119 protein-coding genes and 2 riboswitches (2 of these 121 only partly in view) are annotated in these 115,343 nt (G+C 40.5%); of the genes, 25 read left to right on the plus strand and 94 right to left on the minus strand.

The features are described from left to right. A protein-coding gene (locus tag QI30_RS09475) for a DEAD/DEAH box helicase (protein ID WP_126990649.1) crosses the window boundary here: on the minus strand, positions 1–892 show its 5' end (the start). 1,376 nt of this gene lie to the left of the window's left edge; only the first 892 of its 2,268 coding nucleotides appear in the window; it begins with the start codon at positions 890–892; its stop codon lies beyond the left edge, outside the window. After that, positions 882–1,244, minus strand: a complete 363-nt coding sequence (locus tag QI30_RS09480) for a YppE family protein (protein ID WP_126990650.1) — start codon at positions 1,242–1,244, stop codon at positions 882–884. The genes QI30_RS09475 and QI30_RS09480 overlap by 11 nt, the downstream gene beginning before the upstream one ends. Before the next feature lie 222 nt (positions 1,245–1,466). On the opposite strand from QI30_RS09480, the gene recU reads away from it, so the two are divergent. The 4 genes from recU (at position 1,467) to QI30_RS21110 (ending at position 5,362) form a co-directional block, all read left to right on the plus strand. Next, positions 1,467–2,099, plus strand: a complete 633-nt coding sequence (recU, locus tag QI30_RS09485; RefSeq protein ID WP_126990651.1) for a Holliday junction resolvase RecU — start codon at positions 1,467–1,469, stop codon at positions 2,097–2,099. 23 nt (positions 2,100–2,122) lie between these two features. Then, positions 2,123–4,669 carry a transglycosylase domain-containing protein gene (locus tag QI30_RS09490; protein WP_126990652.1) on the plus strand — a complete coding sequence of 849 codons (2,547 nt, stop codon included), beginning with the start codon at positions 2,123–2,125 and terminating at the stop codon, positions 4,667–4,669. Between the two features lie 205 nt (positions 4,670–4,874). Then, complete coding sequence (locus QI30_RS20830; RefSeq protein WP_020189634.1) at positions 4,875–5,135, plus strand: hypothetical protein; 261 nt, start codon at positions 4,875–4,877, stop codon at positions 5,133–5,135. Then, a complete protein-coding gene (locus QI30_RS21110; RefSeq protein WP_158621022.1) occupies positions 5,132–5,362 on the plus strand; it encodes an IS3 family transposase in 231 nt (76 codons plus the stop codon). The genes QI30_RS20830 and QI30_RS21110 overlap by 4 nt, the downstream gene beginning before the upstream one ends. Before the next feature lie 273 nt (positions 5,363–5,635). Here QI30_RS21110 and QI30_RS09505 read toward each other — a convergent pair whose 3' ends face one another. The 11 genes from QI30_RS09505 to dapB all read right to left on the minus strand — a co-directional run bounded on the left by QI30_RS09505 (position 5,636) and on the right by dapB (position 16,987). Continuing rightward, on the minus strand, positions 5,636–5,983 hold the full coding sequence (locus QI30_RS09505) for a YpoC family protein (RefSeq protein WP_126990653.1): 348 nt from the start codon (positions 5,981–5,983) through the stop codon (positions 5,636–5,638). Continuing rightward, positions 5,980–6,639, minus strand: coding sequence for an endonuclease III (nth, locus tag QI30_RS09510; RefSeq protein WP_126990654.1), 660 nt, complete (start codon positions 6,637–6,639; stop codon positions 5,980–5,982). The genes QI30_RS09505 and nth overlap by 4 nt, the downstream gene beginning before the upstream one ends. 1 nt (position 6,640) lies before the next feature. Then, a complete protein-coding gene (locus tag QI30_RS09515; protein WP_126990655.1) occupies positions 6,641–7,360 on the minus strand; it encodes a DnaD domain-containing protein in 720 nt (239 codons plus the stop codon). Between the two features lie 248 nt (positions 7,361–7,608). Further along, positions 7,609–8,901 (minus strand): asparagine--tRNA ligase, encoded by a 1,293-nt coding sequence (gene asnS, locus QI30_RS09520; RefSeq protein WP_126990656.1) that lies wholly within the window; start codon positions 8,899–8,901, stop codon positions 7,609–7,611. Between the two features lie 90 nt (positions 8,902–8,991). Continuing rightward, entirely contained in the window at positions 8,992–9,477 is a 486-nt protein-coding gene (locus tag QI30_RS09525) for a DUF5590 domain-containing protein (protein ID WP_020189629.1), read from the minus strand. Between the two features lie 36 nt (positions 9,478–9,513). Further along, positions 9,514–12,297 (minus strand): ATP-dependent DNA helicase DinG, encoded by a 2,784-nt coding sequence (dinG, locus tag QI30_RS09530; RefSeq protein WP_126990657.1) that lies wholly within the window; start codon positions 12,295–12,297, stop codon positions 9,514–9,516. A 120-nt stretch (positions 12,298–12,417) separates the two neighbouring features. After that, complete coding sequence (locus QI30_RS09535) at positions 12,418–13,401, minus strand: biotin--[acetyl-CoA-carboxylase] ligase (RefSeq protein WP_020189627.1); 984 nt, start codon at positions 13,399–13,401, stop codon at positions 12,418–12,420. Then, the gene (locus tag QI30_RS09540; RefSeq protein WP_020189626.1) at positions 13,385–14,548 is read right to left on the minus strand and encodes a CCA tRNA nucleotidyltransferase; all 1,164 of its coding nucleotides are present in this window, start codon (positions 14,546–14,548) and stop codon (positions 13,385–13,387) included. The genes QI30_RS09535 and QI30_RS09540 overlap by 17 nt, the downstream gene beginning before the upstream one ends. Further along, complete coding sequence (gene bshA, locus QI30_RS09545; RefSeq protein ID WP_020189625.1) at positions 14,529–15,674, minus strand: N-acetyl-alpha-D-glucosaminyl L-malate synthase BshA; 1,146 nt, start codon at positions 15,672–15,674, stop codon at positions 14,529–14,531. The genes QI30_RS09540 and bshA overlap by 20 nt, the downstream gene beginning before the upstream one ends. A 78-nt stretch (positions 15,675–15,752) precedes the next feature. Then, positions 15,753–16,172, minus strand: a complete 420-nt coding sequence (mgsA, locus tag QI30_RS09550) for a methylglyoxal synthase (protein ID WP_020189624.1) — start codon at positions 16,170–16,172, stop codon at positions 15,753–15,755. Between the two features lie 17 nt (positions 16,173–16,189). After that, positions 16,190–16,987 carry a 4-hydroxy-tetrahydrodipicolinate reductase gene (dapB, locus tag QI30_RS09555; RefSeq protein WP_020189623.1) on the minus strand — a complete coding sequence of 266 codons (798 nt, stop codon included), beginning with the start codon at positions 16,985–16,987 and terminating at the stop codon, positions 16,190–16,192. A gap of 200 nt (positions 16,988–17,187) precedes the next feature. On the opposite strand from dapB, the gene QI30_RS09560 reads away from it, so the two are divergent. Beyond that, the gene (locus QI30_RS09560; protein ID WP_020189622.1) at positions 17,188–18,048 is read left to right on the plus strand and encodes a YitT family protein; all 861 of its coding nucleotides are present in this window, start codon (positions 17,188–17,190) and stop codon (positions 18,046–18,048) included. A gap of 124 nt (positions 18,049–18,172) precedes the next feature. Here the strand turns inward: QI30_RS09560 and QI30_RS09565 are convergent, their stop codons facing one another. The 26 genes from QI30_RS09565 to prsW all read right to left on the minus strand — a co-directional run bounded on the left by QI30_RS09565 (position 18,173) and on the right by prsW (position 41,688). Further along, the gene (locus QI30_RS09565; protein ID WP_020189621.1) at positions 18,173–18,898 is read right to left on the minus strand and encodes a C40 family peptidase; all 726 of its coding nucleotides are present in this window, start codon (positions 18,896–18,898) and stop codon (positions 18,173–18,175) included. A 251-nt stretch (positions 18,899–19,149) separates the two neighbouring features. Then, complete coding sequence (locus tag QI30_RS09570) at positions 19,150–19,830, minus strand: zinc metallopeptidase (RefSeq protein WP_044527275.1); 681 nt, start codon at positions 19,828–19,830, stop codon at positions 19,150–19,152. Positions 19,831–19,888: 58 nt separating this feature from the next. Continuing rightward, positions 19,889–20,482 (minus strand): DUF1405 domain-containing protein, encoded by a 594-nt coding sequence (locus QI30_RS09575; RefSeq protein WP_126990658.1) that lies wholly within the window; start codon positions 20,480–20,482, stop codon positions 19,889–19,891. A 273-nt stretch (positions 20,483–20,755) separates the two neighbouring features. Then, positions 20,756–21,310 (minus strand): ReoY family proteolytic degradation factor, encoded by a 555-nt coding sequence (locus tag QI30_RS09580; RefSeq protein WP_020189618.1) that lies wholly within the window; start codon positions 21,308–21,310, stop codon positions 20,756–20,758. Between the two features lie 21 nt (positions 21,311–21,331). Then, positions 21,332–22,591, minus strand: coding sequence for a tetratricopeptide repeat protein (locus QI30_RS09585; RefSeq protein WP_020189617.1), 1,260 nt, complete (start codon positions 22,589–22,591; stop codon positions 21,332–21,334). 170 nt (positions 22,592–22,761) lie between these two features. Further along, positions 22,762–24,048 (minus strand): 3-phosphoshikimate 1-carboxyvinyltransferase, encoded by a 1,287-nt coding sequence (gene aroA, locus QI30_RS09590; RefSeq protein ID WP_126990659.1) that lies wholly within the window; start codon positions 24,046–24,048, stop codon positions 22,762–22,764. Positions 24,049–24,064: 16 nt separating this feature from the next. Then, a complete protein-coding gene (locus QI30_RS09595; RefSeq protein WP_126990660.1) occupies positions 24,065–25,162 on the minus strand; it encodes a prephenate dehydrogenase in 1,098 nt (365 codons plus the stop codon). Further along, a complete protein-coding gene (gene hisC / locus QI30_RS09600) occupies positions 25,159–26,262 on the minus strand; it encodes a histidinol-phosphate transaminase (protein ID WP_126990661.1) in 1,104 nt (367 codons plus the stop codon). Before hisC ends, QI30_RS09595 begins: the two co-directional genes overlap by 4 nt. A gap of 24 nt (positions 26,263–26,286) precedes the next feature. Continuing rightward, positions 26,287–26,649 carry a chorismate mutase gene (aroH, locus tag QI30_RS09605; protein ID WP_020189614.1) on the minus strand — a complete coding sequence of 121 codons (363 nt, stop codon included), beginning with the start codon at positions 26,647–26,649 and terminating at the stop codon, positions 26,287–26,289. Then, entirely contained in the window at positions 26,646–27,734 is a 1,089-nt protein-coding gene (gene aroB, locus QI30_RS09610) for a 3-dehydroquinate synthase (protein ID WP_126990662.1), read from the minus strand. The genes aroH and aroB overlap by 4 nt, the downstream gene beginning before the upstream one ends. Before the next feature lie 3 nt (positions 27,735–27,737). Further along, positions 27,738–28,919 (minus strand): chorismate synthase, encoded by a 1,182-nt coding sequence (gene aroC, locus QI30_RS09615; protein ID WP_126990663.1) that lies wholly within the window; start codon positions 28,917–28,919, stop codon positions 27,738–27,740. 227 nt (positions 28,920–29,146) lie between these two features. Beyond that, a complete protein-coding gene (locus QI30_RS09620; protein WP_044527274.1) occupies positions 29,147–29,917 on the minus strand; it encodes a CheR family methyltransferase in 771 nt (256 codons plus the stop codon). Between the two features lie 131 nt (positions 29,918–30,048). Next, positions 30,049–30,468 carry a nucleoside-diphosphate kinase gene (gene ndk / locus QI30_RS09625; protein WP_020189610.1) on the minus strand — a complete coding sequence of 140 codons (420 nt, stop codon included), beginning with the start codon at positions 30,466–30,468 and terminating at the stop codon, positions 30,049–30,051. A gap of 98 nt (positions 30,469–30,566) precedes the next feature. After that, the gene (hepT, locus tag QI30_RS09630; protein ID WP_020189609.1) at positions 30,567–31,541 is read right to left on the minus strand and encodes a heptaprenyl diphosphate synthase component II; all 975 of its coding nucleotides are present in this window, start codon (positions 31,539–31,541) and stop codon (positions 30,567–30,569) included. Positions 31,542–31,559: 18 nt separating this feature from the next. After that, positions 31,560–32,264, minus strand: coding sequence for a demethylmenaquinone methyltransferase (locus tag QI30_RS09635; protein WP_020189608.1), 705 nt, complete (start codon positions 32,262–32,264; stop codon positions 31,560–31,562). A 20-nt stretch (positions 32,265–32,284) separates the two neighbouring features. After that, positions 32,285–33,031, minus strand: a complete 747-nt coding sequence (locus QI30_RS09640) for a heptaprenyl diphosphate synthase component 1 (RefSeq protein ID WP_126990664.1) — start codon at positions 33,029–33,031, stop codon at positions 32,285–32,287. Positions 33,032–33,064: 33 nt separating this feature from the next. Then, complete coding sequence (gene mtrB, locus QI30_RS09645) at positions 33,065–33,286, minus strand: trp RNA-binding attenuation protein MtrB (protein WP_126990665.1); 222 nt, start codon at positions 33,284–33,286, stop codon at positions 33,065–33,067. Positions 33,287–33,350: 64 nt separating this feature from the next. After that, a complete protein-coding gene (gene folE / locus QI30_RS09650) occupies positions 33,351–33,944 on the minus strand; it encodes a GTP cyclohydrolase I FolE (RefSeq protein ID WP_020189605.1) in 594 nt (197 codons plus the stop codon). 223 nt (positions 33,945–34,167) lie between these two features. After that, the gene (locus QI30_RS09655) at positions 34,168–34,443 is read right to left on the minus strand and encodes an HU family DNA-binding protein (protein WP_020189604.1); all 276 of its coding nucleotides are present in this window, start codon (positions 34,441–34,443) and stop codon (positions 34,168–34,170) included. 644 nt (positions 34,444–35,087) lie between these two features. Next, positions 35,088–36,107: an NAD(P)H-dependent glycerol-3-phosphate dehydrogenase gene (locus tag QI30_RS09660; RefSeq protein WP_126990666.1), complete on the minus strand. Its 1,020-nt coding sequence runs from the start codon at positions 36,105–36,107 to the stop codon at positions 35,088–35,090. Positions 36,108–36,120: 13 nt separating this feature from the next. Continuing rightward, on the minus strand, positions 36,121–37,431 hold the full coding sequence (gene der, locus QI30_RS09665; protein ID WP_020189602.1) for a ribosome biogenesis GTPase Der: 1,311 nt from the start codon (positions 37,429–37,431) through the stop codon (positions 36,121–36,123). 179 nt (positions 37,432–37,610) lie between these two features. Then, positions 37,611–38,792, minus strand: coding sequence for a 30S ribosomal protein S1 (gene rpsA, locus QI30_RS09670; protein WP_020189601.1), 1,182 nt, complete (start codon positions 38,790–38,792; stop codon positions 37,611–37,613). 87 nt (positions 38,793–38,879) lie between these two features. Beyond that, positions 38,880–39,470 (minus strand): lysophospholipid acyltransferase family protein, encoded by a 591-nt coding sequence (locus tag QI30_RS09675; RefSeq protein ID WP_020189600.1) that lies wholly within the window; start codon positions 39,468–39,470, stop codon positions 38,880–38,882. A gap of 1 nt (position 39,471) precedes the next feature. Next, positions 39,472–40,143 carry a (d)CMP kinase gene (cmk, locus tag QI30_RS09680; protein ID WP_126990667.1) on the minus strand — a complete coding sequence of 224 codons (672 nt, stop codon included), beginning with the start codon at positions 40,141–40,143 and terminating at the stop codon, positions 39,472–39,474. A gap of 108 nt (positions 40,144–40,251) precedes the next feature. Next, on the minus strand, positions 40,252–40,908 hold the full coding sequence (locus QI30_RS09685; RefSeq protein ID WP_126990668.1) for a flagellar brake protein: 657 nt from the start codon (positions 40,906–40,908) through the stop codon (positions 40,252–40,254). A 93-nt stretch (positions 40,909–41,001) separates the two neighbouring features. Continuing rightward, positions 41,002–41,688, minus strand: coding sequence for a glutamic-type intramembrane protease PrsW (gene prsW / locus QI30_RS09690; protein WP_126990669.1), 687 nt, complete (start codon positions 41,686–41,688; stop codon positions 41,002–41,004). Positions 41,689–41,740: 52 nt separating this feature from the next. Here prsW and QI30_RS09695 point away from each other — a divergent pair, with 52 nt between their 5' ends. Then, entirely contained in the window at positions 41,741–42,712 is a 972-nt protein-coding gene (locus QI30_RS09695; RefSeq protein WP_126990670.1) for an asparaginase, read from the plus strand. Positions 42,713–42,926: 214 nt separating this feature from the next. On the opposite strand, the gene QI30_RS09700 is transcribed toward QI30_RS09695, so the two are convergent. The 5 genes from QI30_RS09700 to QI30_RS09720 all read right to left on the minus strand — a co-directional run bounded on the left by QI30_RS09700 (position 42,927) and on the right by QI30_RS09720 (position 48,212). Further along, positions 42,927–43,589 (minus strand): GntR family transcriptional regulator, encoded by a 663-nt coding sequence (locus QI30_RS09700; protein ID WP_020189595.1) that lies wholly within the window; start codon positions 43,587–43,589, stop codon positions 42,927–42,929. A gap of 163 nt (positions 43,590–43,752) precedes the next feature. Beyond that, on the minus strand, positions 43,753–44,712 hold the full coding sequence (locus tag QI30_RS09705; RefSeq protein ID WP_126990671.1) for a YpdA family putative bacillithiol disulfide reductase: 960 nt from the start codon (positions 44,710–44,712) through the stop codon (positions 43,753–43,755). A gap of 125 nt (positions 44,713–44,837) precedes the next feature. Then, entirely contained in the window at positions 44,838–45,695 is an 858-nt protein-coding gene (locus QI30_RS20445; protein ID WP_158621023.1) for a LysM peptidoglycan-binding domain-containing protein, read from the minus strand. A gap of 75 nt (positions 45,696–45,770) precedes the next feature. After that, on the minus strand, positions 45,771–47,195 hold the full coding sequence (locus QI30_RS09715) for a RecQ family ATP-dependent DNA helicase (RefSeq protein WP_233600564.1): 1,425 nt from the start codon (positions 47,193–47,195) through the stop codon (positions 45,771–45,773). Next, positions 47,196–48,212, minus strand: a complete 1,017-nt coding sequence (locus QI30_RS09720; RefSeq protein WP_126990673.1) for a helix-turn-helix domain-containing protein — start codon at positions 48,210–48,212, stop codon at positions 47,196–47,198. A 105-nt stretch (positions 48,213–48,317) separates the two neighbouring features. Between QI30_RS09720 and QI30_RS09725 the strand changes: the two genes are divergently transcribed. Further along, entirely contained in the window at positions 48,318–48,566 is a 249-nt protein-coding gene (locus QI30_RS09725; RefSeq protein WP_020189590.1) for a ferredoxin, read from the plus strand. Between the two features lie 88 nt (positions 48,567–48,654). Continuing rightward, positions 48,655–49,437 carry an enoyl-ACP reductase FabI gene (locus tag QI30_RS09730; protein ID WP_304999926.1) on the plus strand — a complete coding sequence of 261 codons (783 nt, stop codon included), beginning with the start codon at positions 48,655–48,657 and terminating at the stop codon, positions 49,435–49,437. Positions 49,438–49,517: 80 nt separating this feature from the next. Here QI30_RS09730 and nikC read toward each other — a convergent pair whose 3' ends face one another. The 5 genes from nikC to QI30_RS09755 all read right to left on the minus strand — a co-directional run bounded on the left by nikC (position 49,518) and on the right by QI30_RS09755 (position 55,133). After that, entirely contained in the window at positions 49,518–50,399 is an 882-nt protein-coding gene (gene nikC, locus QI30_RS09735; RefSeq protein WP_020189588.1) for a nickel transporter permease, read from the minus strand. Positions 50,400–50,410: 11 nt separating this feature from the next. Further along, positions 50,411–51,415 carry an ABC transporter permease gene (locus QI30_RS09740; RefSeq protein ID WP_020189587.1) on the minus strand — a complete coding sequence of 335 codons (1,005 nt, stop codon included), beginning with the start codon at positions 51,413–51,415 and terminating at the stop codon, positions 50,411–50,413. A 115-nt stretch (positions 51,416–51,530) separates the two neighbouring features. After that, positions 51,531–53,138, minus strand: coding sequence for an ABC transporter substrate-binding protein (locus QI30_RS09745; RefSeq protein ID WP_126990675.1), 1,608 nt, complete (start codon positions 53,136–53,138; stop codon positions 51,531–51,533). An 11-nt stretch (positions 53,139–53,149) separates the two neighbouring features. Next, the gene (locus QI30_RS09750) at positions 53,150–54,151 is read right to left on the minus strand and encodes an ABC transporter ATP-binding protein (protein WP_020189585.1); all 1,002 of its coding nucleotides are present in this window, start codon (positions 54,149–54,151) and stop codon (positions 53,150–53,152) included. Beyond that, positions 54,126–55,133, minus strand: coding sequence for an ABC transporter ATP-binding protein (locus QI30_RS09755; protein ID WP_126990676.1), 1,008 nt, complete (start codon positions 55,131–55,133; stop codon positions 54,126–54,128). The genes QI30_RS09750 and QI30_RS09755 overlap by 26 nt, the downstream gene beginning before the upstream one ends. Before the next feature lie 352 nt (positions 55,134–55,485). On the opposite strand from QI30_RS09755, the gene QI30_RS09760 reads away from it, so the two are divergent. From QI30_RS09760 to QI30_RS09770, 3 genes are read left to right on the plus strand one after another with little or no spacing between them, the layout of a single operon-like run. Further along, positions 55,486–56,031 (plus strand): MHYT domain-containing protein, encoded by a 546-nt coding sequence (locus QI30_RS09760; RefSeq protein WP_158621024.1) that lies wholly within the window; start codon positions 55,486–55,488, stop codon positions 56,029–56,031. Position 56,032: 1 nt separating this feature from the next. Beyond that, the gene (locus QI30_RS09765; protein WP_126990678.1) at positions 56,033–56,389 is read left to right on the plus strand and encodes an MHYT domain-containing protein; all 357 of its coding nucleotides are present in this window, start codon (positions 56,033–56,035) and stop codon (positions 56,387–56,389) included. Next, a complete protein-coding gene (locus QI30_RS09770; RefSeq protein WP_233600579.1) occupies positions 56,355–57,542 on the plus strand; it encodes an EAL domain-containing protein in 1,188 nt (395 codons plus the stop codon). The genes QI30_RS09765 and QI30_RS09770 overlap by 35 nt, the downstream gene beginning before the upstream one ends. Before the next feature lie 46 nt (positions 57,543–57,588). Here the strand turns inward: QI30_RS09770 and QI30_RS09775 are convergent, their stop codons facing one another. Further along, positions 57,589–58,779, minus strand: a complete 1,191-nt coding sequence (locus QI30_RS09775; protein ID WP_126990680.1) for an MFS transporter — start codon at positions 58,777–58,779, stop codon at positions 57,589–57,591. Positions 58,780–58,858: 79 nt separating this feature from the next. Then, entirely contained in the window at positions 58,859–60,217 is a 1,359-nt protein-coding gene (locus tag QI30_RS09780; protein WP_233600566.1) for an NlpC/P60 family protein, read from the minus strand. A 114-nt stretch (positions 60,218–60,331) separates the two neighbouring features. On the opposite strand from QI30_RS09780, the gene QI30_RS09785 reads away from it, so the two are divergent. The 3 genes from QI30_RS09785 (at position 60,332) to QI30_RS09795 (ending at position 62,536) form a co-directional block, all read left to right on the plus strand. Continuing rightward, on the plus strand, positions 60,332–60,910 hold the full coding sequence (locus QI30_RS09785; protein ID WP_126990682.1) for a metallophosphoesterase family protein: 579 nt from the start codon (positions 60,332–60,334) through the stop codon (positions 60,908–60,910). Between the two features lie 60 nt (positions 60,911–60,970). Continuing rightward, on the plus strand, positions 60,971–61,861 hold the full coding sequence (locus QI30_RS09790; RefSeq protein WP_126990683.1) for a LysR family transcriptional regulator: 891 nt from the start codon (positions 60,971–60,973) through the stop codon (positions 61,859–61,861). 120 nt (positions 61,862–61,981) lie between these two features. Then, positions 61,982–62,536 carry a biotin transporter BioY gene (locus QI30_RS09795; protein WP_126990684.1) on the plus strand — a complete coding sequence of 185 codons (555 nt, stop codon included), beginning with the start codon at positions 61,982–61,984 and terminating at the stop codon, positions 62,534–62,536. A gap of 146 nt (positions 62,537–62,682) precedes the next feature. Here QI30_RS09795 and QI30_RS09800 read toward each other — a convergent pair whose 3' ends face one another. Further along, positions 62,683–62,901 (minus strand): hypothetical protein, encoded by a 219-nt coding sequence (locus QI30_RS09800; RefSeq protein ID WP_126990685.1) that lies wholly within the window; start codon positions 62,899–62,901, stop codon positions 62,683–62,685. Positions 62,902–62,955: 54 nt separating this feature from the next. Further along, complete coding sequence (locus QI30_RS09805; protein WP_020189576.1) at positions 62,956–63,540, minus strand: ECF transporter S component; 585 nt, start codon at positions 63,538–63,540, stop codon at positions 62,956–62,958. A 175-nt stretch (positions 63,541–63,715) separates the two neighbouring features. Further along, positions 63,716–63,849: riboswitch (FMN riboswitch) on the minus strand. 241 nt (positions 63,850–64,090) lie between these two features. Between QI30_RS09805 and QI30_RS21230 the strand changes: the two genes are divergently transcribed. Then, positions 64,091–64,249 carry a GNAT family N-acetyltransferase gene (locus tag QI30_RS21230; RefSeq protein ID WP_126991029.1) on the plus strand — a complete coding sequence of 53 codons (159 nt, stop codon included), beginning with the start codon at positions 64,091–64,093 and terminating at the stop codon, positions 64,247–64,249. 100 nt (positions 64,250–64,349) lie between these two features. Here QI30_RS21230 and QI30_RS09815 read toward each other — a convergent pair whose 3' ends face one another. From QI30_RS09815 to QI30_RS09850, 8 genes are all read right to left on the minus strand, one after another. Further along, positions 64,350–66,140 (minus strand): ATP-binding protein, encoded by a 1,791-nt coding sequence (locus tag QI30_RS09815; protein WP_020189575.1) that lies wholly within the window; start codon positions 66,138–66,140, stop codon positions 64,350–64,352. After that, entirely contained in the window at positions 66,130–66,849 is a 720-nt protein-coding gene (locus QI30_RS09820; protein ID WP_020189574.1) for a response regulator transcription factor, read from the minus strand. Before QI30_RS09820 ends, QI30_RS09815 begins: the two co-directional genes overlap by 11 nt. 67 nt (positions 66,850–66,916) lie before the next feature. Beyond that, on the minus strand, positions 66,917–68,101 hold the full coding sequence (ccsB, locus tag QI30_RS09825; RefSeq protein WP_126990686.1) for a c-type cytochrome biogenesis protein CcsB: 1,185 nt from the start codon (positions 68,099–68,101) through the stop codon (positions 66,917–66,919). Further along, positions 68,091–69,671 carry a cytochrome c biogenesis protein ResB gene (resB, locus tag QI30_RS09830; RefSeq protein ID WP_370323608.1) on the minus strand — a complete coding sequence of 527 codons (1,581 nt, stop codon included), beginning with the start codon at positions 69,669–69,671 and terminating at the stop codon, positions 68,091–68,093. Before resB ends, ccsB begins: the two co-directional genes overlap by 11 nt. An 11-nt stretch (positions 69,672–69,682) precedes the next feature. After that, positions 69,683–70,210, minus strand: a complete 528-nt coding sequence (gene resA, locus QI30_RS09835; RefSeq protein WP_126990688.1) for a thiol-disulfide oxidoreductase ResA — start codon at positions 70,208–70,210, stop codon at positions 69,683–69,685. 96 nt (positions 70,211–70,306) lie between these two features. Further along, positions 70,307–71,041: a pseudouridine synthase gene (locus QI30_RS09840; protein ID WP_020189570.1), complete on the minus strand. Its 735-nt coding sequence runs from the start codon at positions 71,039–71,041 to the stop codon at positions 70,307–70,309. A 77-nt stretch (positions 71,042–71,118) separates the two neighbouring features. Continuing rightward, on the minus strand, positions 71,119–71,709 hold the full coding sequence (scpB, locus tag QI30_RS09845; protein WP_020189569.1) for an SMC-Scp complex subunit ScpB: 591 nt from the start codon (positions 71,707–71,709) through the stop codon (positions 71,119–71,121). Then, positions 71,681–72,457 carry a segregation/condensation protein A gene (locus tag QI30_RS09850; protein ID WP_126990689.1) on the minus strand — a complete coding sequence of 259 codons (777 nt, stop codon included), beginning with the start codon at positions 72,455–72,457 and terminating at the stop codon, positions 71,681–71,683. Before QI30_RS09850 ends, scpB begins: the two co-directional genes overlap by 29 nt. Before the next feature lie 57 nt (positions 72,458–72,514). Between QI30_RS09850 and QI30_RS09855 the strand changes: the two genes are divergently transcribed. Next, complete coding sequence (locus tag QI30_RS09855) at positions 72,515–73,006, plus strand: DUF309 domain-containing protein (RefSeq protein ID WP_126990690.1); 492 nt, start codon at positions 72,515–72,517, stop codon at positions 73,004–73,006. Between the two features lie 43 nt (positions 73,007–73,049). Here the strand turns inward: QI30_RS09855 and QI30_RS09860 are convergent, their stop codons facing one another. The 8 genes from QI30_RS09860 to QI30_RS09895 all read right to left on the minus strand — a co-directional run bounded on the left by QI30_RS09860 (position 73,050) and on the right by QI30_RS09895 (position 81,790). Continuing rightward, positions 73,050–73,421: a GNAT family N-acetyltransferase gene (locus tag QI30_RS09860; RefSeq protein WP_020189566.1), complete on the minus strand. Its 372-nt coding sequence runs from the start codon at positions 73,419–73,421 to the stop codon at positions 73,050–73,052. A 99-nt stretch (positions 73,422–73,520) separates the two neighbouring features. Beyond that, the gene (gene lysA, locus QI30_RS09865; protein WP_126990691.1) at positions 73,521–74,828 is read right to left on the minus strand and encodes a diaminopimelate decarboxylase; all 1,308 of its coding nucleotides are present in this window, start codon (positions 74,826–74,828) and stop codon (positions 73,521–73,523) included. An 869-nt stretch (positions 74,829–75,697) separates the two neighbouring features. Further along, positions 75,698–76,837 carry an amidohydrolase gene (locus QI30_RS09870; RefSeq protein WP_126990692.1) on the minus strand — a complete coding sequence of 380 codons (1,140 nt, stop codon included), beginning with the start codon at positions 76,835–76,837 and terminating at the stop codon, positions 75,698–75,700. Positions 76,838–76,950: 113 nt separating this feature from the next. Continuing rightward, on the minus strand, positions 76,951–78,255 hold the full coding sequence (locus QI30_RS09875; RefSeq protein WP_126990693.1) for a pyrimidine-nucleoside phosphorylase: 1,305 nt from the start codon (positions 78,253–78,255) through the stop codon (positions 76,951–76,953). Between the two features lie 35 nt (positions 78,256–78,290). Then, complete coding sequence (gene deoB, locus QI30_RS09880) at positions 78,291–79,490, minus strand: phosphopentomutase (protein ID WP_020189561.1); 1,200 nt, start codon at positions 79,488–79,490, stop codon at positions 78,291–78,293. Positions 79,491–79,574: 84 nt separating this feature from the next. Beyond that, positions 79,575–80,477, minus strand: coding sequence for a site-specific tyrosine recombinase XerD (gene xerD, locus QI30_RS09885; protein ID WP_126990694.1), 903 nt, complete (start codon positions 80,475–80,477; stop codon positions 79,575–79,577). A gap of 100 nt (positions 80,478–80,577) precedes the next feature. Further along, positions 80,578–81,039: a Fur family transcriptional regulator gene (locus tag QI30_RS09890; protein WP_020189559.1), complete on the minus strand. Its 462-nt coding sequence runs from the start codon at positions 81,037–81,039 to the stop codon at positions 80,578–80,580. Between the two features lie 208 nt (positions 81,040–81,247). Further along, positions 81,248–81,790 (minus strand): NUDIX domain-containing protein, encoded by a 543-nt coding sequence (locus QI30_RS09895; RefSeq protein ID WP_020189558.1) that lies wholly within the window; start codon positions 81,788–81,790, stop codon positions 81,248–81,250. 71 nt (positions 81,791–81,861) lie between these two features. Here QI30_RS09895 and QI30_RS09900 point away from each other — a divergent pair, with 71 nt between their 5' ends. Continuing rightward, positions 81,862–82,764 carry an aldo/keto reductase gene (locus tag QI30_RS09900; RefSeq protein ID WP_126990695.1) on the plus strand — a complete coding sequence of 301 codons (903 nt, stop codon included), beginning with the start codon at positions 81,862–81,864 and terminating at the stop codon, positions 82,762–82,764. 326 nt (positions 82,765–83,090) lie between these two features. Here the strand turns inward: QI30_RS09900 and QI30_RS09905 are convergent, their stop codons facing one another. The 5 genes from QI30_RS09905 to yneA form a co-directional block, all read right to left on the minus strand. After that, entirely contained in the window at positions 83,091–83,351 is a 261-nt protein-coding gene (locus QI30_RS09905; protein ID WP_126990696.1) for a YqkE family protein, read from the minus strand. Positions 83,352–83,422: 71 nt separating this feature from the next. Beyond that, positions 83,423–83,668: a YneF family protein gene (locus tag QI30_RS09910; RefSeq protein WP_126990697.1), complete on the minus strand. Its 246-nt coding sequence runs from the start codon at positions 83,666–83,668 to the stop codon at positions 83,423–83,425. A gap of 165 nt (positions 83,669–83,833) precedes the next feature. After that, the gene (tkt, locus tag QI30_RS09915) at positions 83,834–85,828 is read right to left on the minus strand and encodes a transketolase (protein WP_126990698.1); all 1,995 of its coding nucleotides are present in this window, start codon (positions 85,826–85,828) and stop codon (positions 83,834–83,836) included. Between the two features lie 203 nt (positions 85,829–86,031). After that, positions 86,032–86,277, minus strand: a complete 246-nt coding sequence (locus tag QI30_RS09920; RefSeq protein WP_020189553.1) for a DUF896 domain-containing protein — start codon at positions 86,275–86,277, stop codon at positions 86,032–86,034. 71 nt (positions 86,278–86,348) lie between these two features. Continuing rightward, positions 86,349–86,654: a cell division suppressor protein YneA gene (gene yneA / locus QI30_RS09925; RefSeq protein WP_126990699.1), complete on the minus strand. Its 306-nt coding sequence runs from the start codon at positions 86,652–86,654 to the stop codon at positions 86,349–86,351. Between the two features lie 159 nt (positions 86,655–86,813). Between yneA and lexA the strand changes: the two genes are divergently transcribed. After that, positions 86,814–87,434, plus strand: a complete 621-nt coding sequence (gene lexA, locus QI30_RS09930; protein WP_020189551.1) for a transcriptional repressor LexA — start codon at positions 86,814–86,816, stop codon at positions 87,432–87,434. Between the two features lie 100 nt (positions 87,435–87,534). Here lexA and QI30_RS09935 read toward each other — a convergent pair whose 3' ends face one another. Next, positions 87,535–87,984, minus strand: a complete 450-nt coding sequence (locus QI30_RS09935; protein WP_126990700.1) for a hypothetical protein — start codon at positions 87,982–87,984, stop codon at positions 87,535–87,537. Between the two features lie 422 nt (positions 87,985–88,406). On the opposite strand from QI30_RS09935, the gene QI30_RS09940 reads away from it, so the two are divergent. Together QI30_RS09940 and QI30_RS09945 are read left to right on the plus strand one after the other, a co-directional pair. Then, entirely contained in the window at positions 88,407–89,981 is a 1,575-nt protein-coding gene (locus QI30_RS09940) for a bifunctional metallophosphatase/5'-nucleotidase (protein WP_233600567.1), read from the plus strand. 245 nt (positions 89,982–90,226) lie between these two features. Continuing rightward, positions 90,227–90,853: a DUF4309 domain-containing protein gene (locus QI30_RS09945; RefSeq protein ID WP_020189549.1), complete on the plus strand. Its 627-nt coding sequence runs from the start codon at positions 90,227–90,229 to the stop codon at positions 90,851–90,853. A 328-nt stretch (positions 90,854–91,181) separates the two neighbouring features. Next, a riboswitch (cobalamin riboswitch) is annotated at positions 91,182–91,368 on the minus strand. 42 nt (positions 91,369–91,410) lie between these two features. Here the strand turns inward: QI30_RS09945 and QI30_RS09950 are convergent. From QI30_RS09950 to QI30_RS09960, 3 genes are read right to left on the minus strand one after another with little or no spacing between them, the layout of a single operon-like run. Beyond that, the gene (locus QI30_RS09950) at positions 91,411–91,887 is read right to left on the minus strand and encodes a glutathione peroxidase (RefSeq protein WP_126990702.1); all 477 of its coding nucleotides are present in this window, start codon (positions 91,885–91,887) and stop codon (positions 91,411–91,413) included. A 12-nt stretch (positions 91,888–91,899) separates the two neighbouring features. Further along, on the minus strand, positions 91,900–93,915 hold the full coding sequence (locus tag QI30_RS09955) for an FRG domain-containing protein (protein WP_126990703.1): 2,016 nt from the start codon (positions 93,913–93,915) through the stop codon (positions 91,900–91,902). Between the two features lie 49 nt (positions 93,916–93,964). Next, positions 93,965–94,852 carry a LysR family transcriptional regulator gene (locus QI30_RS09960; protein WP_126990704.1) on the minus strand — a complete coding sequence of 296 codons (888 nt, stop codon included), beginning with the start codon at positions 94,850–94,852 and terminating at the stop codon, positions 93,965–93,967. A gap of 103 nt (positions 94,853–94,955) precedes the next feature. Here QI30_RS09960 and QI30_RS09965 point away from each other — a divergent pair, with 103 nt between their 5' ends. Beyond that, the gene (locus QI30_RS09965; protein WP_158621025.1) at positions 94,956–96,125 is read left to right on the plus strand and encodes an MFS transporter; all 1,170 of its coding nucleotides are present in this window, start codon (positions 94,956–94,958) and stop codon (positions 96,123–96,125) included. A 114-nt stretch (positions 96,126–96,239) separates the two neighbouring features. Here the strand turns inward: QI30_RS09965 and QI30_RS09970 are convergent, their stop codons facing one another. The 4 genes from QI30_RS09970 to QI30_RS09985 form a co-directional block, all read right to left on the minus strand. Next, the gene (locus QI30_RS09970; protein ID WP_126990706.1) at positions 96,240–96,602 is read right to left on the minus strand and encodes an immunoglobulin-like domain-containing protein; all 363 of its coding nucleotides are present in this window, start codon (positions 96,600–96,602) and stop codon (positions 96,240–96,242) included. A 150-nt stretch (positions 96,603–96,752) separates the two neighbouring features. Further along, the gene (gene glnA / locus QI30_RS09975) at positions 96,753–98,087 is read right to left on the minus strand and encodes a type I glutamate--ammonia ligase (RefSeq protein ID WP_126990707.1); all 1,335 of its coding nucleotides are present in this window, start codon (positions 98,085–98,087) and stop codon (positions 96,753–96,755) included. A gap of 53 nt (positions 98,088–98,140) precedes the next feature. Then, a complete protein-coding gene (locus QI30_RS09980; RefSeq protein WP_044527207.1) occupies positions 98,141–98,527 on the minus strand; it encodes a MerR family transcriptional regulator in 387 nt (128 codons plus the stop codon). A 167-nt stretch (positions 98,528–98,694) separates the two neighbouring features. Then, positions 98,695–99,942: an aminotransferase class I/II-fold pyridoxal phosphate-dependent enzyme gene (locus QI30_RS09985; RefSeq protein WP_020189542.1), complete on the minus strand. Its 1,248-nt coding sequence runs from the start codon at positions 99,940–99,942 to the stop codon at positions 98,695–98,697. 129 nt (positions 99,943–100,071) lie between these two features. On the opposite strand from QI30_RS09985, the gene QI30_RS09990 reads away from it, so the two are divergent. From QI30_RS09990 to QI30_RS10000, 3 genes are all read left to right on the plus strand, one after another. Further along, on the plus strand, positions 100,072–100,677 hold the full coding sequence (locus QI30_RS09990; protein WP_126991030.1) for a trimeric intracellular cation channel family protein: 606 nt from the start codon (positions 100,072–100,074) through the stop codon (positions 100,675–100,677). A gap of 118 nt (positions 100,678–100,795) precedes the next feature. After that, positions 100,796–102,169: a hypothetical protein gene (locus QI30_RS09995; RefSeq protein WP_126990708.1), complete on the plus strand. Its 1,374-nt coding sequence runs from the start codon at positions 100,796–100,798 to the stop codon at positions 102,167–102,169. A 12-nt stretch (positions 102,170–102,181) separates the two neighbouring features. Further along, positions 102,182–103,048 (plus strand): SDR family oxidoreductase, encoded by an 867-nt coding sequence (locus QI30_RS10000; RefSeq protein ID WP_126990709.1) that lies wholly within the window; start codon positions 102,182–102,184, stop codon positions 103,046–103,048. Positions 103,049–103,273: 225 nt separating this feature from the next. Here QI30_RS10000 and QI30_RS10005 read toward each other — a convergent pair whose 3' ends face one another. Genes QI30_RS10005 through QI30_RS10030 form a run of 6 tightly spaced genes read right to left on the minus strand, consistent with a single transcriptional unit; the run spans position 103,274 to position 108,581 of the window. Beyond that, positions 103,274–103,933, minus strand: a complete 660-nt coding sequence (locus tag QI30_RS10005) for a 3-oxoacid CoA-transferase subunit B (RefSeq protein ID WP_020189538.1) — start codon at positions 103,931–103,933, stop codon at positions 103,274–103,276. Further along, positions 103,933–104,640 carry a CoA transferase subunit A gene (locus tag QI30_RS10010; protein WP_020189537.1) on the minus strand — a complete coding sequence of 236 codons (708 nt, stop codon included), beginning with the start codon at positions 104,638–104,640 and terminating at the stop codon, positions 103,933–103,935. Before QI30_RS10010 ends, QI30_RS10005 begins: the two co-directional genes overlap by 1 nt. A 4-nt stretch (positions 104,641–104,644) precedes the next feature. Continuing rightward, positions 104,645–105,532, minus strand: a complete 888-nt coding sequence (locus tag QI30_RS10015; protein WP_158621026.1) for a helix-turn-helix domain-containing protein — start codon at positions 105,530–105,532, stop codon at positions 104,645–104,647. 10 nt (positions 105,533–105,542) lie between these two features. Next, positions 105,543–106,304 carry a 3-hydroxybutyrate dehydrogenase gene (locus tag QI30_RS10020; RefSeq protein WP_126990711.1) on the minus strand — a complete coding sequence of 254 codons (762 nt, stop codon included), beginning with the start codon at positions 106,302–106,304 and terminating at the stop codon, positions 105,543–105,545. Between the two features lies 1 nt (position 106,305). Beyond that, a complete protein-coding gene (locus QI30_RS10025) occupies positions 106,306–107,247 on the minus strand; it encodes a 3-hydroxyacyl-CoA dehydrogenase family protein (RefSeq protein ID WP_126990712.1) in 942 nt (313 codons plus the stop codon). Between the two features lie 11 nt (positions 107,248–107,258). Further along, positions 107,259–108,581 (minus strand): GntP family permease, encoded by a 1,323-nt coding sequence (locus QI30_RS10030; RefSeq protein WP_126991031.1) that lies wholly within the window; start codon positions 108,579–108,581, stop codon positions 107,259–107,261. Between the two features lie 526 nt (positions 108,582–109,107). On the opposite strand from QI30_RS10030, the gene QI30_RS21235 reads away from it, so the two are divergent. After that, positions 109,108–109,212, plus strand: coding sequence for an IS3 family transposase (locus QI30_RS21235; protein ID WP_126990505.1), 105 nt, complete (start codon positions 109,108–109,110; stop codon positions 109,210–109,212). A 114-nt stretch (positions 109,213–109,326) separates the two neighbouring features. On the opposite strand, the gene QI30_RS10040 is transcribed toward QI30_RS21235, so the two are convergent. The 6 genes from QI30_RS10040 to mutL all read right to left on the minus strand — a co-directional run. Further along, on the minus strand, positions 109,327–109,632 hold the full coding sequence (locus QI30_RS10040) for a rhodanese-like domain-containing protein (protein ID WP_020189531.1): 306 nt from the start codon (positions 109,630–109,632) through the stop codon (positions 109,327–109,329). 77 nt (positions 109,633–109,709) lie between these two features. Further along, the gene (gene hfq / locus QI30_RS10045; protein ID WP_020189530.1) at positions 109,710–109,931 is read right to left on the minus strand and encodes an RNA chaperone Hfq; all 222 of its coding nucleotides are present in this window, start codon (positions 109,929–109,931) and stop codon (positions 109,710–109,712) included. Between the two features lie 59 nt (positions 109,932–109,990). Next, on the minus strand, positions 109,991–110,902 hold the full coding sequence (miaA, locus tag QI30_RS10050; RefSeq protein WP_126990713.1) for a tRNA (adenosine(37)-N6)-dimethylallyltransferase MiaA: 912 nt from the start codon (positions 110,900–110,902) through the stop codon (positions 109,991–109,993). After that, positions 110,886–111,824: an alpha/beta fold hydrolase gene (locus QI30_RS10055; RefSeq protein WP_158621027.1), complete on the minus strand. Its 939-nt coding sequence runs from the start codon at positions 111,822–111,824 to the stop codon at positions 110,886–110,888. Before QI30_RS10055 ends, miaA begins: the two co-directional genes overlap by 17 nt. After that, a complete protein-coding gene (locus QI30_RS10060) occupies positions 111,817–113,469 on the minus strand; it encodes a glycerol-3-phosphate dehydrogenase/oxidase (RefSeq protein WP_126990715.1) in 1,653 nt (550 codons plus the stop codon). The genes QI30_RS10055 and QI30_RS10060 overlap by 8 nt, the downstream gene beginning before the upstream one ends. A gap of 20 nt (positions 113,470–113,489) precedes the next feature. Further along, positions 113,490–115,343: the 3' portion of a DNA mismatch repair endonuclease MutL gene (mutL, locus tag QI30_RS10065; protein WP_126990716.1), read on the minus strand. It continues 63 nt past the right edge of the window; the window shows 1,854 of its 1,917 coding nt (coding positions 64–1,917); its start codon lies off the right edge, out of view — the gene reads right to left on this strand; its stop codon occupies positions 113,490–113,492.

Genomic DNA, 115,343 nt, shown 5'->3' on the forward strand with positions numbered 1-115,343 from the left:
ATACAATCGTTTGAATCTTTGCCTCATACAATTTTTTAGCAATGTCTTTTACTTCTAATATGGCACTACGCCTTACACCAAATGTTGGATGAATGACAGGCGGGTTGTAAAATAAAAATGTTTTTTGCCCTGTCGGTGCCCCGCTTTTAGCGATAAGTTGCTGCGGTTCATTCGTTAAGGCCGATGCTAATTGTTGTGGATTTTTTATTGTTGCAGACGTACAAATAAACGTTGGATTACTACCATAATAATGACAAATACGTTTTAGACGACGTAAAACATGTGCCACATGTGAGCCAAAAACGCCCTTGTACGTGTGCAATTCATCAATGACAATATAATCAAGATTTTCAAAAAGTGATACCCACTTTGTATGATGTGGTAAAATCGCCGCATGAAGCATATCCGGATTTGTCATCACAATATGCCCTGCTTTACGTACTTTCGTTCGAATACCAGGCGCTGTGTCACCATCATAGGTATAGCTCAAAATAGGCACATCAATCGCTTCGATTAAATCGTTAACCGCATTTTTTTGGTCTTGTGCTAGCGCCTTTGTTGGAAATAAATACAGTGCCCTACTTGAAGGGTTCGTTAAAATCGTTTGTAGAACGGGTAAATGATAGCACAGCGATTTTCCTGATGCTGTCGGTGTAACGGCCGTAAATGATTGTTGATGCATCGCATGGTGGTAAGCCTCTGCCTGATGGCTGTAAAGTTGTGTAATGCCTCGACTTAAAAGTGCCGATGCTAATTTTGGATGTAAGTCACTTGGTAGTGGTGAATAGACACCGTTTGTTGCAGGCATAATTTCGATATGCTCAATATTTTTGCGCGCTTCACTAGTCGTAAAATCAGCAATCCATTCAGCTAACGTCGGTTTAAGATTCATCTACTACCTCACGCATTGCACTTAGCAATGTTTCACATGTATATTTGGCAGCTTGAATTGATTGATATAATCTTTTTTTACTCGTTTTAATATAAAAAGACTGGACAACAAATTGTTCAATTTGCTCTGCTGCATTATTAATTTGTACCATATGCACATATTTTGGATGGTACTCCACAATAAATTGTTCAGCTAGCTGCTGCCATTCATTTAACAATTCATGTATTTGATTTGCGTATGGTCTTACTTCATCAAAAAAGTCCGGCTCGTATTGCTGTTCACGGAATTGCATAAAACGTGTCCAGCTGTTATCGCATTCTTCATAAAGTTGTGTTGTTATTTGTTGGAGCATTTCAAACGCCTCTTTCACTTAATTTATCAAAAAATCGCTTAAAAAAGCGAACAAACATTCTTTCTATGTTATCTTTTAGTATAATTCAAATTACCATTTCTGGCGATAATAGTGTCATTAGAATTTGCATTCAATACTTAACATTGCTAATATCTTGTGAGTAGTCGCAAAAAAACAGTTCATTACATATGTGATATGATATAGGCGGTAAGGAGTGATAGAATGGCAATTCGCTATCCAAACGGACGACAATACACGCCCCAAAATAAAACGGTGAAAAATGAATCGAAAAAAAAATCAGATGTTCTAGCGAAAAATAAATTAACCTTTAGTAATCGCGGGAAAAGCTTAGAAGATGAAATCGATGAAGCCAATATGTTTTATTTACAACGAGGTACAGCAGTTATTCATAAGAAACCTGTTCCTGTACAAATCGTCAAAGTAGCGTACCCGTCACGAAGTGCAGCAGTCATTCAGGAGGCGTATTTTAGAACACCTTCCACAACAGACTATAATGGCGTTTACAATGGATACTATATTGACTTTGATGCGAAAGAGACGAAAAATAAAACGTCCTTCCCGCTTCAAAATGTCCATGAACACCAAGTAACACATATGCGTGCGGCAACAAAACAAAAAGGGGTTTGTTTTTTACTTGTTTGTTTTTCAACTTTAGAACGTTTTTTCGTCTTACCATTTGATGTACTAGATAGTGCTTGGCAAGCGATGGAAAAAGGTGCAAGAAAATCCATTCCACTAAACGTTTTCGAAGAACAAGCAATTGAAATAACGGAGAGCTATGCACCGCGGCTTGATTACTTAAAAGCGGTGGATCAACTACTATCCGCATTGTGATAGGTAGAAAGAGAGGGATTTCTGTGGACGAGAAAATGACGAGGGAACAACGTCGTAAACAGCAAACTCAAAAAGCAAAACGTCAAACGTCTCCGAAGAAAAAAACAACATCGAAAAAAGAGAAATCAAAAAAATCATTAGCCAAACGTATATTAATTGGTTTAGCATCTCTTTTCATCGTACTATTTTTAATCGGTGGCGCTGTGTTTGCATATTTAGCATTTACGGCACCCGAACTTAACGAGGACACATTAAAAGACCCTGTTTCTTCTAAATTCTATGATAAAAATGGCAAAGAGTTTTATTCAATGGGTAGCGAAGAACGGGAAAATGTAAAATATGAAGAGATACCGAAAGAAATGCGTGATGCGATTCTTTCAGCAGAGGATGCACGTTTCTACGATCATAGTGGTATTGACTTCTGGCGCTTAGGTGGCGCAGTGGTGGCAAACATACGTGATGGGTTTGGCGCACAAGGTGCCTCAACACTGACACAACAAGTTATTAAAAACTCATTCTTTGATAATAGCAAAACAATGAAACGTAAAGTACAAGAAGCATACTTAGCAATGCAATTAGAACGTGAGTATTCGAAAGATGAAATTTTTGAAATGTACTTTAATAAAGTTTTAATGTCTGGTCGTATTTATGGCTTTGGCACAGCAGCTGAATATTTTTATGGTAAAGAGCTAAAAGATTTATCGTTAGATGAAATGGCTGTACTAGCTGGTATGCCACAGGCACCAAATGGCTACAATCCATTTAAAAATCCAGAGCGTGCTGAGAAACGTCGTAATGTTGTTTTATTATTAATGTATAACAATAAAAAAATCACAAAAGCTGAAATGGAAAAAGCGCAAAAAGTGGATATTAAAAAAGGCTTACTTCCTGAAAGCAAACGTCAAGCAGCGGCGAAATCAAAATACGATGCATACATTGATGTTGTTTTAAAAGAACTTGCTGAAAATGGTGATGAAAAGGCATTAGAAGAAGGTATTAGTGTTTATACAAACTTAGATGTGACAGCTCAAAAATCTGTTGAAAAAGCATTAAATGCTGACGCAAACTTCGTCGGTCGTACAGCAGAAGACATTCAAGCTGGTATGGCTGTTGTTGACACTCAAACAGGTGCACTTGCAGCGGTTGGTGGTAGTCGTAACTATGGTCCAGAACGTGGTTTAAATATGGCTGCTAGTAAACATCAACCAGGGTCAACAATGAAACCATTAATTGATTATGGTCCTGTTATTGAAAACAAAAAATGGTCAACTGGTACAACGATTACCGATGAACCAATTAAATACACTGGTACAAATCAAACGATTACAAATGTCGATAATACGTATTTAGGTAATATGACAATACGCGAAGCATTATATCGTTCTCGTAACATTCCGGCTGTGAAAACATTTAAAGAAGTCGGCGCTTCAAAATCGAAAAAATTCTTAGCTAAAGTTGGTATTAAACCAGCTGATGATAAAGCATTACTTGAATCGGATGCAATCGGTGGCGGTAATGTAACTGTATCTCCTATTCAAATGGCGGCATCTTATGCTTCATTTGGTAATAATGGGATTTACACAGAAGCACATGCTGTGAAGAAAATTGTTTACCGTGATGGCAAAACATCGAAATCATATACACCAGATCCAAAAGATGCAATGAGTGATTTCACTGCCTATATGGTAACAGATATGTTACGTGATGTTGTAAGCTCTAAAGCTGGTGCGACAGGTACTGCTGCAAGCATTTATGGCTTAGATATTGCTGGTAAATCCGGTACAACAAACTTTGATGCAGCGAAAAAACAAAAATTAGGCCTCCCTGCTGAAACTGCACCAGATAGTTGGTTTATTGGTTATACAACAAACTATTCTGTTGCAACATGGGCTGGGGATCCAGAACGTCAAACAGGCTTAAAAACATTAACAGAAAAACATATTCCACAAACTTTATTTAAACAAGTCATGACGGAAATTTCTGCTGGTAAAGAAACAAAATCATTTACAAAACCTGACACTGTCGTAGAAGGTTCAAATGGTGAATTATATGTACGTGGTGCGCAAATTTCTGCGCCAAGTTCTACTACTACAAAGCCACAAACGCAAACACCACCAACAACCGAAACAAATAAAACAGAAGAACCAACGACTGAGGAGCCGACTACCGAAGAGCCAACGACTGAGGAACCGACTACTGAAGAACCAACGACTGAGGAGCCGACTACCGAAGAACCAACGACTGAGGAGCCGACTACCGAAGAACCAACGACTGAAGAACCGTCGACCGAAACGCCATCAACCGGCAATGACAACAACTCTTCTGAACAAGGTGGCACAACAACACCTACACAACCGGAAACGCCGTCAACGGGTGAAGATAACTCATCTAACCAAAACAATTCGAACCAGAATAATGGTGGCGGTACAAATTCCGACCAAGGTAGTACAACGCCGTCAACGGGTGAGGATAACTCATCAAGCAATAGTAATAGCGGCGGTGAAGCACATACTTCTAGTACACGTCCAGAATCACCAACTACTGGGCAAGATGAAGGTACTGAAGAATAAAGACATGAAAAGAAGCGAGGTTCCGTCCTCGCTTCTTTTTTTATGCATATATAAAAAAGAGGTTGGGACAAAACGAACTGACCTAAAAATCTGAGACAACATAAAAAGAAAAAGACACGTTCAAGGGTATACAATCTTTGGAGGTGTTTTTTGATGGGCAAAAAACAAACGTATTCATACGAAACAAAAATGAAAGCCACTCGAGATGAAGTTGGCAAATGTGCCAGTAAATGAAATGATGAAGGCATGTGGAATTAAAAATAATACACAGATTTATCAATGGGTAAAGTGGTATCAAGATGGAGAGGTGCATCGATTACAACAGCCTCTTGGAAAACAATACAGCTATGGAAAAGGACCATTTCAAGCGGATTTAGATGAAGTGACGGCGTTAACCTTACAAAATGAAGTGCTAAAACTTCAACTAGCTCTTTTAAAAAAGTACATCTCATCGGAAAGGAAGTGATTCACCAAATTCTGCTTCAAATCATTGAAACGTTTCACGCCAGTCTAAAGTGCGAAACGTTTTATCTTGAAGGGCTTTTGAGAACGACAAATGACGTTGTCGTTCAAACCGTTCAAGCATACATCAACTACGATAATCATACGCGAATTTTGGCAAAGTTAAACCACTTTTCTCCAGTTGAATACCGGAAAAAGATGGTTAAACAAGAATTTGACGGCGACTCCTAGGGGAATAGCATGAGTGGAAGACCCCGCAGTGAGCTTGCGAGCGAGGCGGCTTCCGCCATGCCCCAGGAAAGCGTCCGTCAAATTTAGCTGAAAGAACGTGTCTTTTTCTTTGTCTCACTTTCGTGGGTCAGTTCCAAACACGTTATTTTCTTTTTTTAGCGTTCGCAACGAAAAACCGGCACCGCGCCACAGCGCGATGCCGGTTTTTCTTATGCTCATAGGAGCGGTTGTCTTTACACGTATGTCAAAGCCTCTTTTTTTGCGTAAGTCTCATTATTTTTTCAAGCGCAGACGTGCACAGCGTTTTTTCGTTTCAATGAATAATTCATCTAACTGACGATAGCATGCATATTGTCCTGGACGTGTTTTTACAAATTGCAAACGTTCCATACCATTGATTGGCAACACTTCATATGTTTCGCTCACTTGTAAGGCATCTGTTGTATTTGAAGCATTTTGAATAAATTGCTCGTAATGTACAATCGCTTGCTCCATTAAAGCTTTCACCGCTTTATCACGACTATGATGTGCTTCATGAATTGCACGTTCTTGTGTTTCCCATATTGCAAACCATTCATCTACCGCTTCTTTTGAAATTTTTTCTTTATGTGCTTCTATCATCGGGTGACAAGTCCTTTCTTAAAACGCTTCTGCCCTTCTCGACAGTCATCAAATAATGGGCATGTATGACACCCTGGACGTTGCGCCTTACAATGATAGCGACCAAAGAAAATCATTTGATGATGTGCTTTATTCCAGCGCTCAATTGGCGTTTTACGCATAATTGTTTGTTCAACCTCTAAGACACTATCTTTCCAGCGACAAAGGCCTAAACGCTTCGTAATACGCTCTACATGCGTATCAACTGCCATTGCAGGTACATTGAAGGCAACCGATAATACGACATTTGCTGTTTTACGCCCTACGCCGGGCAAAGTAACAAGTTCTTCACGGTCTGCTGGAATCTCGCCATTATAAACGTCTAATAAACGCTGGCATAGCTTTTGAATATTTTTCGCTTTACTACGAAATAAACCGATTGAACGAATATCTTGCTCAAGTTCTTCAAGAGGCACCGCCAAATAATCTTCTGGTGTTTTATATTTTTGAAACAATGTTTTCGTCACTTTATTAACGAGTACATCGGTACATTGCGCAGATAATAACGTCGCAATCGTTAATTCAAACGGATTATCATGGACGAGTTCACATTGCGCATCTGGGAACATCGCATCCATCTCATCTAAACAATGTAACCATTGCTTAATTGTTAACATGCTATTCCTCCTCTTCTAGCCAATTATAAAAAGGCGCCCGTTTGACAGGTTGTGTTAGTTCAGGCTGCTGTTGTAATTGCTTTTTCAAATTATGATCACGGAAATTCTGCGCATAAAGATCCGCTTCTTCAACCGTTTTAATATTGTTTTTCTTCCAATTAAATAAAATACGGTCAATGTAACGCATCGTTACTTTTTGTGCTAATACGGCTTCCATGAGTGCCTTACGAATTAAAGCAGGTGTGTGATGGTCTTGGTCTAACCACATCGCCACAGTTTCTGCTTCCATTGGTGATAAAAGACGACCAAATTCTTGCTCAAATAAGCGGAATAATTCGCCTTCTTCAATCTCAATTTGTTGTTCTTGCACTTGTTGTTTTTCATTTGTTGCACAATCTAGTAATCGCATCCACAGTGGCATTAAATTAATTTGTTCATAAAGAACACCATCTGTAATATTTTGTACAATTTCAATATAGCCATTTTGCATTAAGCGTTGCATCGCAGCTGAAATCGCATCAGCTGATAAATGCATACGTTCTGCAATACGATTTGGTGTTGGGAATAATTCGCCTTCATCATGAAATGCCTGTAAATGCATAATAAGCATGGCATCATTGTCGGCGATCATAAGCTCTTTATAATATTGAAAAAAGAGCTGTGAAATGGTCACATTTCCACGCTCAATCCACGTTTGGAGCCTTTTTTGTTGTTCGTTCACGTATGACTCCTCCAATGCAAAATTGTTATGTCTTCTCAGACGTTCAATGCTCATTATAACACTACCTATTCGCGCTTTGCTACCTTTGAAATGGTTCAACTTTTTTATCGTTTCTATAAAAAAGAACCACATTTCTTTTGAAATGTGGTTCGACTGACTGTTGTAACTTTTCCTGCCCTGTCTGGTGGGCAAGGTCATTGCTAGAAATGGTCTGGATTTCTAGCAATGCTAGCTGCTTACTAAACGTACTATGGGTAAATACGGTTTAATAAACGTGGGAATGGAATTGTTTCACGTACATGCTCTGCACCTGTAATCCATGCAACTGTACGTTCTAAACCTAAACCAAAACCTGAGTGAGGAACTGAACCGAATTCGCGTAGTTGTAAGTACCATGCGTATGCTTCTGGGTCTAAACCAGCTGCTTCGATTTGTTCTTTCATTAATTTATGATCCCAAATACGTTCAGAACCACCGATAATTTCACCATAGCCTTCTGGTGCGATTAAGTCAGCGCAAAGCACGACATCGTCACGATCTGGGTGTGGTTGCATGTAGAATGGTTTGATACCTTTCGGATAACATGTGATAAATACTGGTAAATCAAAGTGATTTGCAATAGCTGTTTCATGTGGTGCACCGAAGTCATCACCCCACTGAATATCATCAAAGCCTTCTTTGTGTAAGAATTCGATGGCATCATCATAAGAAATACGTGGGAATGGCGCTGTTACTTTTTCAAGCTTCGCTGTGTCACGACCAAGTACTTCAAGCTCTAATTTACAATTTTTCAGTACAGATTGAACAACATGTGCAACAAATTGTTCTTGTACTTCAAGTGATTCATCATGTTCAACGAACGCCATTTCTGGTTCAATCATCCAGAACTCGATTAAGTGGCGACGTGTTTTTGATTTTTCGGCACGGAATGTTGGACCGAATGAGAAAACTTTACCAAGTGCCATTGCAGCAGCTTCCATGTAAAGTTGGCCTGATTGAGAAAGGTATGCATCTTGATCGAAATATTTTGTATGGAATAATTCAGATGTTCCTTCTGGTGCAGAACCTGTTAAGATTGGTGGATCGACTTTTTTGAAGCCATTATCATTAAAGAACTCATATGTTGCACGAATAATTTCATTACGTACGACCATATTAGCGTGTTGTTTTTTAGAACGTAACCATAAGTGACGGTTGTCCATTAAAAATTCAACACCGTGTTCTTTTGGTGTGATCGGATAATCATGTGCTTCTCCGATAACTTCAATTCCTGTTACTTGTAGTTCGTAACCGAATGAAGAGCGTGTATCTTCTGTTACTTCACCTGTTACGTACATTGATGTTTCTTGGTGAAGTGCTTTTGCTGTTGCAAAAACCTCTTCATCGTTTGCTTTTACGACAACGCCTTGCACGAAGCCTGAGCCGTCACGTAATTGTAGAAATGCGATTTTACCGCTTGAACGTTTGTTAAATAACCAAGCGCCAATGGTAACTGTTTCACCGACATGCTTAGGCATATCTGAAATCATAATTTTTGTCATAGTATCCTCCATTTAACAGCGATTCGCTATAGTTTTCATTACCATTATATACAAACATCTAGCAAAAGACATAATTATTTCTATTTTACATTACAAATTCGTAATTCGCTTCCACCAATTACCTGAAGTGTATGTGATATACACGTAATTCAGTTTGTCATTTTTTGTTTTATACGTTATTTCCCATACCGCACCTGGTTTTTCTAAACCGAGCTTCGTATGGAGCACGCGTTTCATATTTGGATCTTTTTTCTTGGCGATTTCCACCGCTTCTTCTGCTGAAATGCCATTTTTCATTTTCAGTGCAGGTCCTTTTTGATTGACCTGATCTTGCAATACAAAGATCGCTTTGTCTTTATTTTTGCTATCCTTACCAATTACCGTCACATACGAAGATGTCCCATTGTAGACGTAAGATTCGCTTACTTCTTTTAACTGCTTATTTTGAATGACGGCATCTTCTGCTTGGCTTTCAATGCTACGAAACGGTGAGTATGCACTCCAACCGATAATGACGACTAACACGAGTGCCAAACAAACGAAAAATATGGATAAGAATTTTAACCAGTTTTTCATGTTATCACCTTATACGTTTAAGTTGTACGAACCTGTTCATACTTCATCATTATACCAATGTTCTAATTGTAACACCATATCCCCAAGCGGAACTTTTTCAACAGGGACATTTGGTAGAGCATCTAAAAACTGATGGCCATATGATTTTGTTTCAATTCGGCGATCCAAAATAATAAATGCCCCCTTATCATGTGACGAACGAATTAAACGGCCAAAGCCCTGTTTAAAGCGAATAATCGCCTCAGGAAGAGATAGTTTATAAAATGAATTCATGCCTTTTGCCTGTAATGCATCTGCTTTTGCTTTAAACACCGGTTCGTTTGGTGAGGTAAAAGGCAAACGCACAACAATAACTGCTGACAACGCATCCCCTGGTACATCAACACCTTCCCAGAAAGAATTTGTGCCAAATAATACCGAGCGCTCGAATTTTTGGAACATTTTTAATAGCTTCATGCGGCTACCACTTGAGACACCTTGTGCAAACAGCATAAATTCTTCAAGTTGGTCGGTTTCTTGAATAAGCATAACGGTCTTTTTCAACATTTCCTGCGATGTAAATAATACAAAGCATCGACCATTTGTAGCAAGCACCGTTTCAACAATCGCCTGTGCCACATGCTCAATGTAAATCATTTGTGATACACCTTTAATATCTGGCATATCGTCCACAATATATACTTGTGCGCCTTCATAATAGGAAGCAGGTGCTTGGAATTGATACAACGGCACCGACGCATCAATTCCTAGCTGATTGGCAATAAAGCGCGTATTCTCGGGAGCTGTTAATGTACCAGATGCCCATACAATTCCCATTTTGCCACGAAATTTATCAAAAACACTCATAACCGTGCGCTTAATACTTAACGGTTTTTTCATAATTTGAATACTTCCTGGTAAGCTACGGGCATCAAGCTCTAGCCACATCGTTTCAGCACGGCGTTGTTGTAAGAACAAAGCATCCCACTCTGCATGTTTTAATGCTAGTTCGTCTAGCCAGTAATGCCAATCATCTAATGTTGCCTGCTGTGATAAAGGCAATTCATCTACTTGTTGTAAATAAACGGTCGTCAGTTGCTTAGCACTTGCTAAAAAGCGTCCTAAATGTTGACTAACTTCGCGTAGTAAAAGTTGCTCAATTTGCACATCTTGCCATAAAAATGTATATTTCATTGACCTTGTAACACCGGCTGGTAAATTTAAATACTTCGTCATTTGTTTCATGGCGCGTTCAAAGGAATCCAGCATATTGCCAAAATATTGCTGACACTCGAGCACCTTGCGAATATGAACACGTCCTGATGACTCGATACGTGCATAGAAATCATGCTCGAGTGTGCGCTGAGACATCGAGCCTAATTGACCGAGTACATACTTCCATTCTCGATATAAAAACACCGTTTCTTCACGTACCATTGCCGCTTGCACCATCTGATGCGCCTCATCAATAATCCAGCCATCAATATTGTTTAGAATCGGTTCTGAACGCTGTAGATCCGCAACAACCATCGCATGATTCGTCACAATTAAATCGGCTGACTTACATTGCTCAAGTGCTGCCAAATAAAAGTCAAAAGCTCCCTTGCGACGCGTATCTTTTGTGGTGTCACTACGACGTACCTTTTCTAAAAATAAATGGCCGCCACCTGATAAATTTAGTTCCGTCAAGTCCCCAGATGTCGTTTCTGCTAACCACGTAATAAATTGCATCTTCGCAAAGTTCTCATCATAGGAATCATCGAATACTTGAACCATATCACTAAAACGGTCAATATCGACATAATGCTTCATGCCTTTTAATACCGCAATATTCGCTTTCATACCAATAATGGCTTCGGCTTTTGGCAATTCCTCCATTAACAACTGCTCTTGTAAATGTGAGGTATATGTACTAATGACCATTTTGCCGTCATGACGCGCCGTATAAATCATCGCTGGAATCAAATAGGCTAATGTCTTGCCGATACCTGTTGATGCTTCCATCAATACTTCTTGTCGATTATTTAATGAATTCCAGACACTATCCATCATACGGAATTGACCGTCACGGATTTCAAATCGTTCAAACTGAGCTTCAAACAATGTTTTCTTCGCTTCTAGTGATGCTGGGTAACTACATTTTTTCACCTGTTCTTTTACTACAGGTACCTGTTCTTTTAATGTGACGCCACGGTATATCGTATACCCTATTGGTTTTTTCGTACCTTGCCTTTTCTCACGAATAACATCAAAAAGCAACGCTGAAATATTCGTTTTCGCCTTAAAAGAACGCTTATGCAATTGTTCAAGCACACGTAATGGTAACTGTAGCATTTTATCGTAACATGCCTTTAATAAATAGGCGGTCGCTAAGGCATCATCATCTGCACGATGGGCTTTTTGGTGAATGATACCAAGCTCTAACGCTAAGTCTTGCAACTTATAGCTATACGATGTTGGGAATAAAATTTTCGCTAATTCAACCGTATCAAGTGATTTTCCTTGCCATAGCGGAATCCCACAGCGCGTAAACTCTGATTGTAAAAATGGTAAATCAAAGTCGATGTTATGCGCGACAAAAACCGTCCCCTGCAGTTTTTCATATACATCGTATGCGATGTCCTGAAATGGCAACGCATGCGCGACATCCGCGTTTGAAATATCGGTTAAATCCTCAATAAACGACGGGATGTTTTGCTCTGGATTAACAAATTTCGTGTAAGTATCCACGACTTGCCAATCTTTCATAAACACAATCGCAATTTGAATAATGCGGTCGCCTTGCTTTGAAGAATGCCCTGTTGTTTCTAAATCAACAACAGCATACGTTTGACTTTCCATAAATACTTCACACTTTCCGTTCATAATATACTTGATTTTATCATATATCCTACATGTAAGCCTACTAGATTCCTGTAATAAAAAAGAGAGGCTCCGCGTATAATGCGAATCCTCTCCTTTTTATGGTTCTAATGAAATATCGGCCGAATAAACACCTTTAATTTCACCATTATCTAATTTAATTTTTAAGACGCCATCATCTGTAATTTCAACAGCTTCCCCAATTAAAACATCACGTAATGTTGTCGCTTTAATGCGCTGACCTAGTGTGCATGAATAGCTTTCCCATTGTTTTTTAATGTTTTCAAAGCCTTCTATTACATACTCAGCGCTATAGCGTTCTAGATAGAATAAAATACGCGCAGTTAATTCTGCACGGTCAATTTCTTTTCCTGCCTGTAATTTTAATGACGTCGCAATGCCTTGAATTTCTTCAGGGAAATCTTGTTGCTCATGGTTCACATTAATACCAATACCCATAATAAGTGCATTCACAAGATCTGGTTCAGACTGCATTTCAGTTAAAATGCCGGTGCATTTCAAGCCATTAATTAATAAGTCATTTGGCCATTTAATTGCCGGGCGCACGCCTGTTACGTCTTCAATACCTCGCGCAACAGCAACTGCTGCTACGAGCGTAAACTGCGGTGCTTTATGTGTTGGCACATCTGGACGTAAAATAACACTCATCCAAATTCCTTTCCCCTTTTGTGACTGCCATTCGCGCATCATACGACCGCGTCCTGCTGTTTGCTCCTCACAAATAACAAGTGTGCCTTCTTTTGCACCCTCCTGTGCAAGTCGGTGAGCAGTTGGTTGTGTCGAATCGAGTACTTCTTCATAAAAAATAGTATGGCCGAAATGTGTTGTTTCAAGTAGGGCTTTAATTTTTGCTGGGTCTAAATTATTCGCTGCTTGTTTTAAAATATAGCCTTTTTTACGAATGGTTTCGATTTCATAGCCTTCTTCTTTTAATTGATTAATATGTTTCCAAATCGCTGTGCGTGAAATATTTAATTCATCTGCGATTTGTTGACCAGATAGTGGTTCATTTCCAGCCGCTTGGAGCCGTTTTAGTAATTCATATTTAAAATTTCCACTCACGTTCAAACCATCCCCTTATGTGTTGTTCGTCGTTTAGAATCGTCCCATCCAACACACCATTTAATAGTTGTTGTAATGCTTCTTTTAACCACGGCCCACCCTTTTGACCACTCCAGGCTAAAAATTCCTTGCCTGTTACGGCAAGATCATTTTTTTGTTGAATCGGTAGCGCTGCTTTAGTTGCTAAAATGTCTTCCACGGTATGATTCGTCTGCCATACATGGTTGGCAATCATCGTAGCGGCTTGCCACACCACTTCGTCAAGATCAAATAACTCACGTGGTGTCGGTGCCGTTTTTAGCGTTTGTAATGCCTGAAATACATGCTTCACAAAGCGCTGTTCCTTATTTGATCCACGATAGCGAGAAATCAGCTGCACATCTTGCTCTAGGTAACTAAAGAACGCCCAACCAGTTAATGAATCTTGTGCTTTAAAGCCGCGCCACTGCTCAATTGTTTGAAATGAACCCGGTAAATATGTAGAGAGCCCTGTATCAACAAGTAACTGAAAGGCTCGATATGGCTGTCCACTACGAACAATTTGATCAAACTCCGCTTTAATACGCTCAATGGCAATAAAGCGTAAATCTGCAGCGCGTTTTTTCATCGCGGTATACGTCTGCTGTTCAACATCAAAGTTTAATTTTGCGCTAAAACGTACAGCACGTAACATACGCAGTGCATCTTCTGCAAAGCGTTCCTCGGCCACACCAACTGCGCGAACGATATGTGCTGCTAAATCATCTTGCCCACCAAATAAATCAACGATGTCCGTTTTTGAACGTAGTGCCATTGCGTTAATCGTAAAATCACGACGACGCAAATCCTCCGCTAAATCCGTCACAAAATCAACGTTATCCGGGCGCCGGTGGTCTGCATATGTGCCTTCTGTACGGAATGTTGTGACCTCAATCGGTTCACCCATATCAAGTACAAGAATCGTGCCATGTTCAATACCAATATCGACCGTTTTTTGAAAAACCGTTTTCGTTTGTTCCGGCGTTGCACTCGTTGCGACATCGACATCATGCACGGGTACACCTAATAATGTATCGCGCACTGCGCCGCCAACAACGACTGCGTCATAGCCTGCTAGCTGCAAAGCATCAATAACCTTGAAGGCTGCATCAAATTGCATCGTTGTCATGACGTGCCACCTTCTCATACAATACTTCATATTGTTCAACAATTTTTTCTGCACGGAAATGCTCATGTGCATGTTTTCGTGCTGCTTCACTAAATGAAGCTAGCTTCGCATCATCCTGTAATAACGAAATAGCTTTTTTTGCTGCCGCTTCGGTATCGCCTAATTCAACAATATAGCCATTTTCACCTTCGACAATGACTTCTGGAATCCCACCAATATTCGTTCCAATACCTGGTACACTACAAGCCATTGCTTCGAGCAATACAAGACCAAACGCTTCTTTTGAAGACATCAGTAGTTTTAAATCACTAATAGAATATAATTCAGCTAAATTATCTTGACGACCAAGGAATAAAATATCATCTGTATAGTCGCTCGCACGTGCTTGTTTCATCACTTCATGCTTTTCTGGTCCATCTCCAACAAGTAATAACTTCGCTGGAACTTCTCGGCGAATTTTCAAAAATGTTTCCACAACATCAGGTACATGCTTCACCTTACGGAAGTTCGACACATGGATAATGACTTTTTCATGGGCTGCAATGCCAAAGCCTTCTTTTAACTCTGCGTTATCACGTTTATAATATTCACGCATATCGACAAAATTATAAATCGTTTCAATTGGTTTTGTCGTGTCGATTAATTCATAGGTTTGTTGTTTTAGTGAATCTGAAACAGCTGTAACAATATCTGATTTATCGATACCGTATTTAATAGCTGTTTGTAATAATGTATCCTCTCCTAGTACAGTAATATCCGTACCATGAAGTGTTGTGACGATACCGATATTACAGCCACACATATCTCTCGCAAGCACTGCGCAGACCGCATGTGGAATCGCATAATGCATATGCAACACATCCAATTGTTCTTCTTTTATTACATCTGCAATTTTACTTGCCAGCGCTAAATCGTACGGTGGATATTGGAATACCGAATAATTATTAACTTCCACTTCATGGAAGAAAATATTTGGATACACTTTATTTAAGCGAAACGGCATGCTAGATGTAATGAAATGAATTTCATGCCCGCGCTCCGCTAGCATTTTCCCAAGCTCTGTCGCCATAACGCCAGAGCCACCGACTGTCGGATAGCACGTAATTCCTATTTTTAATTTTCTCATCCGACCCGTCCTTTCTTTGTTGTTCAATATCATACTAAAGGTGTAGCTACGATTAGCTACACCTTATACAGTATCATATTATTTCGTTTGTGAGGCACTGCGACGCTCAGCAAGTAAGCGCCAGTCAATAAAGCCCTCTTGTAAACCTTTTAACAGCACTTCCGCTGTCCCCATATTCGTAGCAAGAGGGACTTGATAAACGTCACATAAACGCATTAACGCCGAAATATCCGGCTCATGTGGTTGCGCTGTCAATGGATCGCGGAAAAAGAGCACTAAATCCATATCATTGACGGCTATCATGGCACCAATTTGTTGGTCACCGCCAAGTGGACCCGAACGGAAGCGTGTAATCGTTAAATCCGTTGCTTCCATAATACGCAGTCCCGTTGTCCCTGTGGCAAACAACTCATGTTCAGCCAAAATTTGCTCATATGCTACTGAGAATTGCACGATATCATCTTTCTTCTTATCATGCGCAATTAAAGCGATTTTCATAAAAAAACGCTCCTATCTTATAATAAATTTTCTAAGCCGTAAACTAGTTCATTTAAGTCGACTACTTTTTCAATACATAATTTCACACCCGACATAAACGAAGCGCGATTATATGAATCGTGACGAATTGTCAGCATTTGGCCTTCGCCACCAAATAACACTTCTTGATGTGCAACAAGGCCTTGTAAACGTACGCTATGAATACGCATACCTTCGATATCGCCACCGCGTGAACCTTGGATTGTTTCATGTTCCTCAGGATGCCCTTGTTTATGGGCTGGGCGATTTTGAGCGATTAACTGTGCTGTTTTGACACCTGTACCAGATGGTGCATCTAATTTTTGGTCATGATGTAGTTCGATAATTTCAACATCTGGCATATATTTCGCCGCTTCTGCCGCAAATTTCATCATTAACACTGCACCAATCGCAAAGTTTGGTGCGATAATTGCGCCTGTGCCATTTGCTTTCGCTAAATCCGTTACTTCTTGCAATTGCTCATCTGTAAAACCTGTTGTGCCGATAACTGGACGTACATGATGCTCGAGCAATGTTTTCGTATGTGTATAGACGGCTTTTGGTGTCGTTAAATCAACAAATACGTCCGGCTTGGTATCCTTGATTAACGCTTCTAAATCTGTATAAACCGCAACGTCATAGTTTTCTGGAAATTCACTATATGCTGTTAGGTTCATCGCAATCTCACGATGGTCCAATACAGCTACAAGCTCCATATCGGTCGCTTTCATTACGGTATGTACTGCTTCTTTCCCCATTTTACCTCGTGGTCCTGCAATTGCTACGCGAACTGTCATTATTTCATTCCTCCAATGTGTATGTATCCCCTTGTTATCGCTTAGAACGTAAAACGTGTCGCGATTAAGGTTGTCAATTATGTGTAAATAAACGATAATAGAAACCTATGAGCCAGCTGATAAACGGCTTACACATAGTGTACCAAAATTTTTTGTAGTCGTGTATGACTTGACTGAAAAATCATCTAGGAGGGACTTGTTTGAAACTCAAAAACATTGTGTTCATCATGCTAGGTGCTGCGCTTTACTCATTTGGTCTCGTTAACTTTAATATGGAAAACGAGCTCGGTGAAGGTGGCATTACTGGTGTCACACTAATTTTATACTTCGTCTTTAGCCTTGACCCCGCTTTAATGAACATCATCTTAAATATTCCGATGTTTATTATCGGCTGGAAAATTCTCGGACGTCGTTCATTTATTTATACATTAATTGGAACTATTTCTGTATCACTCTTTATTAAAGTGTTCCAGCATATGAACTTCCATATTGACCTACATGACGATATGCTTCTTGTAACACTGCTTGCTGGTGTCTTTTTAGGTGGGGGTCTTGGTATTGTATTCCGCTACGGGGGTACAACAGGTGGTGCAGATATTATCGCGCGTGTTGTTCATAAATATTTTGGTTGGTCGATGGGCAAGACGATGTTATTAATTGATGCCATTGTTATTTCTTTATCGATGTTGACGTATTTAAATGCACGTACAACAATTTATACGCTCGTATTTGTATTTGTTTGTGCAAAAGTTATTGATTTTGTGCAAGAAGGTGCATATGCTGCACGTGGCGCATTTATCATTTCAGGTGAATATGAAGCCATTGCTGCTAAAATTGCGAAACAACTTGATCGTGGTGTCACATTGCTACATGGGAATGGCTATTATACACGCGAAGAAAAACGCGTTATTTATTGTGTCGTTTCTAAAAATGAATTATTTAAATTAAAATCGATTGTGAATGGGATTGACCCACACGCGTTCATGAGTATTTCAGAAGTTCATGACGTTGCAGGTGAAGGCTTTACACTCGATGATAAAAAGCAACCAATCAACCGATAGACAAAAAACGACCGAATGTATAAAAATTTATACATTCGGTCGTTTTTCGTTATATTATCAAAAGACTTCATTATCATAATAAAATAAAAAAGGATGCCTCATAAGAGACACCCCATTGTATGAACTAGCGGAATGTACCGTAACCTACGATACGTTTGTTCCAGTAACCATCATAAAGGTTTGAGTATTTAACTTGTTTACCAGCAGCATGTAATAATTTATTGTTACCAGCGTAGATTGATACGTGTGATACACCGCCACCTGATGTGTTAAAGAATACTAAATCACCAACTTGTAGTTGTGATTTAGAGATTTTCTTAGACGCTGTATATTGTGCACCTGATGTACGTGGAATTGATTTACCTAATGCATTGCGGTATACATAACTAGTGAAACCTGAGCAATCAAATCCTGATGGTGTTGTGCCGCCCCATACATATGGTGTGCCTAAGAAGCGTGCGCCATAAGAAATTGCTGAGCTAAAGTTTGAAGAATTTGATACTTGTGTAACTTTTTTAGAAGATAAATATTTAGCATTCATCCAGCCTTTTTTACCTGAAGCTGTCCCGTATAACCACGTTGCGCCACCAACAACTTTTTTCTTTGTTACATTTACTTGTTTGCCTTGTTTTAATGTTTGAACTTTTGCAGATGTAGCACTTGCAGATTTACGCATGTTTAATGTGCCATCTGGAGAGTTTACAAATAATTTTGCTTTGTATGCAATTGTTGTTGCTGCTTTTGCTTCAATTGAATCTACTGGTGAAAATGTTGTAGATGTAGTTGCTACTCCTGATAGTCCTACTGTAAATGCTAACGCTAGTGATGTCATCGTTTTTGTTAATTTCATAGTGTTTATGTTCTCCATTCATATTCGTTATTTTTTTTATATAATTAAGTTAGTATTTTTAAATGTTAGTTTGTGTTGCTTTTCACAATCACTACTTTACACAATAAACAATACGATAAGAGGTCAAAAACATTACAAAAATGTAACAAACATAATACATTATATGACGATTTTTAATATAAAACTGATTTTCGAATTAAATAAACATAAAAAAACATCAATTCCTATAATAGAAATTGATGTTTTTTTGATTAGTCTTCTCTGTTATTTCCCATACCTGTATACATTAGTAATAAACGGGCTAATTCCATGACAGCCGTTGCTGCTGCTGCGACATATGTCATCGCTGCGGCATTTAATACTTTACGAGCGGAAGCTTCTTCTTCATTGCGAATAATGCCTAATTCAACAATTTGGTTCATTGCGCGCTTAGAAGCATCGAATTCTACTGGTAATGTCACCAACTGGAATACTACACCGATTGCTAATAGGATAATTCCGATTAACATTAGTGGTTGCCAAGAAGCAATCATCCCAATCATAATGAAAATCCATGAAGCATTTGATGAAATAGTAGCAGCAGGAACTAATTTAGAACGTACTGTTAAGAAATTATACGATTCTTTATGTTGAATCGCATGACCAACTTCATGGGCTGCTACTGCAGTACCTGCAACAGAGGCCTCATAAAAATTACTCTCTGATAAGCGAACAACGCGGTCAGTTGGATCATAATGATCCGATAATACACCCGCTACTGGCTCCACGCGAACATTCTCTAAACCATTCATATCTAAAATACGACGCGCCACTTCTGCCCCCGTCATATTAGAAGTCGATTGAACTTGTGAATATTTTTTATATGTCGACTTCACTTTTCGCTGTGCATAAAGTGGTAATAACATTAAAACAGCGAAATAAACAATCATCATACCGATAGACACTGTTTACATTCCTCCTATATCATTCATAGTTCTATTGTATAAGGCGCTAGTACTTCCTCGCAACTAAAAGGCTTCGTTTATACACAAAAAGCGCAAGTAAAATACTACCAATTGATAGCCAGAATGTGAAATAGGCAATTCCGTTCATATACTCATTTAATACACTATAAATCGGCATTTGACCAAAAACATAATCAATGATTTCATTATGCAAGACGATAATCGCTGTAATGATAATATGCACCGGTTTAAAATCATATTTCGGTATGTACAGTAGTGCCTGTACTGCCATTAGCCCATGACTTGCAATGAGCATATACGCCTGCCAGCCCACATTGCCATCTAATTGAATGATTGTAAAGATATTCATAACAACAGCCCAAATTCCATACTTTACATTCGTAACGAGTGCTAATGCTTCAAATATGCGAAAATGGCGATCCATGAGCCAACCGACAATGGCAAAGCAGAAAAATAATGTCGCTGTTGGACTATCTGGTACGAAAAGCCAAAAGATTGGCGCAGTTTGTTCTAGCTGCCAACCGTACCAGATATAGCCATAAACTGTTCCACCAATATTAATGAGCAATAGTAAAACTAAAAACCATTTTGCGAATAATATATTTCGTATCAATTGCATCATTCTCCCCCTTTATTTGATTATAGGTGAAAAGCGCCTACTTGCGTAGAAAAAGACAACTCAAGCTCAAAAAAGGAGCATAAGAAAAGAAGAGGCTGGGACAAAACACGCCATTTTCCTTTTTTAGCGTTCGCAATGAAAAAACCGGAACCGCGCTACAGCGCGATTCCGGTTTTTCTTATGCTCATATGAACGGTTGTTTTTATACGTATGTCAAAGCCTTTTCCTTTTACTTTCAATTGATAAATTGAGTTTGAATCTGTCCTAGTCTTTTTATTGCGCTGTCTCTGCTTCTAAATCGTTTAATAAAGCGGTTAGTTCTAAAAACTTGTCTTTATTGCCTGCATCGAGTGCTGCATCGATTTGCTGTAATAAATTACTATGTTGGAATTCATAGACGCTTTTCGATAACATTTTCTGCGCTACTTGCTTATCTTCCGACGAAATTTGCATATACGAAGGAATAAACGGATTCTCTTCTAGTACCGCTAAGTATTGTTCAGCTGGCGGTTGTTTCGGAAAGTTCAATTGAATATAAATTGCTTTTTCATTATTCATACGTAAATCATGGAACGATTTCTCTGGGTCCGCTGTCATAATATTGCCTTTATAAAAGCGGAATGGGATACCACTTGATTCAGTCGTTGAAATAACGAGTGCACGCGGACAGTAATGCGCATCTTCTACAAAATGCACTTGGCTTAATAAATCATCATCGCCAATAATATAATTTAAAATCCATACGCATTCGCGACGTTTTAAATCAAAACGTTTTAAAAACCAACGGACAAATGTTTTTTTATCTTTGTTTGAAATAGATGTTTCCATTAATATCACTTCCCCAAATGATTATTGTTCATCAAAACGAGTAAGTAAATCTAGCCATTCTTGTTCTTCTGGCTGTAAGGCATTTAATTTTTTCGCTACTTCTTTCGCTTTATCATGCTGGCCATCTTCCAATAGGAAGTATACATACTTCTCTAAGAATAAAGCATCGTCATCATGATCTTGATACGCATTTGCATAATGTTTACTCGCTTTCTCATAATCCTCTAAGCGATCGTATGCAGCTGCAGCAAATGTAGATAATGTTGACCATTCAAAATCGATTGTGTGTAATCCTTCAACAATTTCAATAAGTTCTTCATCGCGTTCATCATTTGATAGCATTGACACAAGCGTTAACACCGCTTCCATATACTCTGGGTCTAATGCAATCGCTTGACGTAAAAATGCCTCTGCTTCTTCTGGTAAGCTATTTTTAATGGCCATTTTACCAGCAAATAAATACAGTTCCTTATCGTACTCATCTCTAGTAATACCCTCTTTGATTACTTCTAACGCCTTTTTATTGTTTTCTTGCATAGCATAGCTTTGCGCTAACAATAAGTATCCTGCGAAGTAGTCAGGGTCAAATACTTTCAAGTCTTCTAAATAGCGGATGGCTTGCTCATATTGCTCCGCTTGAAATGACGCATACGCCGCACCAAATAATAAATCGGCTGATGTCGTATCTTTTAGCGCATGCTGATAATAATGAAGCGCTTCTTCATACGAGCCGCCTTGGCGATGAACGTCCGCTAAGCGTTCGATAATACGAACCCCTGCAATTTCTTTATCGGTTGCATACACTTCTTCGTAAAGTCGTGCTGCTTCAGATAAACGGCCCATTTCCATCATTAATTCGGCTTTTGCGAATAATAATAACGGCTCTGCGGGAAGTAACTCCATCGCGTGATCAATATGACGCTCTGCTACCTCATATAGCCCTTGCATTTGATAATAATCCGCTAAAGCTAATAGCGCCTGTGGGTACTCAGGTGCGTCTTCTTTGACGTCCATTAACATTTCAAGTGCTTCATCCTCTGCTTCAAGCTCCATTAAAACGGTTGCGCGGTCAATTTTCAACTGTGCTTCCTCTGGGAATAAATAAACAAGATGTGCATAAATTTCATCGGCTTGTTTTAAATAACCGAAGTTCATTAAGTAATCAGCCATTTCATATTGTTCGTTGGCATCGGCTGATACGAGTAAATCCTCGATAGCATGATGTAATGCATGTAAATCACCATTTTGAATGGCCTCAATAATTGGTTGTTGCGTGTTCATAATACTCACCTGATTCTACGAAATTTGTCATTCCTTTATCGTACAGGAGCGCATCTTTTTTCTCAAGAAAAATGCCTAAAAAGCACAACTTCGCTCATAACTATATCGAATCAGTGAATTTAAAGACATAAAAAGCAGAAATCATGCTCACGCACAACTCCTGCTTCTCATTATTGTAACGTTGATAAATCATCAAAGAATGTTGGATACGATACAGCAATACAATCCGCATCATCTAACGTAACATCACCATCTGTAATGAGTGCTGCAATAGCACCCATCATTCCAATACGGTGGTCACCATATGTATGAAGTGTTGCACCATGTAGCGGTGTTGGTCCTTCAATAATCATACCATCCTCTGTTGCAGTAATGTTTGCACCAAGTTTTGTCAGTTCATCAACAACCGCATCAATACGATTGGTTTCTTTTACTTTCAATTCTTCCGCATCTTTAATAATCGTTTTCCCTTGTGCTTGTGTCGCAAGAAGCGCAATAATCGGAATTTCATCGATTAATCGCGGAATAACAGCGCCGCCAATCGTTGTAGCCTTTAAGTTAGACGTTTTCACAACAATCGTACCGGTTGGCTCTGCAGCCGCTTCGTCATCGATTGTAATTGTCATATTGGCACCCATTGCTTCAAGTGCCTCAATAATACCTGTACGTGTTGGATTTAAGCCGACATTATGCAGTGTAATCTCACTCTCATTCGCTAGCGCGCCCGCTACTAAGAAAAAGGCTGCTGATGAAATATCACCAGGGACAGATACATGTGTTGCAGTAAGTTTTTGCCCACCTCTAAAAGTAATGACGCCATCTTTAGATGTAATGTCCGCACCAAACTGGCGTAGCATGCGCTCCGTATGGTCACGAGAAGGTTCCTGCTCACGAACAATCGTTGTCCCGTCTGCATTTAGCGCTGCTAATAAAATTGCCGACTTCACTTGTGCACTTGCTACAGGCATCGTGTAATCGATTGGTGTAAGTGTTTTCCCTTGTACAGCAAGCGGTGTGTACTGACCATCTGCACGCCCTGTAATATGGGCGTTCATGTCACGTAGTGGATTGATGACACGCTTCATTGGACGTTTACCAATTGAGGCGTCACCGTTTAACACCGCATGGACGGATGAGCCTGCTAATAGACCAAGCATTAGTCGCGTCGTTGTGCCTGAATTGCCGGTATATAAAATGTCGGTTGGCTCCTGCCACGCATCCATGCCATCGCTTGTAATCGTAACATTTGTATCATCAAGCGTGATATCGACACCGAGTTTACGGAAGCAATCGATTGTGCTCAAACAATCATCACCTAGTAAAAAGCCTTCCACCGTTGTTGTACCTTTTGCAATCGCACCAAACATTACCGAACGATGCGAAATAGATTTATCTCCCGGTACAGTAATCGTCCCCTTCAATGAAGGTTTTTTAAATTGTAACGTTTTAGACGTCATCAAAATTCCTCCTCGGTTACGCAATATAATATTCGTATGGGCTACGTGTTTTAATGCATTCAGCCGCACGATTACGGTCCTCTTCACTCGTAAAGCTTACGACTAAAATACCGAATACATCTTCACGCGTTTCAACGATTCGAATATTGGTAATACTAATGCGTTCTTGTGCAAGTAATGCCGTTACTTCCGCAATACTACCAGGATGATCAGGTACGTCAATATATAAATCATACGTCGAGAACATCGCTCCTTGCGTTAATGGTAAGTCATCACGGAAGTTCTTTGCCCCTGCAAAAAACGCGGTAATTTCTTCTTCATTGTCACGCTCGATAATCGCTTCAACCCGAGTCATCTCCGCCTGCCAACGATGAAGTTGTTCTAATATATGTTTCTTATTTTGCTGTACAATATCGCTCCACATTTGTGGCTCTGAGGCAGCGATTCTTGTCATATCACGAAAACCACCCGCAGCTAATTGTTTCGTTAACTTGTTTCCGTCGTTTTCTTCGGATAATTGATGCACAAGTGATGCGGCAACAACATGTGGAAAGTGTGACACAATCGACGTCATATGGTCATGCTCATCGGCATCAACAACCATCAATTTCGCATTCGTTAACTTTAATAGCTCATGAAGCTGGTCGACATGTGCAGGGTTTTCACCTGCTAATGGTGTCAGCATATAATATGCATTTTCAAATAAAATTGGTTTTGCCGCAAGCACTCCACTTTTATGTGATCCTGCCATTGGATGTCCACCAATAAATGAAATGCCTTTCGCTTGTAACTCACTCGCCTTATCCATAATTAAACTCTTTGTACTTCCCGTATCAGAAACAATTAAATTCGGCGGAAGTTCCCATGATTTTAATTTTTCCATCCATTCAAGCGTAGCATTTACAGGCGTTGCAAAAATACACACATCTGCATAACGAATTGCTTGCTGTGGATCTAGCGTCGTTTCATTAACAACACCTAACACTTTTGCACTTTGAAGCGTATCTGGATTTGCATCATAACCGATCACCCAGTTTTGCGGTGATTTTTGTAGAGCGAGCGCGATGGAGCCGCCAATGAGTCCGAGCCCTACGATCAGAACGGTTTGTCTCAAGCAAGTACGCCTTTTTTCGTTAAGATATCTTCCAGTTGTGCAAGTAATCCAGCATTTTGTTGCTCAGTGCCAATCGTAATACGTAAATAATTTGGTACGCCAAGTGCCGCACCGCTACGAACGATATAACCGCGAGACATTAACTCTTGGAATACTTCATTACTATCTGCTTTAATTTCGAATAAAATAAAGTTTGTTTCAGATGGGTAATAATCTAAGCCGTGTTTTTCACAAAAAGCAATATATTGTTGCTTACCTGCCGCATTAATTGCGCGACATTTTTCAATATAATCTGTATCACTTAGAGCAATTGGAATAATCGCTTGTGATAACACAGTGTTGTTAAATGGTCCACGAACAGGATCTAATTTACGCACTAATGCTTCTTGACCAATCGCATAACCAACGCGGAAAGCCGCAAGACCGTATGCTTTTGAGAATGTACGCATTAACAGCACATTGCTATACTGTTTATAAAGTGGTAATGTATCTGCATAATCTGGGTCCATCACATATTCGACATACGCTTCATCTAATACGACTAAAACATCTTCTGGTACTTTTGCTAAAAAGTTTTGAATCGCAGCAGTTGGTGTAATACCACCTGTTGGATTATTCGGGCTACATACCCATACAACCGATGTTTGATCATCAATTGCCGCAAGCATTGCATCTAAATCATGTTCACGATTCGCATTTAATGGTACTTCACGTACTTCAGCGCCTTCGATAACCGCATTTAATTTATATTGTGAGAATGTTGGTGTTGCCATCACTGTATTCGTTTCTGGTGATAAAAGCGCGCGGCAAATAATGCTAATTAACTCATCTGAGCCATTGCCGAACAATAAGTCTTTTTCTGCAACACCGGCATGGTTAGCCACAGCTGTACGCATATCTTGTGCGTAACCGTCTGGATATAGCGCAAAATTAAAATCGGTATTTTTTAAGAATGCATTTACTTTTGGTGAGCATCCTAGTGGATTTTCATTTGATGCTAATTTTGTAATTTCATCTAAACCAAATTCACGTTTTACCGCGTCAATCGGCTTACCTGGTTCATATGCTTTTAATCCTTTTACTGTTTCTTTCCATTTCATCAAAATCGCCTCTTTATAAATTGTTTATTTCACTAAATCCGGTCGTAATTTTACGGCTTCATTTAAGTAAATATGCTGTATATCTTTTTGTGCTACAGTTGTTTCGACATGTACCATCAAGCGAATGCAAAGCGGCAAAGCGCCTTCTACATTCATCTCATGCATACACATAACAGGTACATAATCCCAGCCGTCATATGTACGTACTGCTTTTGCTGGGAATGCGGCTGTAATATCCGGTGTCGTCGTCGCAATAACAGATGCTACATCTGCTGCATCAACATCATTCGCTGCAATAATCGCATGTAATAGCTTCGTTGTTTCTGCTAATACAAGAGCTGCATCATTTTGAGCTACGGTAATGGCTCCTCGAATTCCTCGAATCATTTCTCCACCTCCTGTAAAAGTGCACGTAAGCGCGCATCGGTTTGACGCGCTTCTTCGACTGAAATTTTCTGTACAAATGGCTCCCCTACTTCGTTTAGTAATACAAATTGTAGCTCGCCATACTCAACTTTTTTATCTTTCATCATATACGTCAGTAGCTCATCGAATGAAAACTCGTGCACGGCTTCAAATGGATACGCACTACGTAGCGCAAACGCAAATACCTCTTTCGTGAACTCATGTGTCAGCTTACTATGATTTTCTCCGAGTAACAGTGCGTACACGATACCAATCATAACCGCTTCACCATGTGCTACTTTTCCAAAACCAGACGCCGCTTCAATTGCGTGACCGTATGTATGACCAAAGTTTAAAAACTTACGCACTGAATGCTCTTCCTCATCCCGCTTGACGATGTCCGCTTTGACGCGAATGCCATTTTCAAGCTGCTGTTCAAGTTCTTGCTGTTTAAAATCATAAACAGTATGTTGCAATAATTGTTCAAGCCATTGTTTATTCGAAATCAATGCATGTTTTACCGTTTCTGCCATCCCAGAGCGCACTTCACGTTTTGGTAATGTCTCTAAGAAACGAATATCATATAACACGGCTTCTGGCTGATAGAAAGCGCCAATCATATTTTTACCAAGTGGATGATTAATTGCTGTTTTACCGCCTACTGCTGAGTCATGTGCTAAAATTGTCGTCGGAATTTGCACGAATGGCACACCGCGCATAAACGTCGCTGCTACATACCCTGTTAAATCTCCTACTGCACCGCCACCAAAAGCGAAAATCATCGTTTTACGTGTCGCTTTTTGCTCAAGTAAAAATGTTTGTACAGCATAGTAATTTTCGAATGTTTTACATGCTTCCCCAGCCGGCATCACATGCACTGTAAAATCATAAGGGAATACGTCTGTAAAGGTTTGCTTATGTGCCGCCCAAACATGTTCGTCCGTTAGCACAATTAGCTTATCCGCCTTGTTGATTTTGTCATCAATCGTCGCGACAGCCTCCGTTAAATTACGGTTGCCAATCACTACTTCATATTGGTGAGAAGGCGTTTCAACAGGTATTTTCATGACTTAAAACTCCTTCGCGTATTGTTTAATATCATCAATTTGTTTTTTCAGTTGTGGAAATTGATCCGCATGGAATTGATCTAGTAATGCTTTCGCGATTTCAAATGCAATGACATGCTCTGCCACAACAGATGCTGCAGGCACTGCACAGGCATCACTGCGCTCAACACTCGCTTTAAATTCCTCTTTTGTTTCGATGTCCACTGATTTTAATGGTTTATATAATGTTGGAATTGGCTTCATAACCCCGCGTACAATGATTGGCATACCTGTAGACATTCCGCCTTCAAGACCACCTAAGCGATTTGTACGACGTGTATAGCCTTGCTCTTCATCCCAAATAATTTCGTCATGCACTTGAGAGCCTGGCACATGTGCCGCATCAAAGCCAATCCCGAATTCAACACCTTTAAAAGCATTAATTGATAGCATTGCTTGTGCTAATTTCCCATCTAATTTACGGTCATAATGGACATATGAACCTACACCTGCTGGCATCCCTTCTACGACAACTTCGACGATGCCGCCGATTGAATCGCCCGCTTTTTTCGTAGCATCAATTAATTCCACCATTTTAGCTGAAGCTTCTGCGTCTGCACAGTAACAAGCATCCTCTTCAATAATGGCACGAATTTCTTCTACAGATTTGCCAGCAGTTGCAGCCTTATCTGCTTCTACACCACCGATTTCTGTTACGTAGCCAACAATATTAATGCCTAACTCTGCTAATAATTGTTTTGCTACTGCACCAACAGCGACACGTACCGTTGTTTCACGTGCTGATGAGCGTTCTAAGACATTTCGTAAATCGCGGTGACCATACTTCATCCCACCAACTAAATCTGCATGTCCGGGGCGTGGACGTGAGATTTGACGTTTAATTTCTGAAGGATCGATATCTTCAGCTAACGGCTCTGCACCCATAATTTTTGTCCAGTGCGACCAGTCATCATTTGTTACAACAAGTGCGACCGGTGAACCTAATGTTTTACCGTGACGTACACCTGATGTAATTTCCACTGTATCGGTTTCAATTTGCATACGACGACCACGACCATGACCACCTTGACGACGTTTTAACCCTTTATTAATATCTTCTGCTTTTAATGGTAATAATGAAGGAAGCCCCTCAATAATTGTTGTTAATTGCGGTCCATGTGACTCGCCTGCTGTTAAATATCTCATATTAAACACTTTCTCCCTTCAACGCATTAAATTATATGTTTTTCACTATAACATATTTTTTCGTAAATTACAGTACTAATTCCTATTATACACATAAATTGACTGAACTTTTTAATAATTTTAACGTGTTATTTTTTGTAGCATAGTTTGTAAGAGCTTACATATTCGTGAAATTAAAAAAACGAGAAATTGTATATTGCACAAATTCTCGTTTAGATGTTGTTTTATTATTTTTTTCGGTAGAAGAATGTATCCTCAATTTCAAAATCATAACGTGCTGGATTAAAGATTTGCTCCGTACTGCCAACAAATAGCACACCACCTGGGCGTAATGCTTTACTGAAGTTTGTATAGATTTGATCCTTTGCTTCCTCAGTAAAATAAATCATGACGTTACGACAAACGATTAAATCAAAATTACTATCATAATTATCTTTTAATAAATTATGATTTTTAAACGTCGTCGTTTGCTTAATATCATTCGATACTTTATAAAACGAGCCATCCTGTGTGAAATATTTAGATTTCATATTGGCTGGTACTTCTGCTAATGAGCGTTCTGGGTAAATACCCGCTTTCGCTTTCGCAATCGCATTATTATCTAAATCCGTCGCCTGAATCGCAACTTGTGATAACGGTACATGATTAGATAATACCATTGCTAATGAATAAGGCTCTTCTCCAGTCGAGCATGCCGCACTCCAAACTTTCAAGCGCTTATTATCTTTTAACAGTCTCGGAAAGATTTTTTGCTGCAATACTTCCCAACGCTTGCCGTTACGATAAAATTCTGAAACATTAATTGTCATACGGTCTAAAAATTCATCAAGTAACGCACGGTCGGCTTCAATGCCATGATAAAAATCCATAAAGCTTTTAAAGCCCTTTTTTTCATAAAGCGACGTTAGACGACGTTTCATTTGCGCTTCTTTATATAAAGCTAAATCGATGCCTGTTTTTCGTTTGATGCTTGCCACAAACTGTTCATAATCTGTCATATGCATTCGTTTCCTCTCCTAAAGTCCTATGTCTATTATACTGTATCATGCCCTATAAAAAAAGCACACTATCCGAAAAGATAGTGTGCTTTCAAGCGAAGCGTTATGCTTCTACTTATTCAAAAGTCGAATTAGTGTAATTCGTTTTCGTTGAAGAATAAGCCGATTTCACGTTCAGCTGATGCTAAAGAGTCAGAACCGTGGATTACGTTGTGTGATACTGTAGTTGAGTAGTCACCGCGGATTGTTCCAGGAGCTGATTCAGCTGGGTTAGTAGCGCCCATCATAAGACGTGCTACAGAGATAACGTTTTCGCCTTCCCATACCATAGCAAATACTGGACCAGAAGTGATGAAATCAGTTAATTCACCGAAGAATGGTTTTTCAGCGTGCTCTGCGTAGTGTTTTTCAGCAAGCTCTTGAGAGATTTGCATAAGTTTAGCACCTTTAAGTACGAAACCTTTACGTTCGAAACGATCTACGATATCACCGATTAATTGACGTTTAACGCCGTCTGGTTTAACCATTAAAAATGTTGTTTGGATAGCCATGTTTAATTACACTCCTTCAAGTTATATACAGGTTTTAGACCCAAAATAAATAGTATCATTGAATAAAGCAAGATTCAACAAATTATATGCAGAATCGCTTAAAATTTACGTTTTCCCATGTATAAAGCGATATCTCGTAATGATTTCTTCACTTTATTGTCAGGTAATGCGTCAATTTCACGCAACGCTTTTTCTAAATATAAATCGCTTACGTGCTGTGCGCGCTTCATCGCATCAGACTTACGCATCAGTCTCAGCATATCTTGGCGCTGTGATTCAGTCATTGAACCATCAAGTGCCTTTTCCATTAACGGACGAATTGCTGCATCACTACGTGCATAGAGTGCCGGCAACGTAACATTCCCTTGCATCAAATCACTGCCTGCTGGTTTACCGAGCTTTTTATCTGTCGATGTGAAGTCTAAAATATCATCGATGATTTGAAAGCTCATGCCAACATAATAGCCAAAACGCTCTAAATGCCAGGCAGTACGTGCATCCGTCCCCCCAGCAATCGCACCTAAACGACAGCTTGAGGCAATTAAGATGGCCGTTTTCCGCTTAATACGACGGAAATAATCACGTAAGTTTTGGTCGAGTGTACGTTTATCTTCGACTTGTAAAATTTCGCCGATACAAATCTCTACCATCGTTTTTGACAGTACTTGATGCGCTTCTGCTTCATCAATATACGTCATATGTTCTAATGCTCTCGCAAAAATAAAGTCGCCGTTATACATCGCAATGCGATTGTTAAACTGTGCTTTAACTGTTGGACGACCTCTTCGCATTTCTGAATTATCAATGACATCATCATGCACTAACGACCCCATATGGATAAGCTCTAGCGGCACCGCTACATGCTTAACCTTTTGGATATCGTATTGTCCGAACTTAGCTGCTAGCAAAACAAAAACTGGGCGAAGACGTTTCCCCCCAGCTTGTAATAGATGTAGAGAAGCTTCATTCAGAAAGTGTGAAGACGAGCCCACCGCTTTTTCTAATTCTTTTTCGATGACATCGATATCTGACTTTAAGTCAGCATAAAGCATTTTTAGCTTCATCTTTTCCACTTGAATACCTTCTCTCGCCTATTGCTGTTTTTTATAGCCAATGTGCACCGCTGCTGCGCCACCGCTATATGGTTTGTATGTGACGTTCTCCATACCTGCTTTTTCGAACATTTTTTTCAGTTGTTTGACACCTGGGAATACGTTCGCAGATTCTTGTAACCAAGAATATTCTTTGAAGCTTTTCGCAAATAATTTCCCAAATACAGGCATAACATAATGGAAGTAAAAGCGGAATAGTTGACGGTAGCCTGGAATTTCTGATTGGGATGTTTCAAGGCAAACTACTTTACCACCCGGTTTTACAACACGATTCATTTCGCGTAATGCTTGTAAATAATCTGGAACATTACGAAGGCCAAAACCAACTGTTACATAATCAAATGTATTATCTTCAAAAGGTAACTCCATTGCATTCCCTTGAAGTAAGGTAATGTTGTCGATATCCTTTGTTTTTTCAATGCCAACGTTTAACATATTTTGGCTAAAGTCTAGACCATATGCTTCTCCTGTGGGTCCAACAGCTTCAGACATTGCTATCGTCCAGTCTGCCGTACCACAGCATACATCAAGCGATTTAGAGCCAGGTTTTACTGCCATACGCTCCATCGTATCTTTACGCCATAATTTATGCAATTGGAAACTGATGACCGAGTTCATCGTATCGTAACTGCCTGAAATATTTTCAAAAACTTCATGTACACGTTGTTCTTTCGTTTGTGCCATTGTGTCAACCTTCTCTCAAGTTAATTCGTTTTTAGCTCATGAATGCGACTTACAATCCATTCTTTCACATCATCATGCACTAGTGGAGAAGTGGAAACAACATTTTCATACGTTGTAGCGAGCATCTCTTGTGCTTGTCGTAATAACGCTTCTACGTCATCATGGTGTGTCGCTAACGCTTTATAAAAGAGCGTAGTTTCGCCTTTTGACAACGCAGCTAATTCCTCTGCAAGTCTATTAAGTAATAAGCCATTTTCAGCAAATGGAATGTATTGTTCAAGATGATAGTGTTTGAAGAAATGACGAATTGAATCGCTTTCAATTGTCGTCAGCATCTGTAACCACACATCCATCGTTTGCTGTGCGTTTTCATAGAGCTTCGTTTTCTCCTCACTTATTGTAGCAACAGCTTCGGTAATTGTGCGAATCAAAAGCACATCCCCTACTTCAGCAAGCGTCGCATAATAAGCACCACTATACAAATCCCCTGCTAATACAGCCAGTTGTTGTGCCTTTGATGTTGCGTCAAATTCTTCAATTAATTCATGCGTATTAAGTGCCGCTAAATTAATAGCGACCCCTATTGCCGCAAGGTCTTGCTTATCTGACCAACGCTCGCCATTGAGTGCTGGTAATAATAAATAAAATAATTCATCATCTGAAACAACGGGTTGACCTGTATATTCAAGGAGCGTTCTATGATGCAATTTCATGAAAATGTTTTGTTTAAATTGTGCTACTCGTTGCTCGATAGTTGTTGCAATCATAAAATTTCTCCATTCAGTTCATTTCGTTGAAACCTATTTTTTGGGACCGCTATGTGCTACGCCATGTGCTGTTTGAATTTCCGCTTTACCACGAATTTTCATCGCAGACGTATTATCTGTAAATTGTGCAATCATTACTTCACCATTATCTAGCTTTTCAGCATGATGAAATTTTGTATCATCACCGCGTGTTAGACCGATAACATGAACGCCATCTTCCTCAGCGCGAATAACAACATAATCGTTTTGTGCCATGCCTTCCGTCTCCTTCTAAAATAAAAATTTGCTCTTTTTATCATACCATAAAAAGAGACCTGTTTTAAGACATTTGAATGAATGAAAGAATTTCAGAACGTTTCACTTCATCTGTTTCAAAAATCCCTTTCGCAACCGTTGTAATCGTTTTTGCACCTGGTTTTTTAATACCGCGCATCGTCATACACATATGCTCTGCTTCGATTAAAACATAAACACCTTTTGGATTTAATTTTTCCTCTAGCACCGTTGCTACTTCTGCTGTAATACGTTCTTGTAATTGAGGGCGGCGTGCAACTGTATCGACCGTACGCGCTAATTTACTTAAACCTGCTACAACACCATTTTGTGGAATATAAGCTACATGCGCTTTGCCGTAAAATGGCACAAGATGATGTTCGCACATTGAGAAGAATGGAATATCTTTCACTAAGACAACTTCATCATGCCCTTCATGAAATACCGTTTCAAAGTACTCACGTGCATCTGTATGAAGCCCTGCAAACATCTCTGCGTACATTTTTGCAACACGCTTCGGTGTATCTTCTAAGCCCTCACGAGTCGGATCTTCACCAACAGCTTCTAAAATCATCGTTACAGCTTGCTTAATTTTATCTAAATCAACTTTGTTATCTGTATGTTCTGTCGTGTTTGTCAATGTTTCGTTCCTCCATTAAAAGCAATACATTTCTCAAACTAGATGTTAGCATAATGATAGGCCACAAGCAAAGTTTCATTACATGAAAACAACAGAAAATTGCAACTTCAGGATAATTCATTTATGTAATTAAAAAAGCGTTTCGCTAATTCACGAAACGCCACATTTCTATAAAACAAAAAAAGAACAGCTTTTGCTGTTCTTTTTTATGTAATACGCAAAATTAGCCTTTGACAGCATCTTTAAGCGCTTTACCTGGTTTGAAAGCAGGTACTTTGCTTGCAGCGATTTCGATTTCTTCGCCTGATTGTGGGTTACGACCTTTACGAGCCGCACGTTCACGTACTTCGAAGTTACCAAAACCGATTAGTTGTACTTTATCACCTTTTGCAAGTGCATCTTGGATTGTTTCAAATACAGCTTCAACTGCTTTGCTCGCATCTTTTTTAGAAAGTTCTGCAGCTTCTGCAACAGCATTTACTAGTTCTGTTTTGTTCATACTAGTCACCTCCTCTCAACGGTTGTCAAAATCATGTAAAAAGATTATCACACTCTAATATTGCTATGCAACCATATTTATACTCCTTTTACCGACTTTCATCAACTTTAATCCTCATTCATCTAAAATAGACCTTTTAACCTATCGATAAACTTGCGATAGCGCTGTTTCTACGCGTTTTCGACTGTTTTATTCATATTTTTATTATGTTCGATAAAACATCTTTTTTGCAACTAAAAAAGGTTGATTTGGAAAAATATTTTTTATACCAAAATACTTTTACGAATGAAAAAATCCATTATTGGAAAAAATAACCTTTATTTATTTATATACGAAATCGAACATACGTTCATATATTACGAACAAATTGTATAAAATAGTATAAATTATCCGCTTTTAAATGTTTTTTTAGTGGATAAAAGTTTGTATTATCCGTTTTTCATATTTTAACAATTTTATAGCAAAAAAATAAAATGGTAGTTTTAGAGACGTCGAAAATCGTTGAACTACTGATATATCAACGTTTCTTCTCTTTTTCGCTTCAGATAATAGCGCTATTTTTTTAGGTCATTTGCATTAGTTATTTTATTTTCGCATACAAAAAAGCTAGCAAAAATATTTTTTTGCTAGCTTTTTTTATCGCATTAATTATTATAAATTTCATCCATTTCACGTTTCTTCATGCGCAGCATTAGATCATCGACCGCATCAAGTGGTGTCTTATCTTCAAATAACACACTATATAATGCAGCTGAAATCGGTAGTGCGACATCGTATTTTTCAGCTAATTGATGTGCTGCTTTCGCTGTGCGTACGCCTTCTACGACCATACCCATTTCATCTAAAACTTGCTCAAGCTTTTTCCCTTCGCCAAGCATAAAGCCAGCGCGGTAATTACGTGAGTGTACCGATGTACACGTAACGATTAAGTCACCCATACCTGTTAAACCCATAAATGTTAAAGGCTTCGCGCCCATTTTGACGCCCAAACGTGAAATTTCAGCAAGGCCACGCGTAATCAGTGCAGCCTTCGCATTATCCCCGTAGCCAATACCATCAACAGCACCTGCCGCTAAGGCAATGACATTTTTAAGAGCGCCACCGACTTCTACGCCAATGACATCTGGATTTGTATACACACGGAAATATTGATTCATAAATAAATCTTGCACACGCTCAGCAGCTACTAAGCTTTCACAAGAAGCTGCGACAGTTGTTGGATGCTGTTTAACAACTTCTTCTGCATGACTCGGCCCAGATAATACAACAAGGTCTTCAATAACAGATGCCGGTAACTCTTCTCGCATAATTTCTGAAATACGTAAAAGAGAGCCTGGCTCAATTCCTTTTGACACATGAACAAATAATACAGGTTTATCTAATGTTTGCATCATTTTTTGACATGTTTCACGAATACCTTTTGTTGGAACGGCCATTACAACAATTGAAGCATGCTCGATTGCTTGTGCCATATTCGCTGTTGCGTGTAGATTCGCTGGTAATGTAACGTCTTTCAAGTATTTTGCATTGGTATGATGTTCATGAATTTCTGTTGCCTGATCCTCTCGGTGTGACCAAATCAATGTATCATGTCCATTATCTGCTAACACTGTTGCAAGTGCAGTTCCCCAAGAACCGGCACCTAATACCGTTACCTTCTCCATCGTTATCGCTCCTTTAGTCTCGTGCACGTGTAATAATACGGATTGGTGTTCCTTCAAAATCAAATGTATCACGAATACGGTTTTCTAAGAAACGCTCATACGTAAAGTGCATTAGTTCTACATCGTTGACGAATACAACGAATGTTGGTGGTTGAATCGCTACTTGTGTACCGTAGTAAATGCGTAGACGACGCCCTTTATCTGTTGGTGCAGGGTTACGTGCAATCGCATCCATAATCACTTCATTTAGGATACTAGATTGTACACGCATTGTGTGGTTATCATGTACGCGGTTAATAACTGGTAATACATCATGTACACGTTTCCCTGTTTTCGCTGATGTGAAAACAATCGGTGCATAATCTAGGTAAACAAATTGTTCACGAATTTCCTCGATTTTTTTGTTCATTGTTTTTTCGTCTTTAACAACGGCATCCCATTTGTTCATAACAATGATAATGGCTTTGCCGGCTTCATGCGCATAACCTGCAATTTTCTTATCTTGTTCTTGAATGCCTTCTTCACCATTTAATACGACTAAAACAACGTCTGAACGTTCAATTGCTCGCATTGCACGAAGCACTGAATATTTCTCAGTTGTTTCATACACTTTCCCTTTTTTACGCATACCGGCTGTATCGATAATAACGTATTCTTGGCCATTGTATTCGTATGGTGAATCGATTGCGTCACGAGTTGTACCCGCAACATCTGATACGATAACACGTTGGTCCCCTAAAATTGCATTTACTAATGATGATTTACCAACGTTTGGACGACCGATTAATGAGAATTTAATAACGCTATCATCATAATCTGTATCATCTTGTTCTGGGAAGTTCTTCGCACATTCGTCTAGTAAATCCCCTAATCCAAGACCGTGAGACCCTGAGATTGGATATGGATCGCCAAAACCTAATGAGTAGAAATCCCAAATTAAATCACGCATATCTGGGTTATCGACTTTATTGACTGCTAATACGACCGGTTTTTTCGTTTTGTATAAGATTTTCGCAACTTGCTCATCTTCCATTGTGACACCTTCACGACCATTCGTCATGAAAATGATAACATCGGCTTCGTCCATGGCAACTTCTGCTTGTTGGCGAATTTCTTCTAGGAATGGTTCATCTCCTAGTTGAATACCACCTGTATCAATAATATTAAAATCATGTGTTAACCATTCTGCTGAGCTATAAATACGGTCACGAGTTACACCCGCTACGTCCTCAACGATGGATACGCGTTCGCCAACGATACGGTTGAAAATAGTTGATTTCCCTACGTTCGGACGGCCGACGATTGCGATGACTGGTTTCGTCATAGTTTACTTCATCCTTCCAGCTTTCATATCTTTCATTTATAAGGCAACAAAAAAGATGATGGTACGGAAACGTCCCATCACCTAATCCGTATACTTTCCATTTGTATTTCATTTTATCAAAGTTATGTCTTAAAGAAAAGAAAAACAGACGAATTCATGTGAAGTCGTCTGCCTTTTTATTATTTATCGTCTGTTTTAAAGTCCTTTAGCTGTTCGCCTAAAAGATCGCCAAATGAGAAGCCACTTTCTTGTTCAGGAAGGTCATACTCTTCCTCTGTTGGCTCATCATTGTCTTCTTTTTCTAGTAATTCGCGAATGCTCAGTGCCAGTCGTTTTTCATCTTCACTTACTTCAAGTACTTTCACTTGAACTTCTTGACCTTCTTGCAGCACTTCATGTGGCGTATTAATATGTTTGTGTGCAATTTGTGAAATGTGTACTAAACCTTCTACACCTGGGAACACTTCGACAAAGGCACCAAACGTTACAAGACGGCGTACAATGCCATCTAGTACTGCTCCTTTTGGCGCTTTCTCTTCAATGCCTTCCCATGGACCTGCTAACGTATCTTTAATGGATAATGAAATACGTTCGTTGACCGGATCAACAGAAAGTACTTTTACTTGTACTTTTTGGCCTTCTTTTAACACATCATAGACATTTGAGACATGCTCATGTGCTACTTGTGAAATATGCACAAGACCATCAACGCCGCCAATATCAACGAAAGCCCCAAATGCCGCGATACGTTGAACCGTACCATCTAACACGTCGCCTTCTTTAATTGTATTGATGACCTCAACTTTTTTCTCTGCTTTTTCGTCTTCTAATACTGCACGATGCGATAAAATTAAACGGTTTTTATCTTGATCCATTTCAACGATTTTGAATTTCAGCGTTTTCCCTTTATAATCGTCAAACGTTTCAACAAAATAATCTTCTACTAATGAAGCTGGTACGAAACCACGTACACCAAGGTCAACAACTAAGCCGCCTTTAACAACGTCTTTTACTTCCGCTTCAAGTACTTCGCCAGCATCGAATTGCTCTTTTAATGTTTTCCACGCTGCGATGGCATCGACTTGACGTTTCGAAAGAACATAATTTCCTGTGCCTTCTGAATCAGCTGATGGCTCTTCTACCTTTTTCACCATCACTTCGAACTCATCACCCGCTTTTACAGCATCTGATGCTTTTTCGACATGTAAACTTGATAACTCACTAATTGGAATGATACCGTCGTATTTTGCATTTTCAATCGATACAATGACGCGATTATCTTCAACAGATTCTACGCGCGCCTTGACGATATCACCTTCGTGTAATTCTTTTACTTCATTCAGATTCATTTCTTCAGACATATGTAATCCTCCTTCACATCGATTACCTTTATTTTAGTTGATAGAACGCTTAAAAACAAAAATTAGCTATTACAAACGTACTATTTTTTATTTTTGCTCGTATTCGTCTAGAATTTGTTGAATTCCAGACATAATAACCGCTGTTACTTCCTCGGCTTTTGCACGACGTTCACGATAAGGTGTCATATCGATTGGCTTACCGAAAACAACTGTAATCGGATGGAAGCGTTTATATGGTCCAATGACGGCACACGGTAACACAACAGCATCGCCACCACGTAGCGCAAAGAAACCCGCGCCGCTAAACCCTTCCCCTAGCTTGCCATCTTTACTACGATGACCTTCCGGGAATAAGCCGACAACATTGCCATCTTTTAAAAGGTTTAGCGCTGTACGTAGTGCTTGTCGATCACTAAAGCCTCGTTTAACAGGAAAAGCATTAATCTTTGGTAATATACCCTTAAGTACAGGTACTTTAAACAATTCTTCTTTCGCCATAAAGTAAAGAGAACGTGGTGCAGCAATTCCTACAACAGGTGGGTCAAAGTTCGAGATGTGATTCGAACAGATTAAGACGCCGCCTTCTTTAGGAAAGTTGTCACGGCCAATTACTTTTACACGATAAAATGGAAACAGTACCGTTTTTACAACGCCACGTGCAAATTGATAGAATTCCATATTAAGCCATCCTTTCACTCGCTAATTTTAAAATGGCATCTGCTGCTTCATCGATTGATAATGTCGTTGTATCTAAGAAAATGGCATCTTCCGCTTGTACAAGTGGTGATGCTTCGCGTTCGCTGTCCATCTTGTCGCGCAGTGCAATTTCTTGCTGTAGTTGTTCAATAGATGATTCAATACCGCGTTTATTATTGTCTTCAAAACGGCGACGTGCACGTTCTTCTACCGTTGCAGACATGAATACTTTTAGTTCAGCTTGTGGTAATACAGCTGTACCGATGTCACGGCCATCCATTACGACACCACCGCGCGCAGCCATATCATGTTGTAAAACGACCATAATAGCACGCATTGCCGCATGTGCCGCTACTTTTGAAACGTTGGCAGAGATATTTGGGAAACGAATTTCTTCTGAAACATCTTCACCATCTAATAGTACGCGTTGACCATTCTCAGCTGGTACAAGCTCGATTGTTGAGTCCTTTAATAAGTCTGCAATCGCTTGTTCTGAGTCTAAATCAGTACTTGTACGTAAGGCTTTTAATGTTAAGGCGCGGTACATCGCACCTGTATCAATGTATGTGTATTGAAGCTTTTCAGCAGCAATTTTTGCTACTGTACTTTTCCCAGCACCAGCTGGTCCATCAATGGCAATTTGAATATTTTTCACGCTAAATTCCTCGCTTTCTTTCTAAAGTAGTATTGTATCATATAATACCCGGAATCGAACATTGAGAGCACATAAAAAAAGAGCGAGCACGGTGGCTCACTCTTTCGATTAATAAGACATTTCTTTGCGGTAATTAATGAGTTGCCGCTCAAAGCAAAAACGCGTAATTATTTTCCGATCCACTTCATCGGTATCAACGAATTGAATGGGGACAATTTTTTGTTCATCCTTTTCGATAATCCGAATAATTCGCCCTGTAACGTGGACATACTGCGTACCATCCTCTTCTTTTGCAAATGGCAACACCAGTGTTAATTCCACTTCATCATCAGGCTTCAACGGTAAGAGGCGATTTAAATAAATTGCAATGCCACCAGCGCTGACGTCCGCTGTCACAAATTGATAAAATTGATTGTCATAGCGCATTGCGACATCTATCGCCGTTTCAACGCGTACATATTCCCGACGCTGAATTTTTTCGATGTCTTCATCTGATGGTGCGGCTAATCGTATCATCGGGATATTTGCTTTTTTACGTCCTAAAATCGTCGTGAAAAAAGCATGTGCCACTTTCTTATCGTCAATAAATGTTACACGAAATGTATCACCGACATTTAAATAGACCGTCCGTTTTGTTACATTGTGAATTGGATAATCAATAAAAATTTCTCCATCTAGCACATCGACTACGCGACAACTATAGCGTTCTGGCGTGTCTTGATTGATTGTTTCTAGCGTTAAATTTGTCCCGATTTTAAAATCCATCGGTGCCCCTCCCCTATGCAACTACTTTTTTATGTGATGTTGGCTCTAGTATACATGATTTAACGCCTATAAACCATACCATAAATAGGCTTTTTAACCTACTTTTTCATCATTATAGGACTTTTCCATCAATATCGATACTAAATGCTCGTGTGCACGTTTTACTTTTCGCAGTGCAAACCACCATAAGAAAATCATAAAGGGAATGACAATATAATCCCAGTTGCCAGGTAATAACAGCACCGCATTATAAAGAACATGTAATAAAATCGGTGTACTAACCGACCAGACGAGCCATGTTTTCTCGCTCTTTAGCTTTGAAAACTTTGCTTTGCCTAAATAAAAGCCCATCACAACGCCAAATAATGCATGACTAGAAACGGGTAATAATGCGCGCATCAACGCAGTATCAACACCGTAGGATAGTAAGTACAGTATATTTTCAACGGTCGCAAAGCCAAGGGATAAGGACACACCATATAAAATCCCATCATAAGGGTCATCAAATTCGACATGGTTATAAATAATTAACATTAATAAAAACCATTTAAAAAACTCTTCAATAATCCCTGTGAACAAAACTTCTTGTATAATAGGATTTGTAAAAATATGTTCTTCTTTTAAAACATATTGTAAAAATAAAATAGGGAATGTTAACGCAGCACCGTAAATAAATGCATGCAGCAAATTACGCGGTTCGGTCGCCATTTGGTTACGCAAGTAAAAAAAGCTAAGTAGCGCAAGCCCCGGTGCAATGGCGACGGATAAGAGGATAAGCATCGCAGTCTCCCTTCTCCGTTTTTTTCTATTATATATTATATGGAGGTATAGCATGAAAAAGAAAATTTTACTTATTCATACAGGTGGTACTATTTCAATGCATGTTAGCGAGGATACGGGGGCAGTTGTTCCTGATACAATCAATCCGCTAACAAAGGAACATGAAAAATTGGAACGTTTAGCGGCGATTACCGAAATCGAAGCTTTTAATTTACCATCGCCACATATGACTCCTGAGCATATGTTAAAGTTGCGCGATATCATCAATGACCAGCTCGCACATGCAGCATTTGATGGCGTCGTAATTACGCATGGTACCGATACATTAGAAGAAACGGCTTACTTTTTAGATTTAACGACAAAATTTGAGGCCCCGATTGTCATGACGGGTGCAATGCGCTCATCAAATGAGCTGGGCGCAGATGGTTTGTACAATCTTGTCGCTGCAATTCGTGTTGCAAGTGATGAGGATGCACGTGGTAAAGGTGTATTAGTCGTCATGAATGATGAGATTCATCAAGCAGTCAATGTTACGAAAACATCGACCTCTTCTGTATCTACATTCCAATCTCCGCAGTACGGACCGATTGGCTTAGTAACGAAAATGACCATTCACTTTCACCATGCCCCGATTACACGTGAATTCGTTGACGTACAAAGCTTAACAAAACGCGTTGCGATGTTAAAAGTATATGCTGGAATGGACGGCGATTTAGTCGATGCGGTCATCGATGCAGGGTATGATGGTCTTGTACTTGAAGGCCTTGGTCAAGGCAATGTGCCACCTGCGCTTGTTCCGAGTATTCAGCGCATGATTCAAAAACGTCTGCCTGTCGTCCTTGTGTCGCGCTGCTTTAACGGTATCGCACAAGGTGTCTACGGCTATGATGGTGGCGGTAAGCAGCTCGAAGACATGGGGGTGCTGTTCACGACAGGTCTTAATGGTCCAAAGGCACGCCTTCGCCTTTTAATTGGCTTAAACCAATACCAGCAACCACTTGAAATGTCACGCTTCTTCCAATAAAAGCATGACTAATCAAAAGAAGAGGCTAGGATAGACGTGTAAAAACAACCTCTGATATGAACATAAAAAAACGGAATCGCGCTGTGGCACGGTTCCGGTTTTTTATTGCGAACGCTAAAAAAGAAAAACGACGTATTTTGTCAAAGTCTCTTCTTTTCTTATGCTTATTTTTCAGCTGGACATGTCGTAGTATTCCAGTCGTTTCTATTAATAATTATTTTGTGCGAGATGCATATTCCTCTGTTGCACGTACCCAGTTTTGCTTTGTAATGGCATGCGCTGTTTCGGCATCCTGCGCTTCAAGGGATGCAATTAACTTCTCATGCTCGACAACAGATTGTGCGGTTAAAATAATCGAGTTATGGAAGAATAAGCGGCGCACATGTGCTTGAAAATTCGACACAGGATTTGCAATATATTCATTTTCTGCTTCTTGAATAATTAATGTGTGCAATTCATCATCTAGTTTTAACGCTAAATAGAAGTTTTGACTTTCAATTGCTAACGCAAATTCCGCATTTTTAGCGCGTAGCTGTTGGATAAATGAAGCTGTTACGCCTTTTTGAGATACTTCCTCAGCAGCTAACGCTTGCAATGCCGCTAATACGGGTAAAATCTTTTCGACATCGGCATTATTAACAGCGGTTACTTGTGTTGCTACACCGGGATGCATTTCAACAAAGCCCTGTGCATTTAATAATTGTAATGCTTCGCGTACGGGCGTACGACTGACGCCTAGCGCAGTCGCAAGCTCTGCATCATTTAATTTTTCTAATGGTTGCAACGTCCCATCAATAATCCATTCTTGTAGTTGTAAAAAGGCACGTTCCTTTGCTGATAAACGTGCGGGTTTCATGAAGTCCTTTGGTATTGGCATCGTGTCACCTCTCCCGAATTCTTATATATTGCATACATTATAAACTACATTTAAATACGTGACAAATTTCGCTAAGACAATTTTTATGTCCTTGTAATATATTGCATACATAAACGCAGTAAAAAAAGCACTACTTAGCAAAGTAGCGCTTAATTCACTAATGTTATTTCGCCGCAATACATGCAGCGATTTGGTCGCCGTGGAAGCGGCCATTTTCGATAAAGATTTCATTTGCATTATTACCTGCTGCAATAACACCCGCAATAAATAACCCTTCCACATTTGTTTCCATTGTTTCAGGATTAAATGTTGGACGTCCTGTTTCAGCATCTACTGTCACACCCATTTCACGAATAAATGAGTGATCTGGGTGATACCCTGTCATCGCAAAAACAAAATCATTCGCAATGGCTTTTTCTTCACCATCCACTGTTAATGTCACTGTTGTATCATCGATTTTTTCCACGCTTGTATTAAATAACATCTGAATACTTTCATCACGTGCAAGTGCCGCAAAATCTGGTAGTACCCACGGTTTAATGCTTGATGAGTATTCACTACCACGATAGGCAACTGTCACACGAGCCCCAGCTTTATGCAGTGCAAGTCCCGCATCAATTGCTGAGTTCTTGCCACCAATTACAAGTACATCCGTATCAAAATAAGGATGCCCCTCTTTGAAATAGTGCATCACTTTCGGTAAGTTTTCACCGTCAATGCCCATATAATTCGGATGATCGTAGTAGCCTGTCGCAATAACCACATACGGTGTTTCATACGTATCCTTAGATGTTTTCACGATAAATGATTGGCCTTGCTTTGTAACATGCTCGACCTTCTCAAAACGATGGATTTGAATATCTTTTCGTTTTACAACCTCACGATAGTAAACGAGTGCTTGATTACGTTTTGGTTTTTGACCTTCAATAATAAATGGTACATCGCCAATCGCTAATTTTTCACTTGATGAGAAAAATGTTTGGTGCGTTGGGTAATTATAAATCGCATTCACGATATTGCCTTTTTCAATGACGATTGGGTTTAGTCCAATTTTTTGTAAAGCGATTGCTGCCGCAAGACCACAAGGGCCACCGCCAACAATAATCGCATCTTCTTGACGCATAGTTGTCATTCCTTTTTATATCATATTCTTTACCGAATCTATTTTACTATATATTTGAAATTTGTCACTTGTTCGAGCTCATTAAAAAAGAGGCTCAGAATAATTCCTGAACCTCTCTTTATTCCTTATTGCATTGGTAAGGCAATTTTTACGCCTGCTTGTACTTTATCAGATGATAAGCCATTTAACTGACGGATTTGTGCCGCTTTTGCTGTTGAACCGTAGTAACGGATTGAGATACTTTGAACGGTATCTCCTGCAGAGGCATTGTGTAAATAGCCATTTTGAATTGATTGGCGATAAGCTGATGTTGTTGTATTTGGTGCTGCACCTGCAGCTTCTTTTGCAGCCTTTTCTTTTGCTGCTTTTTCGGCTGCGGCCTTTTCTGCGGCCTCTTTTGCTGCTTTTTCCTGCGCAGCTTTTTGCGCCGCTGCTTTTGCTGCCGCTTTTTCGGCTGCGGCCTTTTGTGCTGCTGCTTTTGCTGCAGCCTCTTTCGCTGCTTTCTCTTTTGCAGCCTTTTCTTTGGCCGCTTTTTTCTTCGCTATCCGTTCTTTTTTCGCTTTTTCTTCAGCCGCTTTTTTCTTTTCAGCTTTTTCTTGCGCTTCTGCTGCTTTTTTTGCTTTTTCTTGCTCTATTTGTTGTGCTTTTGTTTGCTTGTCTTTATCGTCATCAGTTGCAACAGCACCACTATTAGATGAACCGTTGCCATTGCTTGATTGTACATTTACATCACTATTTGCTAAATCTTGTGTCGTTTTATCACCGGAATTTGCAAAGAAACTAAAGTACACGAGAATCAGCACAGGTACAAGAACAAAAATACTGCCTAAAATTGTAATTAATTTATTATTATTCTTTTTCTCTTGTCCACTTCGAGCCGCTCTACGTGAAGCACGTCCGGGATTTGTTTGTGCATCGCTACCAGCCACTTCAATGGATTGACGATGCGCTTCAACTTTATCTCGATAGTTATTTTGAGACATGTTTATCCCCCTTTTTCATAGCCATTTCATATTATAATATGCGCTTTGTCGTTTGAAAAGCATTCCGTCGTCGCTTCAATTAAATGGTAATAAATGTTTGAGACGCCTTTGCCAGTTTTCCAATACTTTTGGTTCATTTTTTTCGATATATGGTGCTAAAATCTCGCTTTTCTGCAATCCACAGCCTGAACAGCAATTTTTTGGTTTTTCTAGCAATTCCTCATCAAAATAGGCTACTAATTGTGTGCGAATACATGGCGCTGTGATAATTTTTGCAAGGGCCATCACCTGCTGTTGCTTTTCTGACGCTAGCTCTTGAATTTTTTGTGACACTTGTAAAGGAGCTAGCTGATGCATCCAATAGTGCAGGACACGAAAAGCTGTTTCGGTCATTTCTCCGGCTTCAACAAGCTGCTGTGGCTCCTCACACGCCATGTAACGCGAAATATGCCAATCTGTTGGTAAATCAAGTGTTGCCATTTCAAGCGTACGCTCCGCATCACGTTTTTCATAGTAAAGCGTCGCTAGCGCCTCACCACCGTCACGCCCTGCTCGTCCAACTTCCTGCATATAGCTTGCGACATTTTGTGGCAGATGATCATGAATAATTTGACGGATATTATTTTTATGAATCCCCATACCAAATGCATTTGTCGCACAAATCCAGTCTACTTCATCATGCATAAACTGACGCTGTACAAACATGCGGTCCTGCTGTTCCATACCACCGTGATAAAAAGTAGCACGGATACCTACTTGTTGCAGCATGGACGCATATTCCATCGTTCGTTTACGCGACTGCGTATAAATAATGCCGGGTCCTTCAAACTGCGTAACTTGCTGAATAATGGCATTCGCCTTCTCAAACGATGTCGTTTCAACTGCTTCATAATGAATGTTTTTACGGTCAACTGAATGAATAAATGTCGATACTTTTTCCATGCCTAAATAATGCGTAATATCCCTCATAATTTGGTTCGTTGCAGTCGCACTAAGCGCCAAAATTGGTGGCCGCTCTTTCGGAAGTGCCTCTGCAATTTGTAAATATTCCGGACGGAAATCAAAGCCCCACTGCGAAATACAATGGGCCTCGTCAACAACGATTAGTCCTAGCTTCATCTGTTGCAAACGATTCTTTACAGCATCACTAGCAAGCATTTCAGGTGATAAAAATAAAAAGCGAAAGGCATCGAAGTGCTGCCATACAAACTGTTTATCATCAAATGATAAAAAAGAGTTCAGTGCTGCCACGCGTTTTTCCCCAAACTGTCGCAATTGCTCCACCTGGTCTTGCATTAATGATAGTAACGGCGAAATGACAAGGATGGTTCCTTCCACAACATACCCAGGCAATTGATAGCAGAGTGATTTCCCCATACCTGTTGGTAGTAATGCTAGCGTATCATGCCCGCTGAGTACCGCTTCAATAATTTCTTGCTGGCCCTCACGAAACGCATCATAGCCAAAGCGCTGTTGTAAAATTTGTTGTAACTCCATCATTTATTCCCCCTTTGCCGCAAGCACTAAACGAATTTGAAAATAACTTGCTTGTGGAACACTCTCTTTAATTATGCGTAGCTTCGTCGTTTGTAGCTGCTTTGTACGTTCACGAATCGCTAGTACAAGCTCCTCTGGCACAAACTGCGTCAATGGAAACTGTGGATCATTCATCGCCATCTCGGCTAAATGGTCTTCAATTGTACTCGTTTTTAGACGACGATACTGCGCAATTTGCTCCAATGAATAGCCCTTATAAAAAAGGTCAGCTGTTTTTTGTGTCGATTGTGTTAACAATTGTTCAATCCGGATATTTTGCGCTAAATCAGCGAGTAATGGATAATTGCGCACTTCATTTATCATGCTATGTAAACAGCTAGTAAAACGTAACTGCAAGCTTAATATATCCTCGTCTAAGAAAACGGCTAGTTGCTGCCATGTATAACCGCTTTGTTGATATCCGCTTAGTCGATAGCTTAACACTTGCTTTGAACGCTCCTCGACTGGTAAGCTAGCAACCAACTCCATTAATTGTGTCGTAAACTGTTGTTGAAATGCAGGCTGTTGGAAATCGTGATACCGTAAATAATCTTTTACAAAGCGCTGTGTGACACCGTCTTGCTCAATCGGCAAAAAGCGCATCGTATGTGGTGCATTCGAAAGCGTTTGAACAACGAGTGCCAAACGTTTAAAAAACGCCGACTCTCGCCCGCGATAATGCCAGCCATCGAAACCTACAGGACGGAAATCTTCTATTAATTGACGTCCTTTATCGGTCACGACGACATTTTCCTCCGTCAAAAGGATGAATTGTGCGTTAAAAATTTCCTCAATATAGGTATCATATTGAGCCTTTGTCAGTTTTGGTGTTATACTGAAAAAAGGATACAGTTGAAAAAGCCCGACATCTTGAATCGTCTGACCAGATTTTTTCCCTTTAAAGAGGTGATAAACGGCAGATGATCCGCGCTGATTATTGTATCGGGCAAAAATAGACACGATTAATTTAGTAGCAAACATGTATATTTCCTCCCAGTTCTAGTAATTTAGGTTGAAATGTGCGAAAAAGCGACTTAAAATAGTATAGTGAATATAAGAACGAAGAAAAGAAGGAGAGATTTAGAGATGGCTAAATTTACAATCGTCGATAAAGATACTTGCATCGCTTGTGGCGCTTGTGGCGCTGCTGCACCAGATATCTATGACTACGACGACGAAGGTATCGCATTTGTTATTCTTGATGATAACACAGGTACTGTTGAGATTCCAGAAGACTTAATGGAAGATATGGAGGACGCTTTTGAAGGCTGCCCAACTGATTCAATCAAAGTGGCAGACGAAACGTTCGACGGTGACGCGTTAAAATACGAATAATCTTTCCGCCCTACAAATTGGTTGTAGGGCGTTTTTTTTTATGCTATATTAGTATCAGGTACTAACAGTAAGTTACATACAGGAGGCCATTATGGACATTTTACAATTAAAAGATAAAAACGTAATCGTTATGGGTGTTGCCAATGACCGTAGCATTGCATGGCATATTTCAAAAGCCTTATTTGATGCAGAAGCACATATTATTTTCACATATCGTAAAGAACGTTCTCTTTCAAAACTAACAAAGCTTTTAGCTGATTATGATGACAGCCGCTACTCAATCGTACAATGTGATGTAAATAGTGACGATAGCATGACAGAAGCGTTCACAAGCATTGGTGAAAAATACGGCACGATTCAAGGACTTGTGCACTCTGTCGCATTCGCGCATGCAGAAGATTTAAAAAATCGCTTTGTTGAAACATCTCGTGATGGCTATGCCTTTGCACAAGATACAAGCGCCTATTCATTAATTAAAGCCGCACAACTTGTACGCCCTTATATGACAGAAGGTGGCTCAATTATTACGATGAGCTATCTTGGAGCTGAGCGCGTATTAGACGGTTACAATGTCATGGGTGTTGCGAAAGCCGCATTAGAAGCAAACGTACGCTATCTTGCAAGTGATATTGGCCAAGACAATATTCGTGTCAACGCCATTTCAGCTGGCGCCATTAAAACATTAGCAGCAAAAGGCGTCCCTTCATTTAACAAGATTTTAAATAAAATTGAAGAAGCTGCGCCATTACGTCGTAACATTACACCACAAGAAGTGGCAAATATGTCTGTCGTCATGCTAAGTGCCTTATCAACTGGTGTGACAGGTGAAGTGATTCACGTCGATGCTGGCTATAGTATTTTAGGTATTTAAGTTCTTTATAAACATAAAAAAGAAGGAATCGCGCGTTGGCGATTCCTTTTTTTTGTTGAGAATTTATCAGTCACGATTTTTTAGTTTTTCATTTTCGGATCGAGTGCATCGCGTAACCCATCACCCATTAAGTTAAAGCCAAGTACCGTTAACATAATCGCAATACCCGGGAAAATCATCGTCCACGGGGCATTCACTAAATAAACGCGCGCATCCGCAAGCATTTTTCCCCACTCAGGAGTTGGCGCTTGTGCACCTAAGCCTAAGAAGCCAAGTGCCGCTGCTTCAATAATCGCTGTCGCTACAGCAAGTGTCCCTTGCACGATAACAGGTGCCATCGAATTTGGCAATATATGCTTAAATAAAATTCGCGCATCTTTCATACCAATCGCTTTTGCTGATGTAATGTATTCCTCTTGCTTTATACTCAGCACTTTAGAGCGAATCAAGCGCCCAAAGTTCGGAATATTAACGATGGCAATGGCAATTAACGCATTTTGAAGTGATGGGCCAAGTACCGCCACGATTGAAATCGCTAGTAAAATACTTGGGAACGCCAGCATAATATCAAAAATACGTGAAATAATCGTATCGACCCAGCGGCCATAGTAGCCCGCTAAAATACCGAGTAAGCTCCCGACAACAATCGAGCCAATCACTGAGAAGAAGCCGACCCATAATGAAATCCGTGCACCGTACAAAACACGTGAGAAAATATCGCGGCCAAAATCATCGGTACCAAACCAGTGTGTGCCAGACGGTGGCTGCAAGCGCTGTGTTAAATTTTGTTCATTAATGCCTTGTGGCGCAATAAGCGGTGCCAAAATGGCTAAAATAATAAACACGAGTACAATCCCTGCACCGATGAGGGATACTTTGCTTTTCTTAAAGCTACGCCATGCATTAAGCCACGGCCCTGCTTCTTTTGCTTTTACGGTAGAAAGTGTTTGCTGTGTAGCCATTGAAATCCCTCCTAGTTATATTTAATCCGCTTATCAACAAAGCTGTATAAAATATCGACAATTAAATTAATTAAAATAAACAAGAACGCAATAATTAAAATACCAGCCTGAATTACTGGGTAATCACGGAAGCCAATTGCATCGTAAATATAACGTCCAACGCCCGGCCAACTAAAGATTGTTTCCGTTAAAATGGCGCCCCCTAATAGTAAACCCGTTTGTAGTCCGATGACCGTTAATACCGGAATAATGGCATTTTTCAATGCATGCTTATACACGACTAAAAATGTTTTTTGACCTTTTGCACGTGCCGTACGAATATAATCCGCACGCATTACTTCAAGCATACTTGAGCGTGTCATTCGCGCAATAATGGCCATTGGAATCGTCGCAAGCGCCAGTGCCGGTAAAATTAAATGCTTCACGACATCGCCGAATTGATCAAAGCGCCCCTGGACGAGCGTATCAATTAAATACAAATGCGTAATCGGCTCAACGGGATTCCGCGCATCTTCACGCCCAGATGTTGGGAGCCAGTCGAGCTGAATGGAAAAGCCCCACTGGAACATTAGCCCTAACCAGAAGATGGGCATCGATACACCGATTAATGCTAAAATCATCGCTGCATAATCGAACCATGAATTTTGGAACCACGCGGAAATAATGCCCGCATTCACGCCAATAACGATTGCTAATACCATTGCACAAAATGCTAGCTCAATCGTCGCCGCTAAATACGGCCAAATCTCTGTTGAAATGGCTTCGCGTGTTCGCATTGATGTACCTAAGTCACCGCGTAATAGCTCACCTAAATACTGGAAATATTGCACGTACCATGGGTTATCTAAACCTAAACTTTCACGTAACGCCTTGACCGCTTCTGCTGTCGCTTGCTGGCCTAAAATAACTTGTGCCGGATCTCCGGGTATTGCTCGAATAATTAGAAAGACGATAAACGTCATCCCTAAAAGGACAGGAATTAATTGCAATAAGCGTCTTCCGATATAACTCAACATTGGCCGTCACCTCTCTCATTTGAAAGAGGATGCCTTACGCGATGCATTTACAAGCTGTTCGATGCAAGGCATCAACTCACTGTAAAGGCCGGCACTGTAGGACACCCCCTAAGGATTAATTCACTTCAATTGTGTCAAAAATATCTGAGCCCGTTGGATGCGGCTTGAAGTTTTTGATTGTGCTCTTACCTGCTAAAATTGGTGTTGAATAAGCAAGTGGTACCCAAGGCGCTTCCTCATGAATGATTTTTTGCGCTTTTTCGTACAATGCATTACGTTTGTCTTCATCTGTTTCTTTTTGTGCTTTTAATAATAATTTATGTGTTTCTGAGTTTTTGAAGTACGTGTAGTTATTGCTACCGATATTTGATTCATCTAATAATGTGTACAGGAAGTTATCCGCATCGCCGTTATCCCCTGTCCAACCTAATAGGAATGCATCTGCTTCTCCTTTTGCTGCTTTATCAAGATACGTAGCCCACTCATACGTTACGATTTTTGACTTGATGCCAACATCATCTAAGTTCTTTTGGATTGCTTCTGCAATTTTTTGACCATCTGGCATGTATGGACGTGGTACTGGCATTGCCCATAATTCGATTTCTTTGCCATCATAGCCCGCTTCTTTTAATAATGCTTTCGCTTTTTCTGGATCGTATGGGTATGCTGAAATGTCTTTGTTAAAGCCTGATACTGCTGGTGGCATTGGGTTTGATGCAACATCTGCTTTGCCTTCGTAGAATGCCTTCACAAGCGCTTCTTTATCAATTGCGTAGTTTACAGCTTGACGTACACGTTTATCATCAAATGGCTTACGTGTTACCGTCATACCTAAGTAACCAACATTTAATGATGGACGTTCGATTAATTGTAAGTTGCTATCTGCTTCAATGCTTGCTGAATCTGACGGGCTAATGCCTGTCGCTAAATCGATTTCACCTGTTTTTAACGCATTTAAACGTGTTGAGTTATCTGGAATTGATTTGAAGACGACTTTATCTACTTTTGGTAAGCCTTCTTTCCAGTAATCTGCATTTTTCTCAACCGTTACGCTATCATTACGTTTCCATGATACGAATTTGAACGGACCCGTACCAACTGGATTATCACCAAATTTGTCGCCTTCTTTATCGAATGCTGTTGGTGATGCCATGCCGAATGGGCTCATCGCTAAGTTTTTAAGAAATGGTGCTTGTGGATTATTTAATGTAACTACGACTGTTGTGTCGCCATCTGCTTTTACTTCTTTAATAACAGCTGCATCTTCACCTTCAAAGCCACCAAACATTGATTGGAAGTAAGGAAATTTTTCTGCATCACCTGTCATCCAGCGTTCAAAGTTTTTCACCACTGCATCGGCATTGAAGTCGGTACCGTCATGGAATTTCACACCTTCTTGTAATGTGAATGTGTACTCTAACCCATCATCTGATACTTTCCACTCTTTTGCTAAGCCTGGTTGCAGTGTTGTATCTTGCTCACCAAAGCGGATAAGCGTTTCAAAAATATTTTGTGTTACGGCGAATGATTCCCCATCTGTTACCGTAATTGGGTCAAGTGACACAGAGTCGCCGCCACGACCAAAGATCAATGTGCCGCCGCCCTCACTGTCGCCTTTGTTTGAATCACCATCTGATGATTTTTCACCAGAGCCGCCACATGCAGCTAATACGATTGAAACAAGCATCGCGACTAATACAACGAGTAAACTTTTTTTCTTCATAAAAATCCCCCTTAATTCGATTGTTTTATATCATTGCGATGTGCTTCATCATAAAGATGGCACGCCACAGAATGACCTGGTTTGATTTCATTAAAGACGGGTACTTGCTGTGAACAAACAGCCATTTTATGCGGACAGCGCGTATGGAATGTGCAGCCGCTTGGCGGATTGGATGGACTTGGGATATCGCCTTTAATGAGCTCTGCCTCTCGTTTAAAATCCGGGTCCGGAATCGGCACAGCAGAAAGAAGTGCCTGTGTATACGGATGAAGTGGCTCCTCATATAAACTTTCACTATCAGCTAGCTCGACAATATGCCCTAAATACATCACACCGACACGATTGCTAATATGACGCACAACACCTAAATCATGAGCGATAAAAATATACGTCAGCTTAAACTCCCGCTGTAAATCTTGCATCAGATTTAACACTTGCGCCTGCACAGATACATCGAGTGCCGATACAGGTTCATCGGCGATAACAAGCTTTGGATTTGTCATTAGCGCCCGTGCAATACCGACGCGCTGACGTTGCCCACCTGAGAATTGGTGTGGGTAGCGCTTGGCGTGAAAATCACTTAGCCCAACAATATTGAGAAGTGACATCACACGTTCTTTGCGCTCCTTCGCATTGCCAATACCATGGACAATAAGTGGCTCCTCTAAAATCTTGCCAATCGTATGACGTGGATTAAGCGACGCATACGGGTCCTGGAATACCATTTGAATGTCACGCCGCACTGCACGTAGTTCTTTGTTAGATAATTCTGAAATTTTATGCCCTGAAAAAGTAATATTGCCTTCTGTCGGCTCTAATAAACGCATTAACATACGTCCGGTCGTTGATTTCCCGCATCCTGATTCGCCGACAATACCAAGCGTTTCACCTTCATATACTTCAAAGGACACATCATCAACAGCCTTTACATGCCCAACTGTATGTGTAATAACCCCTGCCTGAACCGGAAAATACTTTTTTAATCCTTCAACTTTCAATAACGGCTCGTTCATCCGCTACCACCTCCTCCGTTAAAAAGCAGCGTGATTTATGCTCTGGCGACACGACGTATAACATGGGCTCTTCTAAACGGCAGCGCTCAAAAGCAAACTCACAGCGCTCCGCAAATCGACAACCCTGCGTCACAGAACCTGGTTTTGGTACATTCCCTGGAATCGCATAAAGACGTTGCTTTTTATAGCGCATATCTGGAATCGATTGAATTAAACCTTTTGTGTACGGATGTTGTGGATTTTTAAAAATCTCATCGACAAGTCCTTCTTCGACAATTTTGCCACCGTACATCACGACCACACGCTCGCATGTTTCCGCTACGACACCGAGGTCATGCGTAATCATCATGACGGCTGTATTCAAACGACGGTTTAAATCTTTCATCAACGCTAAAATTTGCGCTTGAATCGTTACATCAAGCGCTGTTGTTGGTTCATCTGCAATTAAAATCGCCGGGTCACACACAAGTGCCATCGCAATCATGACACGTTGCCGCATACCACCTGATAATTGATGTGGATAATCTTTAAATAATTCTTCTGCTCGCGGTAGTCCAACAAGTTTCATCATCTCAATGGCACGCGCACGAATTTGCTTTTTCGACCACTCTTTATTGTGAATGGAAATGGCTTCGGTAAGCTGACTGCCAATTGTAAATAATGGATTCAGTGATGTCATCGGCTCTTGAAAAATCATCGCGATATCTTTCCCGCGAATTTTTCGGAATTCTTTTTGAGAAAATGTTGTTAAATCTTGGTCCTTGTATACAATTTCACCGCCTGTTATTTTACCAGGTGGCGATGGAATTAGTCCCATAATCGATAAAGATGTGACACTTTTCCCACAGCCAGATTCTCCAACAACGCCTAGAATCTCCCCCTCATAGAGAGAAAATGATACGCCATCAACAGCTTGCACTGGTCCATCATCCGTAAAAAAAGTCGTTTCAAGCTCACTTACACGCAATAATTCTCTTTTCAATGCATATTCTCTCCTTTCTGTGTTTTGATAAAAAAACTATTTTCCACTATTTTATAAGGAACTTGCATAAAAAGGCAATACTTTTCTTCTATACCTTTAATTATATTTAATACCATTTATTGGTTGTTTTTTCTGTTTTCGCAATATATTTTTTTAATGCAATGTATGTAAACCGAATCATTTTGGTTATATACTGTTCCTATACATCATTTAGGAAAAAAATCACTTAAAATTCTAAATTATTCGTTTTTTTAAACTTTATTTTTTTCTGTCAAAAGGGAGTATTTTACTAAAAAGAGGATATTTAAGAAAAGATAAATTTGAACTTATGGAAAGAATGGAGACGATCAACTTGTGGTTTCATGCGAATAACGCATTAGTAGAAATCCAGCAACACTATGCGATTCTGATCGTTTTACTATCAATTTTAACATCCTGCATCGCCTCTTATACCGCTGTGTCACTTAGTCAACGGCTTGGGAAGAATAGCTTAATTAATCCTACTGCCTGGCTCATCATGGCAAGTATCGCGATGGGGCTCGGCATTTGGGCCATGCATTTTATCGGTATGACCGCTTTACAATTACCGATTACGATTCATCATAACTATCCGCTAACAATTGCATCAATGATTCCTGCATTTATTGCATCGTTTTTAGCTTTTTATGTAGCGAATCAGCCACGAACAAACACGCGTATGTTGCTTATGGGCGGCTTTTTTATGGGCCTTGGCATTATCGCCATGCATTACCTTGGAATGGCAGCGATTACACCTACACATCCTGTAATCATGCAGTACACATTATGGCTTGTGATTCTATCAGTTATAGCAGCTGGAGGAATTTCAATTTTAGCCATCTTTATTTTACATAATGTAGCTAAAAAAACCTTTATCTAGTATGGTTTCAAAATTTATAACCGCTCTTTTGCTAGGCTGTGCAACATCGGCGGCACATTACATCGGTATGGCAAGCGTCCATTTCGTACGTACATCATCTGAGCCAATGAATGTGATATCACACACACAAGATATGCAATTTATGATTATCGCCATTATTGCCAGCTTAACGATTATTTTTTCTTTATTATTAGCAGCAAGTATTGTCGACCGTAATTTGGAGCGTCGTTTCATTTATTTTGATACGCTGACGCATTTGCCAAATCGGCGCCATTTCTTAAAAAAAGTAAAAGGCAAATGGCATAATTTATGCCATTGCACTTATCAAATTCCCGAATTTATTAAGCTTCCATCATGAATTTAATTACGAATTAGAAGATGAGCTCTTACTATTAATTTCAAAAAAATTAAAGGATAATATGCCACCTTATACGAAGCTATACCGTATCGATGATCAATCCTTTATTTTTATCGCGAAGGATCATCAGGCAGCCATTGAATTAAAACAACATTTAGAAGTCATTCAACGTCGTTTGCAAAAGCCTCTATTCCTTGGTAAACATGAGTTTAAAATTACGGGTACCGCAACCATTGCACTAAACGAGCATAATGAGTCTTATGAGCGGATGTTTTTAAATGTGCAAGCTGCCATGGAGCATCCAACCACGTCACATAAAAATTTCCACATCGTCAATTATGACCATCGATTGCATACGCGTAATTTTACGACGCAGCTAGTAGAAGGTTTAGATGACGCACTGAAAAATAACGAAATCTTCCTTGTCTACCAACCAAAAGTATTAGCCAAAACGAATCAAATTATTGGTGTTGAGGCATTAATTCGTTGGCAGCATCCTGTTTATGGCATGCTAGCGCCGACTATTTTCTTACCGATTTTAGAAGCTAATCATAAACTATTTTATTTGACCGATTGGATTATTGAAGAAGTTTGTCGTATGTTAAGTCAGCCTGTCACGGAACAGTTCATTCCTCAACAAGTTGCCATTAACATTCCCGGACCGTACTTAACATCACCGCGTCTAAAAGAAACGCTTTTGACGATGACAGCACTTTACAATATTCCACCTGTGCAAATCGAGCTTGAAATTACGGAAACGAGTTTCATTCGTGAAATCGATAAAGCTGAAGATATCGTAACAATGTATCGCACGCTTGGCTTTTCAGTGGCACTCGATGATTTTGGTACAGGGGTGTCATCTCTCGCTTATTTAAAACGTATTCCAATTACAACGTTAAAAATCGATAAAGCCTTTATTGATGATGTACCTACATGTGAAAAAGACACATTGATTTTACAATCGATGATTCAGCTTGCGGAGTCATTAAATGTTCATTTGATTATCGAGGGTGTGGAGATGAATGAACAAATTAATTATTTACTGAAAAATTGTGAAAACCCCATTATTCAAGGCTACTACTATTCAAAGCCCTTGCCGCTTGAAGCATTGCAAATTTGGCATAAGCAGTTTCATGAACAATTCGTATATTAACATTCAAAAAGCCGGAATCGTCATGACAATTCCGGCTTTTTGAATGTTATAGCTCTTTTGGTTTTTTCCATGCAAGTGTAATGATAAAGCTTAGACCTAGCACAATCATCGCAAAATAATACGGTAAATGTACTTCCATATCAAATAAAATGCCGGCTATAGCAGGTCCCGCAATATTACCGATACTCGTAAACATGGAGTTCATGCCACCAACAAAGCCTTGTTCATTACCAGCAATTTTAGATAAATACGTCGTCAGTGCTGGACGAATTAAATCAAATGTTAAAAATACAACAATTGTAACGAAGAAAATGACCGCATAGGAATTGGATTTAATCATAAAAATCATAAAGAGCGCTGCAATAAGCATGCTGACACGAATCAAATTGATTTCGCCCATTTTACGTGTTAAGCCATCAAATAAAAATAGCTGGAATACCGCTCCGACAATCCCACTTACGGTTAGCAATGTCGCAATATCTCCGGCTGAGTAATTTAGTTGATGATCTAAAAATAATCCGTACACGGTTTCATAGGTTGCGAGGCCAAATGAGGAAATAAAAATAACAATAAAGGGAATTGCAAAGGATGGTAATAAAAGTTTTTTCCATTGCTGTGTATTGCCATTCGCTTGTTTTTCACTTGCCACATAATTGCTTTCCTTTAAGGCGAATAAGGAACCTACTGCCCCGACAAAACCAAGTGCCGCGGCTACATAAAATGGCATGCGTGTATCAATTTGCGCTAGGAACCCGCCAATGCCTGGCCCTAAAATAAAACCGGTATTAATGACAGCTGAAACGAGTCCCATTGCTTTTGAGCGCTGTTCAATCGTCGTAATGTCCGCAACATAGGCGGTAACTGCAGGCATAATAAAAGCTGCACTGATTCCGCCAATAAATCGTGCCGCATATAACACACCAACATGTGTTCCGACGGCAAACAGCAATTCTGAGAAGCCAAAAATAATCATGCCGATAACGATTAATTTCTTACGTCCATAGCGATCAATCCAGCGCCCCGCAAGTGGTGAAAAGATTAATTGTGTGATCGAAAATGCGGACATTAAATAGCCCATTGTAGCGCCGCTCAAGCCCATTTCATTCATTAACGTCGGCATGACCGGTACAATTAAGCCAATACCTAAAAAAACGATTAATAAATTCGATAACACAAGCCAAATTAGTGGATTAAATCCTCTCACAGTATCCCTCCTTAGTAAAAATCCTTTCTTCATCGTACGCTAGGAATAACTGACTTTCAATCAAAAAAAAGATGAAACGTACACGTTTGCATACATTCCATCTTTTTTCATGTTAATTCACCCCAGCAAATCGACCATAGCCAACAATATATTGACTCCAGTGCCCAGCCAATTTATCAATTGTAACACCACGATTTTGCGAGTTTAGCATCCGCCCATCGCCTAAATAAATCCCGACATGTGCGACACCTTTACCATAGCTAAAGAATACTAAATCACCAGCCTTCGCTTCAGATGCGCTAATTTTTGTCGAAGCAGCATATTGTTGTGCAGCCGTACGTGGAATCGTAACGCCGTTTTCTTTAAAGGACCAGCTCGTTAAGCCCGAGCAGTCAAAGCCTGTGGATGGCTTATTTCCGCCCCAAACATACGCTGTACCCATATATTTACTCGCCTCTGCAATAATCCCCTTTGCCGTTGCACTGCCTTCAACTGTTGGCGTTTGCTGATCGGCATCGGTTGTTTTGGCGCCAAAATTCGTATTACCAGCATTGCCGCCTTCAGTGGAAACTGTTGCTGTATTGATTGTTGTGTCTGCAGCCGCTTTTGTATCTGTTGTCTTTGTCGCATCTGCAGTTTCCGTTGTGTCCGTCGCAGTCGCTACGTCCGTATTGTCAGTTGTTACCGTACGCGCTTGTTGCTGTGCCGCTGTGGCAGCCTCTGCTTGCGCTTTTTCTTGTGCTGCCTGTGCTGCTGCTTCCGCTTGCGCTTTTTCAATCGCTTCCTGCTGTTGCTGTTGCATTTGCTTTAATTTTGCCGCTTGTTTTGCGGCTTTTTTTTGCTTTTTCGCCAGCTTTTCTTTTTCTTTTTTTGTCGCAATTTTTTCTTTTAAAGCTAGTGATGCTGCCTTATTTTCCGCACGCTTCACCGTCATTTCCTCGTATTGCTGTTGCATCATTTGAAATTGCTGCTCAAGTTCTTTCTCTTTTTTTACTAATGCGGTATGCTGTTTTTTAAAGGTTGATGATTGTGCATGCTGTTCTATACGCATCGATTCATCGGCATCAATAATTTTTTTTACGGACAATGTACGTGTCACAAGGTCTGTAAAGCTATCGGCGCCAAGAAAGGCTTCTACGTATGGACTAAAGGTCGAATCCTGTGCTTGATACGCTTTCATACGCTTGGCAATAATTTGTTGGCGGTCACTTAACTCTTCTTTCGTCACCGCAATATCCGCCTCTGAATCAAGTAATTCTTCTTGCAATGCGTCATACTGCGCGACATATGTATCGAATTGTTGTGTCATCGTCGTCATTTCTTGTTCTAACGCTTTAATTTGTGCATCAATTTCTTTTTTATCGGCTGTTAATTGTGTCGACGTTTTGGCGTCACTCGCTACTGGATAGAGCGAGGTTGTCGCTAAAACCGCTGTCAATACGACGGCCATTGTTCGTGTCTTTTTCATCATTCACAACCCCTATCTATCGTTTATCATAGCATAAATGACATACAAAACTAGCTCTTTAAAGTAGCCGTTATGATACAATTTGATTACTATTTTTTAAAAGCGAGGTCTTTTTACATGAAATATGCCCTAATTGGTGATATTCATTCGAGTATCGACGATTTACAAGCTGTTTTCCACCAAATTCAAACGATTCCTGATACACCGACCATTATTGGTATGGGCGATTTATACGAATGCAAAATCGGCAAGAAAAAAGTAGCGACATTAACAGCACCACTGCCACTGACTGACGCACAGGAGAATTCGACACAGTTTGAATCAATGCTGACATTTCCCTCAATTCGTGGCAATCAGGAAGAACGTATTATGCGCGCGACCGGACTTTCTTTATATAATCATTTACCGCTTGTCATGCCTATCGATGGCGCTCGTCTCATTCATGGGCATCAATTCGAATGGTCAGCAGATTGGCAGCCGCTCACAACGCATTTACCAGACGATACGCTCGTCTTTTTTGGCCATAGTCACGACTCTGTACTATATCGTAAAAAGAAGCCACAATCTTTTACATTTGGCGAGCCGATTCTACTAGAAAAGAAGAAATACGGTATTAATGTTGGTTCTGTTGTCGATAACCGCGAATGGGTGCTTTATGATTCGAGCGCACGTACTATTACATTTATGAAAGCTTGATTTATCTGCACAGTTTCCATATTATGAAGGTAATGACATGCTTCACATGGGGGTAATTTGGTGGAATGGCAACAACTTGAGTATTTTCAAATGCTCGCAAAAATTCAGCATATGACAAAAGCGGCTGAGAAGTTATCAATCTCACAACCTGCGCTTAGTCGCTCGATTGCGAGATTAGAGGATGAGCTTGGCGTCCCACTATTTGAACGACAAGGACGCTCGATTCATTTAAATCGCTACGGGGAGCTATTTGAGCATCGTGTAGAACGTATTTTAAATGAATATCAATTAGGCTTAAAGGAACTACAACAATTAGTCGATCCAAATCATGGCGAAATTTCTCTTGGCTTCTTACACACACTCGGGACAAATATTGTGCCGGATTTAATTCGTCTTTTCAGAACGAAGCATCCAGACATTCATTTTTCATTGAAGCAAAACTATACACATTTACAATTGAAGCATTTATTATCAGGTGATTTAGATTTATGCTTAATGGCGAAAATGGACGTGCCAAAACCAATTCACTGGACCGAATTATGGCGCGATGAATTATTCGCCATCGTCCCAAGCGACCATCCATTATCCAAGCGTTCAAGCATTACAATTCACGAGCTTGCAAATGAATCCTTTATTTTAATGAAACCTGGCTATGCCTTACGCCTACAAGCAGATCATTTATTTGAGCAAGCAAAGTTTCAGCCGCATATTACATTTGAGGGCGATGAAGTATCGACAGTTGCCGGCTTTGTTATTGCAGGTCTTGGCGTTTCGATTTTACCGGATGGCCTTGAAATTAACCAAAAAGGCATTTCAAAGCTTCATATTACAGGCATGAATGCTGAGCGAATTATCGGTATGGCTTGGTCTGAGGGGCGTTATTTGTCCCCTGCGGCAAAAGCGTTCCAACAATTTATTTTTGATTATTTCGATAAACAGCAGCCATCTTAAAAAAAGAGTTCAACTACATCGTAGTTGAACTCTTTTTTAGTAAACCTATAATAAAAACGGGTTGACTAAAATGTTCTCTTTCGCTATGATAAAGTCATTCCAAACGAAGGGGTGTCGTTTATGCAACATCATAAATTAAAAATGTGGATTGTTTCCGCACTATTTGCCGCCATTATTGCGATTTTCGCCCAGCTAACGATTCCGTTACCACTAATTCCGATTACCGGCCAAACATTAGCCGTTGGATTAGCGGTAACGATTCTAGGCCTACGCTATGGCACATTATCTGTTGTGTTATACATATTACTTGGCGCTATCGGCTTGCCGGTCTTTAGCGGTATGACTGGAGGCATTGGCATTATTTTAGGGCCAACAGGTGGCTATATTGCTGGCTTTATCGTGCAAGCACTGGCGATGGGACTTTACTTTAAAAAGTTTGGCTATTCAAAAGCGCAGGCCATTATCGCTAATATTTTAGGTATGGTTATTACACTCGCCTTTGGGACAGCTTGGCTAAAAGTACTGGCAGATTTAACATGGATGAAAGCCGTACTGTCAGGCACGGTACCATTTATCATTGTAGGCTTACTAAAAGCCGTTATTGCAGGCTGGGTTGGCTCGATTGTACGTGAACGCTTAGTAAAAATCCGTTTGCTTGAAACGAAAACGGTTTAATACAAAAGAGGCTTTGACATACGTATACAAACGACCGTTCATATGAGCATAAGAAAAACCGGAATTGCGCGGTAGCGCGGTTCCGGTTTTTCGTTGCGAACGCTAAAAAAGGAAAATGACGTATTTTGTCCCAGCCTCTTTTTTCGTTACACTAATTTTAAAAAGAAAAGCGCTAGCGCTAATACCATGAAGGCAATGGTAATGAAACGATAATGCTTTATCCATGCCTCTACTGCTAAAAAGAGCAGCACAACAAAGACGATCCATTCAATCGATTGAGTAATAAGCATTTTTTCTAAAAACACATCGACAACAATAAAAAGAATAAGTCCCATTAGTAAACTATAGCGTATACCGGTTACCAAGCGAATTCCCCCATTATGTAAAAAAGAGAGCCGTAGTAACGACTCTCTTTTTGATTATTTACTTAAGTGCAAACGTTGTTGTTTTTCAATCCATGTGTGTAACACTTTAAATAACACCATGACAACAACCGTTAGGATAACACCTTTTAAAATATTAAATGGTAAAATCCCAATTGCGATTGATTTCACTAAAACAGCACCTGTATCAACAGGCATGTTTAGGAAATAGTTGTACATCGGCATAAATACGAAGTAATTTAGTAAGCTCATGCCTACTGCCATTGTTACTGTTCCTGTCACTAAACCGAATGTTAAACCTTTTCTCGATTTCATACGACGTTGGATGAAGTACACTGGCATGATGAATAATAACGTTGTTACAAAGTTTGCGATATGTCCGACTGGTACACCTGTTGGGCTTCCTTGCATAAACCAATTGATGACATTTTTAAAGAACGCAACGCCAATACCGGCTACGGGTCCTAATGTAACGGTTGCAAGCAATGCTGGCACGTCACTAAAATCAATTTGCAAAAAGGCTGGAAACGGTGGTAGTGGGAATTGGAACAGCATGAGTAATGCTGCGATTGCTGACAGCATCCCAACAGCTGTCATTTTTTGTAATTTCGTGTTTTTCATTTGTCAAAGCACTCCTTTTGTGCGATTCACTTCACAAAAAGGAAAGATGCAGCTTACTTACTTGTAGTTGCCATTTATAAAAGAAAACCCTTATGTGCAGTCGCAACATAAGGGAGAATAAGGCATCGTCAAATAAGCGACCTAATGAGCAAAATTGCTCGTTTAAGTGCTGTACCTTCACCTTCTCCCATCCAGACTATACTGTCGGCTCCAGAGTCTCACTGAATCAGCGTTTTACGGCTCGCGGGCTTTAAACAATACTGTTTATTTACCGCCGGTCGGGAATTACACCCTGCCCCGAAGATGAATCATATTATTATTTTTTACACTTTTATCATACATAACAACTTGGAATTTGTAAAGTGCAACTACTTTAAATTCGAGATATTTTTTTTTAAGACTTAAACTTTTGGGTATACCTTGCGCGAGGTAATTGAATAAACCCGTTTATTTCAATCAAAAGAAATGACACGATGTGCGAGAACATTCACCAAAAACCGCGCGCACATAATGATGCTATCTCGACCGAGGCACGCAGCGTGACTTTACAATTACGATTTGCGACAACGAACAGCTCATTGCCGGGCTTGCGGGCGAGATTTTCGGTCAGTGGATGCTAATTGTTTATTTAATCGTTGATGAATATTACCGCAAAAAAGGATATGGTAAAACGCTTTTAGTAGAAGCGGAAGCGCTGGCTCGGCTTTAAGGAAGTGTATGTACGGCGACATTTCCCACAGACTGGCTCTGAGCATTTTAAAAAAAATTATAAAAAAACACGGGTAGCGATTTTGTCGCTACTCGTGTTTTTATATTTGCTCTAATGGTAAATAGAATATAAATGTCGTGCCTACATCGACCGTACTTTCAACTAAAATACGACCTTTATGTGCTTCGACAATATTACGCGCAATGGCAAGCCCAAGTCCTGTGCCCGCCTTGCCGCGTGTACGTGCTTTATCCGCCTTATAAAAGCGCTCAAAGACATACGGTAAGTCCTCTTTTGGAATTCCTGCCCCGTCATCTTGCACGCGAATACGCGCAAAATTCACTTGTTGGTCAACAAGCACCTTCACATGCCCACCATTTGGCGTGTGGCGAATAGCATTATCGATTAAATTCGTCAGCACCTGCTCAATGCGGTCTTGGTCGACAAGTAGCGTCGCCTCATTCGTAAACGCAGATTCAAACGATACATCAATATTTTTTTCACGACCACGCTGCACAAATTTTTGCGTAATACGCTCAAAGGTTGGATTAATTGGGAAAACATCTTCATATAATGTAATATTCCCTGATTCCATACGTGCTAAGTCCAGTAAATCATTTACAAGACGGCCCATGCGCTGTGATTCATCGTAAATAATACGGATGATTTCCTTTTGCTCTTGCTCATCTTGCACGATGTCATCAACGATTGCCTCTGCATAGCCTTGTAACATCGAAATCGGCGTTCGTAGCTCATGCGATACATTGGCAATAAAATCGGAACGCAGTTTTTCAAGGCGATGCTCTTCCGTTTGATCACGAATAACCGCTACCGCGCCGCGTACCTTATTGCTCGCACTATAAAGAGGACTAATTGAAATGATGTAATACACGCTATCAATTTCAAGCTCCTCTTCTAACTGCTCCTCAAGCTCAAGCACATGGTCAAGCATATGATAGATTTCAATTGGTAGTGGCTTTTCACTATCGCTGCCTTTATTTAGGAACCAATCTTGTAGCAATAGCTCCGCTGGTGGATTGCTTAATAACACAGTACGGTCCTTATTAAACGTAATTACCGCATCGGTCATTGACGTCAAAATACTTGAGAGTTGTTCTTTCTCCTGATTAATGACTTCAACATGATGTTTTAGCTGACGACCCATTTGGTTAAAGGCTGTGCCAAGCTGCCCAATCTCATCGTTTTGAAAAACGGGCACCTTCGTATCAAATTTCCCCTTCGCTAAATCAAACGCCGCTTCACGCATTTTTCGTAGCGGACGTGTAATACGCGATGATAGGAAGAACGTAAATAGCGTCGTCAAAACGAGCGCAATCGCCGCTGCTAAGAAAACAATTTTTGTCGTCTGCTCGGTCGTACGGTGAATGGCATCTGGACTTTGATAAATATAAATGACGCCATGCTCAGCCGATGTCGTTTCAATTGGATACGCCATCACAATATACGATTCTTTTTTATTTTTTTCAGTCGACGATGGCAGCATCATTTCTTTAATAACCGGTGTCTTTGATGTAAATGCCTTATTTAACTTCGCCGACTGTGTAATTTCATCTCGAATGGCTTGTCGATTTTCACCAGACTGTAGTGAAATGACGACATCACCTTGTTTTTCAGCAACGAGTGCATTCGTTTCGTCACTAATAATATCCGATAAAATACTTTTTGTTTCTTTTACGGAATAGTGGTGGTCGTCCATAATACGCGCGACGACGGCCGCCTCTTGCTTTAAGTTTTTTTCAGCTTGCTGTGTATGGTAGTTGTTTAGAAATTCAAGCATCAGTACTGTAAAAACAAACAGTACAAATGAAACGAGAAGCAATATGGTTCCCCATAGCTTCCCGACAATACTATTCCAAACGTTAATCTTCATCTACAACCTCAAATTTGTAGCCAACGCCCCATACTGTAACAATCATCTTCGCTGCACTTTCAGATACGCGATTTAATTTCTCGCGTAAACGTTTCACATGCGTATCTACTGTACGAAGATCGCCGAAGAAATCATAATGCCATACTTCTTTTAACAGTTGCTCACGGTCAAATACCTTGTCCGGTGCTTTCGCTAAGAAGTATAGTAGCTCATACTCTTTCGGTGTTAAGTTTACTTCGGTACCATCTGCTGTCACGCGGTGCGCATCATGGTCGATAGTTAAATGTTTAAAAACGACTAAATCTTTTGATGAAGCCGTTGTTGAAATTGGCGATGTTGTAGCAGAACGGCGTAAAATCGCTTTAATACGTAACACGACTTCACGTGGGCTAAATGGTTTCACAATGTAATCGTCAGCGCCTGTTTCAAAGCCTTCGACACGGTTTGCTTCTTCCCCTTTAGCTGTCAGTAAAACGATTGGCGTTGTTTGTGTTTCGCGGATTGCGGCACACGCCTCTAAGCCATTCATTTCTGGCATCATAATATCTAACACGATGGCATGATAATCACGGGCTGAAGCCATTTCAACAGCTTGCACACCGTTTTCACCTTCGTCCACCTCATATCCTTCTCGTTCTAAATACATTTTCAATAAACGACGGATTCTATCCTCATCGTCCACGACTAAAATTCTAATTTGCTCTTCCAAGCTGATCCCTCCTAGATTGCGTTACTTCTATTGTACAATTACCCTTTCAAAATGAAAAGAAAATCATCTACTCGGCATAGGAATGCAGCCCTGCAATAATTAAGTTAACCGCAATTAAGTTAAACATAATAATCGCAAAGCCTAAAACCGCTAACCAAGCTGAGCGTTTCCCTTCCCAACCACGCGATAGGCGTACATGTAAAAAGGCGGCATAATAGAGCCACGTAATGAGTGCCCATACTTCTTTCGGGTCCCATCCCCACATACGACTCCAGGCTTCCTGTGCCCAAATCATCGCAAAAATTAATGCGCCGAGTGTAAAGACCGGAAAACCGATTAATACTGAGCGATAACTTATTTCATCAAGTAGGGGTAATGTCGTTTTTTGAACGAACGGCTGCAATACCGCAGCGAGTCGTCTGCGTAAAAGTATGCGTAGCGCACCATATAGAACGGTCCCAGCAAGCAATGACCAAATGACCGTCGTTAATTTTTTCGCATTAATCCATGCTGGTACTTCAACAAGTGGCTCGAATGCGTCTGTTGTTTGTGCGTCGTATTGATGCATGCCAATAAGCGCTGGCGTGTGATACGTAATCGCAGCACTTTCGCCCTCCTTATCAACATATGTATAGCTTGCCTCGTATCCTATCGCATTGAAATAGCTTGTAATCGCCACAAAACCGATCACAACAACGAGCGTATACAAGATAAATTCTAGCCAAAAGCGCTCCATCGAACGTTTGGATACATCAATCACCTTTAGTAAATAAATCAGACCACTAAAGGCGCTAATCGCTAATATGGCTTCACCAATCACGGTCGTTAACACATGAATCGTTAGCCAGTAGCTTTTCAGTGCCGGAATAAGCGGTGCTACCTCGCGCGGAAACATACTCGCATAGGCGATAATAATAATCGCAACCGGTAAGGCAATTAATCCAAGCGATGGCACGCGGTACAACGCATATAAAATTAAAAAGGCCCCGACGACACACATGCCAAAAGCCGTCGTAAATTCAAACATATTACTAACAGGGGCATGCCCTGTATAAAGCCAGCGCGTCACAAAATAGCCAACATTTGCGGTAAAGCCAATGATACTTACAACAATGGCGGCTTTTGAAAAGCGCAAATGAGAACGCTTCTCCTGCTCTTTCTTCCCATGAACAGCACCGCCAAACAACAATGTTGCGACTAAATAACAAATAAACGCTGTGAATAATAATGTACTACTAATACTAAGAAGCATCGTTATCGCCCTCCTTTTCGCGCTTGTCATCAAATGAAGGCAGCGCTAATTTTTCAGTTATATCGGCAAGCTCTTTTTTAAATGCATAACCTGCTTTATTCGCATGCGCTGCGAGTAAATAGGCTTCTGGTGTCTGCTTTATCCAAATGCGACGATGACTCATATAAGAGCCAATGATAACGCCCAGCATAAAGATGATCCCCCCAACAATTAAAATGGGCATGGTCACATCCTTACGTACTTTAAGACCTGTAATATCCCGCGTATCTGCTGATTTAAAGACCATTTTATACGCCGTTTCCCCTAAAGGCTCGCTCGTCTTTTGAATTTGCACAAAGCTCGTTTCACCTTGCTTTGTCTCGGCTGTATACATGTTAAATAAAAAGGCCGGGTTATTTGGGTTTGGCGATTTGGTTTGTGGGGCACCATCTGCATCAAAGCCATCAAAGTCGGGGTAATAGCCCGCAAGTTCGACACGTGCGCCATTTTTTAATGCATAGCGCTGCTGCGGATTGGCTAAATCAATCGTTACGTCACCAAGAGATTTACCTGATTTTTTTTCCGTTAATTGAAAGGTCATCGTTTTTAATTCATCGAGGCGATAATCCATTTGATACAGCGCATAGCCATCAAACTTCGCTGGATGATTGACCTGAATGGATGCCTGCTTTAACTCCTGAAGATTTGCAGTATCACCAGCAAGCGTATCCCCTTTATAAATGACCGCCTTCGTTTCGTATTTTTTCGCAACGGAATTCACGGCATTTTCAACACGTTCACCGTCATACGTTTCTAATATAAACGCTTTATTTTCCACGAAATACCCCGCGGCACCTGGTATCGCCGTTGTATCTCCTTCGCGTACCCATAGCTCCTCATCGACATAAAAGCCTGGTACGAGGCGAAGCATAACACCGCTTAAAAAAATCAGTAGCCCGACATGGTTAATATACGGGCCAAAACGTGCAAAACGGCCTTTTTCGGCTAATAGCGCGTTATCCTCTAATCGAACGCGGTAGCGCTTCGTTGTTAATACGCGGGCCGCTTCTTCTAGCGTTAGTTGTTCACTTGGTACCTTTAGCGTAAAGCGCTGGCGCTTTAAAAAGTTATCGTGCTTTGTAACACGCTGATTAAACAATGCTTTAAATAATGGCACCCCACGGTCAATACTTGCAATGACAATCGATGCCGCAAGCGCTAACACGAGCGTTTGGAACCACCAGGAATTGTATAAGTCCGCAAAGCCAATCGTATAATAAATCGTCCCAAAGACACCATATGTTTGGGTATAGGCTTCTTTTGGAGATGCAAACGTTGAAGTATCGACAAACAATACTTGCGGCAAAATGGTACCGAGTGACGCCGCAATCAATGTCAACACAATTAACAGCACCCCAAATTTCACATTGGCAAAGAGCGCCCATATTTTATCGATGAGCGTTTTCTTTTTCGTTTTTGAACGAATTACTGCGCCGTCATAGCGCATATCAAGCTCTGTCGTTAAGGGCTTTCCGCAACGCTCACAAAGCTGTGCGCCGTGCGGATTCGTATGCCCACAATCACACTTCATGTCTTCCACCTCTAGTTCGGCTGAATCATCTTCATATTATTTTTAATCTCTTCATCGGTCATTTCACCGGTAATAATTTTAACGATTTTCCCATGTTCATCAATAAGCATCGTCGTTGGCAGCGGGTCGATATTATACGCCCGCAACACACTTTTTGACGTATCAATCGCTACCGGAAACGTCATCCCATATTGCTTAATAAATGTTTTCACTGCATAGTCTGACTCCGCAACATTAATAGCCAGTAGCTTGACGCCTTTATCTTTAAACGTTTGGTAATGTTTATCAAATGCCGGCATTTCCTTTTTACAGGGCTCACACCACGTACCCCAGAAATTAAGTACAACACCTTGGCCTTTATAATCTGCCAATGTATGCTGCTTTCCATCAACATCTTGTAGTGTAAAATTCGGCGCCGTATCGCCGACTTGTAGTACAGCACGCTCCTCTTTTGTTGCCGCACTATAGACCGTATAAATAATGGCCACCACTAAAATCGCGATGATGCTGCCACGTATCCATGCACGCTTTTTCTTCATCCTCTATCCCTCCCTGACTATCATAACGTTCAATTATGTACAAAAAATGAAGAAAAGCGGATAAAATCGACATTTCGACTTTATCCGCTCATTTTATTATTTACCGATTTTACCTGTTTGCGCAAGTGCACGAAGTTGTTTTACTTCATGCGGTGTTAATTCACGCCAGTCACCAGCGTTTAAGCCATATGTTGTTAGGAAGCCAAATTGTTCACGTTTTAACTTGCTCACGCGGTAGCCGACTGCCTCGAACATACGACGTACTTGACGGTTACGGCCTTCATGAATTGTTAATGATACGATTGATTTTCCTTTTTTCGCATCTGATGAAATCACGCGTACTTTAGCTGGTGCTGTCTTTCCGTCTTCTAGCATCACACCACGCTCTAATTTACGAATCTCTTCACGTTTAATTAAACCATTGATTGTCGCGATATATGTTTTTTCCACATTGTATTTTGGATGTGTTAACACATTAGCGAATTCACCATCATTTGTTAAAATAAGCGCGCCAGTCGTATCGAAATCAAGACGTCCTACTGGGAAAATACGTTCATTCACTTGTTTGAATAAATCAACAACTGTATCACGACCACGGTCATCTGTTACAGCTGAGATTGTATTACGTGGTTTATATAATAAGAAGTATACTTTGTCTTCTTGTTCAATTTTCACATTATCAACTTCAACTCGGTCAGTTGGTGTTACTTTCGTGCCTAGCTCACGGACAACTTTACCGTTGACCTTCACTTGACCATCTAAAATTAATTGTTCTGCTTTACGGCGCGATGCGATACCTGCATGCGCAATTACTTTTTGTAAACGTTCCATTATTAAAAAATCCTCTCAATCGTCTCCCGACGGTATTGTATTGCTTGTACTACTTTACAAGACTTTTCATAAAAAAGCTATTTTGTTTGCGCAAAAGCTTCTTGGAATTTTGACATAAATAAGTCTTGCTCTTCTTCTATATCAAATTCTTCCACTTCAAGCGGTGGTAAATCTTCGATGCGATTTAAGCCAAAATAGTTTAAAAACTCAGTCGTTGTGCCGTATAAAATGGCACGACCTGTCCCTTCTACGCGGCCCACTTCTTGAATTAATAGCTTTTGATTCAATGTATGCAGTGGACGCTCACATTTTACGCCGCGTAAATCTTCAATTTCTACACGTGTAATCGGCTGCTTATACGCCACAATTGCTAATACCTCAAGTGCCGCCTGGGATAGACTCTGTGCCGGTGGGTTTTCCACAAGCTTCTCAATTACCTCTGCGTTCGCCGGTTTTGAAATGAGCTGATACGTACCTGCAAGTTCTTTTAACATAATGCCACGCGCTTCGTCGTGATCATAGCGTGCTTTTAATTCACTTAATGCCTCTTGTAGTTCCGTCGGCTCACTATCTGTTAACTGGGCAAGCTGATGTAATGTCAGCCCATCCTCACCAATAACGAACAATAAGCTTTCTATTTTACTCATCAATGTTGTCAAATTGTTCATCGTCGATGTCTTCCTCTCGTAATTGAACAAATAATTGCTCAAAGTTTTGTTGTTGCTCTACCGAAACGATTTGACGCTTCATTAATTCTAATAGCGATAAAAACGTCACAACAAGCGTTTCGCGGTCATCTGATGGAAAAAGCTCATGAAATTCTGCGCGCCCCTGCATCGTACGCAATGCATCGATAACGGTACGCATTTGTTGTTTTACGGTTAGCCCTTGTTTTGCGACACGCGTTGCGAGTGGTGCACGCATTTTTTTTCGCTTCAGCATTTTTTGGAAGGCTGCTACCATATCATAGACATTGACCGATAGCTCAAGCTGTAACTGTTCTTCCTCCATATATTGCGACAAATCAGTTGGCGGACGCGTATACATTTGCACGCGCTCTTGCTCGCGTTCTTTTAACTGGAACGCCGCCTCTTTAAATTTACGGTATTCGACTAAGCGGGCAACTAATTCATCACGTGGATCGACTTCATCGACATCTAACTCGATATCATCAAGCTCTCCTTCATGAATCGGTAGCAGCATTTTACTTTTGATTTCAAGCAATGTTGCGGCCATCACTAAGTATTCGCTTGCCTCATTTAGCTCTAGTACTTGCATCGCTCGTAAATGCTCCATATACTGAGCAGTAATCTGTTTCATTGGTATATCATATATATCAATTTCCAAGCGGTGAATTAAATGTAATAATAAATCCAGAGGACCTTCAAAAGCGTCCAGTTTTACCTCGTAAGACATACACATCATCCTGACAAAAAATAGATTCAATCTAAAGTATAGAGGAAAGGAAGCAAAATGTACAAACGTTCTTTCGTGTTATTTTTAAGTTATTTCAATCGTAATCGTGATTATTTTGAATGTCATGAAGTGTTAGAAGAGCACTGGAAAGAGGTGGCGCCAGGTGTGCGCGATCATGAGCTTGTCGGCTTTATCCAACTGGCCACTGGTATGTATCACTGGCGACGTGGCAATTACCGCGGTGCACAGACGATTCTTGCTAAAGCATCACGTCATCTTCGCCTACATCCGACAAGCAGCTATTACACTGGCATTGATATGGCGACGCTGTTAGCGCAGCTGACACATATCGAGCAGCAAGTACAGCAGCAGGCGCCATTTAAGCCCTTTGCAATTTCTATTGTAGATGCGAAATTACAAGCACAAGTTGCCGCAGCGCCACTTCCTGACTTATCGGAAGACTTCATTCGTGATAAGCATAAGCTCCGCAATCGTGACGACGTGATTTTACAGCGCGCTGAGCGTTTAGCTGCGAAGCACCCGCACTAAAAAAAGAGGCCTCCACTAGTCGGAGACCTCTTTTTCTATGTTGTTAAAGATGGGCATTCTCTTTTGCAATTTTTGTCGCAACATTATCATAATAACGCTGAACAATTTGACAAGGAACTAACTCGCCACATGCTTCCTCTGCCGCTACGGCTTCAAGCATTTGGCGCCCAATCCCTTCCCCGCGGTGAGACGGATCAACTGTAATGTGGCGCACAACCCAGTGCTCTGGTTGTTTCTCAACGCCTACTAAGCCGATATAATCTTCCTCGCATTTCCATAAGTAAAGCTGCCAGTCATCTTCGTTTTCATATATACGAATCGTTTGCTGCAATACCTTGAGATTTTTCTCTTCTGGCATGAAAGAAAGTAGCCCCATCGCTATTTTTTCGAATGCTTTTTTATAACGATATAACATGTTTTTATCCCTCTTCTTTTTTCGCCTCAAACTTCACTTTGACTATCCTACACGAAAAAATCGAACGACGCAACATTTTTTCCAAAAATTAGGAAACCACTACCATTTTAATTCAATATCTAATTGAGCCATATCCTCATAGCTTTCACGTTTCACTGCAAGCTGATGGTTGCCATTTTCGACGAACACAACTGCCGGACGTCCTACGCGATTGTAGTTTGAAGCCATTGAATAGCCATAAGCTCCTGTACAGAAAGTCGCCAAAATATCACCTGTTTGTACTTCTGGTAGCTTAATATCTTCAATAATTTTATCGCCCGATTCACATAATTTACCTGCTACTGTGTAATTTGTCGTTAATGCGGCATTCATATTATTCGCAATCGCACCCTCATATTTTGCCTCATAAAGTGCTGGACGAATATTATCACTCATACCACCATCAACCGCGATGTATTCACGTACATCTGGCACTGTTTTATGAGAGCCTACTGTGTAAAGTGTCGTGCCCGCATCGCCGACTAGTGAACGGCCTGGCTCAATCCAAATTTCTGGTAGCTCAATACCAAAGGCCTCCGCTTCTTTTTTCACGGCTTTAATCATATCATCCACGTAAACGGCTGGTTCAAGCGGTGCATCTTCTGCTGTATAACGGATACCAAAGCCGCCTCCTAAATTTAATACCGTCGCTTCAAACGCGTATTGTTGCTTCCATTCAGCCATTTTATCCACAACCTTTTTCGCTGCTAAGCTAAATGCTTCTGTTTCAAAAATTTGTGAGCCGATATGACAGTGCATGCCTTTTAATTGTAAATACTCATCTTTATATAATGCTTTGAATGCTTCATCTGCTTGACCATTCGATAAATCAAAGCCAAATTTCGAATCGGCTTGTCCTGTTGTGATGAAATCGTGTGTATGTGCCTCGACACCTGGTGTCACACGAATTAAAACTGCCATTTTTTGTTGGCGCTCGCGTGTTAATTGTTTTAATAGCTCAATTTCATAAAAGTTATCAATCACGATACAGCCGATTTTTGCATCAAGCGCATACGTTAATTCTTCAACACTTTTATTATTGCCATGGAAATGAATCTTTTCTGTTGGGAAGCCTGCTTTTAGCGCTGTGAATAATTCACCGCCTGATACGACATCGACAGATAAGCCTTCCTGTTGTGCTACTTGGTAAATAGCTACAGCTGAAAAAGCTTTTGATGCATAGGCAACTTGCGCTTTGACGTTTTCTTTTTTAAATGTCTCCACAAAACCTCGTGCACGCTCGCGGAAAAGCGCAATATCGTAAATGAATGCTGGTGTGCCGTATTCTTTTGCTAATTCAACCGTATCAACGCCACCAATCGCTAAATGACCTTCTGATGTTACGGTTTGTGTTCCATATAAATGCATATTCATTCTCCCCTAACCACATTGTTGAAATATTCGTAAAAATTATTATACTCAGAACTTTAACATAAAAAAAGGCGTAATTCTAATTTTTTCGAATTTTTATGTAGAACACTGTATAAATGAAAGAAAATTGGTCGTTTCTTCTATTAGTGCGTATTTTTAAAACGTCCTTTGCTAGCAAGTGAAAAAAATTCACCCTTTCCTTACACATATGCTTCATTGAAAATCCTTTATCAGAAATACTTGATAAGCTCAGGAAGCGTCTTTTGGCTACGACATAGTTAAAAATAAGTGCCAAACAATGCCGATATGCATAATAAAAAAGCTTGCGCTATTAATTATCTTGCAGAAAGCAGTCAAGCAAAATTTTTATTCACTATTTTTGTGCATATCATTATTATTTTTGCGCTTATAAAAAAGCCTGTTTTCATGCAAAATGGGTTAAAAAAGGTCGTTTCCGATGCTCTACCGGGTTGTTTTAAGCGACGAACTCGTGCAACTAGCTTGCTCTCTGTCATTTATTTTACACGCGCTAAAATGCGCCATTTTATAAGTACAGTAGCGTGATCTTTGTTCAAAAAAAGCCCCAAACAACGTGAAACGGGGTGAAAATCGACCTCTAGCGGATGTTTTTGAGCCGTTTTTGTCAATACTGCGTGCTAAATTATATTAACTATCGCCAGCTTTATCGTATTTATTTGCGTCTACTCGCTATTCAAACAAATGATTACGCAATATGCAGGTCTATCAGCTTAGCGTTGACACATATTCAAAAATATGTCGTATCGAAAAGACGCTTTCTCGGCTTTTGACGAGTTTTAATTTTTCACAACAAAAAAGCATGTTCACTCGTGAACATGCTGAAAAGATTATGCTTCTTGCCACTGCGCTAATACACGTACTGCAAGCTCTGCGAAATAATTAGCCGCAACGCTTAAAGCATCTTCTGTCAAACGGAATGCGGGATGATGCCAGCCATGTGGTCCATCGACGCCCATCCAGACGAAAAAGCCTGGAATCGTTTGCTGATAAAAGGCAAAATCTTCGCCCGCAGGATTTGGAATGGCTTCTACTGCTACATAGCCAATCGCTTCTGCCGCCTCACGTGCAACCGTTTCAAAGCGCGCGGCATTATCTACAACTGGTAAGTACGGGAACCACCGGAAATCCGCTTTCGCACCGTAACTTGCGGCAATGCCTTCTGCAAGCGCGCGCATACGTTTACCCGTTGTTTCACGGTCTACTTCTTGGAATGAGCGTACCGTTCCTTCTAATTCGGCTTTTTCCGGAATGACATTCCACGTATTACCGGCTTGGAATTTTGTGACCGATACAACGGTATTACTAAATGGACTTAGGTTACGGCTCACAATTGATTGGAAGCCAGCAACAATTTGCGAGGCAATGACGATGGGGTCAATGGTGTCATTTGGAATACCCGCATGACCACCAATGCCTACTACATCTAATTCAAAACGGTCCACACTCGCCATTAATGAACCTGATTTTACACCAATCGTACCTACTGGTAATTCCGGTTTATTATGCATACCAAAAATCGCGGCAACATTTTGTAGTACACCTTTTTTCACTACGTAATCTGCGCCCTGCGCTACTTCTTCTGCTGGTTGGAAAATAATGCGCACCGTACCTTTTAACTCAGCTACACGCTCTTTTAATAAGAGTGCAGCCCCAAGAATCGATGTCGCGTGAAAATCATGTCCACATGCATGCATGATACCATCATTTTTTGATGTGAATGTTACGCCAGATTGCTCCGTAATCGGTAATGCATCAATGTCAGCACGTAAGGCGATTAACGGCCCCGCTTGTGCCCCTTTAATTTCTGCAACGACGCCCGTTTCTAAACCAAAATCAACAATGTCAATGCCCGCTTCTGTTAGCCAATTTGTTAAACGCTTTGTCGTTTCGTACTCATGAAATGACAACTCTGGATGCTCATGTAGCTCTCGACGATATGCCACTAATTTTTGTTGTAAATCCATCATTTGTTCCTTCTTTCTATCTTCTTGTGTTTCATCGTATGCTCGAACGACATGCTTGTCAATATTCAAGTAATCAAAAAAAGCGCCAGGAACATGTCCTAGCGCTTTTTTGCCGATTACTCGGTAATCACTTCTTCAATTAATGCTGGAATGGCTGGTTTGGTATCGACAATTGAAATATTCGCATAGATTTTTTCGATAACTTCTTGCACATCTTCGCGGTTCGCGTAGATTGTTACAAGTGAGTCGCCCTCTTCTACGGCGTCACCCACTTTTTTGTGTAGCATTAACCCAACAGCTAAATCGATTTCAGATTCTTTTGTTGCGCGTCCTGCACCAAGTAGCATCGCCGCTGTCCCGATTTCATCCGCCACAATATGACCGATAAAGCCTGCTTGTTTTGCTGGAACTTCTACTTTGTATTTCGCCTGTGGTAATAGTGATGGATCATCTGCTACTGCAGGATTGCCACCTTGTGCCTCAACAAATTGCTTAAACACGTCTAGCGCCTTACCGTTTGCAATCACTTCTTTTAGCTGTTCACGTGCTTCTTCCAGCGTTGTGGCATGACCTGCTACAACAACCATTTGAGAGCCAAGTGTTAAGCATAGCTCTGTTAAGTCCTCTGGTCCATTGCCTTGTAATGTTTCAATCGCCTCTTTTACTTCAAGCGCATTACCGATTGCTGCGCCAAGTGGCTGGTCCATATCTGAAATGATGGCCATTGTTTTACGACCGACTGCATTCCCGATTTTCACCATCGCTTTCGCTAATTTAATCGAGTCTTCCTTCGTTTTCATAAACGCACCGTCACCTGTTTTAACGTCTAACACGATCGCGTCAGACCCAGCAGCGATTTTTTTACTCATAATTGAGCTCGCAATTAACGGAATGCTTGAAACAGTGCCTGTTACGTCACGTAATGCATACAGTTTTTTATCAGCCGGTGTTAAATTACCTGATTGTCCGATAACAGCTACTTTAATGTCATTTACTTGTTTCGCAAACTGCTTTGTCGTTAATTCCACATGGAAGCCTTCAATTGCTTCTAACTTATCGATTGTACCACCTGTATGACCTAGGCCACGACCACTCATCTTCGCTACCGGAACACCTGTAGCCGCTACTAATGGGCCAAGTACAAGCGTTGTTGTATCGCCCACACCACCTGTCGAGTGCTTATCAACTTTTACACCATCAATGGCAGACAAATCAATTTGGTCACCTGATTCAACCATTGCCATTGTTAAATCAGCACGTTCGCGGTCCGACATATCTTGGAAATAAATGGCCATTGCTAAGCTACTTGCTTGATAATCTGGAATTGTACCATTTGTATAACCTTCAATAAAGAAGCGAATTTCTTCTGTTGTTAATTCATGTCCGTCGCGTTTCTTTTCAATAATATCTACCATGCGCATCGTATAATCCCTCATTTCATCAAGTTAAAATCAAGTTAGTTTAGGTCATTTAAGAAACTGTCACCGTACTGTGGTAGCGAGACGTCGAAGTTATCCGCTACCGTTGCGCCAAGTGAGGCGAAAGTATTCATTTTTGGTAATGCTTTTCCGCCATTAACGAAGCGTTTTGAATATGCGATTAATGGCACATATTCACGTGTATGATCCGTCCCTGGGAAGGTTGGGTCATTGCCATGGTCTGCTGTGATTAATAATAAATCATCCTCACCCATTGCCTCTAACACTTCTGGTAAGCGGCGGTCAAACTCTTGTAATGCCTCTCCGTAACCAAGTGGATCGCGGCGGTGACCAAAGTTCGCATCAAAATCGACTAAGTTCAGGAATGATAAACCATGGAAGTCACGTTTTACGACATCCACTAATTTATCCATACCGTCCGTGTTGTCTTTTGTACGAATGGCTTCTGTGACACCTTCGCCATTGTAAATATCTGAAATTTTACCAAGTGCGATAACGTCTAAATTGGCATCTTTCAGCTCATTCATTACGGTACGACCAAATGGTTTTAATGCATAATCATGACGATTAGACGTACGTGTAAAGCTTCCTGGCTCACCAACGAATGGACGTGCAATGACACGACCTACTAAAAATTCTGGTTTTTGTGTGAGCTCACGTGCGATTTCACAAATTTTATATAATTCATCTAACGGCACAATATCTTCATGTGCGGCAATTTGCATAACAGGGTCAGCAGATGTATAAACGATTAAGGCACCTGTTTCCATATGCTCCTTCCCGTAATCCTCGATAACCGCTGTACCTGAGTACGGTAAGTTACATAAGATTTTGCGTCCTGTACGCGCTTCCAATTCATCTAATAATTCTTTCGGGAAGCCTTCTGGGTATACTTTAAATGGTTTGTCGATGTTTAGGCCCATGATTTCCCAGTGACCTGTCATCGTATCTTTTCCTACAGATGCCTCTTGCATATAGCCAAAATAAGCCTCTGGTTTATCAACACTTGTCATCCCTTGTAAATCTTCGCGGCCCACTAAGCTACGAATATTCGTATAACCTAAACGTTCCATATTTGGCATATGAAGCCCTTTCATTTCTTCCGCGATGTGCCCTAGTGTATCAGCACCTACATCATTAAAGTTTGCTGCGTCTGGAGCTTCGCCGATTCCGACAGAGTCCATAACGATTAAGTGAATACGTTTAAATGGTTTCATTAGAAAAACCCTCCTATCAATTACTTACATTCTAACAAATTTTCATGAAAAATAAACGTCAGACCTCTGACATTCTAAAAAAAATTACGCACGTGGATGGAACGTCTTATAAACCTCTCGTAGACGTGTTTTACTAATATGTGTATAAATCTGCGTCGTTGAAATATCCGCGTGACCTAACAACTCCTGAACAGCACGTAAATCTGCGCCATTTTCAATCAAATGGGTCGCAAAGGAATGGCGGAAAATATGCGGTGTCATCTTCTCAATACCCACTTTTGATGCGTATCCCTTCAATAGCTTCCAAACACCCTGTCTCGTTAACCTTTTCCCTCGTTGGTTTAAAAATAACGCCTCCGTGCGATTCTCTGGCTTTTCAAGCACAAAGCGTCCCTGGTTTAAGTACGTCTCGCAAGCCGCAATGGCTGATCGACCTAGTGGCACAATACGCTCCTTTCCACCTTTACCGAAAACGCGCACAAAGCCCATCGTCAAATGCAGGTCCTCACAGTTTAAATCAATACACTCTGAAATCCTCATTCCTGTCGCATACAATAGCTCTAGCATTGCACGGTCGCGTATATTTGCAGGTGGCTTCGCATTTGCAGTCGCATTAATAAGGGTATCTACTTGTTCAATCGTGAGCACTTCAGGAAGCTTCTGCTCAAGCTTCGGGAGCTCAATATGAACGGTTGGGTCATTGGCGCAGCGTTTTTCACGTAATAAAAACTGATGAAATGACCGAATGGCAGAAATATGACGCGAAACAGTACGCGCGGTATTCCCTGCTTCACGCAACTGTTGTAAATGAAGTAAAATATGTACCCGTTCAATATCATCGAAATGCTTTATGTTTTGCACTTCAAAAAGATGCGTAACATAGCTCATTAAATCACGCTCATATGACGTGAGCGTATTGGCCGCAAGCTGTCGCTCCACACGTAAAAAGTGCAAATAATCCGCTACGGCATCTGTTTGTTGTTCCATCTAATCCCTCCAATAAAAAAAAGGACAGCATCTGCTATCCTTCCTCTAAGCTATAAACGTATCATGCTGTCCTATCTACTAGCTTATTCAATAGGAAGTTTTATTGTTCATCTTCGTTTGCATGACGTTCATTACAACGCCAGCAAATACCATGAAATGTTAAGCGGTGGTCCTTAACTGTGAAATTCCAGCGTTTTTCAACGACTGCTTCAACATCGTCAAGCAAGTCTTCTTGAATTTCATCAACGGCGCCACATTCGATACAAACAAGGTGGTGATGGAAGTGAGCTGCGCCTTCTTGACGAAGATCATAACGAGAAACTCCGTCACCGAAGTTAATTTTATCGACAATTTTTAGCTCTGTTAAAAGCTCTAGTGTACGATATACTGTCGCTAGCCCAATTTCCGGTGCTTTTTCTTTTACGAGTAAATAAACATCCTCAGCGCTGAGGTGGTCTTCTTCGTTTTCTAAAAGCACGCGTACCGTTGCTTCACGTTGCGGCGTCAGTTTATAGCTCGCACCATGTAGTTGTTTTTTAATACGATCAATACGGCTTTCCATATGACGCCCCCCTAAACTGTTCCTATTATACCAAACTCTAAATTATATTTTCAATATGATATAAGTTATTTAAATTAGAATGATTACTAAATTAGAATAATTATAAAATGATTTTCAATTAGTAACTGCTACATGGACTATATTAGCGAAATATCATAAAAAATCAACTATTTTCACTTAAATCGGGAGTTTCTACATAAGAATCATTCTATTTCCTTTGTTGATTGTATAGCCACATGACCGCAATAATCGTTTTCGCATCACAAATCGCACCTTGTGCCATGAGGTTTTGTGCTTCTTCTAATGTAATCGCTGACATTTCAACAAATTCATCGTCATCTAATGCCGCAGGGTTGTCGAGTTTGAAAATATCACGTGCGACAAAAATGTGCACGACCTCGTCACAAAAGCCTGGTGATGTCACAACCTCTTGTAAATACGTTAAGTTTTGCGTGCCGTAGCCTGTTTCTTCCTCAAGCTCGCGTAGCGCACAAACCGTTAAATCCTCACCCGGCTCGATTTTACCTGCTGGAATTTCGACGATTGAGCGATTTAACGCTTTACGGTATTGTTCGACAACAATTAATTTGCCATCCGCTGTAATCGGAATAATCCCAACCGCACCAGGATGTTTCACGATTTCACGCTTCGCTTGTTCCCCGTCTGGTAATGTTACAGTATCTACTTGTACTTGAATAACGCGGCCACTAAAAATCGGTTCTGTTGCAATCGTTTTTTCTTCAAATTTCATGCTCTTTTTTCTCCTATCATTTTCCTTTTACTGCTATTCATTGTACCATGTTTTAAAAGGAGGCGTTTAGTATGCGCACACGAAAATTAGGACAAAGTGAGCTACATATTTCAGAGTTAGGTTTTGGGTGTATGTCGCTGCCATTAGAACGAGCGGAGGCTCAAAAAATAATTGATGTGGCGGTCGATAGCGGCATCAATTATTTCGACACAGCCGACCTCTATAATAAGGGAGAAAATGAACGCATCGTCGGGGACGCGTTAAAAACAAAACGCGCGAATATTTATATTGCCTCAAAAGTGGGCAATGTGTGGAATGCAGATGGAGATGGCTGGCACTGGGATGCGTCGAAGGAGCATATTATTAGTGGCTTAAAGGATAGTTTGACACGTCTACAAACCGATTATCTAGACTTTTACCAGCTTCATGGCGGTACACTCGATGATTCCTTTGAAGAAGTAACAGATGCATTTGAGACGCTAAAAAAAGAAGGGCTGATTCGCGCTTACGGCATTTCATCGATTCGTCCAAATGTGTTAAAAACGTTTTTACCAATGAGTGCGGCGGATGGGGTTATGATGCAGTATAGCGCCCTCGACCGTCGCCCAGAGGAATGGTTTGATTTCATTACAAAGCAAGGTGCTTCTGTCGTGTCACGTGGTACGGTCGCAAAAGGCTTATTAACGAATGAGTGGGCGAAGCGCTTGCAAAAGCATGATGGCTATTTATCGTATTCACAGCAGCAATTAACGGATACACTTGGCCATATCGCTGATGCGTATCCTGACGTCCTATCAGCAGCAATTGGCTACAATTTAGCGCACCCGGCTGTTGCAAGCACGATTGTTGGCGCCTCTAACGTGGCACAACTAACACAAAATATCGATGCGTATCACCGTCTGCCAGCTGATTTTGATTATGCCGCACTAGCAGGTTTAACAAAAAAAGAACTGTATACGACACATCGCGACTAATATGAAAGGATAGCGGTTCGTCACAAAAAAGGTATTACTTTTTTGGACTGCGCTAAAGAGCTGACACAATATAAAAAGTAAAAAAACACTTTCAAGGATATACATCTTTGAAGGTGTTTTTTTTAATGGGCAAAACCGATAATCGAACCTTATAAAAGAGTGGAATGAATAGATATGCTTAGTACGGTTTAATACATAGCATCAAAAAAGAGCAAAGAAAAGGCGTTATCATGCGCATACCCCGAACGGCACGCCTACTGATAACGCCATCATTGAGCTATTCTTTCTTAAAAGGCTTTTAAGAATCCAAAATGAGTTTTAATACTTTATTTTTTTGAATTGGTATCGCCAAAGCCGTACTCATCTAATAGTTCAGAAAAGGACATGTTTTTCTCACGTTGCTTTTTCTCTTTTATCGCTTGTTCTTTCGCTGCTTGTTTGGCGGCTTGCTCTTTTTGCTCTAATTCTTTTTTAGCATTTTTTAACTGCGCAAGTAAATCGCCACCAAGTTGATCAGCTAATGTTACTTTATCATCTTGTTGTTTTTTTGCGCCACCCTGTGCTTGACGCTGTTGTTTTTTTGCCATGAAAATTCCTCCTATAAAAAACAGCTACCTAAACGGCTCAATATTGAGTTATCAGGTAGCTAGTCAAACAATTATTTTTTATTTTTTTTACCAAGTTGTTGGTCAGTTGCTTTATTCATTTGAGACATTACTTGACGTACTTGTTTTTCAGATGGTTTACGACCCATTTGCGTCATCATCATACGAAGCATATCTTCATTGATTGGTGGATTTTCTTTAAGGTATTTCATCATATATTGACGAGCCATAAAGAAACCGCCGACAGCACCCACGATAAGGGCTACAATGATAAGAACGATAGCTAATGCTGTATTCACGTAGTTTCCTCCTCTTTTGCATAAAACGAGATAAATCTCTCCGAAAGTCATTATACAATAAAAACTTTATCGTTACTAGCGTTTGCGGAATTTCATCCTTCGTTCACAATTAAAAAAAGACGAAGACGGCCTTTTCGCCCATCTTCGTCTTCCTTTTCTATTAAATTAAAGTGCTTTTACTTTAGAGACAACGTTTTCAACTGTGAAACCGTACTCTTCAATCACTTTTTCACCAGGAGCAGAAGCACCGAATGTATCGATAGCAAGTACATCGCCTTCGAAGCCAACATATTTATGCCAACCGAATGATGCCGCCATTTCGATTGCTAAACGTTTTGTTACTGCTTTTGGTAATACCGCTTCTTTATAAGCTGCATCTTGTGCATCAAAGCGAGCCATATCAGGCATTGAGACAACTTGTGCGTCAATTCCTTCTGCAGCTAATGCTTGTTGTGCCTCAACAGCTAAACCTACTTCAGAACCTGTTGCGATAAGAATCGCATCTGCTACGTCTTTTTTCGCTGGCGATACAACGTATGCACCTTTTGCAACGCCTTCGTAGATCGTTTCTTTATCTGCATCAAGAACTGGTAAGTTTTGACGAGAAAGCACTAATGCCGTTGGGGTTGTTTCTGATTCTAACGCAAGTTTCCACGCTGCTACTGATTCCGTTGCATCTGCAGGACGGATAACAGAAAGGTTTGGCATTGCGCGTAATGCTGCTAAGTGTTCGATTGGTTCGTGTGTTGGACCATCTTCACCGACAGCGATTGAGTCATGTGTGAATACATATGTTACAGGTAAGCCCATAAGTGCTGATAAACGAATTGCTGGACGTACATAATCAGAGAATACGAAGAATGTACCGCCAAATACGTTTAAGCCACCGTGAAGTGCCATCCCGTTAAGTGCTGCACCCATTGCGAATTCACGTACACCAAACCAGATATTACGGCCTTCTGGTGTTTGTGCTGAGAAATCGCCAGCGCCTTTGATTGTTGTTTTGTTTGAACCTGCAAGGTCAGCAGAACCACCGAAGAATGATGGTACAGCTTTTGCGATAGCATTGATTACTTCACCTGAAGATGAACGTGTCGCTACTGATTTACCAGCTTCGTATACAGGGAAATCTGCATCGAAGTTTTCTGGTAATTTACCAGCGATGGCATTTTCAAATTGCGTCGCAAGTTCTGGGAATTCCGCTTTATAACCTGCAAGTAATTCATTCCATTTTGCTTCTACTTGTGCGCCATTTACTTCAGCTGCTTCGTTGAATGTTGTATATACTTCTTCTGGTACGAAGAAATCTTCGCCATCCCAGCCGTAAGCTGCTTTTGTTAATTTTACTTCGTCCGTGCCTAGTGGTGCACCATGAGAATCTGATTTACCAGATTTGTTTGGAGAACCAAAGCCAATAACTGTTTTGATTTCAATTAAAGTTGGTTGGCCTTTATGTGATTTTGCTTGTTCGATTGCAGTATTGATTGCTTCAACATCTGTACCGTCTTCTACTGAAATGTAGTTCCAGCCATAAGATTTGAAACGATCTGCTGTTTTGTCAGAGAATGATTTATTTAAATCACCATCTAAAGAGATGTCATTTGAATCGTATAAAACGATCAGTTTTTCTAAGTTTAAGTGACCAGCAAGTGACGCTGCTTCTGCAGAAACACCTTCCATTAAATCACCATCGCCACAAAGTGCGAATGTATAGTGATCGACAACATTGTAGTTTGGTTTGTTGTATGTTGCAGCTAAATGTACCTCAGCCATTGCCATACCAACGGCCATTGAGATCCCTTGACCTAATGGACCTGTTGTTGCTTCTACGCCTGCTGTGTGGCGGTATTCTGGGTGACCTGGTGTTTTAGAACCCCATTGGCGGAAGCTTTTGATTTCTTCCATTTCAAGGCCGTAGCCACCTAAGTGAAGAAGGCTGTAAAGTAACATTGAACCATGACCTGCTGATAAAACGAAACGGTCGCGGTTGAACCAAGTTGGGTTTTTAGGGTTATGGTGCATTTGTTTTGTCCAAAGCGTGTAAGCCATTGGTGCAGCACCCATTGGTAAACCTGGGTGACCTGAGTTTGCTTTTTCAATCGCATCGATTGATAAAGTACGAATCGTATTAATTGCTAACTGATCTGCTTGTTGCGTCATTGTAATATAGACATCCTTTCTAAAATAAGCAAAATATTGTACTACCTACAGTCTAGTCAAAATTGGTAAAGAATACAATGATTTTTCAATCAATTGTAAGCGCTATGAAAAAATATTCCAATTTTCAAAATATTACATCACTCAATTTTTTTCTAACTAGGAATTAAAAAACAGCAGACGTCTGACAACGGCTGCTGAATTCATTAGTTAAGACGATTTAATTTTGATTTGATTTCTTGTACTTGTTTTAATTTGTCCGGTGTGACGTCATTCCCTTCTGGGTCCATGACACGAACATTTTCAATTGTACGACGCATATTGCCGCGGAAAGCTTGCAAGTATTCTTGACGAAGTGCTGATTGTTCTTTTGCTTCTTCCTGTGTTAGTGTACCTGCTTTTTTCTTTTTCGCTAATGCATTGATGCGGTTAATTTTTGCTTGTGGTAACATATTTTTTCTTCCCTTCATAACTACTACTACAAAGGTATGAAAAAATTGGTCTAAACGCAAGCATTTCGCCTTTATTTATTTGTTGCGACTTCGATTTGCTCTATGTTGTGGTGGCCATTTGGCACATTTAACTCATCGCCGACATATAGACGGTCCTCGTAAATAGCATTTTCACGCTTCACTGATAAAATCCAATCTTCTCGGTCCATATCGCCTTTATAACGCTCCGCTAATGTCCACAGCGTATCGCCATCTTCGACTTGAATTATGCCAAAATCTGTTGTATCGAAAAGTCCATGTATTGTTAGAAGCATACTCCATACTACAATCGCTGATATACCGGCTGTTGCACCATTTTTCTTCATCCACTTTATCACGAAAATCACCCTTTCGAATATACGTTCGGAATATGTGTTCTTATTTTAAAACGAACAAACATTCGTGTCAACTATTTTTTTCGAACTTATGTTTGCATTGTTTGTTCGCATTTGTTATACTCGGAGTACGATAGGTATAGACTAGGTGAGGTGAAAAAAATGAAAAAAGTTTCAAAGAGACAAGAAGACATTTTAGCTTTTATTAAAGAAGAGGTCCGCACAAAAGGGTATCCACCTTCTGTACGTGAAATCGGTGAGGCTGTTGGACTAGCATCTAGTTCAACTGTGCATGGGCATTTAGCTCGTTTAGAAAGTAAAGGATTAATTCGTCGTGACCCAACAAAGCCACGTGCTATTGAGGTATTAGATACAGCGGATGAAGCCGTTAAGAAAAAAGACGTACTCCATGTGCCACTTGTAGGAAAAGTAACGGCTGGTATGCCGATAACTGCAATTGAAAATATTGAGGAGTACTTCCCTATTCCATCGTCTTACGCGACATCAGATGACCATATTTTCATGCTTGAGATTATGGGCGATTCGATGATCGAGGCTGGCATATTAAATGGTGACTATGTTATCGTCAAACAACAATCATCTGCAAATAACGGTGAAATTGTTGTCGCGATGACAGAAGAAAATGAAGCAACAGTAAAACGCTTCTATAAAGAAGAGCACCACTTCCGCTTACAACCTGAAAACGCCACAATGGAGCCAATCATCGTTGAAAAGGTTTCTGTTTTAGGTAAAGTAGTTGGCTTATATCGTACAGTGATGTAACAATCATTTATGATTTCGTCATAAGGAGGAGATTGACATGTCAGTCTCTTCTTTTTTCTTTCGCAAAAAAAGAGGCTAGAATGTCTCCGCCTCTCCCACTCTATGTAGCAGCTAACTTCATCGCAATCATGGCTACGATTAATTGCTCCTCATCACTTACTTCTTCTAATGCGGTTAATCGAATCACATGCGTCACCTCTATCATCATTTTCACACAATTATCCATCACAAACTCAAAGACTTGTTGTCCTCTGCGTACTTCATACGTCGTCCCGCGAATCGATGCACAATAACCCTCTCGTATGGTTGTCGTATCTAGGATGGTGCCATATGTCGGTAACACGAGCTCATAACCTTTCGCTACTGCCATAAAATGTGGCTGAAAAATTCCGATGAGCTGTTGTTTAGCCGTCATCACTTCATAAATAGCATGATGCGTTCGCTGTCCCTTCATTAAAAACGGATGCTCCTGCTTCAATCGAACCTCCCCAATTTCTTCATTCCCCAAAAACACTTTCACTACCGGCGCTGCCGTTAAACATGTCGTCAATTCAATGCTTCCTCTCACACGATTATTTCTATCTTCTATTATTATATGCTTGTCGCTAACATGCTAGTTAAATACGTCTCCTGCTTATTAAATTATGGTCAATTTGTGACGATATACCAGGACTGAAAATTCCATTTAATTCCTTTTTTAAATGTATTTAAAATCACAATTGTGAAAATAAAAATATTGAATTATAATGATTTTATCACTATACCACAATTTATAATGAGGACTTTAGAATTATTCGTTCGAAATTTCTAGTTTCATTAAGTGCAACAGCCGCACTGTTTTGTGCATTATCAACAACTGTTGATGCCAACACAACAGCAAAGAACGTACCTGTACAGTTTTTAGGGATTAATGACCTAAACGGCTACATTGATAGCACGTATACAAATAGTGCAGGAAAAACAATTGGTGGCATGGCTTCTCTTGCTTACAATTTATCAAAAGAAAAACAAGCATTTGCGAAAACAAATAACTTAAAATCAGCCAATACAAACTCAATTTCTGTACATACAGGTGATATTTTAGGTGGTGGCCCTGCCATTTCTAGCTTGCTTCAAGATCATCCAACCATTTCGATTTTAAATGCGATGAATTTCCAACTTGGTGTCATTGGGAATCATGAATTAAATGACGGTTTAGACGAATTTTTACGCGTGATTCAAGGAAAGAAAGCCACATATGATACACCAAATTATGATCTTGTAAGTCGTTATAAAATTGAAAAAAGTAACACAACCATTTTAGCGGCAAATGTCGTCAATAAAAAGTCGAAAAAAACGATTTCTGGCTTTAAACCATATGAAATTAAAACGATTAATGGTGTAAAAGTTGGTTTTATCGGCGTTGTTGACCCATATGTACAGCAATTAATTATGCCGACACATACGAAAAATCTTAGCTTCACAGATCCTGCAAAGGCCATTGCGAAATACGATAAGGTACTACGTAAAAAAGGTATCAAGGCCATTGTTGTCTTAGCTCATGCTGGCGCTGAAAATACAGGTACATCGAATCAAGCAATCGAAACACAAGCAGCGAAGCCAAATAAAGCACAAGTTGGCGGTTCTGTCACACAAATCATTGATAAATTAGATAAAATCGCACCAAATCATTCTGTTGATATTGTCTTTGGTGGACATAGTCATTCATTCGCTAATGGTATTTATGGTAAAAAGAATATTCGCGTTGTCGAATCATTAGATTATGGTAAATCATACAATGTCGCAACAGGTAAAATTAGCACGACAACAAATGATTTCGTGAAAACGCCAGCAGCTACTGTAAAATACAATTACACGCGCTCAAATACAGTAATTAATAAAAATAGTGTCGCAAAAAATGTGAATCGCATCGTGCAAAATGCCGCTCAATTAACAGCGACTGTGACACGCGCTCAAATTGCGACACTTGATGCAGAGCGTTTATCAAGCGTCCGTATAGCTAAAATTGAAGGCTCAGCTGTCGGTAATTTAGTAGCTGACTCACAGCTTGCCCTAATGAAAAACTTAGAGCGTCATGTCGATTTTGCATTCACAAACTCTGGTGGTGTACGTGACGATTTAGTCGCAACAGTAAAAGATGGGCGAAACATCATTACATGGGAAGCTGCGCAAAAGGTTCAACCATTCTCGAACTTCCTATACACTGGACAATTAACAGGGGCTCAAATCACTCAAGTGTTAAATGAGCAATTCTCAGGCGGTCGTGGCTTAGAAGTAGCCGGTCTACACTATACGTACAACGACAAAGAAATCGTTGATGTTTTTGTCGGCGATAAATCAAGCTCAGAAAAAATTGTTGCGAATAAATCGTATACTGTCGTGTTAAATAATTATTTAACAGGCGGTGGCGATAACTTTCCAACATTTACAAAGCTTAAGAACAGTGAAATTATTGGCATCGATACCGATACATTTATCGACTATTTAAAAGCAATGAAAAATGTGCCAACAGCCTATACACCGCGTAGCGTTCAAGTTGAAAAATAGCGTTCTTTCATGTTAAGAAAAAGCAGAAACCTCGTAGTGACACGGTTTCTGCTTTTTTCATATTACGTTTTTATCAAACAATTTCTTTCTTTTAAAATATGGACATTCTACAGCTACATACCTTCAAAACAATGATTCAAATGATAGAATTTCTTTTTTTCTGTAAATCATCATTTAACAGCACAGAAGTTTTGCTATAATTATAAACGGTATTCTTTTACCGAATTCCTATAGGAGGGGTTGCAATGAAACTCGCCCGACTTATCGTACCATGTGTACTAGCGACCGCATTGCTTCAAGGCTGTGCCTCTAGTTCATCAACAAAAGAAACGTCAACAGAAGATAACAAGACGACTTCGAATGCCGCAACGACTTCTACGGAAGATACGAATGCTTCTTTAAAAAATAATAATGTAGCGAATCCAACAGCCTTTTTAACAGAAACTGTAGCAGCAGCGAAAAAAGGCCAGCTTCCAAATGTGCCATTTACAGTTGGTCAAACAACGTATACACAAGTGGAAGAACAATGGGGAAAACCAAACTTATCTTTTTTAAATACAGCGAATTATGTACAATACCGTGTAGCAAAGAAAGAACAAATTGCTTATGGGGTGGGTATTGGACGCGGCCATATTTTATATGAATTACGTGCATTTGTAGCAGATGATGGTAAAACACCATTATCAAGCATTTCTTTTAAGGCAATTAAAAAGCAATTAGGTCAGCCAACTATTAAAACAAAGCTAGGACCAGACCGTATTTGGAGCTATGCAGCAGGTAATTTCATGTTGAAATTCACCGGCTCAACTAAGGACCATACGTTACATCATATTTCTGTCTACAGTAAAGTTTATGATGATTCGAAGCAATAAAATAATACTTAGACACCATCTGAGTATAAAAAAGCAGGAACGCGACAATCGCTTCCTGCTTTTTGTATTTTTTCAAAAAAAAGAGACCGGCGCAAGGCCAGCCTCTTTTTCCGCTTGAAGATGATTGATTCATAGTTAGAATTTGGGGAGTTCATAACGGAATGCAAATATTCATCATTGAAGGGATTCAAGCGATTGAGTATAGGTGAGTTGAAGTATCTATACTTATCTCTCACAATAAAGTTTAAAAAAACAGCCCTTCACACAGAAGCAGCTGTCATCTACAAAATAATCTGTAGCCAACATCTTCCTATCCTCGTAGGTAAACTAGATGCTTTTGCATACGGCAGGTCTCCTGGCTCATACCTCTCGTCTTCTCGCCCTTCCCGCTATAAAGCAGTGGTTATGCAAGTTTGACCGGTATTTACAGTTGCGGGACAGCGTTTGACTTTCACAAACTTCCCTTTTAAGTAAAATCACTTTGAAGATTTTACACCGCGTGCTGCATATTCGATTTACATTTGTAAGTATACCAAACGTTTACTGATTTCGCAATATTATAATAATTTCTCAATCGCCTTTTTTAACGATTCTGGTTTATCTTTTGACGCAAAGCGCTCGACAACCTTCCCTTCACGGTCAACTAAAAATTTCGTGAAGTTCCATTTTACACTTTCGCTACCTAAAAAGCCTTTAGCGGACGATGTCATAAATTTAAATACCGGCTCCGCGTGCTCACCGTTCACATCTGTTAGTTCATGCATTGGAAATGTCACGCCGTAGTCACGACGACAAGCAGTAGCCGCTTCCTGCCCACTGTCTAGTTCCTGCTTAAATTGATTTGATGGAAAACCTAATACGACAAAGCCTTGATCCTTGTACTCTTCATAGAGTTTTTCTAAGCCACCAAATTGTGGTGTGAAGCCGCATTTTGTTGCGGTGTTCACCACTAAAACAACCTGTCCTTTGTATTTCTCAAGTGAATACTGTTCCCCGTTTTCAAGTGTCGCGTTAAAATCATATAAATTTGTCATCAATTCATCCTCCTATTTCGCTAATACTGTTCGTTTTAAATAGCTTGCAACGCGTTCGTAATCTGGATAAATGGTGGATTCATTAATTTCAATTACATCCAACCATTCCTGTAAATCTGCCTTGACGTCTGACGGTAGAATATACCGAACTTTAATACCATTTTTCGCTTCCTCTAATAGCACTTCTAGCATATCGATTAGACGTGGGTTTAAAATATCCTCATAAACTGCTAAAAAGGCTTCAATCGAGCGCACATCATCATTTTCATTTGAAGTACGATAGCGAATTTCCTCAATTTTACGCTCACATTCATTGCGCTCTAATAAGCCGTTAATAATAAAGGCCCCGTGCTGCCGAACGATGCGCGTATTATTTTGAATCGGACGTACGACTAAAATATCAAGCATATCCATCGGGTTAATATTTGATGTATAATTAACGCCCTTTTTACTCATTTCATGGACAAGCTTATGCACCGATGCGTGGCTATTAAAGTCCTCAATCATCGTATCTCGCACTGCTAAAACACTTTTTCGCTTCGAGCTCATTCCATTTACTAAAAAATCATCAATGACTTTGTTGAGGCTCGTCAAAATACATTTAATCGCATGTACTTTGATTTTATTTTTGTCATTGTACGATAGCAGTGGCAGCGTCGCGAGCATTTCAGCTTTATCGCTATCATAATACTCAATACCCCGCTCTTCCTCCGCAAACACTAAAAATTCTCCATCCATGTCAGGTTCCATCTCTGTAGCAAAAAATAATGCGATTAACGGGCTACTCGTTAAATCGAGTAAACGCGTCGGTAGTGAGTAATGTTGCATCGATGCAAGCACCTCAAGTCCTCGACTATACTGTGACAATTCCTCTGAGCATTTAATATGCAAATCACGATACATTTTTTCTTCCGACTCTAGCCATTTCTGCTTCCTATAAATACTTGGTGCTAAGCTATAGTTCGAATCACTATGTCCACGGTACATGAAATGATATTCATCAACCTCATACTCATCATACTGACGTGATTCATCAAATAACCGGCTATAAAACGGTGTAATATGCTGTAGCTTCACGAAGATTTCATTTTGATCGTCATCACTATCTAAAATATTACGCAGTGTATGACTTGATTCAAATTCGCCGAGATGATTTAAAATCCACTCCGATTCTTTGCGATACGCCCTCAGCTGCCATTCATTCGCCTCTTCATGTAAAATCCGTCCATCATATTGCTGCTGCTTGCGATTTTGATTAATAAGCATTTTATTAAAGGCACTCTCATCTTCAATAAACTCAAGCTGATACATCATCGCATTGTACATATAAAGCTTCTTATGATGCGTGGTCGTGCGGAAAATCATAAATTGAAATACTTTTTTCAAGCGCTGCATAAAGTGACTTTTCAGTGCACGGTTGTCCTGCTCAAAGGCATTTAAGTCGCGGTCTAACTCAATTAGTCGCGATTTTAAATTACGAATGCTTTTTGAAATATCATTAATTTTTCGATTTAAGGAGGACCGTTTTCGACGCGATAATTCCAGCTTATCATGCAATTCCTTTTGCGCGAGCTCCTCTGAAAGAATCGCCTGGTCATCTAATGCCTCTTGCTGCTGTATTTCTAAATTAAAACGTTGTAGCATCCGTTCATTCATACGGTCTAGTGCTTGCTGCTGCTTCGCAATCGTTGTTGATAGCGTCGCATATTCCTGCCTACGCTCTGTGTATAATGCAAATAATTCACGTTGCTTTGTATTGTTATCTGAAATCAGTTGTCGCTGTCCTTCTCGCTCGCGCAAATACACTTCATAGTCCGTTTTAAGTAAGGTAACCGCTTCTAATAAGCGTTCAAAATATAGTTTACTAATCCGTTCGCCACTCTTTGTAAAACGTGATTCAATCCACGCTTTCATCTCCTCAATGGAGGTAGCATCTAGGCCATGTGTGCGTAAATAATCATCGACGCACACGTAATTATTCATATCGAGAAAGCTACCAATATGTTCAAAGTATTTTTCAGTATTCATGTAAACGCCTCCTCGCCCTCATTATATAACGATTGCGTTTTTCATACTTCTAAAAACCATTATTTTGTTGCCCACTTGTGAAATCGACAAATAACTGCGCCGAGGCGGTCAACACACCGCCACGTTTCCACGCAAGGCCAATATCACGTGTACAGTCCATATCTGTTATGGTAAAGCGGTGAATAGGTAATGCCTCTAGCCCAGAGTAATACGGTAAAATACTAATGCCAAGATCCGACGAAATAAGCCCCGCAACGGTCGGCACATCTGTCCCTTGGAACACCATTGTTGGCATAAAGCCCGCTTCACGACACCACTTTACAAATTGCTGTTGCATCAGCTGCTCATCCTTAAACCCGACAAAGTCATACGCCGCAAGCTGTGCTAGTGGCCAGCCATCAGACACAGCGAGCTCATGCGCATTTGCACAATAACCATACAATTGCTCACGCTTTAACGGCACCCAATTTTCCGCGTCAAATGTGTGACTAAAATTAGTAATAAGGCATAAATCAATGTCTCCGCGCTCCAATAAATCAAGTGCCTCCTTCGAGCTACACTGCACTAAATCAAAACTCACTGCCGGATAGACTTGTCGAAAATCACGTAAAATTGTCGGTAGAAGCGTTGTACCAATCGATTGTAAAAATGCTAAACGCACCGTCCCTGTCGATGGATTTTTCATTCCTTGTAGTTGTTTCCTTCCTTGCTCTAGCTCCTTTAAGGCACGCTCAACATACGGTAGAAAAGCTCGCCCGTAGCTACTACTATCAATCGAGCGTCCCGTACGATTAAATAATGGCACCTCTAGTTCGTCTTCTAGCTTATGAATGGCCTTCGTCAATGCTGGCTGTGATACATGCAAGCGCTCCGCTGCCTTGCCATAATGTTTTAATTCCGCTATTTCTTTAAAATAGCGTAGTTGATGCATCTCCATTTCAAGCTCTCCTTTATTAACTAAAAGTTATTAATTTAATAATAACTAAGTATTAGACGTTATGAAAGTGTGGGCGTATCATAAAGAACAAGGAGCTGGCATTATGACATCAAAAATCATGTGGGGCATGCTTATCGGTAGCATGGTCACATTCGCAAATTTATATGGTCCACAAACATTTATTCAGCATTTTACAAACGATTTTCACTTAACATCATCACAGGCAAGTTTGGCGTTGTCGATTTCAACGTTTACGCTCGCCTTTAGTATGTTAATTATGGCTGCTATCTCGAATTCTATCGGCCGCAAAAATATTATGGTCTTTTCATTAATTAGTTCGTCACTACTTTATCTCGTCGTTGGCTTCGCGCCCAATTTCGAAACTTTACTCGGGATTCGCGCCTTGCAAGGCATCGCACTCAGTGGCTTTCCGGCCATCGCCGTTACGTATTTAGCAGAAGAGCTTGCGGCAAAAGAGTTTCCAAAAGTACTTGGCATTTACATTACCGGCAGTGGCTTCGGTGGTTTTTTTGGACGTATTGTTTCTAGTACGATGCTCGATTTAACAAACTGGCATATCGCCATTTGGACACTCGGCGCCCTAACAACGCTCTTATCCATCGTCTTTATGCTTTTAATTGCACCTTCTAAAAACTTTCATAAGACGCGCTTTTCATTCCACAACTGGGGACACGGCTTACTTGAAGCATGTAAAGATGCGAAACTACTGTACTTTTACGGCCTAGGCTTTTTAGCACTTGGTGTATATGTCGCAGTCTTTAACTTCGTCGGCTTCCCGTTAATGGCACATTACGGCCTCAGCCAAACGATTGTTGGCTTCGTCTTTGTCTTTCAGCTACTTGGCTCGATTGGTTCGATGACGGTAGGTCGTTTAAGCAGTCGTTTCACACGTGGGCAAATGCTGCGCGTCAGCCTTGTCGTGACCGCGGTTGGTCTCGCCCTTACGATGATGCCCTCACTCATTAGTATGCTAGCTGGGTTATTCATTATTTCATGTGGTTTCTTCGCGTGGCATAATCTTGTCAGCGGCTGGGTTTCAAGCTCTGCAGCACCTGATGTAAAAGCCTATGCATCTTCCCTTTATTTATTGTTTTACTATATCGGCTCAAGTGTCATCGGTACATTAGGTGGTCATTTTTACGACCTATACGACTGGAACGGCGCCGCCTTATTACTTATCGGCTGTACCGCACTTGCCTTCGTATTCGTCGTACTTATAAAATTACGCATTAAGCATACAGCTGTAGCATAAAAAACTCAGACAACATAAAAAGAAAAAGACACGTTCAAGGATTAAAATCTGCTGAAAAATCGTGTCTTTTTCTTTGTCTCACTCACATGGGTCAGTTCCCATGTATTTGCTTTTTTAACGAATACTAAATTCTACACTAGTGCGGTAAGGTCCTATCATTTTTACAAGGCGATACATCCCCGCCGGTAGCGCACCATATGTATGCGCCCAGTCGATGTCTTCGGTAGTATGGCCATGTGCAGGTAATGTAATGGCAAGTAAGATAACCGCAAATGGCCCGGCATCAATCGTGTACCATGTATTCTTTTTAAACACATCAATTTCATAGCCGACGCCATATACAAGCTCTTCGCTTGTATGATTCATTATTGCTAGTTGGAGTGAATGCGCTGTGACAGAATTTTCTACAAGCTGTAGTGACACCTGCGTTTGCTCGAGTAGTTGCTGCGGCGCTACTTTTAGATTCATATGATTCATTGTCCTTCCTACTTAAACAGATGAAAGGGGCATGCTCAGTAGAAAAAATCTTTTTCATGCAAACACACCCCTTTATTTTTATTATAAACAAAAAAATCCCACGCGAATGATCGCGTGGGATTTTTTCAAGCATCGATTGAATAAATCGGCTTAGTATGTTTTCATGTATTGCTCGCGTTCCCATGGGTGTACATTCGTACGGAACATATCGAACTCGATTTCTTTTGCTTCTTTGAAGTTGGCATAAATATGTGAGCCAAGTGCATCTTGGACTACTTTATCTGCTGCTAATTCTTTTAGCGCATCATTTAAGCTTTCTGGTAAGTTGCCAATACCTGCTTCAGCGCGTTCCTCAGCATCCATTACATAGATGTTACGGTCTACTGCTGCTGGTGGTGTTAAATTTTGTTCAATACCGTTAAGACCTGCTTCAAGAATTACGGCCATTGCTAAGTATGGGTTCGCCGTTGGGTCAACTGAGCGTACTTCGATACGAGTTGATAAACCACGTGAAGCTGGTACACGAATTAATGGTGAACGGTTTTGACCAGACCAAGCGATGTAACAAGGTGCTTCGTAGCCAGGAACTAAACGTTTATATGAGTTTACCGTTGGGTTTGTGATTGCTGTGAACCCTTTAACGTGTTTTAATACGCCCGCCATGAATTGCATAGCAGTTTCAGACAATTTCATCTCTGCATTTTCATCGAAGAATGCATTTTCTTTCCCGTTAAATAGTGACACGTTCATGTGCATACCAGAACCGTTGACACCAAATAATGGTTTTGCCATGAATGTGGCATGTAAACCGTGTTTACGTGCAATTGTTTTAACTACTAATTTGAATGTTTGGATGTTATCACAAGCTGTGATGGCATCTGCATATTTAAAGTCGATTTCGTGTTGTCCAGGAGCCACTTCATGGTGAGATGCTTCAATTTCAAAACCCATTTCTTCTAGCTCAAGAACGATATCACGACGACAGTTTTCACCAAGGTCCGTTGGTGCTAAGTCAAAGTAAGCACCGTGGTCATTTAATTCTAAAGTAGGTTCGCCTTTTTCATCTAGTTTGAATAAGAAGAATTCTGGTTCAGGTCCTAAGTTAAATGATGAGAAGCCCATTTTTTCCATACGAGCTAGGATGCGGCGTAAGTTGTTACGTGGATCCCCTTCAAATGGTGTAAGATCTGCTTTGTATACGTCACAGATAAAGCGACATACAGTCCCTTTCCCAGTTGTCCATGGGAATACGATAAATGTATCAAGGTCTGGATATAAGTACATGTCTGATTCTTCGATACGTACGAAACCTTCGATTGAAGAACCATCGAACATCATTTTATTGTCTAATGCTTTTTCTAATTGAGATACAGGAATCTCAACGTTTTTAATTGTACCTAGAATATCTGTGAATTGAAGACGGATGAATTTTACTTCTTTTTCTTCAACCAATTTACGAATATCATCTTTTGTATACTTACCCATTGAAAATCAGCTCCTAATTAATTGTTTTACGTATTATTTACAAACTCATTTTTTTAACGTCTAAAAAAACGAGATAAATCACCTTGTCTGAGCGAAGTGCGTTGCATGGTCTGAGCCTGCTGCATTTCCTCACGAAGTATGCGGCGTAAGTCCGCGTCTGTGATGTCTTTTTTATGTTGGTTCGTTACTACAGGTTCGTTCTTTAATGCAAAAACTTTTTTAATCCCTGCCATATTGATGCCTTGGTCAAGTAAATCTTTAATCTCTAATAAGGCATCTACATCATTGAGTGAAAACATGCGGCGATTGCCTTCTGTTCTCGCAGGCTCGATTAACTCATGCTCTTCATAATAACGAATTTGCCGTGCGGTTAAATCCGTTAACTGCATCACTATACTAATAGGTAGTAGTGGCATCGAGCGTCTTATCTCACGACTCATCTCGCTCACCTCGCCTTTCACAAGTCCTATACTAAACCATGTTAGATTTCATGTCAATTCCATGTTAGGAAAATTAACATATCATTTTTCGAACAATTCAATCGAATCAGAATATAAGAAAATAAGCGAGCACATCTCCGCATAACTGAGGACGTGCTCGCTTATTATTAGTGCATTTGCTGAACAGCGCTTAAGATGGCTGTTTTCACATGCTCGTATGTTAAACCACCTTGCATATAGACCGTGTACGGAGGACGAATCGGACCATCCGCAGAAAATTCGATACTTGCGCCTTGCACAAATGTACCCGCTGCCATAATGACTTCATCTGTATAACCTGGTAGAAGCGATGGCTCCGGTGCAAACTGTGCATTAACAGGCGAATTTTGTTGGACAGCTTGGCAGAACTGAATCATTTGTTGTGCATTATTAAAAGATACAGACTGAATTAAATCCGTACGCTTCGCATCAAAGCGTGGTTCTGGTGTCATACCGACATGTTCTAAAATCGCTGCTGAGAATACCGCGCCTTTTAACGCTTGTGATACAACATGTGGTGATAGGAAGAAACCTTGATACATATCCGTTAATGTATTTAATGACGGACCCGCTTCTGCACCAATGCCTGGCGTCGTCATACGGTACGCGCATTTCTCAACTAAATCCGCGCGCCCTGCAATATAGCCGCCCACTTTTGCTAAGCCACCACCTGGATTTTTAATTAACGAACCGGCCATTAAATCCGCACCTAATTCTGTTGGCTCTTTGTAGTCAACAAATTCGCCATAGCAGTTATCAACGAAAATAATGACATCTTCTTTCATTGCACGTACTTGTTGAATCATTTCTGCGACTTCATCAATCGTAAATGAAGGACGTGTTGCATAACCTTTTGAACGCTGAATGGCCACCACTTTTGTTTTTTCTGAAATCGCTGCTCTTACCGCATCAAAATCCACTTTATTTGCTGCATTTAAATCGATATGCTGATAATCAATACCCCAGTCTTTTAGCGAGCCGGTATCTTTGTCGCCACCATCAACGATTGATTGTAATGTATCATACGGTTGCCCTGTAATATACATTAATTCATCACCAGGACGTAATACGCCAAATAATGATAACGTAATCGCATGTGTGCCCGAGATAATTTGTTGACGTACAAGTGCTGACTCTGCACCAAAAACATCCGCATAAACACGTTCTAAATTGTCACGGCCCTCGTCATCATAGCCATAGCCTGTCGTACCATTAAAATGATTTTCACTTACTTGATTGTTACGAAATGCTGCGAGTACCTTTTGTTGGTTATAAAAAGCAATCTCTTCGATACGCTCAAATTGTGCTGTTATTTTTTGTTCGATTTCTTTTCCTAATTGCTGCGTTTGTGCAGTTAATGTTGATTGGAATGCCATCTAATTCCACTCCTTATTTAAAGTTCTCTTCAATCTTAACAATAAATAACGAATCGTCAAACAAACTTAGTGAAAAACAGACAAGTTTTTGTTACAATTCATTGGATTAAATGAAAGGAGTTGGTCACGCTGGCTTGGGAAGTTTTAAGTATTTTTGGCACAATTGCCTTTGCCATTTCAGGCGCAATTGTTGCAATGGAGGAAGAGTACGATATTTTTGGCGTTTACCTCCTTGGCGTCGTTACCGCTTTTGGTGGCGGTGCCATTCGTAATCTCCTTATCGGTGTCCCTGTATCCGCACTTTGGGAGCAGGAAATGTTTTTTCAAATCGCCCTTGTATCGATTACGATCATGTTTTTATTCCCGCAGCGCCTATTACGTCATTGGCCACTCTGGGGAAACTTTTTTGACGCCATTGGTTTAGCGGCTTTTGCCATCCAAGGCGCTTTATTTGCTGTAAAATTAAATTTACCACTTAGTGCTGCCATCGTTGCCGCTGTGTTAACGGGTGCTGGTGGCGGGATTGTGCGCGACCTATTAGCGAGCCGCAAGCCCACTGTTTTACGGGATGAAGTATACGCCGCCTGGGCGATTTTAATTGGTCTTATTATCGGCTTAAAGCTTGTCACCGGTGATATTGGCCTTTATGTATTATTTGTCGTCATGACGGCTTTGCGTATTATTTCTTATATACGTCGCTGGCGTCTACCCTTTAAAAAATTACGCAATCCTTAATAGAGTAAAAACAGCTATCTCGCTTCGAGATGGCTGTTTTTTTATTTCCTAAAAAAAGGATTAACTGTTTAAACAGTATGCTTTTGGCAATGCTACTAAATAAGGAGGGATGTGATGTATGGAAATTTCGAATGCCTATTCGCATTATTTTTTGCCCATCTCACTTCATAATGTCGATGCGACAGCAATTCAAAATCAACTCATCGAACAGCATTTTTTACTATATGAAAAAGAGACTGCTTCCCTTGTACGCTATGGTGATGAAATAGAAGATAATTTTGAAACACTTAAGCATTATTTTATGCCCTATGTAAGTGAAAAGATTTTTTCTTGCACTCCTGAAAATGGCTTTCAACGTTTTTCAAAAAATAGTCACCTGCATGGTACATTAAATGATTTGCAGCTGTCTTTTTCTATTCCAAGTATCGATGTAATCATATGTCCATTTGCGGTTGCTTTTCTCGTTATTCATGTCTCGTATGGCGAGGCTTCAAAAGAAGATTTAGCAAAAGCATTTAGACAGTTTAAAGAATTTAAAATTAAGCGTTCTTTTACCATAGAAGAAAAACGCTATACCTCATTTGAACAATTTTTAAAGAAAGAGCTTTTTGCACATCTTCCGTATCTCGCAAAAAATGGTGTCTTTCAACGTTTCGAACGTTTTCAAGATGGCGTATTACTAGCAAATCATTTTATTGCGACCTCTGTGGAAGCGACGAATGAAACACTCTTTCAACTAAACGGCGGTCCAGGTGCCTTTTCACTAAATGAACAACTTGCTCCTTACGTTTCTCCTAGCTATATCAATCGCTATATTGAAGAAGGAGAACTTATTCGTCATAGCCCGACAATACGTTATATACAGGCGGAAGAAAGTGGTGTTTTTTGGACTTCACTCTCTCCTAAATCGACACCATATGCGTCTTTACGGCGGTATTTTAATGGCCCATTATTTTATCAAGTAGTGATTCATTATTTCCAAAAGATTGTCTTATTATCTTTTTCAAATGCTTATGCGAAAATCGATTGGAAAAAAGATGCCGCTTTTATTCGTTCACTTATGAAAAAGATGACTCTTTTTGAAGCGCAATATGATTTCCGTGATATATCTGCTTTAAGTGAAGAAAAAAATGTAACTTTATTATTACGACAAGCGCTTGATTTACAACGGATTTATGATGAAGCCTTTCATTCCTTGCAACATCTTTACTCGACACAAGAAAATTTGTCTGATATCAAGCAAAATAATTTGCTCTTTTTCTTAACAATGTCCACCGTAATATCCGGAGCATTTGGCATGAATTTAGTCATTGATGAATTAAAAGATGGCGTAACACTTTCTAAACTCGCCGCACTTACGTTTACAGAAGTATTTGTTTTAATTGTGACACTCATTAGCGTCGTAGTAGCAGTATTTTTCAGTCTATATACCGTTAGCCAACTTATGTATCAAACATATCAAAAGAAACAACGTCAAAAAAATAATGATTAAAGGAGTATTTATATGACAAACAAAGATTATATGAAGCAAGCACCTGCACAAACACAATCACGTCAACCAGGAATGGAACAACAAATGCATCCTGAACCAGTACAGCCTTTTGATTATCAAGGTGCGCAGAAACTAAAAGATAAAGTCGCCATTATTACGGGTGGTGATTCCGGTATTGGCCGCGCTGTTGCAATGGCATTCGCATGTGAAGGCGCCGATATTACGCTAAATTATTTACCAGAAGAACAGCAAGAGGCAGAAAAGGTAGCCGCTTTTGCAAAAGAACAAGGGCGTGACGTCTTATTACTTCCTGCTGATTTAACCGAACCACAGCAATGCAAACAACTCGTGGAGAAAACCATTGCTCATTTTGGTCAATTAAATATTGTTGTCAATAACGCAGGGATTCAATTTCCTGTAGAAGAATTTACAGATATTACGAATGATCAATGGAAACGTACATTTGAGACAAATGTAGATCCAATGTTTTATTTAACTAAAGCTGCTGTTCCTCATCTACAAGAAGGGGACACGATTATTTCAACAACGTCTATTAATGCCTATAAAGGCCACGCGATTTTAATTGATTATACCGCTACGAAAGGCGCGATTGTCGGCTTTACTCGTAGCTTAGCACAAAGTCTCGCACCAAAAGGCATTCGCGTGAACATGGTCGCACCTGGCCCTATTTGGACACCACTTATTCCAGCAACTTTCGATGAACAGCAAGTAAAAGAATTTGGTCAAGATGCGCCGCTCGGTCGTCCTGGACAACCCGAAGAACTTGTAGGAGCCTATGTTTTACTTGCATCTTCTGAAGGAAGTTATATGACGGGGCAATGCATTCACGTAAATGGTGGCGCGATTATGCACTCATAGCTTTAAATATGAACACAGCCGTCCGTTGTTGTTCTTAAATAAAATCGTCAATCTCCATTCAATGAGGGCGTTATCAGCGGGCCTGCTCCTGATAACGCTTTTTTTAATTTGTTAAACAAGTTCATTTTTTCCCTATTAAAAAACACTTCCAATGGCTTTCGCCTTGAAAGTGTTTTTAAGTAGGTCTTAGGTTTTTAGTTAGGTGCAACATCCACCTCTTTTTAGTTAAAAGCGACTTTTGGCTTCGCCTTTATTTAAACCATTTTGAAAGCTTGCCTCTGTTTTTTCCGTTACTTCCTCTAATGTATGACCATCTAATAATTCAATTAACACCATACCCTCCGGTGTAAAATCAAATACCGCTAAATCGGTAATTAAACGGCTAATGACCTGCTGCCCTGTTAGTGGCAAGGTACATGTCTTTTTCACTTTCGATTCCCCATGCTTATTCACATGCTCCATAATAACGATGACACGCTTTGCACCAACGACTAAATCCATTGCACCGCCCATGCCTTTGACCATCTTGCCAGGAATCATCCAGTTCGCTAGGTCTCCTCGCTCTGACACTTCCATACCACCAAGAATCGCTAAATCGATATGACCACCGCGAATCATTGAGAATGACGTCGCACTGTCAAAATACGACGCCCCTTTTGCCGCGGTAATCGTTTCTTTACCAGCATTGATTAAATCCGCATCCTCTGTGCCTTCTACTGGGTACGGTCCAATACCAAGCATACCGTTTTCAGACTGTAATAATACGTCGACACCTTCAGGGAGTGCATCCGCCACAAGCGTTGGCATGCCGATTCCTAAGTTAATATTCATCCCATCCTGAACCTCTTTTACTGCGCGCTGTACAATGACTTCACGAGCTGCCATTACGCTTCGCCTCCTTTTGAACGTACCGTACGTTTTTCGATGCGTTTTTCATAGTCTGTCCCCTTAAGCACATGCTGCACAAAAACAGCTGGTGTATGGATAGCATCTGGTGCTAATGTGCCGAGTTCAACAATTTCCTCAACTTCTGCAATCGTTACTTTTCCAGCCATCGCACATAACGGATTAAAGTTTTGTGCCGTATGACGATAGACGATATTGCCATAGCGGTCTGCTTGATAGCCTTTGACAAACGCGAAGTCCGCGATAATGCCTTGCTCTAATAAATAATCCGTGCCATCAAAATTACGCACTTCCTTCCCTTCTGCAATTGGTGTCCCCGCTCCTGCCGCTGTATAAAACGCTGGAATTCCTGATCCACCTGCACGTAGACGCTCCGCTAATGTTCCTTGTGGTGTGAGCTCTACCTCGATTTCACCATTTAAAAACTGCTGTTCAAACGTTTTATTTTCACCGACATACGATGCGACGATTTTTTTGATCTGCTTTTCTTTTAATAGCAAGCCAAGTCCCCAATCATCGACACCACAGTTATTACTATAAATCGTTAAATCTTTCGTACCCTGTTTCACAAGCGCTAAAATTAATTTTTCAGGAATCCCACTTAATCCAAACCCACCAACAGCAATTGATGCACCATCTGGAATTTGCTTGACGATTTCTTCAAAAGATTGTTTTACTTTATCCATGCTCTTACTCCCCCTGTTCAATGTGTAGCTTTTTTAGCTTTTGATACAATGTCGTGCGATGAATGCCTAACGCTTCTGCGGCTCTCACCTTATTGCCACCATGCTCTTTTAGTACTTGAATAATTAAATCACGCTCATGCGTATGTAGCGTGTCTTTCATATGAGAAGATTGCTGTAGTAAATTATTTTGATGCATTTGATCATAAACATTATAAATTTTCGTAATTTCCTCAAACATTAAAAAGCCAATAGCACCGATTGTGACGCCTTTTTGAATAAGCGGTAGTCGGTGGACTCGCATCTCCTGACCATTGATGAGTTGCTGCTGGTTACGCTCTGCGATGCCCGTTTTTACAACGACATGCATTTGCGTATTTTCAATAATTTCCGTCACATGACGCCCAATGGCATTGGCATGCGGCACACCGGTAAAACGGCTATAGGCATCATTAAATTCGACGATTACCCCGTTGCTGTCTACAACGACGATGCCCTCATAAGCATGCTGCAGCGTCATTGCAAAGGCACGCTTCTCTAACCCATAGCGCTCCATAAAGTCCTTCATTAAGACGTGCATGACGTCCTTTGTTAAAAGACCAATTTGCTGATGCTGATGATTTTCAACAACGACTGGAAAGGCTTGCTCCAATGATACTTTCTCAATCCCTATCGTCTGAACCGGCTGCATAATATCTGACACTAAGCGCTCTAGTTCATCGATATGCGCTAGTATTTGCTCACTTTCTAAAATTCCGACGACGCGACCTCGTTCTACAATGACGACAACGTGAACTTTTTGACTTGAAAAATAACGTGCCGCCTGGCGTAGCGTTGTCGTATGAGCAAGCTGATACGACAGCGGCTGCATATAACTCGCCCATTGTATGTCCATAAACGTCCTCCTACTGTGCCGTATAGCCACCATCAATAATAATTGCTTGCCCCGTCATCCCTTTCGCACTATCGGATGCTAAGAAGAACGCCGTATCCGCAATCTCACTTAAATCAATTAATCGTTTTTGTGGAATAAGTGGATATAATACATCCTCTAGCACCGCTTCACGGCTAATGCCACGCGTTTTTGCTAGATCATCAAATTGATTACGCACAAGCTCTGTATCCGCATAGCCTGGACAAATTGCATTGACTGTAATGCCATGCGCTGCCGTTTCAAGTGCCGCCACCTTCGTGAAGCCAATGACACCGTGCTTCGCCGAATTGTATGCCGCCTTACCCGCAAAGCCAATCACGCCATTGATCGACGACATATTCAAAATGCGACCAGACTGCTGTTTTTTCATATGTGGTAAAACATGCTTTGTCATAACAAATGGTGCCACAAGCATGACATCAATTAGCAATTGAAACTTCTCTGTCGGAAATTCTTCAATCATCGCTACATGTTGTAAACCAGCATTATTAATGAGCACATCAATGCGCCCAAACTCAGACATTACTTGCGCGACCATATCTTTAATTTTTTCTTCATTCGTGACATCACACACAATACCAATTGCGCGCTCACCTAATTTTTTTGCTGCCTCAGCTACTTCTTCGTGTAAATCCACTAACACAACTTTATCTCCCGCTGTGTAAAACTTTTGTGCTAGCTCATAGCCAATCCCCTGAGCGCCACCTGTAATAATTACAACGCGTTCTGTCATCTTATGCATCTCCCTTGTCATTTCGATCCTCTAGTAAAAAGCGCATTAACAATTTTTCACGCTTCGTTGCCACATCATTCATTTCCGCTTCGTTCCATTCATAGTACCCTCGACCACTACGCACACCGACATGCCCGTATGAAACGAGCTCATTTAAACCAGCACCTGCTGCTTTAAGCGTCGATAAATCATCAAATAAATAATCTGAAATATCTTTGAAAATATCTAAGCCACCAAAATCTGCACTCATTAAAGGCCCGGTAATCGGTAAGCGGCGACCGATACTATACGTAACAGCCGCATCAATATCCTCTTTTGTCGCAACACCTGCATCATACAATGCCTGCGCTTCGCGGAATAAGGCGAACTGTAGACGGTTGCCAATAAAACCTGGCACCTCTTGACGTACAACAATCGCTTTTTTATCAATTCCTTCAATCCATTCCTTCGTACGTAAGACTGTCGCCTCGACTGTTTCTGCTCCTGGCACAATTTCCACAAGTGGAATTAAATGTGCTGGATTCCAAAAGTGTGTCACGATAAAGCGTTCTGGATGCTGACTACCAAGCGCTAAATCACTTGGCTTTAGACCAGACGTATTGCTCGCAATAATGACATCTGACGACACAAGCGACTCGATTTTTTGATAGAGCTCATGCTTCATCGTTAATTTTTCTGGAATGGCTTCAATGATAAAGGTTGTATCCGCCAGTGCCTGCTCTAAATCATCGTGATACGAAATTAATGGTGTAATGTCTGATGTTGCTTGAAGTAAGCCCTCCTCGACCATGCGCTCAGCCTTCTCTACAATACCCTGCTGTGCACGCGTTAGCTCCTCTGCTGAAATACCGTATAATACGACTGGCTGTTTCGCCCAAGCTATCGCTAGCGCAATCGAATGCCCCATTGTGCCTGTCCCAATGACTGTTACGTGTTCTGTCATGTAAATTCCTCCTAAATACCAAGTCCAAGTGAGAATAAAATAATCGCTAAAATAAGACCGATAATCGGTACAATGACTGTCACCGCAGCCATTGCTGGATACGCATCTTTATATTCCTCGTTTGCAATCGAGCGAATCGTCGTTACGACGTAGCCGCCTTGCGGTAATGTATCAAGCGAACCAGATGAAATCGCAATCGTTCGGTGAAGTGCATCCGCATTGACACCCATATCTAAATAATGTGGTGCAAGCAGTGGTAGCGCTATCGTTTGACCACCTGAAGAGGAGCCTGTTAGACCAGCAATCACTGCGACCGCAATGGCACCACCAATTAATGGACTACCTGGAATATTTGTCATTAGATCAACTGCTGACTGGAATGAATCCGTCACCTTTACAACGCCGCCAAATCCAACTACTGCGGCCGTATTCGCAATCGCAATAATGGCCCCCATTGTTCCTTCTGATAGTGCGTTACTAATATTTTGGAAATACTTACGATTAATTAAATACGTCGCAACAATGCCACTCGTTAATGCAATAATTAATGCCGATGTGCCTAATTTATCATGGAACACAAACGATAAAATCAATACAATCGCAAGTGGAATCATGCTCATTAATGGATTCGGTAGCGCGCGTGAGGCATCATTAACGGGGTCACTAGCTCGTCCAACAAAGCCTTCACCCTTCGCAACCGCTTTCAAAACTAAATGCTTAATCCAAATGTAACCACCAACTGCCATAAAGATTGCAACAATAATGCTGACCTCCCAGCCTGCATATGGTGATGTGCCTAAATATTCAATCGGAATCCAGTTTTGAATTTCCGGTGAACCCGCTGACGTCATCGTAAATGTAACCGACCCTAGCGCAATAACCCCCGGGATGAATCGACGTGGATAATTGGCTTGACGGAATAAACTAACCGCCATCGGATACACTGAGAAAGCAACGACGAATAAGCTGACGCCGCCATACGTTAAAATCGCACAGGCTGCGACAATAGCTAAAATGGCTTTTTTAACGCCTAGCTTCTCAACAACCCATTTCGCTACTGCATCTGCAGCACCACTATCTTCCATCACCTTACCGAAAATAGCTCCTGCTAAGAACATTAAGTACCATGAACCTACAAATCCGGTAAATCCACTCATATAATTACTAACAAAGTTTGGATCTCCATCTTTTACTAACTGTGGAAAGAGAGGAATGCCATTTAATAACGCCACAAATAATGCCGTTAATGGCGCAGAAATTAATAAATTCACACCGCGCACTGTTAAATAAATAAGAAGTAACAGCCCGCCTACCATACCAATCATGCCAATCATCGATACACCTGCTTCCTTTAATAAACTATTTTTTAAAAAATTTACATTCAGTGAAGCAACAATCCTGTTCAATAAAGTGTTGCCCTCTGTCTTTATTTGTATACAGCGATTGTAGTGTATCAACTATAAAAAAACAATATATTCTCGAAAAAACATCTTTTTTTAAAAATAAACATCAAATTTGTATATTTTATCATACAAATGTGTAGCGTTTAATATACACTACTATTTCCTTTTTTACCATTTTAAAACATAAAAAAAGGAATAATACGATTGTGAGCCCTAAATATCTAAGACAATATCAAAGTAAAAAGACACTTAGAGATGTATCATTTATAGTTACAAGAGTGAAAGGCCCCTCTGAAAAGTAATCAGATGAAGTGACATCACACAAGTATGAACAAGCGGAAAAAAATGGCGTTATCAGGAGCATGTCCCTCAAAGGCACGCTTGCTGATAACGCCATTTTATCTTGAAGTGTTTTGAGAACGACAAATAAGGTTGTCGTTCAAACCGTTAACAATACATCAACTACGATAATCATACGCGAATTTTGGCAAAGTTAAACCACCTTTCTCCAGTTGAATACCGAAAAAAGATGGTTAAACAAGAATTTGACGGCGACTCCTAAGGGGCCCCCAGGAAAGCGTCCATCAAATTCCATTGAAGAATATTGGCCTTTTCTTTGTCTCACTTTCATGAATCAACGCGATTAACCATTCCTTCTACATGCCCTAAAGGCAAATTAGAATTCTAATTCGCCTTCCCAAGCGCTCATGCCGCCTTCCATGTTTGTCACATCAAAGCCTTCGCTATCTAAGTAAGACGCTGCTGTAAAGCTACGACCACCTGCATGACATACGATAATGTATGGTGTTTCTTTATTTAATTCGCCTTGACGATCTGCAATTTGACCTAGTGGAATGTGAATTGCACCTGGGATTACACCATTTGCTACTTCATCATCTTCACGTACATCGATTACATTTAATGCTTCATTTGCATCGAATTTGTCTAATACTTCATTGGCTGTAATGTTTTTTAATGCCATTGTTAATATCCCCCTTTAATGGATTCGTCTTAACTATACAAAAAAAGCCGATACCCCGCAAGGTAATCGGCTTAATTTTATTCTTCCGTTAACTCAACAGACTTCGCTGGTGCGAATGTTGAAATCGCATGCTTATAAATTAAATTTTGTTTTCCCTCTGCTTCTAAAAGTACAGTAAAGTTATCGTATGAACGAATTGTACCTTTCAGTTGGAATCCATTTAATAAAAATACGGTAACGAATACCCCATTTTTACGCAGCTGATTTAAATATGTGTCTTGTAAATTCGCTGGCTTCATGAACTGACATCCCCCTCATCTTCCAATTAATCTATTCTACACAATAGGTATACCCCTATTTATTGGAAAATATCCTTAAAAACCGCTTCTTTTGCAGAAAAAGAATCATACCACGTAATATCCATTTTATTGCGGAAGTAGGTCAATTGTCGTTTAGCATAACGACGAGAGTTTTGTTTTAAGTTTTCAATCGCCTGCTCAAATGTTTCGCGGCCATCAAAATAGTCATACAGTTCCTTATAACCAATCGCGCGAATTGCCTGTACATCGCGAATATCGCGGTCATATAAGCCACGCACCTCATCGACAAGCCCTTGCTCTAGCATCATATCTACACGTAAGTTAATACGCTCATACAATTTTTCACGGTCCATATTAAGGCCGATAATTAAATGATGATATAATGCCTTTTCCCCTTGATGCTGTGCGTCATTCGATTTTTTGACATCGCTATGCTCAGCCATTTCTAGCGCACGAATGACACGACGTGTATTATTCGGATGAATCGTTTTCGCTGTCTCAGGATCTACTGCAGCAAGGCGCGCATGCATTGCCTCAGGTCCTAGTTGTTCAAGCGCTGTGTAATACGCCTCACGTACGCCTTCATCGATCTTTTCTTCCGTAAAACGAAAATCATATAGCACTGCTTGCACATATAAGCCTGTACCACCAACGATAATTGGCATTTTACCGCGCGCTTGAATTTCTGTAATTTTTTCACGTACAGCCTGTTGATAATCTGCAACAGAAAAACTATCTGTCGGCTCTAAAATATCGAGTAAATGATGCGGCACGCCGTCCATTTCCTCTGGCGTAATTTTTGCGGTACCGATATTTAAATCGCGGTATACTTGCATCGAATCGCCATTAATAATTTCTCCATCGAGCTTTTTCGCAAGCTCGATGCTTAGTGCAGTTTTGCCGACTGCCGTTGGTCCGACAATCGCAATCACATCATAGTTGTTGTTCATAAATCTTTTTCTCCAGCCATTTCAAAATCGTTTGATAGATTAGTTGATTATTTGTTTCGTTTAAAATTTCATGTCGCATACCATCAAAAAGATGCACGCTTAGCTTTGAAATGCCCGCATCATAATATTGACGCGCCACTTTCCAAACGCCTTTGCCATAACCACCAATCGGATCATCACTCCCGCTAATGAGGAGCATAGGCAAGTCCTTACGAATTTTCGCGACTTCTGTTGGACGAGATGCCACTTCAAAGCCTTCCATAAAATCCGCATAAAACTGATTTGTTGACGTATAGTTGCAATACGGATCCTTTAAATAGGCCGCGACTTGCGCTCGATCCGTTGACAACCAGTCCTTGGGTGTTTCGGCATTTTTTATTTTACGATTATTACTTGAGCCGCCTAATCGGTCAATTAGCTTAGCCTCGGTCGCTTCTCCGTCTCGCTTCGCTAAACGTTTCGCCAGTTGCGCAGCTACTTGATGAATTGGTGAATGCACAAGCGTCCCCATAATGATTACCTTTTGAATCGTATCACTATACAGTTCAATAAAACGGCGTGTCACAATCGAGCCCATACTATGCCCTAATAATATCGGCTTCGGCAAATCGTAGCGTGTACGCAACGTCATCATGACGAAATGCACGTCTTCGACTACTTTATTAAAGCCATCTGTCGGGCCATAATAACCGAGTGGTGTATGATTGAGTTCTGCATTTTTCCCATGTCCTCGGTGTGAATGCAAGCCCACGACATAGCCATTTGAAGCAATATAACGCGCAAAATCATCATAACGTCCATGATACTCTGACATCCCATGCAAAATATGCAGATAGCCCTTTTGCTCACCCTCGGGCATATATACAGCGGTTGCTAATTGATAGCCATCCGGTGTTGTCAAAATAAATTCTTCTTTACGCATACGTGCCATCCTTTGCAAAATGTGCGGCATCATGCAGTAACTCTTCTACTTCTAAACGATAACGCTCTTTTTCCGCTTCACTATAATGTAGTAAATCGGCCATCAATTGTTGGACACCGTCTTTGTAGTTGTGCACGCTATCAATATTGAAGAACATACGACCTGTACGACGTACAAGTACATCAGACGGGCGATACGCAAATTCATGCTCCACTGCATACACGACCTCTGCATAAATATCTGCTGGCAATCCAAACGTATCCTCCGGCATTGCAGCGATAATTTTAAATAGCTTACTAACATTCGCACCATATTTTTCGACTAAATGGCGCGCCTGCTTCGTTTCAAGACCTAATCCCTCTCCATCTGCTGTTCGTTTTGCAACAAATGATTCAAACGTTTCTGGCGTTAAGCCCTCTGCACCTGCTAATGGTAAATGCTGCGTTTGACACGCTGCATAATGCTTAAACTGCTTACGCTTCGCTAAACGGTCAACAATGTCCTTTGCCATATGACGATAGCCCGTCAGTTTACCACCCGCAATCGTTAGTAGACCCGTTGGCGCCTCCCAAATTTCATCTTTACGTGAAATTTCAGAAGGGTCCTTACCATCTTCATAAATTAATGGACGTACCCCTGCCCAGCAAGATTCCACGTCTTTTTGTGTCACATGGACATCCGGGAACATATAATGAATCGTATCTAAAATATACGTAATGTCCTCTTGCTCAGCTACAGGCTTTTTCGGATCCTCATCATAAAATGTATCCGTTGTCCCAATATACGCCTTGCCCTCACGTGGAATCGCAAATACCATACGGCCATCTGGTGTATCAAAATATACCGATTGATGGAGTGGGAATACGGATTGATCAATGACAATATGAACTCCTTTGGTCATACGAAGCTTTTTATTATTTGATACGACGTCTTTTTCACGAACTTTATCTGTCCATGGACCCGTTGCATTAATAACCGACAATGCTTCAATATCAATTGTACGTCCTGACACTTCATCTTTCACTTTCGCACCAGCTACACGCCCATTTTTATACGTGAACTCTTCCATTTTTGCATAGTTTAAGCAAATCGCTCCGAGCTCTACCGCTTTTTTCATTACTTCAATCGTCAAGCGTGCATCATCCGTACGGTATTCCACGTACAGACCGCCACCTTGTAGACCATCTGTTTTCAAAAGAGGCTCTTTCGTTAATGTTTCATCCGGTGACAACATGACGCGGCGTTCTTCTTTTTTCACTTGCGCTAATGTATCATACACTTTTAACCCAATCGATGTAGACAACGGACCAAATGTGCCCCCTTTATAAAAAGGTAGCAGCATACCAAGTGGTGTCGTAATATGTGGCCCATTTTCATACACAATCGCGCGTTCACGCCCTGTTTCTGCGACAACATCAATTTGTAATTGTTTTAAATAACGTAGTCCGCCGTGGACAAGCTTTGTTGAGCGGCTTGATGTCCCTGCCGCAAAATCCTGCATTTCCACAAGCGCTACTGAAAAGCCGCGTGATACGGCATCTAATGCAATTCCTGCACCTGTAATTCCACCACCAATAACGAGTAAGTCAAATGAATATTTTTCGAGTGTTTCAATCGTTTCTTGACGCTTTTTAGCTGAAAACATGAAATTCTCTCCCTTCAAATTTACATAACACGTTTAAACATTTTTTCAATTTCATACGTTCTAAAATGCACGACTACCGGACGACCATGTGGACATGTAAATGGATTCACACATTTTTTCAAATCGACTAATAAACGTTCCATTTGCTGTTTATCTAAGTAGTGATTCGCTTTAATCGACTTTTTACAGCTCATCATAATCGCTGCTGCTTCGCGAAGTTTTTTAATATCGGTTTTTCGCACAGTCAGCACTTGTTCGATAAGCTCTTCAATAATTTCCTGCTCCATTCCTTTTGGGAACCATACAGGATGCTCTCTGACGATAAATGAATGCTGCCCAAACTCTTCTAAAAATACACCTACTTCGGTCAATTCATCCATATGCTCAACTAATTTTAATGATTCATCAGCTGAGTAATGGAACGTCAGCGGTAATAATAGCGCCTGGCGTTCACCCGCGTTCACTTCACCAACCATATCCTTGAAAAACTCATATTTAATACGTTCTTGTGCGGCATGTTGGTCAATTAAGTAAAAGCCATCTTCACTTTGCGCAATAATATATGTGCCATGAATTTGCCCGACAATTTCTACCATCGGGAACGGCTCTTTAATCGGTGATGCTTCCGAAAATTCCTGTTCAGGCCAGTCGGTATTTTCCTCTAGCTGCTCCACTTGTTCGGCAGGCATATTGTGATTTTCACGTTCTCTTATCTGTTCCCATGTTTCAGGTTCGCTAAAACCTTTCTCAGCAGGTTCATTTAATTCATAACGCGGATTTTGCGGCGCTTCTAATATCGTTTCTGCCACGTTCTTGTGCGGTAATTCTTTTGGACGTGGCTTATCGCCAAATTGCTCAACAGCCGTTTTTTGATAATCCAAGCCTTTCCAAAAATTAATTTGCTCTGTTTGGGCCGCTTGCTTTTTCGGTTTCTTCATAATTTCAGGTGCTTGCATCGATGCACGAACTGCCTTGTGAAGAGACGTTTCAATAAGTTTCATTAAATCGCCTTCCTTACTCAGACGTATTTGCTGCTTCGATGGATGGACGTTAACATCTGTTAAAAAAGGATCGCCCTCAATATGCAGCACCGCAATTGGAAAACGGCCAATCGGTAAATACGTATGATACGCGTCAATAATCGCCTTTTGCACTGTATAATGACGCACCCAGCGTCCATTCACAAAAATCGATACATAGTTTTTAGAGGCGCGCGTAATTTCTGGAATTGTCGCATAGCCGGTCACTTTATAATCGGCGGTCTCGCCTTCAAAATGGACCATTTTTTTTGCATTCGCCAAACCATAAATCGCTGCTAGTACTTGGCGTAAATCGCCACGACCATTTGTTTTTAATAGTTCGTGGTCGTGATGTACGAGCTTAAAAGCAATTTGCGGGTAGCACAGCGCCAGGCGGTTCATTAAATCAATTGTATGCCCAAGCTCCGTTTGGATCGTCTTCATATATTTTAAGCGCGCAGGTGTATTGTAAAATAACTGCGCCACCGTAATATCGGTTCCTTTACGCAGTGGTCCTGGTCGCTTATTCACGACATGACCACCCTCTAATACAACTTCAATGCCACTATCGCCATTAGATGTAGCGAGCGTTACTTTTGATACCGATGCAATTGACGCCAGCGCTTCACCACGGAACCCGAGTGTACGAATACGGAAAAGGTCATGTTCATTATTGATTTTACTTGTCGCATGACGCTGGAAGGATACTAAAGCATCCTCCTCATCCATGCCACTTCCGTTATCAATGACTTGAATCGACATCAAGCCCGCTTCCTCAAGTAACACTTCAATCGATGTACTGCCTGCATCAATTGCATTTTCTACTAATTCTTTCACAACAGAGGCTGGGCGTTC

The sequence above is a fragment of the Candidatus Kurthia intestinigallinarum genome (assembly GCF_003991225.1).
Classification (GTDB): Bacteria; Bacillota; Bacilli; order Bacillales_A; family Planococcaceae; genus Kurthia; species Kurthia populi.

Bases quoted from the DNA above. Each gene is read 5' to 3' on its own strand.
- QI30_RS10030 (WP_126991031.1), bottom strand. From the start codon at position 108,581: ATGATTGGCATGATTGGTATGGTAGGCGGGCTGTTACTTCTTATTTAT.
- QI30_RS09585 (WP_020189617.1), bottom strand. From the start codon at position 22,591: ATGAACACGCAACAACCAATTATTGAGGCCATTCAAAATGGTGATTTA.
- hfq (WP_020189530.1), bottom strand. From the start codon at position 109,931: ATGAAGCCAGCGAATTTACAAGACACATATTTAAATCAGCTGCGTAAA.
- QI30_RS09860 (WP_020189566.1), bottom strand. From the start codon at position 73,421: ATGTTATATCGTTATAAAAAAGCATTCGAAAAAATAGCGATGGGGCTA.
- QI30_RS09705 (WP_126990671.1), bottom strand. From the start codon at position 44,712: ATGCGTCAAGAAGATGCGATTATTGTTGGCGGTGGCCCTTGTGGTCTT.
- QI30_RS20445 (WP_158621023.1), bottom strand. From the start codon at position 45,695: ATGTCTCAAAATAACTATCGAGATAAAGTTGAAGCGCATCGTCAATCC.
- ndk (WP_020189610.1), bottom strand. From the start codon at position 30,468: ATGGCTATCCAAACAACATTTTTAATGGTTAAACCAGACGGCGTTAAA.
- QI30_RS09965 (WP_158621025.1), top strand. From the start codon at position 94,956: ATGACATCAAAAATCATGTGGGGCATGCTTATCGGTAGCATGGTCACA.
- QI30_RS10040 (WP_020189531.1), bottom strand. From the start codon at position 109,632: ATGGCATTAAAAAACATTACAGCCAATGAAGTATTAGACAAATTCGAT.
- asnS (WP_126990656.1), bottom strand. From the start codon at position 8,901: ATGACAAAAATTATGATTTCAGATATGCCTAAGCATGTCGGTGAAACA.
- glnA (WP_126990707.1), bottom strand. From the start codon at position 98,087: ATGGGTAAGTATACAAAAGATGATATTCGTAAATTGGTTGAAGAAAAA.
- aroA (WP_126990659.1), bottom strand. From the start codon at position 24,048: ATGACGTCTAAAACGTTACAATTTAAAAAACCTTCATTGAAGGGGACG.
- dinG (WP_126990657.1), bottom strand. From the start codon at position 12,297: ATGGAAAGTCAAACGTATGCTGTTGTTGATTTAGAAACAACAGGGCAT.
- QI30_RS09570 (WP_044527275.1), bottom strand. From the start codon at position 19,830: ATGATGATTGTTTATTTCGCTGTTTTAATGTTATTACCACTTTATGCA.
- QI30_RS09840 (WP_020189570.1), bottom strand. From the start codon at position 71,041: ATGGAACGTTTACAAAAAGTAATTGCGCATGCAGGTATCGCATCGCGC.
- QI30_RS09675 (WP_020189600.1), bottom strand. From the start codon at position 39,470: ATGGAATTCTATCAATTTGCACGTGGCGTTGTAAAAACGGTACTGTTT.
- mtrB (WP_126990665.1), bottom strand. From the start codon at position 33,286: ATGGCACAAAACGATTATGTTGTTATTCGCGCTGAGGAAGATGGCGTT.
- QI30_RS10010 (WP_020189537.1), bottom strand. From the start codon at position 104,640: ATGGATAAAGTAAAACAATCTTTTGAAGAAATCGTCAAGCAAATTCCA.
- QI30_RS09685 (WP_126990668.1), bottom strand. From the start codon at position 40,908: ATGGATTTTAAAATCGGGACAAATTTAACGCTAGAAACAATCAATCAA.
- QI30_RS09945 (WP_020189549.1), top strand. From the start codon at position 90,227: ATGAAACTCGCCCGACTTATCGTACCATGTGTACTAGCGACCGCATTG.
- QI30_RS09985 (WP_020189542.1), bottom strand. From the start codon at position 99,942: ATGGCATTCCAATCAACATTAACTGCACAAACGCAGCAATTAGGAAAA.
- QI30_RS09900 (WP_126990695.1), top strand. From the start codon at position 81,862: ATGCGCACACGAAAATTAGGACAAAGTGAGCTACATATTTCAGAGTTA.
- nth (WP_126990654.1), bottom strand. From the start codon at position 6,639: ATGTTAACAATTAAGCAATGGTTACATTGTTTAGATGAGATGGATGCG.
- resA (WP_126990688.1), bottom strand. From the start codon at position 70,210: ATGAAGAAAAAGCGTGCATGGATACGTGGCAGCATCATCGCGATTTTA.
- QI30_RS09970 (WP_126990706.1), bottom strand. From the start codon at position 96,602: ATGAATCATATGAATCTAAAAGTAGCGCCGCAGCAACTACTCGAGCAA.
- QI30_RS09765 (WP_126990678.1), top strand. From the start codon at position 56,033: ATGGTTTCAAAATTTATAACCGCTCTTTTGCTAGGCTGTGCAACATCG.
- QI30_RS09700 (WP_020189595.1), bottom strand. From the start codon at position 43,589: ATGCCAATACCAAAGGACTTCATGAAACCCGCACGTTTATCAGCAAAG.
- QI30_RS09920 (WP_020189553.1), bottom strand. From the start codon at position 86,277: ATGTTACCACAAGCAAAAATTAACCGCATCAATGCATTAGCGAAAAAG.
- QI30_RS09620 (WP_044527274.1), bottom strand. From the start codon at position 29,917: ATGACAGATTATGAACAGTTTGTGGCAAGCATCAAACGAAAAACAGGC.
- lysA (WP_126990691.1), bottom strand. From the start codon at position 74,828: ATGCATTTATATGGAACACAAACCGTAACATCAGAAGGTCATTTAGCG.
- QI30_RS09795 (WP_126990684.1), top strand. From the start codon at position 61,982: ATGCAACATCATAAATTAAAAATGTGGATTGTTTCCGCACTATTTGCC.
- QI30_RS10000 (WP_126990709.1), top strand. From the start codon at position 102,182: ATGACAAACAAAGATTATATGAAGCAAGCACCTGCACAAACACAATCA.
- aroB (WP_126990662.1), bottom strand. From the start codon at position 27,734: ATGAAAATACCTGTTGAAACGCCTTCTCACCAATATGAAGTAGTGATT.
- QI30_RS09805 (WP_020189576.1), bottom strand. From the start codon at position 63,540: ATGAAAAACACGAAATTACAAAAAATGACAGCTGTTGGGATGCTGTCA.
- QI30_RS09740 (WP_020189587.1), bottom strand. From the start codon at position 51,415: ATGTTGAGTTATATCGGAAGACGCTTATTGCAATTAATTCCTGTCCTT.
- der (WP_020189602.1), bottom strand. From the start codon at position 37,431: ATGACGAAACCAGTCATCGCAATCGTCGGCCGTCCGAACGTAGGGAAA.
- QI30_RS09775 (WP_126990680.1), bottom strand. From the start codon at position 58,779: ATGAAGAAAGGATTTTTACTAAGGAGGGATACTGTGAGAGGATTTAAT.
- QI30_RS09540 (WP_020189626.1), bottom strand. From the start codon at position 14,548: ATGACAACGATGCAATTTGATGCAGCCTTCAAGGTTATTGATGCTTTG.
- rpsA (WP_020189601.1), bottom strand. From the start codon at position 38,792: ATGTCTGAAGAAATGAATCTGAATGAAGTAAAAGAATTACACGAAGGT.
- QI30_RS09575 (WP_126990658.1), bottom strand. From the start codon at position 20,482: ATGCAATTGATACGAAATATATTATTCGCAAAATGGTTTTTAGTTTTA.
- QI30_RS09870 (WP_126990692.1), bottom strand. From the start codon at position 76,837: ATGATGGATTTACAACAAAAATTAGTGGCATATCGTCGAGAGCTACAT.
- QI30_RS10015 (WP_158621026.1), bottom strand. From the start codon at position 105,532: ATGGACATACAATGGGCGAGTTATATGCAGCCGCTGTCGTATCAGCTT.
- QI30_RS09955 (WP_126990703.1), bottom strand. From the start codon at position 93,915: ATGAATACTGAAAAATACTTTGAACATATTGGTAGCTTTCTCGATATG.
- QI30_RS09480 (WP_126990650.1), bottom strand. From the start codon at position 1,244: ATGCTCCAACAAATAACAACACAACTTTATGAAGAATGCGATAACAGC.
- ccsB (WP_126990686.1), bottom strand. From the start codon at position 68,101: ATGCTTCTTAGTATTAGTAGTACATTATTATTCACAGCGTTTATTTGT.
- QI30_RS09720 (WP_126990673.1), bottom strand. From the start codon at position 48,212: ATGTTTGCTACTAAATTAATCGTGTCTATTTTTGCCCGATACAATAAT.
- QI30_RS09695 (WP_126990670.1), top strand. From the start codon at position 41,741: ATGAAAAAGAAAATTTTACTTATTCATACAGGTGGTACTATTTCAATG.
- recU (WP_126990651.1), top strand. From the start codon at position 1,467: ATGGCAATTCGCTATCCAAACGGACGACAATACACGCCCCAAAATAAA.
- QI30_RS10055 (WP_158621027.1), bottom strand. From the start codon at position 111,824: ATGCGTAAAGAAGAATTTATTTTGACAACACCGGATGGCTATCAATTA.
- QI30_RS09850 (WP_126990689.1), bottom strand. From the start codon at position 72,457: ATGTCTTACGAGGTAAAACTGGACGCTTTTGAAGGTCCTCTGGATTTA.
- miaA (WP_126990713.1), bottom strand. From the start codon at position 110,902: ATGAACAACAACTATGATGTGATTGCGATTGTCGGACCAACGGCAGTC.
- QI30_RS09505 (WP_126990653.1), bottom strand. From the start codon at position 5,983: ATGATAGAAGCACATAAAGAAAAAATTTCAAAAGAAGCGGTAGATGAA.
- QI30_RS09580 (WP_020189618.1), bottom strand. From the start codon at position 21,310: ATGGAAACATCTATTTCAAACAAAGATAAAAAAACATTTGTCCGTTGG.
- QI30_RS09890 (WP_020189559.1), bottom strand. From the start codon at position 81,039: ATGGAAAGCCGTATTGATCGTATTAAAAAACAACTACATGGTGCGAGC.
- QI30_RS09565 (WP_020189621.1), bottom strand. From the start codon at position 18,898: ATGAAATTAACAAAAACGATGACATCACTAGCGTTAGCATTTACAGTA.
- xerD (WP_126990694.1), bottom strand. From the start codon at position 80,477: ATGGAACAACAAACAGATGCCGTAGCGGATTATTTGCACTTTTTACGT.
- QI30_RS09785 (WP_126990682.1), top strand. From the start codon at position 60,332: ATGAAATATGCCCTAATTGGTGATATTCATTCGAGTATCGACGATTTA.
- lexA (WP_020189551.1), top strand. From the start codon at position 86,814: ATGAAAAAAGTTTCAAAGAGACAAGAAGACATTTTAGCTTTTATTAAA.
- QI30_RS09875 (WP_126990693.1), bottom strand. From the start codon at position 78,255: ATGCGCATGGTAGATATTATTGAAAAGAAACGCGACGGACATGAATTA.
- QI30_RS09660 (WP_126990666.1), bottom strand. From the start codon at position 36,107: ATGGAGAAGGTAACGGTATTAGGTGCCGGTTCTTGGGGAACTGCACTT.
- dapB (WP_020189623.1), bottom strand. From the start codon at position 16,987: ATGACAGTTCGCGTAGCAATTGCAGGACCACGAGGTAAAATGGGGAAA.
- QI30_RS09905 (WP_126990696.1), bottom strand. From the start codon at position 83,351: ATGGCAAAAAAACAACAGCGTCAAGCACAGGGTGGCGCAAAAAAACAA.
- QI30_RS09940 (WP_233600567.1), top strand. From the start codon at position 88,407: ATGGCTTCTCTTGCTTACAATTTATCAAAAGAAAAACAAGCATTTGCG.
- aroH (WP_020189614.1), bottom strand. From the start codon at position 26,649: ATGATTCGAGGAATTCGAGGAGCCATTACCGTAGCTCAAAATGATGCA.
- bshA (WP_020189625.1), bottom strand. From the start codon at position 15,674: ATGAGAAAATTAAAAATAGGAATTACGTGCTATCCGACAGTCGGTGGC.
- QI30_RS09715 (WP_233600564.1), bottom strand. From the start codon at position 47,195: ATGATGGAGTTACAACAAATTTTACAACAGCGCTTTGGCTATGATGCG.
- QI30_RS09725 (WP_020189590.1), top strand. From the start codon at position 48,318: ATGGCTAAATTTACAATCGTCGATAAAGATACTTGCATCGCTTGTGGC.
- QI30_RS09750 (WP_020189585.1), bottom strand. From the start codon at position 54,151: ATGAACGAGCCGTTATTGAAAGTTGAAGGATTAAAAAAGTATTTTCCG.
- deoB (WP_020189561.1), bottom strand. From the start codon at position 79,490: ATGAAACCATTTAAACGTATTCACTTAATCGTTATGGACTCTGTCGGA.
- QI30_RS09960 (WP_126990704.1), bottom strand. From the start codon at position 94,852: ATGGAGATGCATCAACTACGCTATTTTAAAGAAATAGCGGAATTAAAA.
- QI30_RS09995 (WP_126990708.1), top strand. From the start codon at position 100,796: ATGGAAATTTCGAATGCCTATTCGCATTATTTTTTGCCCATCTCACTT.
- tkt (WP_126990698.1), bottom strand. From the start codon at position 85,828: ATGACGCAACAAGCAGATCAGTTAGCAATTAATACGATTCGTACTTTA.
- scpB (WP_020189569.1), bottom strand. From the start codon at position 71,709: ATGAACAATTTGACAACATTGATGAGTAAAATAGAAAGCTTATTGTTC.
- hisC (WP_126990661.1), bottom strand. From the start codon at position 26,262: ATGAAATGGAAAGAAACAGTAAAAGGATTAAAAGCATATGAACCAGGT.
- QI30_RS10025 (WP_126990712.1), bottom strand. From the start codon at position 107,247: ATGACAGAACACGTAACAGTCATTGGGACAGGCACAATGGGGCATTCG.
- mgsA (WP_020189624.1), bottom strand. From the start codon at position 16,172: ATGAAAATCGCTTTAATTGCGCATGATAAGAAGAAAGATGATATCGTG.
- QI30_RS20830 (WP_020189634.1), top strand. From the start codon at position 4,875: ATGAAGTTGGCAAATGTGCCAGTAAATGAAATGATGAAGGCATGTGGA.
- QI30_RS10005 (WP_020189538.1), bottom strand. From the start codon at position 103,933: ATGGCAGCTCGTGAAGTCATTGTACAGCGCGCAGTAAAAGAGGTTCAG.
- QI30_RS09780 (WP_233600566.1), bottom strand. From the start codon at position 60,217: ATGATGAAAAAGACACGAACAATGGCCGTCGTATTGACAGCGGTTTTA.
- prsW (WP_126990669.1), bottom strand. From the start codon at position 41,688: ATGCTTATCCTCTTATCCGTCGCCATTGCACCGGGGCTTGCGCTACTT.
- QI30_RS09655 (WP_020189604.1), bottom strand. From the start codon at position 34,443: ATGAACAAAACAGAACTAGTAAATGCTGTTGCAGAAGCTGCAGAACTT.
- QI30_RS09950 (WP_126990702.1), bottom strand. From the start codon at position 91,887: ATGACAAATTTATATGATTTTAACGCGACACTTGAAAACGGGGAACAG.
- QI30_RS09525 (WP_020189629.1), bottom strand. From the start codon at position 9,477: ATGAAAAACTGGTTAAAATTCTTATCCATATTTTTCGTTTGTTTGGCA.
- aroC (WP_126990663.1), bottom strand. From the start codon at position 28,919: ATGAGATATTTAACAGCAGGCGAGTCACATGGACCGCAATTAACAACA.
- QI30_RS09640 (WP_126990664.1), bottom strand. From the start codon at position 33,031: ATGATTGCAACAACTATCGAGCAACGAGTAGCACAATTTAAACAAAAC.
- QI30_RS09855 (WP_126990690.1), top strand. From the start codon at position 72,515: ATGTACAAACGTTCTTTCGTGTTATTTTTAAGTTATTTCAATCGTAAT.
- QI30_RS09635 (WP_020189608.1), bottom strand. From the start codon at position 32,264: ATGGCACAAACGAAAGAACAACGTGTACATGAAGTTTTTGAAAATATT.
- QI30_RS09980 (WP_044527207.1), bottom strand. From the start codon at position 98,527: ATGAGTCGTGAGATAAGACGCTCGATGCCACTACTACCTATTAGTATA.
- QI30_RS10020 (WP_126990711.1), bottom strand. From the start codon at position 106,304: ATGACAGAACGCGTTGTAATTATTACAGGTGGCGCTCAGGGGATTGGC.
- QI30_RS09745 (WP_126990675.1), bottom strand. From the start codon at position 53,138: ATGAAGAAAAAAAGTTTACTCGTTGTATTAGTCGCGATGCTTGTTTCA.
- QI30_RS10060 (WP_126990715.1), bottom strand. From the start codon at position 113,469: ATGTTTTCAGCTAAAAAGCGTCAAGAAACGATTGAAACACTCGAAAAA.
- resB (WP_370323608.1), bottom strand. From the start codon at position 69,671: ATGAAGTGTGATTGTGGGCATACGAATCCGCACGGCGCACAGCTTTGT.
- QI30_RS09895 (WP_020189558.1), bottom strand. From the start codon at position 81,790: ATGAAATTTGAAGAAAAAACGATTGCAACAGAACCGATTTTTAGTGGC.
- QI30_RS09815 (WP_020189575.1), bottom strand. From the start codon at position 66,140: ATGAAGATTAACGTTTGGAATAGTATTGTCGGGAAGCTATGGGGAACC.
- nikC (WP_020189588.1), bottom strand. From the start codon at position 50,399: ATGGCTACACAGCAAACACTTTCTACCGTAAAAGCAAAAGAAGCAGGG.